Genomic DNA, 102946 nt, shown 5'->3' on the forward strand with positions numbered 1-102946 from the left:
GATCGCGGTCAGCGCCAAGGTCATCGCCGCATGGGCGCGATTGTCCTGCTGGGCTACCGACGGATCGACGAGTTCCAACACGTTTTCCGCCGGGATCTCGACGTCAGTATATTCGACGTCGTGCGAACCTGTGGCGCGCATGCCCAGGCTGTTCCAGTTCTCGATCACGTGGATGCCGGGCAATCCATTCGGCACGACGAACGTTCCGACGCGCGCAGGCGTCTCGTCGGTATGCGCCCACACCAGGAAATGCGTAAGACCGTGTGCGCCGGTGACGAAGCGCTTGCGACCGGTGATCGACCAGCCGCTTGCCGTGCGGCGGGCGACAGTCGCGGGGAGGCCGCCGCGGGCCGGAGACCCCAGTTCCGGCTCGACGCGCGCGGCGTTGAGCAATAGCGGTTTCTGCTTGGCCTCCGCCAGCAGACGCCGGTACAGATCCTCCGGCCAATGGTTCTTTGCGGCTTGGCCGAGATGATTGAAGATCGTCATGGCGCTGATCAGCGCCACCGAGGGATCACCCCGCCCCAGCGCCGCCAGAATGTGGGCCGCATCAGCAAGCGTCGCGCCTTGGCCGCCATAGCGGGTCGCAACGGTGCTCTCTAGGAGACCGCTGTGATGAACGGCCCGGATACCGGTCCAGGGAAATTGACCGGTTCGATCCGCATCCGGTGCGGCGTCCGCGATGACGCGCACGGTTTCATCTGGAACGATTGTATCATGGGACATGCGGGTCGACGCTTTCTGGCTGTTAAGACAGTCCTATCCCTAGGCAAAGGACGAGCAGATCCGGCTGCGTTGAGAAAATGGGGATATGCAGTCCGGCGCTCGGGCCAGACTGCACAATCAAGCAGCACTCTTCTTCTTGTTCGCCTCTTCCCGTTCGCGAATGCCTTCACGTACGAGCGGCAGGATGTAACGGCCGTAGTCGACCGCATCATTGTAATTGTCATAGCCGCGGATCGAGATCAGATCGCAGCCCAGATCGATGTAGTCGAGGATGGAATCTGCAATGGTGCGCGGCGAACCCACCAGCGCAGTGGTGGCGCCGCCAGCATTGGTCGCGGTCACCGTCGGATACCATAGTGCGCGGTCATGGACATCGCCGCGTGCTGCGATGTCCAGAAGCCGCTGCGAACCGACATTGGCCGGGCGTGCAGCATTGAGTGGTGCGCGTGCCAAGCCTTTCTGACGGTTTTGGTTCAGTTGGTCGAGAACTCTATGCGCCTTCTCCCATGCCAACTCGTCAGTTTCCGCCACGATCGGCCGGAAGGTAACCCATATGCGAGGGCGATCCGTCCGACCTGCCTTTGCCGCTTCCGCGTAGATCCGTTCGATCTGCTGCTTTGTTTCTGCAAGAGGCTCGCCCCAGAGCCCGAAAATGTCGCCCAGTGAACCCCCGATGCGATAGGCGGCATCCGACGAACCACCGACCGAAATCGGGATCAGGCCATTGGTTGGACGCACCGCGCTGCGGAATTGCTTGAACTGGTAGTATTTGCCGTCGAAATCGAAAGGTTCCTTGGACGTCCAGGCCAGACGCAGGATCCGGATATATTCTTCCTGCCGCTCGTAACGCTCCTCTTTGTCGAGGAAGTCGCCTTCGCGGGCCTGCTCTTCGTCGCTGCCGCCTGCAATGAAGTGAACGACAACACGCCCGCCGCTCAACTGATCGAGTGTTGCAAGCGATTTTGCTGCGACCGTCGGGTAGACGGTGTTCGGGCGCAAAGCCACGATGATCTTGATATGCTTCGTGTGCGCCAGGACCGTGGCGCCAAGCGTGAAGGGATCGAAGGAGGAAGAGGAGTAGGGGATCAGCGTGTAGTTGAAACCGTAGTCATCGAGGGCACGTGCGTACCGCTCCAGGAAACGAGGATCCACGGGCGCATCGGGAATGGGGTTGAGGTCGTTCGACGCGTTGGGAAAGCTGACGCTAATGAATTCCGCGGACATGTGAGCTCCTTCAGGTTGCAGACCATTGCATTGACGTTAAGGCGCGGCAGCGCCGCGAGGAAGACAGGTCATTCTCTTTCTATCGATTTTATAGAAAATATCTGCTATCGCGGCGGATGGAGTAGGACCCGCTCCCCGTCATGGCGTTGACGCAGGCCGTCTCCAACGGCGCCGGTATCGAGCCGTGTAGCCTGTGCATGGGTTACGAAGCAGGCGACCAGCCAAGTCCTGGAGCGACTGTCTCGGCCAGATCGGTCAGCAACGTTATGTTCTCGGCGAGGCCGAAGCCGGGTGGCAAGAAGAGCACGACCTCGTCCGCGGCTGCGAGGCCCGGGTCGTTGAACACGGCCTCAATCACTTGATCGGGCGTGCCTTGGAAGACGGGCGAAATCTGAGCGCCGGCTGGTTGGCTGGCGGGCGCGAGGGCACCTTTGGGACGCGACGCGGCAATTCCGATGGTGCGACGCTCGAGGTCATAGGCAGCGTATTTCTCTCGAAGTTCGGCGGTGGTCCCAACCAGGATGGAGGCGGCGACTGCGACCGATGGCGGTTCCGTTCCCCAGGTCGTGCGCCAGGTGGCGCGGAACGCCTCGATAATGCGAGCCTGATACTGCCCGAAAGTCTCGCCCTCGGCCTGGTCGTGCTGCACGGTCCCCGAGATGAGCCCGATCCCGAGTTCTGCCGCCTGCACCGCCGAGCTCAGGCTGGCCGAACCTTGTCGAATGCGTGAGCGCAGGGTCGGGCTATGCGGCGTTACGCGCAATTCCGCACCTTGGGGAGCACCCTGGCCCGGCGAAACGACCGTATGGAGGACTTCGCCTGCGATCGCTGAGAGGAAGCGCGCCTGGCGGCGTTTGGCTTCCGTGCGGGCGTCGGTGTCGACTGCACCGAACACAGCGTCGAACGCCGCGTTGGCACCGGTCGAGATGGCAAGCTCCAGCCGGCCATCGATGAGCAAGTCGGTCGTACCGGCCGCTTCGGCGAGCAGGATCGGGTCCTGATAGCGCATTGGGATGACCGCCGACCCCAGATTGATACGCTTGGTGTGCTGACCGGCCGCGGCAAAGAACGGAAGCGGCGAGGAGAGGTAGTGGTCGAAGTGTCGCTGATAGGCCCAGCCCGACTGATAACCCAGCCGCTCGGCTTCCTGGAACAACGCGATCCCGTCGCGCAGACCTTGCGCCGGTCCGGCTTCGTCGTTGAACGATACCCGGGTGTTGAAGCCGAGCCGCTGCTTCGGGCGGAACGACGCGGGCTGAGGATTTACAGGCGCAGCGATGGTCATGCGATCTTTTCCTCGTTGAAGATCCGCCGAGGTTGAGGGTGTGGTGCACGGGCGATACCTGCGGCGCCCGATGGGATCGATTCCAGCAGCGCCCGAGTATAGGGCTGCTGGGGGTTTCCGAAGATGTCGGTGACAGTCCCATGTTCGACGATGCGCCCGCGCTGCATCACCGAGACGGTGTGGGCGAGTTGGCGCACCAGAGCCAGATCGTGGGAGACGAATACATAGGTCAGGCCAAGCCTGGCTTGCAGCGAAATCAGCACCTCGACGATGTCGGCCTGGACGCTGACGTCGAGCGCGGAGGTCGGCTCATCGAACACGATCACATCAGGCTTGAGGACCAGCGCTCGGGCGATGGCGACGCGCTGGCGCTGGCCACCTGACAAGGCTTCCGGCTTGCGCAAAAGCAGGTGCTCGCCGAGCCCGACATTGCCCAGCGCTTCGCGAACCCGTGCGGTTCGCTCTTCGTGGGTTCCAATCTTGAACCTGTCGAGCGGTTCGCGCACCAGCTGCTCGACTTTCCAGGTTGGGTCCAGTGACGTGAACGGGTTCTGGTAGACGAGCTGCAGGTGGCGCCATACCGCGCGCAGCGACTCGTGCGAACGACCGTTGAGCTGCTCGCCGGCGACCGCAATGTTCCCGACGTCGGGTTGTTCGAGCCCAAGCAGCAGCCGGATTGCCGTCGTCTTGCCCGAACCAGATTCGCCGACCAGCGCGTGTGTGGTGCCAGCCTGGACGGCAAACGACACATCGTTGACGGCCGTCAGAATCTTGCCGTCGACCGTGAAAGTCTTCGTGACGCCGCTAACCTCGATCTTCGGTGCCTTGTTGGTCTTGGTCCCGAGGAGACGGAAGGCGGGGTCTCGTAGCTTACGATAACGATCGGGGTTGAGCGCCGGAACGTCGGCATGCAACTTCCTGGCATATGCCGAGGCAGGCGCGGAGAAGACAGCCTCAGTGTTGCCGGCTTCCTGAACGACGCCGTCCTTGAGGACCACCAGTGTATCGGCCCGCTCGGCGGCGATCGCCAGATCATGGGTTATGAGAAGCAGGCTGATATCCAGTTCGTGCTGCAACTTGGAAAGCAGGTCGAGGATCCGCTTCTGGATCGTGACGTCGAGCGCGGAGGTCGGCTCGTCCGCGACGAGCAGCAACGGACGTGGAAGAACGGCAAGGCCGATCAACACGCGCTGCAGCATGCCGCCGGACAGTTGGTGCGGGTAGGAGTCGTAAACGCGTTGGGGGTTGTCGAGCCCGACCTGGGCGAAGGTTTCCAGGATGAGCGTCTTGCGGATTGCCTTGTTGGGCTCGTCGACGAGTGCTGCCGCCTCCATCGCCTGGGCGCCGATCGTCCGCACCGGGTTGAGCGAGTTGCCGGGGTCTTGCGGCACGAACCCGATAGCGCGTCCTCGCAGCGGCCGGAAACGACGTTCCGAGAGCCCCAGCACCTCCTGGCCGTCGAACTCGACACAGCCGGTCGCGCGTCCACCCGTGGGGAGCAGTCGCAACACCGCGCGAGCGATCGTCGATTTGCCCGACCCCGACTCTCCGATGAGGGCGAGGCTCTTGCCGCGGCCGAGTTCAAACCCGACGTCGCTGACGACTTCCTGCTGTCCGTAGGAAACCGACAGCCCGTCGATCCGAAGCAGCGGGGCCGATTGCGGGAGCGCCGATCCGGTGGCGTCAATACGGGCGAAAAGCTCAGTCAGTCTGTCTTGCGAAGCCATCGGCTGATCCTGTTCACGGAGAGGACGGTTGCGATCGTGACGAATGCGGGTGCGTAAACCAGCCACGGCCATTTGAGGTAATCCTTGCCGATTGAGATCAGCAGGCCCCAGTCGGAAGCCGGTGGAGGGTCGCCGTAACCGAGGAAAGCGAGACTGGCGATCACCAGGATCGAGTCGCCGAACTGCAGCACAGCAAGCGGCAGCACAGAGCGCGACGCGTTCGGCAGCACGTGGCGCCACAGGATGTGCCAGCGCGATCCGCCGAGCAGAAAGGAAGACTCGACGAATGTCGCTTGCCGGGTCTTGATGACCTCCGAGCGCATTACCCGGGCGAAGAGAGCCACCGCCGAGACGCCGGTTGCGATGGCGGCGTTCGTGGTGTCGAAACCGATCGCGGTGACGACGATGACGGCCAGCAGGAATTTTGGAATTGCAAGCAGCACGTCGACCAGACGGGCAAACAGGGTGTCCACCCAGCCGCCGAAGAAGCCGGCCAAAAGGCCGATGAGGCCGCCGGCCACAACGCCTATGACCACGGCGATCAGTGCGCTCGCGACCGAAGAGGCTGTGCCATAGACGACGCGGGTATAGAGGTCGCGACCCAGGTGATCGGTGCCGAACCAGTGCGCTGCACTTGGGCCCAGCAGCTTCTGAGCGGGAACGCCGTTGACCGGGTCATAGCTGGTGAACAGGCTCGGGGCGAGCGACCAGGCGATCGCCAGCGCGACGATTGCGAAAGAGAGCGCGACGACCGGCGGCACGCGCAGCGCCGTCAGCCTCCCGATCGCGGTGATGCGCGAGGTAGAGTAGGTGGAGGCGAGGGTCATGAGGTCACCACCTTGGAAAGGCCGGCGGAACTTTCGTCGGCTGTGGTTGGACGACGTTCGGGAGTGCCAAGCAGTTTTACGCGCGGGTCGAGCAGCGGGTAGGCAAGATCGGCGATCAGGTTGACGACCACGAAGACCACCGCCGCCAGCGAGACGACCGCCTGAAGCACGGGCAGGTCCTGAGTGCTCACCGACCGCTGCACCAGGCTGCCGAGACCGTTACGTCCGAATACCGTCTCGGTGATCAGCGAGCCGCCAAGCAGTTCGCCGATGGTCAGCGCAATGACGGTAATGACCGGCAGCGAAGACGGCTTGAGCAGGTGCTTGGCGAACAGGCGCATTTGCCCGAGCCCGCGGCCCCGCGCGACGGCGGCGTATTCCTGGCCGGACTCATGATCGAGGTTGGCGATGAGCACTTCGGCGATTTGCGCGGAGATGGGGATGCCGAGCGCGATGGCCGCGAAAAGGGTCGCCCAGAAGCTGTCGGGGTCGATCACGCGGAAGACGCCGAGCTGGAAACCGAAAAGGTGGATCAGAACTAGGCCGATGACGAAGTTGGGCACCGACAGGAACAATGACGGGAAGCCTCGCAGCAAGCCTTGGCCAAAGTGTTTTGGAAGAAACTGCGTGCCATAGGCGATCACCGCCGCGAGCAGCAGTGCTGTGACGAGGCCTGCAGAAGCAAGGACCAACGTCGATGGCAGCACCTCGGCGATCAGCGTCGAGACGGGCCGGTTGGTCCGCATCGACAAGCCGAGATCGCCGGTCACGAAGCCGGATAAGGATGTCCATAGCTGGACCGGGATCGGCTTATCCAGGCCCTGGGCAGCGATGATCTCCTTGATCTCATCCGGTGTGAACCCATTCTGGGGGTTGTTCAGGACATTGGTGATCGGGTCGCCGGGCAGGATGCTGACAACGACGAAGGTGAAGACATAAGCCAGCAGGATCACGACGATCGCCTGCACGAGGCGTTTTGCGGCGTAGTTTAGGTAGGCTTTGCTCATGCCGATCACCTTCTTCGTTGCTCGGTTGAACTGCGGGCTATTCGCTTTTCGTCGCAGTGTAGTAGCTGGCATAGGCGACGCCGTTGTAGATCTCGCCCTTGAGCTTCGGAGACTGGACGTAGATCCGCTGGACGATCTGCGTGCGCGGGATGAAGTAGCCCTGATCGAGAATGTACTTCTGCAACTCGTCGAGGAGCGGTTTGCGGATGTCGGTAGAACCCGCGCTGGCGATCTTGTCGCGTAGGTCGTTGAGCGTCTTGTCGCTCTCGTCGAGGGCGAACCAGTTCTCGCCGTTGTTGGCGTTCGTCAGGATGCTGGCGACGGTGCCGGCGTCGATGAAGCTGCGTGTCACCTCATAGGCCGGTACGGCCGGGCTGCCGTATTTGACCTTTTGGCCGAAGGTGACGACATCGTAGGCACGGATAGCGACTTTCCAGCCGATCTTGCCGAGTTGCTGGGCGATGAGTTCGTCGACCGATTTCGAGGTTGCGAGGTAGGGGTTGGAATGCAGCGTCAGCACGAGCGGTTGGCCGTTCTTGGTGCGGATGCCGTCTGCGCCCTTGACCCAACCTGCCTCGTCGAGAAGCTTTTCGGCCTTGTCGGGGTTGTAGGCCAAAAGCGCGCTTTGATCGGTCGCTCCCGGCACGTTGCTCTGGATGAAGGACGTCGCGAGCTTCCAGTCGGGCGTATAGACGGTGTCGATGACCTCCTGGCGATTGATGCCGGCTTGCAGGGCCTGGCGTACTTTTACGTCATCATATGGCGCAAGCTTGGTGTTGATTGCCCAACCGTTCACGAAGCCGAGATAGCGCGGTGTCGCGGTGGTGAAGCCCTCTGCCTTCAGAGACTCCAGCTCCTGCGGCGAAGCGTTATAGGCGACGTCGGCTTGCTCCGACTGAACAGCAGCGACGCGCAGCGAAGGCTCGGACACCAGCTTGTAGGTTATCGAGTCAAGAAAAGCCGGGCCAGTATGGCCGACGGCAGGAGGGCCCCAGTTGTAATCCTTGCGCTTGACCAGCTTGACGAAGTCGCCCTCCTTCCAGGAATCAACCACGTACGGGCCGCTGCCGGAGGTCTTGCTGAGGTCAGCCTGCTGGGCGGCGGGCTGCGCGATGGTCTTCGGGGAGATGAGAATCGAGCCGTGGTAGCCGAGGGTCGGGATGAAGCCGAGCGTCGGCTTCTTGAAGAAGACCTTCACTGTGGTCGCGTCAATTGCCTCGGCATGGTCGTAGGTTTTTGGGAAGAGACCAATCGGGTTGATGCCTTCGCTCTTGCGGCCGGCGTACCAGATGTCGAGATTGGCGACAACGGCCGACGCATCGAGCGGAGTGCCGTCGGAGAAAGTCACACCGCTCTTCAGGTGCAGGGTGAACTCGGTGGCCGTGTCGTTCTGCTCCCAGCGTTCGGCGACCCAGGGGCTGACCTTGCCGTCTGCATCGACGTAAAGGAGCTTATCGGTCACATGGCCCCAGATGTGGCCCTGGAAGCTGGAAATGGCGCTGTTGTTCGGGATCCAGGTATCACCCAGCGAGTCAATCAGGAAGGTGATGTCACCGCCGTTGTGTGGGCTATCGGCACTCAGAGCCGGATTGAACTCAGCCGTTACCACCAAGGCGGCGATTGCCAACGCAGAGGTGGCGATCAGCAGACGCCGGGAAAGGGAGAACGGGGAAGAGCGTTCGATCATAATGCGGTCCTGTATCGTTTGCCAAGTAGATCACGACGCATAGCCTAAGCAGGGCAACAGGAGGGAGAAAGACCAGTTGTTCTTTTTCTACTAAAATTATGGATTATTTTGTTCGGTTTCTGGGTGTGTGAGGATCAGCTTTTCCGGGCGCAGTGCATCCTTCGCCGTGGTTGGTGAAGCCGCTCTATTGGTTGCTGGCCTTGGTGCTGGATCTCTCAGCCTAATCTAAGAACGTCATCCCCTCGAATATCCGCACCGCAGGCGGTTCGCCACCGAACCGCTCAACCTGTACTTGGGTAAGTTGCCCGGTCGAGCCCTGGGCCAGTTGGGAGGTTCCGATGTCGCGGGTGAGGATGTTCGGATTGCCGTGCACGCACATGGCTTGATCGGCCGCCGCATTGTCGGGTTCGAACCATGCACCAGTCGCAAGCTGCATCACGCTCTTTCGCACGTCCTCGCTGATCACCGCGGCTGCAAGGCAACTGCCGCGGGCGTTGAACAGCCTCACAATGTCGCCATCGGAAATGCCGCGTTCGGCCGCGTCAGCTGGATTTATGCGAACCGGTTCCCGCCCCTTTATCTTGGTGGGCCGGCTGAAATCGCCGTAGTCCAGCTGACTGTGCAGCCGCTGATGCGGCTGGTTGCAGATCAGATGGAGCGGGAAGCGGCTTTTATCGTCCCCCGCTTCCGCCCTTGGCGGATACCATCGCGGATGGCCGCGGCAGTCGTCGTAGCCGAAGCTCTCGATCCTCTGAGAAAAGATCTCGATTTTTCCGGATGGCGTCTTGAGGGCAAATGCCGCCGGATCCTGCCTGAAGGCGCGTGCCGGACCTCCGTCGTCGGGCTTGAGCGGAAGGCTCAGCTCGCCCCGTTCCCAGAACGTCTCGAAGTCGGGAGCTTCGTGTCCACCGGCTACGAGCTCCTTGCGCGTTGTTTCGAAAAGGAAGGTTAGCCATTCCCGGCTGGTGCGGTTTTCGGTGAACTCTTCGAATTTGCCGAGACGGCGCGCGATCTCGGAGAAGATCTCATAATCGTCCCGTGCTTCGCCGACCGGCTCGATCAGCTTCTTCATGGCGATCATCAGCGGATCGCGGTCCGCCGCACCGATATCGTCACGCTCAAGCGTGGTCGTCGCCGGCAGCACGATGTCTGCGTGACGCGCAGACGACGTCCAGGCCGTCTCATGCACGATGATGGTCTCCGGCCTCTTGAACGCCGCCCGCAGCCTGTTGAGATCCTGATGGTGATGGAACGGGTTGCCTCCCGCCCAATAGACGAGGCGGATATCGGGATAACGCATCGCGTGGCCGTTGTAGTTGTACTCGTGGCCCGGATTGAGGAGCATGTCGGCGATGCGCGCGACGGGAATGAAATCCGACACGGCATTCTTGAATTGGCTGAGCGTCGGCAGTGGGACGGCAAGCTGGTGTTTGCCGATGTTGCCTAACGCACCAAGGGAATAGGAATAGCCGCCGCCATCAAGCCCAATCTGCCCGAGCATCGCGGCGAGCACGATGCCCATCCAGACCGGCTGCTCGCCATGGTCGGCACGTTGCAGGGAATGGCTGACGGTGATTAACGTCCTGGCGCGCGCCATGGAGAGCGCGAGGGTCTTGATCGTGTCGACGCCGATGCCGCAGATGTGGGACGCCCACTCCGGATTTTTTTCGACACCATCGATCCGGCCAAGCAGGTAGTCTTCAAAACGTTCGTAGCCGACCGTATATCGGTCGAGAAATTCGCGGTCGTGCAATCCCTCGCTGACGAGCACATGCGCGAGGCCGAGCATCAGCGCGATGTCGGTGCCTGGTAAGATGGGCAGCCATTCGGCATTCACCTCAGCAGGAAAATCGTCTTTCAGGGGACTGACGAGGACAAAACGCGCACCTCGCGCGTGCGCGCCGTTCAGCGTCCGGGGCACGATATGCGCGCTGATGCCCCCGCCATGCACATCGGTGTTCTTGATCGCCATTCCGCCAAAGGCGACGACCAGTTCGCTGCTCCGTTCGATGGCATCCCAGGTGACGCTCTTGCGGTCGAAATGATCGTATGGTCCCAACACGTGCGGGAGGATGACCATTGCCGCACCGGAGCTGTAGGTGTTGACGGAACTGACGTAACCACCCAGCCCGTTGAGAAACCGGTGGATCTGGCTTTGTGCATGGTGGAAGCGTCCGGCACTCGACCAACCGTAGGATCCCCCGAACACGGCTTCCGGGCCACAATTTCCGTAAACGCGCTGCAGCTCATTTGCGACAAGGTCGGCTGCGCGCGGCCAGCTGACCTCGACGTAGTCGTCCGCTCCGCGATTCTGCGCGTGACCCGCCGTGCCTTCGAGCCAGCCGCGCCTGATCGCCGGCCGCCTGATACGCATAGGGCTATGGGCAATCGCCGGAATGTTGCCCAGCAAAGGCGACGGATGCGGATCGCCCGGATGAGGCCGGACCTCAAGACCTCCGTTTTCGTATCGGCCTGAAAACGCCCCCCAATGGGAACTGTGGGTCTTGAAGCTATTCATTTGACAGTATCCTCGGCGATCAAGCCGTTATCAGACTGCTGGCGAAACATCGTTCGGAAGGACTTTGCCGGGATTCATGATGCCTTTCGGATCGATGGCATTTTTGATGACCGCCATGAGATCCACGGCATCTCCGTGTTCCTGACGCAAATATTTGATCTTGCCTGTGCCAACCCCATGTTCGCCCGTCGATGTGCCATCGACCGAAATCGCAAATTCCACCATCTTCTTGTTGATGGCGGCGACCTCGTCGAGTTCTGCCTGGCTCGTCGGATCGACGGCGAAGACAACATGGTAGTTGCCGTCACCGACATGGCCGAGAATGGCGGCCGGCACGCTGCAGCTACGCAGCAGTTCGCGCGTGTCGAGTATGCAGGCACTGAGCTGCGATACCGGCACGCAGACGTCGGAAGACCAGCCCTTGGCATTCGCTCGTTGGGAAACGACGGCATAAAACGCATTGTGACGCGCCTTCCAGAGGCGGTTGCGTTCTTCCGGCGTATTGGCCCACTCGAAGTCCTTGCCACCATTGTCTCCGACGATGCCGGCGACCATCTCGACCTGTTCCTGCACGCTGGCCGGAGAGCCATGGAACTCGAAGGCCAATGTGTCCTCGATCTTCAAGGATAGGTTCGAATAGGCATTGACGGCTTCGATCAGACCGCGGTCCATCAACTCCATCCGCGCGACCGGAATGCCGAGCTGCACGACCGCGATGGCCGCAGCAACCGCCTGTTCGACGTTCTCGAACGAGCAGAGCGCGGCGGAGGTCGTTTCCGGAATGCCGTAAAGCCGCAGCGTCACCTCGGTGATGATGCCGAGGGTTCCTTCCGAGCCGATAAAGAGCCGCGTCAGATCGTAGCCGGCCGACGACTTTCGTGCCCGCCCACCGGTTCGGACGATCTGACCGCTCGGCAGAACGACGGTTAGAGACAAGACGTTTTCGCGCATGGTTCCGTAGCGCACCGCGTTCGTGCCCGATGCGCGGGTCGATGCCATGCCGCCGATCGAGGCATTGGCGCCCGGATCGATCGGGAAGAGCAGGCCCATGTCACGCAGATGAGTGTTCAACTGCTCGCGGGTCACGCCGGCCTCAACCGTGCAATCGAGATCCTCGGCGCTGACGCGGACGATCTGTGACATGTGGGAGAGATCGATGGAAACACCGCCCCGTACCGCGCTCAGATGGCCCTCGAGGGAGGTACCGGCCCCGAATGCGATGACCGGCACGCCCTCGGCCGCGCAGAGCCGCACAGTTTCCGCTACGTCCTCCGTGTTATCAGCAAAGATGACCGCATCCGGAATCGCGGCGGTGTGGTGGGATTCACCGCGGCCATGCTGCTCCCGCAAGGGCTGCGATGTGGAGAAGCGATCACCGAAACGGTCGTGCAGCGCCTCGATAAGAGCAGAGGAGAGTGCGCTCACTTGTCCGCTCCAGGCGACATCGGTGTCGTGAAAGAGCCGTCGAGAATGACGCGGCCAGGATGATCGAGATTCACCGCCATCCTTACGGTGAAGACCAGGGAGCCCGGCAAGCAAAGAGACATGAGAAACCCCGGAATTGCGATCTGCGGCTTGCGACCCGACTGCGTTTCGCGCGGGCCGCGCACTTCGACTTTACGACAGGATCAGGCGACCAGTTTTGCGCCCTTGAGATGACGTTCGAGGAAGGGCAGACTGTCTTGGCCCCAGTAAAGCTCGTCCTCATAACGGAATGTCGGCAGCCCGAACACACCGGCGGCCTTGGCGGTTTCGTAATTGGCCTTCCATATCGACAACACGGCGTCGCTCTGGGCACGCTCATCCAACGCTGCACCATCGAAGCCCGCGGCATCCGCGATCGCACGACGGACCTCTGCGCCACCGATATTTTCTCCGCGCAACCAGAAGGCCTCCTGCAGCGCTTTCGTCAGCTTGAGCCAATCGTCGCCCGCATCGATGGCGGCAAGGATCATGAAACCTGCCGGCGTTGGATCCGACAAGGCTGCACGGTTTTCGAAGTTCAGCTCTTTGCCCCGGAGGGCCGCCCAACGCTTGAGATCCTTCGTCCAATAAGCACGACGGGCCTCCGGTCGATTACGAGAATAGATGGCGCCGTTATCCTCAATCAGGGGGATGACATAGGGGCGGATCGTCGCGTTTTGTTCGGAAGCGAGTGCCGCGAATGGGTCCAGACCGATGAAGGCCCATGGCGAGCCGATGCCGAAGAAATAGTCGATGATCTTTGTCATATTCTAGTGCTCTCAAGATGTCCGGTCGTGTGGGATTGCGGCGTCGAATACGGAAAGTGCGCAGTCTCGGGCGACGAGAACCGCTGTTGGATCACGTCCGACCGCCACCGTCGCAAGCGCACCTTCATAAAGAAGCGATAGATGAGCAGCAGTCTGGTCAGGCCCCAATTCGGCCTTGGAGATAATGGCGCGGAATATGTCGCTCACGGCCTTCTTATGCGTTCGGGCGACGGACACGACGCGTACTGAGTCGCCATGCTCGGCCACCGCTAGAGCAAATGCGCAGCCCCGGAACTCCGGGCTGTCGGCCTTTTCATACAGGCGCTCGAAAATAACTCTGACCTGGTCTCTCGGAGCAGCCGTCGCGTCCAGGGCGTCCTGCAAGGAGCGAATAACACGTTCGTGGCGATCCTGGAGATAGGCTGCAACAAGATGATCCTTGGACGGGAAGTGTCGATATAGCGTTGCCTTTGCAACTTTCGCTTCTTCGATAATGCGATCTATCCCAACAGCCCGAATACCTTCGCTGTAAAATAGCCCGCCGGCTGCGGCGAGGATCTGATCTGATATGGGTTCTCTCATTGGATCGCTTCAGGTTGGTGGTTGCATCGTTGAACAATTGGAAGGCGACACATCAGCTCGTTGCGGCGAGACCGGTGTTGCTGCGCTGATAGGGCCTGACAAGTGATTGAATCGCATCAAGCGCCAGTGCTTTCGTGAAGCCGCCCTGATACTCCAATCTTCCAGCAAGATTCTGGACAACCTCATTGTAGGGTGTCGGAATATTGTGCAAACGACCAAGCAAGACGATTTCGCCGTTGAGAAAATCGACTTCACTCGAAGCGCCTCTGGTAAAACTCTGCCAAGTCGATTGTTGACCGGGATGGATGCCACTGTCCTGCGCTATGCGCCACCCTGAAAGATCTGTGGTCCGCTCGGAAGGTGAGGCGAGGTTGAAACCGGCAGCCTCAAGAACTTGGCGAGCTTCATTGACCAGCGCCTGGGCGATTGAGACGCGGACATCCTCGGCCCCAATGAACAATTCCAAGACGTTTCGGACGTTGTGAAGAAGTTTGGCTGATTTCCAACGGCGGATATCATTGCTGGTTTCCGCCAGATAATTGGCGCGGGTGAGGTCCGCCGCAATCTGCTCGGCTGTTTCATCCGAACCCGACGGGAAACGCCCTATGGTGACCACGCCGAGCTGCGGATCACCCGCCACTGCAACGGAGCCGGTTTCGGTAAACCGTGCTGGCGTCAGAATACTAGCTCCGTAAACCCTGGCGAAAGTTCTGAGCGCAATCGCTTCTGTCGCCAAGCCATTTTGAAAGGTAACGACGGGGAGACTGGCAGCCGCTGCACCCGCTGAATCCGACACAGGACGCCATGACCAGGATGCAAGGGAGCTTGCAGCGTCCTGAGTTTTGACCGTCAGCAGCAGGATATCATCGAGGGTCAGTTCGGGCGGGTCACTAAGGTCGAAAGCGTTAAGCCCGATCTGTCGCTTGCCGGAGGGACGCTGATAGCTCAGACCATGCTTCTTTATATGGCCGATCTGCGCGCCGCGTCCGACGAGCGCATATGTGATGCCGGAAAGTTCGAACTGCGCAGCGAGGCTCGCGCCAACCGCGCCGGCCCCCACGATAACGTACCGTGTCATCTCTCGTCCCAAATCTGATTTATGACCACTGCGGCTAGCGTGTGGAGGTCGACAGGCCCATGTTGCAAGCATAGGCACGCAAATGGATCGAAGAAAGACAGGTCGTTCTCTTTCTTCTCATTTCGTAGAAAATAGTTTGGAATTTGGACGTTTTACGGCCACCTTAATCTCCGCCAACGATGGATCAGCGCTGCCCTCGGTTCGATTCTCACCAAAACCGGCAGATTGACAGTCGCCCCGGTCCGCACTTGGTGCTCTCGCACGACAGAACCGACTCCGTTGGCAATTTACCCGCACAGAACGTTACGGGCCTCGATATTGCCTGCAACCTGCTCGGGAGTGTCGAGGCGCAGATTTTATCGATTAAAAGGTGACTAAAATAATCATCTTATGTTGACAAGGCTAATTTCGCTCCATAGGTTCCGCCCGCATCCGTGGCGTAGGGACCAATCAATGGCGCGTGTTTTTTTGAATGTTTCTAATAATGTATCGCGAATTTATAGAGATAGCCTATTTGTCACGACAGCGATCGTCCTGATCGGCATGGCAGCATCGCCGGCTTCAGCCCAGAGCGCGTCCGCAGATGCCGGCGCGACAGCGCTTGAACCGATCGTCATTCAAGGCGCATCCTCTGATAGCAAGACTGATCGGACGTCCGTTGCTGCCAAGAACAGTTCGGCCGCGACCAAGATCAACACGCCGCTCCTCGAGACGCCGCGTTCGGTCTCGGTGACCACCGAGAAGGAAATCGAGCAGCGTGGCGCCCAGAGTATCATCGAGGCCGTGCGCTATTCGGCCGGCGTGACGACCGGCCCGAACGGCTTCGACCCGCGCTTCGACCAGATCTACATCCGCGGCTTCAACGTCACGACGGTCGGAGACTTTCGTGACAGCCTGCGCCAACCCTATATCAATTACGGGATGTTCCGCACCGATCCCTATCAACTGCAGCGTGTCGAGGTGATCAAGGGGCCGGTTTCCGTTCTCTACGGTGCGGGATCGCCGGGCGGCCTCGTCAATAAGATATCGAAGCTTCCGACCGAGGAGCCGATCCGCGAAGTCGGCATTACCTACGGCACTGAAGATCGGTTGCAGGGGATGTTCGACTTCGGCGGGCCGATCAGCGAAGACAACGACGATTTCCTCTATCGCATCGTCGGTCTTGCCCGCCGCGGCGACACCAATTTCGATATTGCCGACGACCGCTATTTCCTGGCGCCGTCCTTCACCTGGAAACCCGATGAGGGCACGACCTTCACGCTGTACAGCCTGGCGCAGGCCGACGAGACCGATTCGAATGTCGGCGCGATCACGACCTCGGACGGGAGGATCCTCGACATCAGGGCGAGCGATCCCGACTACGACTACCAGAAGGTCAAGCAGCAGCAGGTCGGCTATCAGTTCGAGCATGAATTCGACAATGGCCTGACATTCCGGCAAAACCTGCGCTATTCGCATCTTGATCTCAAGGCTCGCTACCTCGGCGTTTTGAGCTGGACGGACACTGTTGCGCATCGGTACCCGAATTCGATCCGCGACGAGATGAACCTTTTCCAGGTCGACAACCAGCTCGAGGCGAAGTTCGATACCGGCCCGCTTGCCCACACGATGCTGTTCGGGCTCGACTACACCAATCTCCAGTCGAGTTTTGGCTATGGCCTCGGAGCCGCCGATCCGGCATTCGACTTCGATATCGCCAATCCGACCTATGGCGTCTCGGGCGCTACGCCGGACTATAATTTTTTGGCTTCCAAGGCCGATATGCGGCAGGTCGGCATTTATGCTATGGACCAGATCGAGGTCGGAAACTGGCGTTTCAATCTCGGCGGCCGGCAGACCTGGGTGAACCAGACGCGAGATGCGACTTTGCCCACGGTCAGTTCTGAGGAGGTCGACAAGAATGCTTTCTCCTGGCAAGCCGGTGCGCTCTACCTCTTCGACAACGGTATTGCTCCCTTCGTCTCCTATGCCACCTCTTTCGATCCAGTGAACAATCGGTCGCAATCCGGCAAGATCCTGGCGCCGACAGAGGGTGAACAGTACGAGGTCGGTGTGAAATACCAGCCGCCGGGTTCCGACATCCTCCTGTCGGCGGTCGCTTATCACATCGTCGAAAAGAACAAGCCAGTGCTGGTCGATCCGCTGCGGTTTACCTATGGATCGATCGGTGAAGTGACCGGGAAGGGCATCGAACTCGAAGCCCGCGCGGCGGTAGCCGATGGCTGGGATCTTATCGCGGCCTATACCTACAACCATTCTGAAGTGACGGGAGGCGGTGTAAACGAGGGCAATACGCCAGCCTTGACACCCTCGCATGTCGCAAGCCTCTGGGCCAACTACACGTTCCAAGAAACCAACCCCTTCCATGGCCTGTCGGTCGGCGCAGGTGTCCGTTATGTTAGCGAGAATTGGACAGATACAGCCAATACGTCGAAGAATCCCTCAAGCTTCTACATCGATGCATCCGCCGCTTATGATTTCGGCGCGGTCGACAAGAAATATGAGGGCCTGACGGCCGCCTTCAATATCCGTAACATTGCCGACGAACGCGACACTGTCTGCAACGAAGGCTTTTGCTATCTCGGCCAGGGCCGCAACATGACCGGCACCCTGAAATACCGGTGGTAAGGCACGGCAATGCAGACAAAAGGGGCGTTCCAGCGCCCGACCTTGATCGCTGACCATCCTGTCGCTCACCAGGCCGTCCACCTCGACGATCTGGTGGGCGACAGCCCGTTCTCCTATTGCCGCGGCAAGCTGCTCAGCGCTCTGCCGCAGACGGGCATCGTCGTTACCTGCAGGGATCTTTGCGACCGAGCGATCTTCGGCGAGATCATTGGCCGATATGCGCAAAAATTCCCGGGCAGCGACCCTCGTGCGATCGTCTCGATGTGGACGCTCTATTATTTCAGCATGCTGACGATTGCTCCGAGCGTCCATATGTTCGTGAACCGCATCGCGCTGCCGTTGGAGGTCGACCGGCTTTCGCTCGTCTGCAACGAACAGACGGGCGAGCCGGAAGCATTCGTGATGTCGGGCAGGCCCGAGGTGACAAGTGACCCGGCCGGCGAGCTTCACCGGCAGATGCTCGGTCACGCCGAACCCGTCATCGCGGCGATTGCCGCCAACGCCGGCGTCGCGCCGAAGCTTCTCTGGAACAATGTCGCGGCCTATCTCTCCTGGATTCTGAAGGAGATCGCTCATCGCCACGAACCCGTCCTCGTCAAAGGCGGCCTGGCGCTGCTGGAAGAAGCTCAATGGCCGGGCGGCGGACGTAACCCGATGTTCGGCATGATCCGCATTGCGCGCCAGCAATGCGGACTCGAATTCGTGCGCCGGAAAGTCTGCTGCCTGCGCTACAACCTTCCGGGCGTCGGCGGCTGCGGCGAAGCCTGCCCGCTGCCGGACGGGCGCCACTAGCTCCTATCGTCCGACGCGAGCAGAGACGCGTGCCCCGCGCGCCAGCTATTGCCAATGCGCGCCAAGCAGAAAGTCTCGTCGTCTCAAAGCGTAGCCTCACCTGCCTCGACGCCGGCGAGTGGCTTGACCATGAACAGGCATGGATGGTCCTCGTGCCAGAGCTTTGCAAAGACCTCCGCCCGCACAAAGCCGTTCCGGTCATAGAAACGCCGCGTCGCCTCGAACTGCGGTTCGTCGCGGTCGCGCGGAGCGAGCGTCTTGACCGTCAGCAGCCGTGCACCCGTTTCATGGCCGAAACGTTCGGCCGCATCGATGAGATAGCGTCCGGCGCCGCGACCGTGATGTTCCGGTCGTGTTGCGATCAGCGCGATCTCGACGGCGCCGGGCGGATGCGGCTTCAAGGCCATCAACGCGGTCACGACGTCGGCTTCGACATAGCCGAACACCGGCAGCTCTTCGATCGCCCGGGCGCTCGCTTCGATGACCTCAGGTTCTGAAAACCAGTCGGGCAAAGCCCCCATGATCGATCGGCAGAGCTCCGCCTTACCGGTCAGGATCTCAATTGTTCTTCCCATTTTTCTCGCCTCCGCTCGGTCGATTTAAACTTGACTCCTGTTATCACCTTAAAATAGACACTGCAATCAAATCGTGTACTTTCCTCGAAAAAGGAACGCCAAGACCGTATCGACCAGCAACGACAGAGCCTGATTTTCCATTTGTAAAAAGGTCCAGGACAATGCAAGCATTGCATCGTGATGTGAACGGAAATGCCGTGGTCAACGCCATGATCGAGAACAAGGACAAGCTCCTTAAAACGATTGAAAGTGTTGTCAAATCAAAGTCATATTCCGAGGATATCTTTCAAGATGGAGTCATTAAAGCCTATGGGGTCAAGATCGACGACATTCGTTGCCCGATCGGCTACGCCTTCCGGATGGTCTACAATCTGGCACTCGATGAGAGCCGCCGGCGACGCCAGAAGATGAACAACCATAGGTCGATTGACCAGATTCAGGAGATCACGGCTCCCGTCCCCACCGTCCTCGACCAGCTCGTCGCTGCCGAGACCCTGCGCAATGTGCTTGCCTCGCTCGAGGCGCTGCCGAAGCGAACCAACGATGCCTTCATTCGCCATCGCCTCAACGGCGTGCCGCAGAAGGATATTGCAGCCGAACTCGGCGTCTCAAGGACCCTCGTCAACTTCATGATCAAGGCGGCAGAGGAGCATTGCCATCTGGCGATCGCCGAACCTTCCCGCCCCGATCATGCGCACCGACAGGGTCCTACCGCTTCGCTGCGTGCAGCGCCTGTTGCAAATCGCTCCACAACAGCTCCGGCTCTTCCAGGCCAACGGCGAAACGAACCGTCTGCTCGCTCACGCCGAACCGGATGAAGGAGGTCATCCGGTCGGGAATCTGCAGCGCGACCTTGGCGGGGACCACCAGCGTTTCTGGTCCCCCCCAGCTGACACCGAGGCGGATGTCGCGAAGGCTATTCACAAAGCGTGCGACATCGATATCGGGATTGAGGTCGAAGGCAAACAGCCCCGCGTAACCCGTGAGCGTTGCCCGCCCGGGATGCTCCTGAAACGCCGGGTGACGAACGCGTCCGATCGCGGAATGCTCCTTCAGCCGCCCGGCCAGCAAAAGCCCGTTGCGCTCATGCTCCTTGAGACGCACACGCAGCGTGCGCATGCCGCGCAACAGCAGCCAGGCCTCGAAGGGTGACAGTTTGGCGCCGACATAGGGGTAGGACGTTGCATTGATCCTGGCGATGGCCTCTTTCGAGCCGACGACCACGCCGGCAACCGTATCGCTGTGACCGCCGAGATATTTCGAGGCGGCGTGAATGACGATATCGACGCCATGCTGGATCGGTTTCTGAAAGAGCGGCGTTGCCCAGGAATTGTCGATGATGGTGGTGACGCCGGCCTCCTTTGCCATGGCCGACAGCGCCGCAATGTCCTGCAGCTCGAAGACGAAGGATGTGGGGTTTTCAAGGTAGAGCAACTTGGCACCCGACAGCGCCTTGCGGACCTCGTCATGGTCGGCGGGATCGACGAAATCCACCGCGACGCCGAGCCTGGCAAGCAGCTTCACCAGAAGGCGGTAGACATCGTTGTAGAGATGGCGGACCGCAACGACCCGGTCTCCCGCCTCAACAAGACTGAGAATTGTCGACGTAATGGCAGCCGTTCCGCTCGAGAAGGCACGTCCGTCCTCTGCGCCCTCGAGGCGGGCGACCAGGAGTTCGAATTCTCGAACCGTCGGATTGTCGCCGCGCGAATAGATGTAGTTGCGCGTGCGTCCGGCAAAGACATCCTCCATCGCCTCGTAACTGTCGTAAGTGAAGAGCGACGTCTGAAAGATCGGCGGAGACACGGCGTTGAATGCCGCCGGATCGACAGGCGTAAAGAGATCGTCAGCGACCGCATGGGCGCCAAGGTCGTGCGGGTTGATCGACTGGTTCATGGTCATCCTCTCATGGACAAAAGCTGGGATATGGACGGATGGAGGTCAAATGGTCGGCAGAGCGCTGCCGGAGCGCGCTGAGCGCCCGCACGAGGCAGACGGCCGACAGCAGGCCGGTCAGGGCAGAGGCCAGGAACATTGCTGCCAGCAAGCCTGAAAAGCCGAAGAAGGGCGGGAGAAGAGCCAGCAGCGGAAAAAGAAGATAGCCATTCTGCGCCAGACCGATGGCAACCGCCGCTTTCGGTCTGCCCTGAGCCTGGAAGAGGATCAGCACCGTTTGCCGCAGGCCAAACAGCAGAAGGGGAAGATGGGTTGCTATGATCGCCTGCCCGGCGATCCCGATCACCGTCGCATCGCCGGTGAAGAACGAGGCAAGCTCTTCGGAGAAGGCGAGCGCGGCCAACCCGTATGCGCCACTCACCGCACTGGTGACCACTGATAGGATGCGGGCTGCCGACAGCATCCTGGCTGTGTCGCCTCGACCCCAGGCAAAGCTCAGGATCGACTGGGCTCCGAGTGAAATGCCGATGACGGGGAGGGTTCCGACCGCCAGCAGCCGCAAGGCAATCCCGACCCCGGCGATGCCGGCTTCTCCGTGATAGGTGCCGGCGAGCGATACCACGGCCGCAATCGCGCCCGCGGTTGCGAGACTGGTCAGCGTCGTCGGTGCGCCGACCGCAAGGACAGGTTTGAGATAACCGATATCTCCCCACCGCCAGCCAAAGGTCAGCCGGACGGTCCCAAGTCGCCTTGCGTGGTAAGCAGCATAGATGCAAAGCGCGATGAGCTGGGACAGGATGGTTGCGATTGCAACGCCCTGCAGGCCGAGGCCGAACCCAAAGATCATGATCGGGTCGAGGATCATGTTCAGCGCAAAGCAGGTGACCAGCGTCCACATGCTGAAGCGGGCATTGCCCTCTGCGATTGCCAGGAAATCGAGAATGATCTGCGCCATCGTCAGCGGCACCGAGACCGCAATGATCATCAGATAATGTTGCGCGAGCGGCTGAAGGGCAGGCGTGGCGCCGAACAGCAGCAAATCTGGAAATGCGACGATTGCGAGGGCGCTTGCCGCGCCGAAGATGACGCCGGCAGCAAGACTGATCGAGGCAATGGCGCCGGCCCGGGATCGGTTGCCGGCTCCGAGCGTGCGTCCGACCTGCGTTGCGACACCGACGCCGATCCCCTCGCCGAAGGCGGCTAAGAGCATCAGGATCGGCAGGACGATCATGATCGCCGCGATCTGGTCTTCACCGATCATCCCGACGAAGATCATATTGATCGTATGATGGGCGGCGTTGACCGACAGGCCGAACATCGCCGGCAGTCCCAGCCGAAGCAGCAGCCTGAGAAGTTCAGGACTGGCAAGGTCCTCCGGTGCGAGGCGCTGCCGTCTACGGAAGCTACCGCTTGTGTCGCTCATAGCGTTCATGACGCAGGCACCCAGAGACGATCGCCGAAGAAACGCTCGCGGCCGAGCATCACCAGGAGCGCCCGCTTATGCGGAAAATCGAAATGCTTGACCTTGGCAAAACCCGAACGGTCGAGGTTGCGGATCTGCTGTTCGTGACTGGCGCGCGGCTCGCCGACGATGCGCTTCGTGCGCGGATCGTCGAGGAAGATGAAATGCATCAGCGAGGGAAGCCATGCGCTGATCCATTTCTTGCCGCGATAGCCGGGCTCGCCGATCGCGACATGCCATCCACGATCATAGTCGTCGGCGTCGTAAAACGGACCGAGCCGGTTCTCTTTCGCCCAATAGACTTCGAAATAGCCGAAGGGAATGTCCGCGAAACTGCCGATCAGCGGCAGGACATGCGGATCTGCGATCCTTTCTTCCAGGATCTCCCGGTGCTTGTCGATCGAACCCGCATCCTCCCAGATCGTGTTGACCTGTTCGTCGTTCATCCAGCGATGAAATGCTGCAAGATCGGTCTCCGGGTCGGCCACCGTGAAGGTGATTTCCCGTTCCAGCCAGGGGATGAAACGCCTGTAGATCGTGCCCTTTGGCTTTGCGGGTCGACGCGGATGATACCGGCCCGCTGTCATCTCCCGCACGGGCGGTAGCGGATAGGACAGCTGCGGGAGCCACAGTGAAGGCCATTGCCACAGGATCGCCGAATCGAGCCTTCCGCCTGTATCCGCAATATGCGGCGGGAGGCTTGCCTGATGCCCTTCGAAGACGACTGAGGTGATCGAGCGATCTTCTGCCGTCACGGCTTCGGCGGCCGCCATGAGAAGCTCTGCCGATTGCACCGGATCGCCATGGTAGAAGGTCACCGACGCGACGCCGGCCTCGACCTCGAATGCGGCTTCGTGGTGGCCGTAAGCGGTCTTGAGGTGGATGAGATTGGGGGCGATGCTGACGTAGCTGCGCGACTGCAGTGCGCGCCTTTGTTTGACGGCGTCGAAATCCATGATGTTCTCCTTGGCCGGTCGGGGGCCGGTCGGGGCCGGTCGGGCTTTCGGCGCCGCGAGCATGAAGCGCGCTCTTGTGCCGATTTAGTAGAATGACGATCCATCTCCCGCTGGGTTTAGGGGTAAGCGAAGAAAAACATTCTCATCAATTTTCTAAACTGCAGCCTGCCGGATCCGTCACTTGCGCATGACCATCGTCACCGCAGGAGCTGCGAATGGATAATCTTGAACTTCACGAAGATCTCTGGATCGCCGTCATCGACACCGAGCGTCGCTACTCGGTTTGGCCGCAGGACAAGCGGATTCCCCTGGGCTGGGAGCCGGCGGGTTTTGCCGGTTCGCGCCAGCAATGCCTGGCGCATATCGCTGAGGTCTGGGCGGATCCGCGCCCCCTCTCCCTGCGCTCGGCAATCGCCGGCGATGCGCGTCTCTGAAAACGGCTGGATGGCACGGATGAACAAACAGATCACAAACTTCGCAGGTGCCACCCCGACCGATGTCGCAACGGACGCGGTCTTCGAGAGCTTTCCACTGACGATCGCGCAGAAGCGTATCTGGTCGCTGGAGCAGATCGGCAACGACACGGTGTTTCCCGACCAGGTCATTTCGCTGCGATTGAGCCCGGCAGTCGACGTCAAGACGATTGCCGGCGCCTGCCGGGCGCTCGTGGCGCAACATCCGTCGCTTGCCACCCGGTTCCGCCGGCTGGCGGGCGGCCGCGTCGAGCAATACTGCGGCGCATTGAACGCTGTACCGATCGAGATTGTCGGCGAAGGTGCTGCTCCTGCGGAGGCCGATGCGTTGGCCGCCCAGAAAGCCTTCCGCGACGGGCACTTCGATCTCCTTGCTGGTCCACCAGCGCGTGTTCAGATTATCTTGCTTGCCGATGGGCAGTCGCTTCTGACGATCGTGCTTCATCCCGTGATCTCGGACGATCGCGAGAAGTCTATTCTTGCCGGCTCCCTGACGCGAATTCTCGACGGCGCACCCGCCGGCGAAACGCAGTTGACCGAGATCCTGGCCGGAACGCGGGAGGCTGAGTGGCTGCAGACGGAGCAGGCGCAGGAATCCCTCTCCTATTGGCGCAACACGATCGGTCTCGATTATGCGGCCTCGACCTTTCCCACCCGCTTCAACAGCGGCGGGCTGGCAGGTGTGGCGCGCGCTCAACATCGATTTTCGATCGAGCCCGATCTCTGGGAGAAGCTCGGTCGACATGCGCAGCAAAAGGGATATCAGGTCGATCGCGTGCTTCACGCCGCCTTTTGCGCGCTGCTGGCGCGCTACAGCGGCAACTATGCTTTGCTGACCGGGATCCTGATCGCGCGGCCGCAGAAGCAGCACCTTGCGAACCACGGCCGTGCCGAACAGGTCCTTCCCCTCATCCTGTCGCTGACATCAAGAAGCTCTCTCGACGATGTCATCGCAGCGATCTCATTGGCAACGCAGCAGGGGCTTGCCCGGCTCGTTCCGCTGGAGCGCATCACGCAGGAACTAGTCGTCGACGAAGCGGCTGCCCAGGAAGCCGTGGTCAAGGCGCTGTTCGAATTCCGCCAGCCGTATCGGGTCCCCAGGCACGCAACCAATCTGGAACCGCTGGGGGCGCGCGCCGACAGCGAGCTTTCCCTGGTGATCGAAGCGGGTCTGGATGGCGCCGCATCCGGGTTGATCGATTATGCGCAGGATCTCTATGACAGCGCGCTGATTGCCCGTGTCTCCCAGCATTTCACCCTCGTTCTGGAGCAGATCGTTGCGCGGCCGAATGTGCGTATCAAGGACATCGAACTCGTGGGCAGCGACGAGCTCGACCAATTGTCGGCGCCCTACGAGGACGAGACTGTCAACGATGACAGACCGGTCCACGAGCTGATATCGGTCCATTCGCGCCAGACGCCCGAGAAGACGGCGATCGTCTATGGTGACGAGGAATGGAGCCATGGCTGGCTGGAGGCCAGCACCAACCGTCTCGCACATCGGTTGCGGCACCTGGGTGTTCGCGCCGAGGTGACGGTCGCCATCTTCATCAAGCGCTCGCCAGAGGCCATCGTCGGGATCCTCGCGACGCTGAAGGCGGGCGGCGCCTATATCCCCGTCGAGCCTGACCATCCGCCGGTCCGCAACCACCACATTCTGCGCGACGGCGGTGTCAAGATCGTTCTGACCCACAGCTGGCTTCGTCATCGGCTGCCGGAAGAGCTCGACACCATTATCCTCGAACTCGACAAGATCGACCTCGACGGCGAGCCAGATACGCCGCTTGATATTCCGATCCACAAGGATCAGCTCGCCTATGTCATGTACACCTCCGGATCGACCGGATTGCCGAAGGGCGTGGCCGTCGAGCACGGTCCGCTGACGCACCATCTGCAGAACACCTCGCGTGTCTACGGCATGAGCTCGGAGTCGCGGGAGCTGCCGTTCCTGCCTTTCAGTTCGGATGGCGGGCACGAGCGATGGATGAACCCGCTGATGGAGGGCGGTAGCATCATCCTTCCCGATCAACCGCTCTGGACGCCGGAAGAGACATTGACGGCCATGCGCAAGCATGGCGCCAACAATGCCAGCATTCCCACAACCTATCTGCAGCAACTGGCGGAATGGGCCGACATCACCGACGGCGCGCCGCCGATGCGCCTTTATTCCTTCGGTGGCGAGGGGCTGGCGCAGCCGACCTTCGACCTGCTGTCGCGGGCGCTGAAGTCAGAATGGCTGATCAACGGCTACGGGCCGACCGAAACCATCATGACGCCGATGGTCTGGAAGGTGAGGGCCGGCACGAAGTTTCAGGGGGTCTATGCTCCGCTCGGTCGCGCTGTCGGGTTAAGGCGCGTCTATGTGCTCGACCCTGACCTCAATCCGTGCCCGATCGGCGTGACGGGTGAGCTCTATATCGGCGGAGAGGGTATTGCACGCGGTTACCTCGGCAAGCCGGATACGACGGCGGACCGCTTCATCCCCGATCCGTTCTTCACGGAGGGCGGCCGGCTTTATCGCTCCGGCGATCTGACGCGTTGGCGTGATGACGGAACCGTCGAATTCGTCGGTCGTGTCGACCATCAGGTGAAGCTTCGCGGCTACCGGATCGAACTCGGTGAGATCGAAGCGGCTCTGCTCCAGCAGCCGGGCGTCGGCGAAGCCCTGGTGGTTCTGCGCGATGACGATGCCAGCGGCGACAAGGCGCTCGTTGCCTACGTCGTTCCGAAGAAGGACGAGACGTTGAACGTCGAGACGATCCGCGCCGGCCTCGAGCGCAGCCTGCCATCCTATATGGTGCCGGCTGCCGTGGTCGAACTGGAAAAAATGCCGACCAATCCGAACAGCAAGCTCGATCGATTTGCGCTGCCGGCGCCGCAACCGGTCAAACGCACCATCGTCGAGCCGGCGACGGTGCTCGAAGAGGAGGTGCTGGATGTCTGGCGGCAGGTTCTCAAGCTGGAAGCGATCAGCGTCGAGGACAATTTCTTCGCGATCGGCGGCAATTCGCTTGGCGCGATCCGCATCCTTTCGCAGCTGCGGCAGCGCCGGCCGAAAACCCCGCTCACCGTTGCCGATATCTTCAACAATCCGACCGTGCGCTCGTTTGCCGGCGTGATGGAGCAGGGAGACGAACGGGATCTGTCGGAGGTGATCGTGCTGCGTGCTTCCGGCGCCAAGCCGCGGCTCTATTGCTTCCCAGGCCTTCTCGTCAGCACGCGTGAATATGTCAAGCTCGTCGATTATCTCGGGGCCAATCAGCCGGCGAGCGGCTTCATTTGCCACTCGCTTTCGGAGAAAAAGGCAGTCGGCGCACCGGTCGAAGAGATCATCCAGAGCTATGTCGACTATATCAGGACGCATAGCCAGGGAGCGCCCTGCTATTTCCTCGGCTGGTCGTGGGGCGGACTTCTGGCCTATGAGGCTGCCCGCGCCCTCGGCAATCAGGTCGACGTCAGGATGATGGCGATGGTCGACGTTTGCGACCTCGGATCGGAATTCGCAATCGGAGCAAAGCCGAGGTTCCGGCCGGGCGAGCGCGATGAGCTTCATCGAGACGTAGAGGCGTGGCTTGGAAGAACCGCGATGCGCCCCGAATGGGACCGGCTGCTGTCGACGATGGATGCGGATACTTACGATCAGTTCCTGCGCTTTGTCGGCGACGAAAAGGACCCACTTCCGAACGACGGGCCCGATATCAGCAGTCGCGAGCATACGTTTTGGGTGCTGATCGACAATGCCCTGATCTTCCGCAAACACCGGCTCGTTCCGCACGATGTGCCGATCTACCCCTGGGCTGCCGACGACAGCCTCAATCGCGGCCTCAACCTGATCGATTGGCGCCGCCTGTCGCCGCGGGCGCGTGCGGCCGAAATCATCACCGGCACCAACCATCTGCACATGATCGGGTCTCCCGCCTTCCACTCAAGGCTTGCCCTGCGTCTCAAGGAAACAGAGAAGGATATCGCATGACCGTCGCTTTTGCCCGCCGGGATACCGAGCCGCTGGATATTGCCGGCATCGGCATCGGCCCCTCGAATCTGAGCCTCGCCTGCCTGTTCGAGTCGGTGCCGGAGATCAGAAGCCGTTTCTTCGAGCGGCGCCCGTCGTTCGACTGGCATCCCGGCATGATGATGCCCGGCGTCGAGCTGCAATCGTCCTTTTTGAAAGACCTCGTCACGCCGGTCCTGCCGACCAGCCGCTGGTCATTCGTCTCCTATCTGGTTGCCCATAAGAGGCTCTACGCCTTCCTGAACGCCAATTATGAGGCCGTTCCCCGGCAGGAGTTTGCACGTTATCTCGCCTGGGTGGCCAACGGCGTGGACGGCCTGCGCTTTGGCACCGAGATCCGTGACGTCGAGCATCGCGACGACCGCTTCTTCCTGCGGTTCGACAACGGCCAGGAGGAGGCGCGAAACCTGGTGATCGGCACGGGATCTTCACCCTTCGTGCCCGACTGGGCAAAACCGTTTCTAGGCGCCGATTGCTTTCATAACAGCGAGGCCAAATCGCGTCTCAGCGATCTCGGCGCTGCCCGCATCGTCGTGGTCGGTGGCGGTCAAAGCGGCGGCGAGGTCGTCGAAGCCCTGCTTGCCGATCCAGGTTCCATGAAGGAGCTGACATGGATCAGCCGGCGTCACAATTTCGAGCCGATCAACGACACGCCGTTTTCGAACCAGGTCTTCTCGCCGGAATACGTGCAGGCCTATCTGAAGCTCGGCGGAGAGCAGAAGCAGGCCGCTTTGAAGAACTCGATCCTGACCAGCGACGGCTTGTCGATTTCGACGATTCACGCGATCTATCGCCGCCTCTATGCGTTGCGCTACCTCGAGCCGAGCACGCTCAATGCCTCTCTGGCCCCCAATCGCGATGTGATCCAGATGGAGCGGAACGGCAATGCCTATCGGCTCATCGTCAGGAACCAATTCGACGGCGGGATCGAGGTGCTGCATGCGGATGCGGTGGTTCTGGCAACCGGCTACCGGTTCCGGTTGCCGGATGCTCTCGGCTCGCTGGGCGACAGGATAACGCTCGACAGAAACGGCTATCCGCTTCTCAATGACGACTACACGATGCAGTGGACGGGTCCGAGGGCCAACCGGCTGTTTGCGCAGAATGCGGGGCGATACTCGCATGGTATCGCCGACTCCCAGCTCAGCCTCATGGCCTGGCGCAGCGCAACCATCGTCAATGCTCTTCTCGGCCGGCAGCATTTCGATGCCGAACCCGACAACGGGCAACTCGCCTGGGCGACGGAGACTACTTCCGCAATGCCTCATCAGCTCCGAGCCGGCTATTCGGACGGCATGCTGTCGTCCTGAAATAGGCGTGTCGAAATGCCGGGGAACCCGGATTGAGAGCAAGCAGCCAGCGCGACGACGTGCTGGCTGCCGCTTTCGACCAGACGGTGATGCCAGCGCAGGTCACGATCGCCGCCATCCACCATGACGAGGATGCCATCCTTCCAGGAAAAGGCGACGTTGCGGGGATCCTCGCGCAGCCCGACGCCGAGTGCCTTCAGATGGCTCTCCTTAAGGGTCCAAAGTGCAATGGCCGCGCGCGCGTGTTCGGACGCAGGCAATTCCGCAAGCCAGCGCCGTTCGCCTGCACTGCAATAGCTATCCACTGCCGCCTCTTCGATCTCGGCGTCGGCGCGTTCGCAGTCTATTCCCAGGTGGTCACATCCTGACGCGATCGCGACCGCCACAAGCCCGTCGGCATTGGCGAGGCTGAACTGCAGCCTGTCATCTCCCTCAAGCCTCAGCTTGCCGTGCTTGTCGGGAGACAATACGAGCTTGCCCGGCGATGTCCCGGTATGCACGCTCAATAGCCGCCGCAGGAGATACCGGCCGGCAATGAACGAGGTCCGATCTCGCTCGAACCGGTAGGTCGCAGCCCGCTCCCGTTCATCCGGTGAGAGCGACTGCATCCAGCGGTTCCAGTCTCCTTCGTTCTTGGAATACGGCCAAAGCGCGATTTCAATGCCGGCAGGTTGATCTTCAGGTTGCTGCATTTTCGCTCGCCGTGGCTGCCATCTCCCTGAATTTTCAAGAACTCAGGGTCGTAACGCGTTTAATTGATCGCGGAAGTATTGGTCAACTCAGAAGATCTTCGGAAATGAGGCGGGAACATTGTTTAGTTAATACTAAATTATGGAATCCGGTGCGAGATCTTACATCAGCCGGCACGCCGGTCGTCCCAGCTATCTTCGAGGAGACCCGCATGAAGCGTCCGAGTATCAAGCAAGCCCTGATCGTAAAACTGTCGATCATCACTCTGTTCATGGTTAGCCTGTCCTATGTCTCGCTGAGCACGATTTCGACACTCCGTGCCAATACCGAGCAGATCGGGACCTTCTGGATGCAGCGGCTTGTGACGGCTCGCGAGATCAAGGATGACTTCCTGGACCTGAAACTGGTCTATGCCCAGTACCTCCTGGAGGACACGGCGGAGGAGCGGAATGTCGGACAGCAGCAGATCGACGCTGCTGGCGTTGCGCTGGACACGGTTGTTGGCGAATACGAAAAGGGCATTCGTACGGAGCGTGGACGCGAACTGATCAACCAGATGAAGCCGGAACTCGCCAAATATCGCACGCTGGCAGAGCAAATGATCGCGCTTGAAAATGCCGGGAAGACGCCTGAAGCAATCCGTCTTTTTAAGGAAAATATGGAGCCACAAGCCGAGCTGGTGAACAAGGCGGTGGCGGATCTGGTCACCTTCATTCTCAGCCAGGCCGAAGGCTTTGTGGACGCGAGCGATGCTTCCGCGCGATCCGCATTCATGCTGACGGCCGCGATCGCAGCGTTGGCCGTGCTTCTTGCGGTAGCCGGCATCTTCTTTGCGATATCGGGCATTGCCAACCCAATCCGAAGCATCGCCTCCGCCATGAGGCGCTTGTCGGATGGCGATCTTGACAGCGATATTCCCTATGCCGGTCGCGCCGACGAAGTCGGTGAGATGGCCGGCGCGGTTGAAATCTTCCGTCGGAATGCTCTCAACGTCGTCAGGCTCGAGAAGGAAGCCGCCGAATCCCGCAGCGAGAGCGAGGCAGCGCGCGCCGCAGCCCAGAAGCGCGCCGAACGCGAGGCGGAACAATTGCGCTTCGCGACCACGACATTGGGCGAAGGCCTCCGGCGGCTTGCATCGGGTGACATATCCTTCCAGCTTTCGCAGCAATTTGCGGCCGAATACGAAGCCTTGCGCGAAGACTTCAACGCTTCGCTCCGGCAATTGGGCGCGACGATCGGCGCCGTGCTCCAGACGGTTTACAGCATCGACAATGGTACCGGTGAGATTGCATCTGCCGCGCAGGATCTTTCCAAGCGTACCGAACAACAAGCCGCCTCTCTCGAGGAGACGGCCGCAGCCCTCGAAGAGATCACGTCGAATGTGACGATGGCGACCAAACGCACCGACGAGGCGCGCAACGTCGCCAAAGAAGCCGATATCAGCGCTCAGCGGTCGGCAGCGGTCGTCTCGGAGGCGGAAGGGGCCATGCGACGCATCGAGGACAGTTCACAGCAGATTTCGAACATCATCGGTGCAATTGATGAAATCGCCTTTCAGACGAACCTCCTGGCGCTGAATGCCGGCGTTGAGGCTGCCCGTGCGGGTGAGGCGGGCAAGGGTTTTGCCGTGGTCGCCCAGGAAGTCCGTGAGCTCGCCCAGCGTGCCGCTCAAGCGGCCAAGGAAATCAAAGGCTTTATTCAAAAGTCATCAGCTGATGTGGAAAATGGCGTGAAACTGGTTCTTGAAACCGGAACCTCGCTCAAGTCGATCGGTGAGCACGTTGTCCAGATCAACCAACTGATGGATGCTATTGCCACATCGGCGCGCGAGCAGTCGACTGGACTTGCCGAGATCAACACGGCCGTCAATCAAATGGACCAGGCGACCCAGCAAAATGCGGCGATGGTCGAGCAATCGACGGCTGCCGTTGCCTCATTGTCCTCCGAGGCAGGCCGCCTGCGGGATCTGGTCAACCAGTTTCAATTGGACGGCGACAAAAGCGCGGCGGACGGGCAGCGCAGCGGACGGGCCTTCGAAGGCAACAGGCCAATCCACTTGGTCGCTTCGCGGCGCGTGACGCAAAGATGAAGCGCGGCCGACTTCGGATCAGATATACGAGATGACTTGAACTGCCATCCCGACGATTGCTGACCGTATATATCCAAGTTGGCTCCGGCTATTCGGCCGGCGTCACGCGGGTCCAGAACGCGTTGAACACGACCGAATCGAAGAAGGCCGAGGCGCGGACGATACGGCCGTCGCGCATGTCGAGAAACCAGGCATAGGTATTGGCGTAAGGCTCCCCGTCGCGGGCGATGCCGCGAGCGTCGAAAAAGACGATCACGGTGTCGCCGTCGGCATAGACGTTGCGGATCGCGGGCTTCAGCGGCGCCTTCATGCGGGCATTGAACGGGCGGATCACCTCGCGCAAGAACGCCTCGCGACTGGGATAGGTCTTCGATGCCAGCGAATAGCCCTCGATCGTCCAGCGGGCGTCGTCGGCGAGGAGGTCATAAGGGCTGCCTGTGCCGGCCGCCCACGCTTCAAAGCCAGCCTCGACGGTCGTCTTGTTGCGGCGCTCGGTTTCGGTCAGCGTCTGCGGCGCGGCGCGCGCTTCCAGCCCAACTAGAGCCAGAATGGCGGCGGCGATGCCGAAGGCAGCGTTGAAAATGCGGCGGACAAGGGATTCCGGGCTGCGGACAGTCGTGGTTGCAGTAGTGGGCATGGTTTCCTCCAAGGATCGGGTTGGTGGCGCGACACCCGCTGCCCGGGTGCCGCTTGCAGCGCTCGCCGCCAAAAACGTTGATCAGATCTGGTTTTCCCACGCTCTCAGCTGATGTTCCTTCAGCATGTCCTCGATGATCTTCGGAACCACGTTGCGGAACCTGCCGGTGTCGGCCGGGACGACGTCGATCATGCGATCGATCATTTCCTTCGGGTCCATCTTACCTTCGGGGGTGGCGAAGAAATCGTCGAAGCCCTTGCGTAGATCTGCGCGCTTGGTGAAGTTCTTGCTGTCATCCAGCCAGCGGAACGGATTGTCGGCCATCGTCTCGTTGTAGCCGGTGTAGTAGGCGCCCGGATTGATCGTCTGGATCTTGATGCCGTACGAGGCGAGCTCCTGCTGCAGCGCTTCGGCGATCGATTCCAAAGCGTGCTTCGTGGAGACATAGGTGCCCCAGTTGGCCGGAGTGAAGAGGCCGCCCATCGAGGACGTGAAGACCACCTTGCCCCTCTTGCGTTCGCGCACCCATTTCTGCACGACGCCCTGGGTCAACACCAGCGGCAGGAAGACGTTGACTTCGTAGTTCTTGCGAACGAGCTCGATCGGGATTTCCCAGACCGGGCCGGCTTCGCCCATGCCGGCATTGTTCCAGAGGACGTCAAAGTCCCAGCCCTGCGCCTGCTTGATATCGTAGGGGTCGGTGAGGTCGAGACGCTCGACGCGGAAATTCTTGAGTTCGAGGGCGGCGACTTCCTCACGCAGCGGCGTGACCTGCGACGAAACCTGCGTGGTCGCGATGATGCTGTGGCCGTTCCTGGCCATGCCGATGGCGGCAGCCTTGCCGAAGCCGGAGCCTGCACCGGTGATCAAAATGGTCTTGGTCATGCGACATTCCTTTCGAGACTTGGGGTTTGTTCAAAATCAGGGGCTGGCACAAGCATCACGCCGCGGCTGCAGCCGCTGCCTGCGCGATTTCCAGATCCTGCGGCACCGCTCCACCGGAAACGCCAACGGCGCCGATCACCGTGCCGTCGGGGGCAAAAAGCGAGATGCCACCGGGAAAGGGAGCCAGGCCGCCGTTGGATAATTCGAGGGCATGGGCGGGAGCGCCGGGCTTGCAATAGTCCCAGACGGCTTCACTTGTGGTTTGAAACAATACGGCCGTCCGGGCTTTGCCCATGGCAAGGTCGATCGAACCGAGCACTGCGCCGTCCATTCGGCTGAATGCCTTGAGATGGGCTCCGGCATCCAGGACCGTGATATTGACCGGCACGCCGATTTCTTGAGCCCGCGCCTCGCCTGCAGCGATGATCCTGCGAGCTTGGTCGATGGTAATCATCTGCCTGCCTCCTCTTTTCGTTCGGGGACGAGTGCTCCCCGTTCGATGAGACAGGTGTAGGCCGAAAAGGGTTTTGCAGTATTTGCAGCTCTTGCTCCGCTATGCACAAATCTTGCGCTCCGGCGTGCGTGCGCGCACGAGCGGCGAGCATCTCCGGCAGGCGGATACCGCTAATCGGTGACAAGCGCCCGGTACTGGCCGGGCGTCAAGCCGGTCATCTTGCGGAAGACGCGCGTGAAATTCGCCTGCGAGCCGAAGCCGGTATCGAGCGCGATCTCCACGAGGGAGGATCGCGCAAGCCGCAGCTTTTCCTTGGCCGCCTCGATCCGTCGCTCGGTGACGTAGCGATGCGGGGTCAGGCCGGTGGCCTTGCGAAATATACGGGCAAAATGAAAGGGGCTAAGGCAGGCCTCGGCAGCAAGGTCATCCAGCGAGATCTCTGCGGCGATGCGGGCTTCGATGAAATCGAAGACGCGTTGCAGCCTTTTTGGATCGATGGTCGGCACCCGCACGGCAGGATGCCACCGACCAGACGAATAGGTGTCGAGCAGGTGCGCCACCAGCGCCATCTGAATGCCGTCGAGGAAGAGGCGATCGGTCGGCTCCAGGCTTCGATTCAACAAACCGCGAAAGAGCTGGCCGATCTGCAACACCATGGGATCGGGGACGCCGCCCGCATAGGCGAGCTGCACCCGGGCCGGGTCGATGTCAAAGTTCGAAAGCGCGCTCTCACCGACGAGCGACGGCGGCAGGAAGATGTGCAGGGACTCGGGCATGGTGCCGATGATTTCTACATCGCTCTCATGGACACCCGCCGGACATATCCAAGCGACACCGGGGCGAGCGATAGCCTCCTGCCGGTGACCGTCACCGGTCCACCTGACTTCGATTGGCCCGATAACAGGACGGCTATCTCGGTGCATTCAAGCGTAAGGTCGACCTGCCAGCCCGGATCGAAACGCCGGAGCTCGACCTGCAGCGATGAGCACTCAACCAGCCCGCCCACTCGCTCGCTGGTCCGATACTTTCTGTCCCCTTGCGATTCCACGAAAGTCATGTCGCATCCACGCCGTGAAGATGGATCTAAACTCGCTCGAATTGTTCAGTCTCGGCGGGCCGATTGCCCACGCTGCCGTCAATCTGCAATCGTCTTTGATTTATTGAGTGAATATTTTGGCGCACTGCACTGCTGTCGGGAGCCCGCCTATTACGATCAGGATTTTCGCTAAAATTCAGGCGAGTGCAAGTCCCCATAACACGAAGTGATGCATGTCGGCGATTCAGCTCTCATGGTCAATGAGCCTACCAAGTTGGCAAATACGCCTGGCTAGACTTCCACCTTCATCGACCTGATCAGCGCTTCTCGCGAAGCAAGACCTGTCATTGCGCGATCACCCATCTCGTGCGCGACGAGATTGAGCAAACCTTCACAGAACACGATGTAGGCCCCCATGCTATTGCTGAAAAAGCTGCTCGTGTGGGGAACGAAAAATGCGTGTTGCGACGGCCCAACGAGGGGGGAGGCGCGCGTGTCCGTCACCGCTATGACGGCGAGGCCGAGTTTGGCTGCGACTTCTGCCACGTTCGCGACACTGCGTGTGTATGGCGCGCAACTCGCCACCACCACGACGTCACCCTTTTCGAGTTGTGCCAAGGCTTCGGCAACACCAAGGCGAGGCGCATCCAGAAGCGAGACGTCGCTCCGCAGCATCCCCAGACCATAGGTCAGAAAGCTTGCAAACGCGTGGAATTGACGGACACCGTGGACCCTCACGCGGCGGGCGTTTGAAAGCAGGCCGGCGGCTTCAAGCAGCGACTTGGGGTCAAGCTGCGTCAGGAATCCGTCGATGTTGTTCTTGGTCTCGAGACCGAGCCTGTCGAAGATATGCAGCTCCTCCTCGCTGTCTTCCTTCGTGGAAAGAAGACGCCCCGCCTGCCGGCTATAGAAGTACCGATCGTCAGCGGAAAACGCCTGGCGGAAAACACTTTGAAAATCGCTGAACCCGGCAAAGCCGAGCTTCTGCGAAAGCCGCGTCAGGGTCGAAGGGTTCACCCCGAGGGTGTCGGCCAGTTCGGAAATGGTTCGAACCGCGGTCTGTTCCGGCGTGTCCACCAGCTTCGCCAACACGTCGAGAGCCTTGTTGCCGAGAGAGATGTTGGCGCTCTCACGGTTGATGCTCACCGTGAGGTTTCGGAGTTCCTCGATTGTCGCCGGTTTTGCAAATCCAGTCGCTCCATCCGTCAAAACCATGCGTCTGCCTCGATGTCACATTGTCGCGATCTTCAGGCCGGTATTTTCGAAACGTGCCACCGATCCCGCGCTATCATAAACAGCCCAGTCGACGCTGTCCTTGCCGATTTTGAATACGGCGGTCGCAAGGGTGTTCTCGTTATCAGGATCGTCCGGCTGGGCTCGGTAGATCGGAAGAATGCGCTGTTCTTGATCCCATAGGACAGACAATGGTGCCGGCGGTTCGTCGCTTGCATCGAGAATATCCTGACCACGTTCCTGCCGTGAGCCGGACGACCCCGTTATGATTTGCGGCTCGGATGCCATCTCCACATGGACAAAATGATTTGCATGGACGGCTGGGCTGGCGATTTCCGCGATCGAGCACTTCGCATGCGTGAACTCGACGCTGGCCAAACGGGACTGCCCTGCCTGCGCCAGCGTGAAGTGGAACGCGCCGGAGCGCGGTGCCCCGGACAGTAAAGTCAGTGCGGCGTCGATCGTCGCGCAGTCGAGAACGGCGCGGCTCAGCACCATCCGCGGCAATCCATCTCCGGCAAGCGTAGAGCGGATGTTGTTCACGGTAAGCACGAGACCGCTGCCATTGATCGCAAATGTGTGCCCGGGTATCGATCCCGGATAGAGGAATGCCGTGAATGGCTGACCTTGGTCCGGGGTGATGGTCGCCAGCGCGCATCGCGACCGCAGCCCCGGATCGCCGTCCTCGTTATGGGCGATGACCGGGAATGAACCGGGTATCTGGACCGTGGTGCAGCCATCCGGCGCCATCGCCCAGACGTCGCCCCGGCAGTTCCATGCAAAGACTTCGTCGAAGGGCAGCTCCAGTCCGTCTGCCAAGCCTGAGAGTTCCTGCAGATACTGCGGATAACGCTCCTCGACCAATGACCTCGCCGCACCTATGCGGTCGTCGTGCCTGAGCGCCATGACCGTCGCCCAGGCATATGTCTTGACGAGGTGTCCGTGAACGAGGGACGCGCCATGACGACCGAGACCCTGTCCGATATCGTAGTGGCTTCCCGAAAGGCTCAGGCTGGCAAGGCGATAGTCTGTGTCAATGGACATGCTGCAGGAACTCGCGGAGGCGTGGATTTTCGGGGCTGTCGAGCAGAACGGCCGGATCGCCGTCAACGGCGATGTTGCCGTTCTCCATGAAGATAAGCCGGGTTCCGACCTTGCGGGCGAAACCGATTTCATGCGTCACCACGATCATCGTCATGCCCTCTTCGGCCAACGACTGCATGACGCGCAACACCTCGTGACGCAGTTCCGGATCAAGCGCTGAAGTCGGTTCGTCGAACAACATCAGCTTCGGTTTGACCGCCAGGGCGCGAGCGATGGCGACACGTTGCTGCTGGCCTCCGGACAACTCCGACGGGTAATGATGGCCGCGGTCCGCAAGCCCGACCTTCGCAAGTAGCGCCGTTGCCTGTTCGGTTGCGTCCGCCTTGCTCAGATTGCGGACCCTGCGGGGTCCAAACGCAACATTCTCGAGCGCTGTCATCTGCGGGAACAGATTGAACTGCTGAAACACCATCCCAGCTTCCTGCCGGATCAGCCGGACCTTGGAACGGCTTTCGCGTACGCTGATTCCATCAACGATCAGATCGCCGCCGTTGATCTCGTCAAGCGCGTTGATGCAACGCAGCAGGGTGGACTTTCCGGATCCGGACGGGCCGATCAACACGACGACCTCACCTTCGTCAATCTTGAGGTCGACGTCCTTCAAGACCGAAATCGGCCCAAAGTTCTTGGTGACATTTTTGAATTCGACGAGGCTCACAGGATTCGCATCCTTTTCTCGGTTACACGCAGGATAAGGGTCAGCGTTCCGGTCATGATCAGATAGAACACGGCAACGGCCGACCAGATTTCGACGGCGCGGAAATTCGCCGCCATGATTTCCTGGCCTTGGCGGGTCAGTTCGCCCACACCGATGACGATGAACAGCGACGTGTCCTTCAAACTGACGATGAATTGGTTTCCGAGCGCCGGGATCATGCGCCGGAAGGCTAGCGGCCCTATGACGTAGAACAGCACCTTCCAGAGTGGAAGACCCAGCGCGAGCCCGGCTTCCTTCAGTCCCTTATGGATGGACAGAAACGATCCCCGGACGATTTCGGCGATATAGGCCCCCGCATTGACGACGATCGCGGTGATCGCCGCGGTGATCGGATTGATCCTGATATCGGCGACCAGCGGAAGCGCAAAATAGATGAACATCACCTGCACGACGATCGGCGTGCCGCGGATGAGTTCGACATATATGAAAGCGATTGCGTTCAGGACGACATTGCCATAGGCGCGCATCAGGCCGGCAACGACACCGATGATAAGGCCACCGACAAGCCCGGCCAGCGCGATCATGACCGTAAGCTGCGCGCCCTTGAACAGTTCCGGCAGCGCCTGCCAGACGACCGACCATTCGAATTCCATAGAAATCATCTCCATGCGAGGAAGGAGCGCCGGCGGGGCCGGCGCTGATAATCTCGTTTTGGAGATCAGCTCTTGGGCGGTTCGGTACCGAACCACTTCTTGTAGATGGTGGTATAGGTGCCGTCCGCCTTCAGTTTGGCCAGCGAGGCGTTGACCTTGGCGACAAGTTCGCTGCCCTTGGGGAACGCCATGCCGTACTGCTGTGCCATCATCTGCGCACCGACGGTCTTCACTTTGCCCTGGCCATTGGTCTTGATGTAATAGAGCACGTTCGGCGTGTCGTGCATCGCGGCGTCGGCGCGGCCTGTTGCAACTTCGAGATAGGCGTTGTCGCTGTTCGGAAACAGGCGCAATTCCGAATCCTTGAAGTTCTCCTTGGCGTAGTCGGTGGCGGAAGTTCCCGTCTTCACGGCAAGCGTCTTGCCCTTGAGATCTTCCGGTCCCTTGATAGCGCTGTCCGTCGGAACCATCAGCAGGAAGCCGCTGTCATAGTAGCCGTCGGAGAAATCAATGACCTTCTTGCGTTCGTCCTTGATCGTGATGCCGGCGAGACCGACATCGACCTGTTTCGTCTGAAGGGCGGGAATGATGCCGTTGAAGTCCATCGGCTGCAGTGTGTAGGTGACGCCAATGTCCTTAGCGACAGCATCCCAGAGGTCGATGTCGAAGCCGACATACTTGTCGCCTTCCTTGAACTCGAACGGTACGAATGCCGTATCGGTGGCGACGACCAGATCGGCGGCCCGTGCCGGAAGCGAGAACGCGATTGTCGCTGCAACAGCGGCTCCAAGTAGGTATCCAAATCTCAGTTTCATGTGAGTTCCCCTTTTTCGGCAAATGCATTCGGCGTTTGCCTTCGATCGACATGCGCAAATATAAACTGCATTGATAAGGCTGTCGCATTCAAAATTTGCACTGGCGCGCCGAGAGGGTATGAGAGATGGCCAAAAGCAAGACGCCGATTGCTAATGACGGAAACATCCGCTCCCGACGCCCAAAGACTGTCGCGGCGGTAGATCTCTGAGATTCCAAGCGGTTAGCGTGAGCCGGAAATCTTGAAATAAAACCACGGCTTTCCGGGCGCGCACATAAAGTGGTCAAGACGATCAAAAATGATCCATATAGATCATGAATTTTACTCACGAAACGAATGGATCACAAATTGTTACAACGCCGATTGAACCCACGTCATGGGCGCAAATGCTGGTCTGAAACGGCACGCAAAGCCGTTTCGAGCGCATGACAGAAAAAAGCCGACCTCCTTCGAGGTCGGCTTCGATCAAGAAAGCAGGAAAGCTGATCGCTTGTTTATGCGATTGCCAAGCCATCCGGGAGGATTACGCCAGGCCGGCAACCGCCGTATCGATCGCGTCACCGAGACGCTCTACGATCGTGTCGATATCCCGGTCCGTGACGATAAAGGGCGGTGCCAACAGAACGTGATCGCCCGTTTGCCCGTCGATCGTGCCGCCCATCGGATAAACCATCAGGCCTCGCGCCATCGCTTCCCTTTTGATGCGGACGTTCAGTTTTGCCGATGGATCGAACGGCGTTTTGGTGGACCGGTCCCTGACAAGTTCAACGCCTCGGAACAATCCGCGTCCGCGGATGTCGCCGACATGGTTGTGGTTGCCGAGACGTTCGATCAGTCGGGTTTCAAGGTGATCTCCCATGGCGTCCACATTGGCCAGAAGGTTTTCGTTGCGGATGACGTTTTGAACGGCGAGGCCGGCGGCCGCGGCCATCGGGTGGCCCATATAGGTGTGACCATGCTGGAAGAAACCGGAGCCATTGGCGAAGGCGTCGAAGATTTTGCCCGAAAGAAGCACGGCTCCTACAGGTTGATAACCGCCGCCCAATCCCTTGGCGATGGTCATGAGATCAGGGACGACACCATCCTGTTCGCAGGCGTGAAGCGTGCCCGTCCGGCCCATCCCGCACATGACCTCGTCGAGGATAAGCAGGACGCCATACCTGTCGCAGATCGCACGAATCCTCTTGAGATAGTCGGCAACCGGTGGCACTGCGCCAGACGTGGCGCCCACCACGGTCTCCGCCACGAAGGCAATGACCTGATCTTCTCCAAGTTCGAGAATTTTGTCCTCAAGTTGCTGAGCGGACCGCGCGGCGAAGGCTTCATCGGTTTCGCCTTCGTGCCGCAGCCGATAGGAGTAGCAAGGATCGATATGGTGTGTTTCGATCAGAAGAGGCCGAAACTGCGAACGCCGCCACTCGTTGCCCCCCGTCGCAAGCGCTCCCAGCGTGTTTCCGTGATAGCTCTGACGACGCGCGATGATGTGCCGGCGCTGCGGTTCGCCCTTCTCGACAAAATACTGGCGCGCCATCTTCAACGCTGCCTCGACCGCTTCCGAGCCACCGCTGACGAGATAGACATGATTGAGACCCTTTGGCGCGTCATCGACCAACCGGTCAGCGAGCCGCTCGGCGACGTCGGTCGTGAAAAAACCCGTGTGCGCATAGGCCATAGTGTCGAGCTGTTCGTGCAGCGCGGCAAGGACTGCGGGATGCGCATGGCCGAGGCACGAGACGGCCGCTCCTCCCGACGCATCGATGTAACCTTTTCCATCGGCATCGAAAATTTCGATGCCTTGACCGCGCACCGCGACGGGAAGTTTCGAATGGATTACACGATGCAGAATATGGGTCATGGCCGTTTTTTCGGGTTCCGGGGTTTGAGATGCGTTTTGAACGAAGCAAACAGTTCGTCGGACCGTCTGAGCGCTTCGACCGCGTTCTCGCCTGCGTTTCCGGCGATGAGGGTGCCAAGGACTTCGGCAACGGCGAAGGCCGGCGACATCGTATGGAAGAAGGACGCACTTTCGGTAGCGACGAGCACGGCGACGGTAGCGAATTGGGCGAGAGGCGCTACTTCGCTGTCGGTCACGGCAACGACAGGAACGCCCTTTTGGTGGGCGTATTCAGCGATTTCGATGGTCGCACGGGTATAGGGCAGAACGCTGGCAACCAGCAGCACGTCATCGCTGCGCGCGTTCCCGATTGCATCCGCTCCGGTTCCGCCCAGACCGTCCAGCATGACGGACTTCTCGCCGATCAGCGACATCATGTAATGCAACTGCCATGTGACTGAATGGCTCGACCGAAGTCCCAGGCAGTAGACCCGTCTTGCCGCAGCGAGCAGCGTGGCCGCTTCAACGATCCGGTTCAAGGATTGTGGCTCCGCCAATTGGGCGACCTGGGTGCTGATCGAGGCGAGCATGTCTGCGGCGAGCGCATGATCGCCCTTGAGCTTCTGGCTGGCGACCTGAGCGCCGGCTTTTCCGGCAAAACCGGGCTCCTTGCCGCGCACCGCCTCGGCATACATCGCGCGGATCGCGTCGTATCCGTCGAGGCCGAGATGTTTTGCCAGACGGGTCATGGTCGCAGGCTGGACACCGGCATGCTTCGATTGCTCCCGCATGGAAAGGAGGGCGACATCGCGGGGATGGTCAAGGATATAGCGCGACGCCGTCTGCAATTGCGCGGACATGCTGTCGAACGTGTCAATGATGGCTTGGCGAAGAGGTGCTCGATCCATGTCCGATTTATAATCCCCTTGCAGGCTATTTCAACATATGTTTCATAAAATTATTATATGATCCGTGTGGATCATGACGGAGAGCGCTTTCATGAATATTGAGACTGGTTTGAAGTCCGTCGCAATAGCGGTTGCTCCGAACGGCGGCCGCAAGACCAAGCTGGACCATCCGAACCTTCCTTTGACAGCAACGGAACTTGCCGAGACCGGCGTTCGATGCAGAGAGGCGGGCGCGGCGATGATACATGTCCACGTTCGCAAGAAGGACGGCAGCCATCTTCTCGATGCGGACGCATACCGCGAGGTGATGTCGGCAATCAGGTCACGCGTCGGCGATAATCTCGTCGTGCAGATCACCAGTGAGGCACTCGGTGTTTATACGCCGCCCGAGCAGATTGCTGTCGTCAAGGAGACATGCCCGGAAGCGGTGTCCCTCGCGCTACGGGAACTTGTCCCGGACGCCTCGTTCGAAGCTGCTTTCGCCGATCTCCTGGCCTGGATGGCGCGGGAGGGTGTACTCCCCCAGATCATACTCTACGATCCCTCCGAGGCTGTCGTGCTCGCAGACATGCAGACGCGCGGCCTCATACCATGGCGCACCATTCCCGTGCTCTTTGTCCTTGGGCGATACACGGCAGACCAGACGTCGCAGCCGACCGATCTCCTGCCATTTCTGGCGACCGGCATTCCACGTTTCGAGCATTGGAGTGTCTGTGCATTCGGCCGTCATGAAGCAGCGTGCGTTTCAGCTGGCGCACTGTCTGGAGGAAATGTGCGGGTGGGTTTTGAAAACAATACCCGGCTTCCCGATGGAGCGGCTGCACCCGGCAACGAAGATCTTGTCTTCGCTGTGTCCCAGGCAATTCAAAGCTTAGATTACAAACTGGAAAGCGGTGCCGATCTCAGGCAACGATTGATTAAACTAGCAAGTTAGCCAATGCGCCGGCGGTTCCAGCATTTGTTGAAAAGGCTGCGGCAGGAGTGGCGGATTGCTCACAGAGCAATGGCATCGGATCAAAAGCCCAACAGGTCACCCTTTCTCCTGTGGCGTACCGCTGAATTACGGGGTCTGCGGTTCGAATCCCATCAAGGCGAACACTTCGGTTCTATCGCAAAACTTTTCACCGGGTTTGCAACCAGTATTGTAGGCGTAGATCCGGGGTTGAGATGAGCAGGCAGATTGAGTTTCCCGATCATGGTCGATTTCAAAGGCAGTCATTACCCGAAAGACGTGATTTTATACGCGGTATTTTTCTACGTGAGATATGCGGTCTCCTATTATGGCCGAGCGCGGCGTTACCGTTGACCACGCGACGCTGAACAGATGGGTCGTGAAATATTCGCCCCTGATTGCCTGCCAGGCCCAGCGGCGCAAATCCGCAACCAGCAGCTCCTGGCGGATGGACGAGACCTATATCCAGGTCAAAGGCAAGTGGACCTATTTCTATCGGGCTGTCGACAAATTCGGCAAAACCCTTGATTTCATGCTGTCTGAGCACCGCGATGAGGCCGCGGCCAGCGCGTTCTTCGCCCGCACGATTAAGAACAATGGCTGGCCCGAAAAGGTCGTCATCGACAAGAGCGGCGCGAACCTGGCAGGATTGCAAAACATCAACTGGCGGCTGCTGTTGTATGGATGGTTCTGGCTGATCGAGATCCGGCAGGTCAAATACCTCAACAACACGATTGAGCAGGACCACCGGTTTATCAAGAAGCTGACCCGCCCCATGAAGGGCTTCAAAACCTTTCAGTCTGCGTCAGCAACACTGGATGGTATCGAGGTGGCTCACATGATCCGCAAGCGCCAATTTTCAACCAGTGGCCAATCGGCATTTCAGCAATTCGCCGCACTCGCTGCATAATTGTGTCCAGCGATGGCCGCTTCTGCGGCCTTTTAAAAAGTTTGCGACAAAACCGCTACCTATCATATTCCCTGGCGAGCATAAATGGACGGACTGATAACTTTCAGGATGCGGCGATAACGACAATTGCGTCCTGTTCATATATCTAAATGAGTAGTGGTTAATTCCAAAGGAAGTTCGGAACTTCCAAAATACGCAGCTGCCGGTGCAATGTAGTTTCGAGGCGCCGGCAACTTACAACGATATTTGTTCAAAACAAAACAAGCAAAAATAGGAGGAGAGGTCGTGAACCATCGGAGGATTGTTCTTGCGCGCTTTGCGCAAGCGTTGGCTTGCAACAGGACTCATTCCGCGTGCATCCCTCAGGCGCCGGGAAGAATTCCACCACCTATTGTGCAGATTCATGCGAGACGCTCCTGATGCCGGACATCGGCAAATAATGGCGCGCGAGGGGTTGCGCGCAGCCGAGGCAATCTGTGTCGATGTGTAATGGCTCGAGGCTTGCATGCAACCCCTACCATATCCACCCATTGTCGAAATTGTTAACGCTGCCTTTCATATGGCAGAGCGGAGGCTACGATGACCACGGCATGTGATGAGAAACATATCGAATTGAAGCCGATTTCGAGCTGCAGACGAGAAGTCGAAGTCGCGATGGTGGAAATGCTCGTCAGTTTGCAGAAACGTGGATGGTCGGCTGCGGAATTGGCACTGGCGCTCGCAGATGCCTCCGAAGATCTCGTCATGATGATTGCGACCAAAAGGCTTCGACCGAATTAGGTCGTGGTGACGATTTAACGATTTGGGATTCCGCCGGAGGCGCAAATCAGATTCAAGGCTGACTTTTGGAGATCGGCCGTGGATTGTGATGCGCTTCGGGATGGCCAGTGGGAACGGATCAAGGATTGTGTGCCGGGCGGCACGAAGGGCAAACGCGGCTCGCGCACGAACAACCGGGGGTCGGAACAAGAGCGGTGCGAAATCGTACGATAGGGCGAACGGACCGGGAACTTATGCGGCGCGCCGCAGCCCAGCCGGAAGGCGGAGCGACCGAAATCCGTTGTGCATCTGATGTTCCGCATCCCAGGTGTAGATGCCTGTCAGGTTGATATGTTCCCAACTCAGTGGCGAGATGTGTTTCAACAGAGTATCTGGAATGCCTCGGCCCGCACGTTTTAGCTGTGTAACCGCGCGATCAAGATAGACCGTATTCCAATGTACGATCGCACTGACGACGAGATTGAGCCCCGAGGCGCGGAACGCCTGGCTTTCGAACGACCGGTCACGGATTTCTCCTCGCTCATCGAAAAAGACAGCGCGCTTCAGCTTATGCCCGGCGGGCATAAATATCGGATGATCTGCTATTATTCGACAGCTCCAAAATTATTGGAGCTAGGCTTTGCTCTCGATGCTGAGAATCAACGGGTCGGTGGTTCGAACTGGTTCAAGGCGATCGTCCTGCTTTTTGTCGCAAGACATTATGGGCGGCAGCGATATTCTCATATCCCGCTGCATCTTGTAGGGTCGGCATCTGCAGACCTACGGGAAAGTTCAGCGATGAAGAAGACCTTCAATCCGGCGTCGGTACGCCGGCCTTTTGGAAATTATAATCACGGCCTGCTCGTGCCCCCCGGCGCATCGCTTCTCGTCACCTCGGGCCAGCTTGGTATCGGCCTCGACGATGCTGTTCCGAGCGACATCACTGCTCAGGCGGAACTCTGCTTCGAGGCGATCAAGGCGATCCTCGAAGAGGCGGAAATGAGTTTTGCCGACGTCATCCGCATTTCGGGCTTCGTCACCCGCCGCGAGGATTTCCCGGCCTATATGACTGTCCGGGATCGCTATACGCTCGATCCGAAGCCGGTTTCCACCTTGCTCGTCATCGGCGGCTTTACGCGCCCTGAGTTCCTCGTCGAGGTCGAAGTAACTGCCGCGAAAATCTTCTAGAAGCGCTCCATCGCTCCTCCGACGCGGGCGAGGAATTTTGCCCGTGTCTCCGGCGTGCAATTGTTCATGTCGTAATGGGCGAGGAACGTCACCGGCCTCACCGGATTGATCTGTGCCCTCAGCACGCGCTTGACGATTTTCTTCGGCGGGTTGCCGGCGGCAAAGGCCCGGAAGGGCGTTGCGCCATAAGTCAGGACGGCTGCGAGCTTGCGGATGTGGCGCAGCCGCGATTCTACCTTGCCGTTGACCAGTTCGAAGGAAACGCCCGGCAGCCATACGCGGTCGAAATATCCCTTCAGGATCGCCGGAAAGCCGAAGTTCCAGATCGGGGTGCAGATCACCAGCCCCTCGGCCGCCTTCAACCTTTCGACATGCGATTCCACCAGCCTCCGATTTTCCGGATAGTCGTGATAGACGAGCCGGTCGTGGCGTGAGAGCACCGGATCGAACTGCTCTTCATAGAGGTCGCAGGCGTCCACTGTATGCCCGGCCTTCCCAAGGCTCTCGATGGTCTGCCGGTAAAGCGCCTTGCCATAACTTTCCTCGACCGGGTGAGAGTGGAGGACGAGAACCCTCATGAGGCCTCCATCAGGGACGCCAGGCCGGGGAAGAGATAGTTCTTGCCGGCGTTGAAATCGAAATCGGGATTTTCCCAGGCGATCATCTTGCCCGGATTGAGCAGGCCCTTCGGATCTGTCTCCTGCTTGAAGGCGAGTTGAACCGCATCGGTGCGCTTCATGCCGCCTTCTTCGAGCGTATAGCGGTGCGGGTTGAAGATCGGGCATCCATTGTCCTGGTGGATCTTGATGATCTCCTCCAGTCGCTCTTCGGTGGTATAGCGCACCAGCGGCAGGCCGGAGCACTGGATCTGGCCGTCGAATTTGATGAATTCTAGGTGACCCGGCACTTCGTCACCGAAAATTTCGACCATCTTCCGGACTTTGGCGACATGATCCGGTCCGGGATATTGCACCTGCAGATAGGTGAAGCTCGGGTCGACCTTGAGGGCACGCAATGTCGTGTGGTTCCAGGCAAGCTCATAGGCATGCGGGATGCCGCGCATGCTTTCCACCTTGTCGGAGCGGAACATGATCTCGCCCTTCTGCGCCGCCGTGAAGGCGAGAAAGGCATCCATGGAGTGCGGCGCGATCATCAGCACGACGATCGACTGGCCCTGACGGATGTAGGGCTTGTGGCGGGTGAAATAATCGAAAGGAATGGGAGCGGCGATCGGCGCGATCTCCTTGACGAGGATACCGTTGCATTTCGCCAGCGCGTCGGAGAAGCGCACCGCTTCCATGAAGTCGTCATAGCCCACGAGCACATCGACCCAGTCATAGGCAGGTGCAAGCGGCATCTCGATCTCGGTGATGATGCCGTTCGTGCCATAGGCGTGGCTCACCTTCTGGAGATCCCAGCCGGTGAGATCGAGGACACGCGGCTCGGCTTCCATGGTGACGACGCGCAGGCGCAGGATATTGCCGAGGTCGCGCAAGCCGCCCCAGGTGATCGAGCCGACGCCACCGGAACCGCCAGCGATGAAACCGCCGACCGTCGCCGTCTGGGCGGTGGAGGGGTGGAAGCGCAGCTCCTGACCGGAATGGGCCTTGGTCTGCTTGTCGAGCTGGGCAAGCACGATGCCCGGCTCGCAGATGACGCGGCCAGGATGGATCTCCTTGATCTTGTCCATGGCGGCAAGATTGAGAACGATGCCGCCGGAAAGCGGCATGGCCTGGCCGTAATTGCCGGTGCCGGCGCCACGCGGCGTGACCGGTACGCCATGGGCATAGGCGACCTTCAGCGTCCGGATGACCTCTTCCTCGGTCTTCGGCGTGACGACGAGATCGGCCGTCACATTGTCGAGCTGCGCCTTCAGGATCGGCGAGTACCAATAGAAATCCCGGCTCTTCTGGCGAACCAGCGCCGGATTGTCCTCGACGGCGATGCCCTCGAGTTCCTTTTTGATCTTCTGATAATCGGCCATGTCAGGCTCCAACGACGTTATCGAGTTCACGGTAATCCGGCAGGCTGCGGTCGATCACCTTGCCGCGGCGAAGCACGACGCGGTCAGCCTGCGGACGGGACAGGAATTCACTCCAGCGCCGCGCGCTGAAGAGCACGAGATCGGCCGGATCGCCAGCGGCGATGCGGCCCTTGTCCGGCCGTCCGACGATGGCGGCAGGCGAGGTGGTAACGACACGGGCGGCGGTATCTAGCGGATGGTCGAGATGCAGAATCCGCACGGCCTCACGGAAGACCTCCACTGGATCGAGATCACCATAAGCGTAGAAGGGGTCACGGGTATTGTCGGATGCGACCGCGGTCGCGACGCCGGCGGCGGCTAGCTCCTTGAACAGGGTGACGCCGCGCCAGCGCGGGGTGCGGCCGGGATAGCGGTCCTGCAGATACATGTTGCACATCGGCAGTGAGATGACCGCGATGCCTGACTTGGCGACCAACGCGACGGTGCGTGTGGCGGTGTCTTCGTCCTGGCGGGCGAGCGAGCAGCAATGGCCGGCGGTCACTTTGCCCTCGAACCCGTTGCGCAGCACGGCCTCGGCGATTGCTTTCAGCGTCTCGGCGCCGCGATCATCCGTCTCGTCCACATGCAGATCGACATCCAGGCCATGCTCCGCGGCAGTCCTGAAGAGCGTGTCGAGCTGCCAGACGAGCTCCGGCCCCATGCGGGTAACGCCGCCAAGCAGGCCGCCGCTCTGTCTGACCGTTGTGACGAGATCGGCAAAGAAGGTGCTGTCTGCCATGGCATCCAGCGGGAAGAGGGCGACCGCCTGCAGTGCAATCCTGTCTTTCCAGGCATCCCGGATTTCGGCAAAGACCTCGAAGGATATGCGATGCTGGGGCGCAAGCGAATCCAGATGCGTGCGGATCAGGCTGGTGCCATGGGCATAGGCAGAGCGGAGCGAGAATTCCATGCGCCGTTTGACGTCTACCGCCGACCAGTTGGCCTCTCGGTCGGCCCTGACGGCATCGAGCGCGCCCATGAAGCTGCCGTCGGGATTGGCCTGGCGCGGCCAGATATGGCCTTTGTCGAGATGAGTATGGATATCGGCAAAACACGGCCAGACCATGCCGTCCTTGAGATCGATCCTGGCATAATCGGCGGGTGCGGCGCCGGCCGGCCGGATGGCTGCAATCATGCCGTCGCTGATGACGATATCGACCGTGGCCAGCCCTTCCGTGACCGGCACGTCGACAGGCTCGACGGTGACGGCGGGCACTGTCGCATTGCTCAGCACGAAGCGGGCCGCATTTGGCGGGGATATGAAGGGATAGGTCATCAGTTTTCCCGTTTGATGCTGCTCTCATGCCAGCGGTGGAGGCTCAGCCAGGCAATGAGGGTAGTGAGGCCGAAGATCGCTACGCCAAGCATGGAGAGCATCAAGAGGGCCGCAAAGAGCCGCGGGATGTTCATCCGGTACTGCGCTTCCAGCAGGCGGAAGGCAAGGCCGGAGCCGGCACCGGCCGAGCCTGCAGCAAATTCAGCGACGACGGCGGCGATCAGCGCAAGCCCGCCGCCGATGCGAAGACCGGTCATGAAATAGGGCTGGGCGGCCGGGATCTTCAGATGGATCAGCGTCTGCCAGCGCGAGGCGCCATAGAGCTCGAAGAGGTTGATGAGATTATGATCGACGCTCTTCAGCCCCTGCACCATGTTCGACAGGATCGGGAAGAATGCGACGAGGAAGGCGCAGATCAGCAGCGCGACCTGCGTCGATGGCGCGTAGATCAGGATCAGCGGCGAGATCGCCACGATCGGCGTTACCTGCAGGATGACGGCAAGGGGATAGAAGGCAAGCTCGACCCAGCGCGACTGCACGAGAAAGATCGCAAAGCCGACGCCGCCGACAAGCGCCAGCATGAGCGACATGAAGGTGATCTTGGTGGTGACCCAGAGGGCAGGGGCAAGCGTACCCCAATCCGTCACGAAGGCGTTTGCCACAGCGGCCGGTCCTGGCAGGATATAGGGCGGCACGCCGGACAGTTTCACATAGGCGTACCAGACGAGGATCAACAGCGCGATGACGAGGAAGGGGATGGCGATGCGCAGCGCAAGATCGCGGCGCCTTGCGCTTGCGGTACCCTTAACGAGCGGCGATTTGTCTGTTTCGTCACTCATCAATGATCCCCTGCCGAATTGATCGCCCCGATCAGCGAATGCGATACCGTTTCGCAGGCCTTGCGGTATTCTTCCGAGGTCCGGTAGTGCGCGTCGCGTTCGAGGCTGGTGATCAACGGGACGTCGGCATGCACGCGCCCGGGCCTTGCCTTCATCACGACGATGCGGTTCGAGAGATAGGCGGACTCGAAGACCGAATGCGTCACGAAAATCACCGTAATGCCGGTCGCCTTCCACAGCCGCAGCACGTCATCGTTGAGCTTCTGGCGGGTGATCTCATCGAGCGCAGCGAAAGGCTCGTCCATCAGCAGCAGCTTCGGCTTCGTCACCAGCGCACGGGCGATCGAGACGCGCATCTTCATGCCGCCGGATAGTTCGCGTGGATAGGCCTTGGCAAAATCCTGAAGGCCGACGGTGGTCAGTACTTCCATGATCTGATCATGCGCGGCTGTCTTCGAAACGCCCCTCAACCTCAGCGGCAGATGGACATTGTCGAACACGTTCTTCCAGGGCATCAACGTCGGCTCCTGGAAGACAAAGCCGATATCGCCCTCCGGCAGGCCCTTCGAATTGATGCGCGAACTCGGCCAGTCGATCGTTCCAGAGGTGACATCGCCGAGACCGGCGATGATGCGCAGCGCCGTCGACTTGCCGCAGCCGGAAGGGCCGAGCAGGCTGACGAACTCGCCGCTTTCCACCGTGAGCGCCATGTTCGAAAGGGCGACAGTGCCGCTGGAAAAGACCTTCGAGACCGACTGCATGATAACAAGCGGCCGCTTGCGCGTCTCTTTCGGGGATACCGCCTGGGCTTCTGCTGGGAGCATTGCTGTCTCGTTCATGCGGGAGGATACGGCCCGCCACGTCCTCAATGGCGGACCAGGAGAGCCGTCGGTCGGCCTACTTCTTCAATGCCATTCCGGCGCCCTTGCAGACGAACTTCGTCGTGAAGGCCTTGGTGTAATCGGTATCGGCCTTGAACACCCTGATGGCGGTCATCTCGTCGAAGAACTTCTTGTAATGGGCGTCGGTGATGCAGCCGATGCCCTTGTCGAGGCTGTCACCGGATTCGATGATGCCGTATTCCTTCATCTTGGTGATCGAATAAGCGATCTGGCCGTCCGTTATCTCAGGATTGTCCTTCTTGATCAGCGCGTTCGCCTTGGCGTTGTCGCCGTAAAGGTAGTTGTACCAGCCCTCGATCGAAGCATCGACGAAGCGCTGCACGACGTCGGACTTGCCGTCGATCATTGCCTGCGTCGTCGTGATCATCGTCGAATAGGGCGAGTAGCCGTTATCGGCGAGCAGGAAGACCTTCGGCTCGAAGCCTGCCTGCTTCTGGATCTCGTAGGGTTCGGATGTCAGGTAGCCCTGCTGGGCAGACTCCTTGTCTGCGAGGAAGGGCGCAGGACTGAAGTTATAGGGCTTGTACTGCTCGTCCTTGAAGCCTTTGAAATTAGCCTTCATCCATTCGAAATAGGTGAGATAGCCGTCCTTGCTGAGGAACAGCGTTTTCAGCTTGGCGAGATCCTCGAACTTGTCGACGCCATTGTCCGGATGGGCGATCAGCACCTGCGGATCCTTTTGGAAGATCGCGGCGACATCGACCAGCGGAATGCCCTGCTCGACGGCGGATATTTCGCCCTGCGGGCCGCCCATGTAGAAATCGAGCTTGCCGGAGATCAAGAGCGCGCTGTTTGCAGCATTCGGGCCGCCCTGGACGATTGTGACGTCGAGGCCGTATTTTGCATAGGTGCCGTCGGCGACGGCTTGGTAGAAGCCGCCATGTTCCGCCTGGGCAAGCCAGTTCGTCCCGTAGCTCACCTTGTCGAGGGCAAGCGCCGGCGAGGCGGCGGCAAGCATCGAGGCGAAGCCGAGGCAGCTCAGGAATTGCGTCTTCATCAGTGCTTTCAACATGGTCGGCAGTTCCCCTTTTTGGCCGAGGGACGCCTTGCTCGGCTCCCTTTTAAGGGAATTTGAGCCATTGCCATGCGCTTTGAAAAGCATCAAAATTCGTGCGCATTGATGCCTTTTCGGCATCTCTGGGAAAGCTGAAGATAATTTGTGCGTCCTGCGCAAAATTTATGCATTGGAGAGATCATGTTGCACTCCAGACGCCTTCTTTACATCAACGAGATCGCCCGTTGCGGTTCGATCCGCAAGGCGGCCGCGCGCCTCAATGTTGCGTCATCGGCGGTCAACAGGCAGATTTTGGCGCTGGAGGAGGAGATCGGAGCGCCGCTTTTCGAGCGGCTGCCGCGTGGCTTGCGGCTGACAGCTGCCGGCGAACTCTGCATCGAGCATATTCGCGACGTGCTGAAGAATTACGAGCGCCTGGAGGGGCGCATCCGCAGCCTCAAGATGCAGCAGGCGGGGAAGGTGCGCATGGTGACGACCGTTGGGCTTGCCGCCGGGCCGCTGCCCGAAATCATCGCGCGTTTTCTTTCAGAACATCCGCGCGTCTTCGTCCAGCTGCGCAACGACACCGGCGGCACGACGGCCAGCCCCGTTGTATCCGGCGAAGTGGATATCGGTCTCGGATTCAACATCCCCGCCACGCCCGGCATCCGCACGCTCGGAAATTTCGACATCCCGATCGGTGTCGTGCTGCCACCGGGGCATCACCTGATCGGTCCCGGACCGATCAACCTCGCCGATGTCACCCAGGAAAAACTGGTTCTGGCGCAGCCGGGCACCAGTCTGCGCGAGGTGATCAATCTTGCTTTTGCGCGCCTGCCCATCTCGGTCGAGCCGGTGCTGGAAACCAACGCATCGGAGATGCTGAAACAGCTCGTCAAATGCGGCACGGGGCTGACGCTGCTCAATCCGCTTGACGTCATCACCGAATGCCGGCGCGGTGAACTTGTCTTCCGGCCGATCGCCGAGCCGCATGCGCGTTACCAGCAGATGAAGCTGTTTGCCCGCGCCCGCGCGCCCCTCGACGCGGCCACCAGCCTTTTCGTCGAATATCTGCTCGCCGAACTGCTCGGCCTGGTGCAGGAATTGCAGGCCAAAGGCCATATCCCCCCGGATGTGAAACCGGCCGCTGAGCCTATTTCACATAGAGATTCGAAAGCGGATACGCCTTGAGATCCTGCAGCAGCTCGACAAACCCCTTGACCTGATGGCGGCAGATCGCCTCGCCCTTTTCGGCTGTGGCGATCGAGGCATCGCCGACCACGCCAAAGGGATTGAGGTCATGCGCGATCCAGGCCAGCGAATGCGGCGGCAGAGGCTGAAGAAATTTGGATTGCTCCCGCATCCCTTCGGCCTTCGAGGCGAAGTTTTGGGCCTTGTCCATGCGCACCAGTTCGGGGCGGAAGTGCAGCATCAACGACGTCTCGACATCGCCGCCGTGGATGCCGTATTTGCTCTCGTGATCGCCGACCATGCCTTCCGGATGACCGAAACGGCCCCATTGCGTGGAGACCACCGCCATCTGATAGCGCACGCGCAGTTCGCGCGCGACGATGCTCATGATGTCGACATTGCCGCCGTGGGAATTGACGATCACCATCTTCCGCAGCCCGGCTTCGGCAACCTTTGCGCCGATCGCCGTCCAGACGGGGATGAGCAGCTCGGCACTGAGCGACAGCGTACCGGGGCCGTAGATGTGTTCGTTGGCCTTGCCGATCTCCTGTGTCGGAAGGACCAGGATATCCAGATCCTCCGGCCGCTGCCTCTTCAGCTCCGCCAGCATGCCGGTCGCGATGGCGACATCCGTTGCGATCGGCAGATGCGGACCGTGCTGTTCCGTCGAGGCAATAGGCAGAACGGCAACGGTGGTCTCGGGGGAGAGGCTGGCAAAATCATATGTATTGAGCTCGTTCCAGTAAAACGGCGTGGGCATGCGGTCTTCCCCTTTCGTCACCTGCTTCGATAGGCAGTAGGGAATAATGATGAGCCCGAAAAGCATCATTTTTTGCGCATGGCGCTGCTTTTTTTCGCGCGCATCGGCGCGCGTTGCTCCGCTGACTTCAGCATCCAAGCCAACTTTTGTTGAAGTTGTGGCTCGCGGCATCTTATGACCGCGGCTCGGGGAATTCATGAGCCAGATCGATAACCGTATGCAACGGAAGGGGTCTAATCAGAAGGCAGAGTTGCACTACCTCAGCAGACGGCGTTGACGCGCGCCCATGTCCAACGAGCAAGGTGGAACAGTTCATGCCAAGCCAGATACAACTGGAACTTTCCCGTCGAGATCTACTTATCTCGTCGGCCGCAACGATTGCGGTCACCGGAGCCGTCGCGCCCGCGGCGGCACAGTCCCCAGGAAATGACATGGCCTATACATCGAAAGTTTCTTTCGCGGTTAACGGCGAGAACCGCGATCTCGAGGTCGACAATAGAACGTCGCTGCTCGACGCGCTGCGCGAGCACCTGCATCTGACCGGCACGAAAAAGGGCTGCGACCACGGCCAATGCGGCGCATGCACCGTCATGGTCGACGGCCACCGCATCAATTCCTGCCTGACACTGGCGGTCATGCACGAAGGCGATCAAATCACCACGATCGAGGGCCTCGGTCAGCCTGAAAACCTTCATCCGATGCAGGCGGCCTTCGTCAAGCATGACGGCTTCCAGTGCGGCTATTGCACGCCGGGACAGATCTGTTCCTCCGTGGCGGTGCTCGAGGAGATCAAGGCGAACATACCGAGCCACGTCACCGGCGATCTTACGGCTCAGGCGGCCGTCACTGCGGCCGAGATCCGCGAACGCATGAGCGGTAACATCTGTCGATGCGGCGCCTATTCCAACATTATCGATGCCATTTCGGAAGTCGCGGGGATTAAAGCATGAGACCCTTCACCTATGAACGTGCCCTGTCCGTCGAGGCCGCGGCCAAGGCGGCAGCCTCCAATCCCGAAACCAAGTTCATCGCCGGTGGCACCAATCTCCTCGACCTGATGAAACTTGAGATCGAGACGCCGGCGCACCTGATCGACGTCAACGGTCTCGGCCTCGACAAGATCGAACCCACGTCGGAGGGCGGGCTGCGCATCGGCGCCTTGGTCCGCAACACCGATCTTGCAGCTCATGAAACCGTTCGCCGCGACTACGGCCTGATCTCCAGGGCGCTTGTCGCGGGTGCCTCCGGGCAACTGCGCAACAAGGCGACGACGGCCGGCAACCTCCTGCAGCGCACGCGCTGTCCCTATTTCTATGACCCGAACCAGCCGTGCAACAAGCGGCAGCCGGGCAGCGGCTGTTCCGCCATCGGCGGCTTCAGCCGCCAGCATGCCGTCGTCGGCACCAGCGAAGCTTGCATCGCCACTCATCCGAGTGACATGGCGATCGCGATGCGGGCGCTCGATGCTGTTGTGGAAACGGTCAAGGCCGACGGCAGTCGTCGCGCGATTGCGATCGCCGACTTTCATCGGTTGCCGGGCGACACGCCTGAGATCGAAACCGTTCTTGAGCGCGGCGAGTTCATCACCGCGGTCCTGCTGCCGCCCCCTGTCGGCGGCAAGCACATCTATCGCAAGGTGCGAGACCGCGCCTCCTATGCCTTCGCGCTCGTTTCGGTCGGAGCTGTGATCCAGCCGGATGGCACAGGACGGGTCGCCGTCGGCGGCATCGCCCATAAGCCATGGCGCATCGAGGCAGCCGAAGCCGAGCTGCCGAAAGGTGCGCGCGCGGTGGCGGGCGTCCTTCTTGCAGACGCCCGTCCGACCGAACAGAACCGTTTCAAGGTGCACCTGGTCGAGCGCACGCTCGGCGCGGTCATCGCCGAAGCAAGGGGTTGAGCCATGCAGTTCGATACGCCAGCGACAACCAACCCGATCGACAATCTGAAGGTCGTCGGCCAACCGATCCACCGCATCGACGGCCAGCTCAAGACGACCGGCCGGGCGATGTACGCCTATGAGTGGCACGATCCGAACATGCGCTACGCCTATGGTTATCCCGTCGGCGCGGCCATCGCCAAGGGCCGCATCACGTCCATGGACGTTTCCGCCGCCAAAAAGGCTCCGGGTGTGCTTGCCGTGGTGACGACGCTCGACATCGGCGAGCGGAAGAAGGGCAAGTTCAACACCGCCAAGCTTTTTGGCGGCGACGAGGTTCAGCACTATCACCAGGCAATCGCGGTCGTCGTTGCCGAGACCTTCGAGCAGGCACGCGCCGCAGCCTCCCTGGTCAAGGTTGACTATGCCGAAGAAAAGGGTGTGTTCGATCTCGCTCAGGCAAAGGATTCGGCCGTCAAGCCGGATGAATCGCAGCAGCCCGATACCGCGGTCGGCGACTTCGAGGCTGCCTTCAGGTCAGCTCCCGTCACCGTTGACGCGTCTTACACGACGCCCGACCAGTCACATGCGATGATGGAGCCGCACGCATCGATCGCAGCCTGGAACGGCGACGAGGTGACCGTCTGGACCTCCAGCCAGATGATCGACTGGTGGCGCTCCGACCTTGCAACGACGCTCGACATCGACAAGGAGAAGATCCATCTCATGTCGCCCTTCATCGGCGGCGGATTCGGTGGCAAGCTGTTCCTACGGGCGGATGCCGTGCTGGCCGTTGTCGGTGCGCGTGCGGTAAAACGGCCCGTCAAGGTCGCCTTGCCCCGCCCGTTTGTCATGAACAATACCACCCATCGGCCGGCGACGATCCAGCGTATCCGCATTGGAACCGAGCGCGACGGCAAGATCACCGCCATAGCGCACGAAAGCTGGTCCGGTGACCTTCCGGGCGGCGGACTGGAGACCGCCGTCAACCAGACGCGGCTCCTCTATGCGGGTGCGAACCGGATGACCGCGATGCGGCTGGCGACGCTTCATCTCCCGGAGGGCAATGCCATGCGCGCTCCGGGCGAAGCCCCCGGACTGATGGCGCTCGAAATCGCCATCGACGAGATTGCTGAAAAGGTTGGGATCGATCCTGTGCAGTTTCGGATCGTCAACGACACGCAGGTCGATCCGGAGAAGCCGCAGCGGCCTTTTTCCCAGCGCAATCTCGTCGGCTGCCTCACGCTCGGTGCGGAGCGGTTTGGCTGGGGTGAACGGGGAAGGCCGGGTTCCAGGCGTGAGGGCAACTGGCTGGTCGGCATGGGTGTTGCCGCTGCCTTCCGCAACAACCTCGTGCTTCCCTCCGGAGCCCGGGTAAAGCTCGACCGGGAAGGGGTCGTGACTGTCGAAACCGACATGACCGACATCGGGACGGGCAGCTACACGATCATCGCCCAGACCGCCGCCGAGATGATGGGGGTAACGATCGACAAGGTCGCCGTCCAACTCGGCGACTCGCGTTTTCCGGTTTCGGCGGGTTCGGGCGGTCAGTTCGGCGCCAACTCTTCTACGTCAGGCGTCTACGCAGCCTGTGTCAAACTGCGTGAGGCCATTGCCAAGAAGCTCGGCTTCAACTCCGAAGACGTCATCTTCGAGAATGGCGCGGTCCGCTCGGGCAATCGTTCGGTGCCTCTTGCCGAGGCTGCCGGTCCGGATGGTCTTGTCGGCGAAGATACCATCAAGTGGGGCGAGCTTACCGAGACACATCAGCAATCGACATTCGGCGCGCACTTCGTGGAAGTTGGCGTCGACATTGCCACGGGAGAAAGCCGCATTCGCAGGATGCTTGCAGTCTGCGCGGCAGGTCGGATCCTCAACCCGATTACCGCCCGCAGCCAGGTCATCGGCGCGATGACGATGGGGGCGGGCGGCGCACTGTCCGAGGAATTGGCGGTCGACACCCGCCGCGGCTTCTTCGTCAACCACGATCTCGCCAGCTACGAAGTGGCGGTGCATGCCGACATTCCGCACCAGGAGGTGATCTTCATGGACGAGACCGATCCGATGTCCTCGCCGATGAAAGCTAAGGGCGTTGGCGAGCTTGGCCTTTGCGGCGTCGCGGCAGCAATCGCCAACGCCGTCTACAACGCGACCGGCGTCAGGGTTCGGCACTATCCGCTGACGCTTGACAAGCTCATCGGCGGCTTGCCGGACGTGGCCTGATTACTTGGGCGGCGGTCTCGAGAGTGGACCGCCGTTAATTGCTGTAGGATTTCCGATGGATCAGACACTTGCACCCATCACGGCGCCAATTCCCGTTAGGGCCTCGTCCACCGACGATCCGGCGGAACTGCTAGGCTTCGCAAAAGACGCCCATCGTCTTGGCGCGGTGGCGCTCGCAACCCTCGTCGACATCCGAGGCGGGGCTGCGCGTGCGCTCGGCGCCCATGTGGTGGTTGCCGCGGACGGGCAATTCTGCGGCTATGTCTCCGGCGGATGCGTCGAAGCCGCCGTCGCTTCCGAAGCGCTTCTGGCAATGGCGGAAGGACGGGACCGCACGGTCAAGTTCGGCGACGGCTCTCCCTTCTTCGACATTGTCCTTCCCTGCGGCGGCGGGATCACCGTCGCAATCCATGTCCTAAACGATGTCGGGACTTTGCAGCATGTTCTCGATCGTCTCGAACGAAGGCAGGCAGCCGGACTTGCCTATTCGCCAGAAGGTCAGACGCTCGAAGCGGTAGACCCACCGCCCCGGGCATGCTGGCACGAGCGAGATTTCCTGAGCGTATACCGTCCCCGCACCCGCGTCGTCCTTTCCGGGCAGACGATCGAAGCGCAGGCCGTCGCACGACTGGCCGAGGCTTCGGGCTATGACGTGATCGTCAGAGGCGAGGGCGAGGGGGGCAGGGTTGCAGCCGACATCATCGACCTCTTCACGGCCGTCGTGCTCCTGCATCATGACCTCGACGTCGAAGCCGCCATTCTCGAGACCGCGCTTCACTCATCCGCCTTTTATATCGGCGCGCTCGGCAGCACCCGGACGCATCGTCGACGGGTCGAGCGGCTGACAGCCATGGGTTTCAGACGCGACGACATCGGTCGTATCAAGGCGCCCATCGGGATGTTCGGCCCGACGCGGGATGCAACCTCGCTCGCCCTGTCGGTTCTGGCTGATGTCGCAGCGGCAAGACTGGTGGCTTATGCGTAAGGCGTCAGTCGCGATCGTCATTCTCGCTGCCGGCAAGGCAAGCCGGATGGGTGAAGGCGGGAAACACAAGCTGCTGGCCGAGTTCGACGGCGTGCCGCTCGTGCGGCGGTCGGCATTGACCGCGCTCGGTGCGGATGCAGCGTCCGTTATTGTCGTCACGGGCCATCGCAGGAGCGAGATCGCGGCCGCGCTCGATGGGCTCGCTCTGACTTTCATCGATAATCCCGATTACCCCAGCGGCATGGCGAGTTCCCTCATCGCAGGATTCTCATCGAGGGACGCTGACCGCGCCGAAGGCATTCTCGTCATGCTCGCCGATATGCCCGGCATTTCCACGACGCATCTCGATGCCCTGATTTCCGCCTTTCGCAACGCCGGCGGCGAGGCCATCGTGCGCGCCGTCTCACGCGGCAAGCCAGGCAATCCCGTCATCCTGCCACGTTCTCTCAATCAGGCAGTCCTCCGGCTTGAAGGCGATGTCGGCGCGCGCGATATCATCGCAACGTCAGGCCTGCCTGTGCTCGATGTCGATGTTGGCGACGCGGCCCTGCTCGACGTCGACACGCCGGACGAGGTTTTGGCGGCCGGGGGTGCGTTGAACTGACCCCAGGAATACAGTGAGATGAGGATGATTTGATCAAACGGTTCGAGCTCCGTTCTCCGCGGCTTTGAATTGGCCACTCTCAGCCGCGGATATGCCAAGCCGTCATTTTGCCGCCGATGGATCAACGCACCGACCTGAATGCCTCTCGCAGTTCCTCAGCGAAAAGCTTGGGCTGCTCCCAGGCGGCGAAGTGACCGCCCATATCGACACGGTGGTAATAATGCAGCGTGGGATAGGCCTGCTTGCTCCAACTCTCCGGCGCCTGGTAGATCTCCTTCGGGAATACGCTGATTGCCACCGGGATCTTAATCTCTTTGGTCTTCTGGGCGTCTGAGCTGAAGTTGTTGTTGTTGTTTTCCCAATAGAACCGCGACGAGGATGCGCCAGTGTTGGTCAGCCAGTACAATGTGATGTCGTTCAGCATTTCGTCCTTGGAAAAAACGCGTTCAGGAATGCCCTCGCTGTCGCTCCACTGCGCAAATTTTTCGTAGATCCATGCAGCCAGGCCCGACGGCGAGTCGGAAAGCGAATAGCCGATCGTCTGCGGACGCGTCACCATCACGGCACCGTAGGCGGCATTGCGGCCGAAGAAGGTGCTCAGGGATTCATAGGCATCCCGCTCGGGCGCCGATAGTCCCGCAGGAGCCGGATCTCCACTGTTGATCGCCTTGGTGAGATTGCCCGGAACGGTCGCCGGCATGTTGAGATGGATACCAAGCAAGCCCTTCGGTGCCTGGCGCGCCAGCGCGTCGGAGATAACGGAACCATGGTCGCCGCCCTGGGAAACATAGTGCGCGTAGCCGAGCCGCTTCATCAGGATGTCCCATGCCCGCGCAACTCGGTCAGGCCCCCAGCCAAGCTCCGTCGGCTTACCCGAAAAGCCGTAGCCGGGGATCGAAGGGATGACCACGTCAAATGCATCCTCCGCCTTACCGCCATAAGCAGTCGGATCTGTAAGAGGGCCGATCGCCTTGATGAACTCGAAGGTCGAACCCGGCCAACCATGGGTCAGAATGACCGGAAGGGCGTTGGGATGACGGGAGCGCACATGGATGAACTGGATATCGACCCCGTCGATCGTCGTGATGAATTCCGGAAGTGCATTGAGCTCGGCCTCGGCCTTGCGCCAGTCGTAATCAGTGCCCCAGTAACGGACCAGATCCTGGACACGCGAAAGCTGAATGCCTTGCGAGGCGTCGCTCACGGTCTCCTTGTCTGGCCAACGCGTTTCGGCAATGCGCTTGCGCAGGTCGTCAAGCTGTGACTGCGGAACGTGGATCTGGAACGGGCGGATGGTTTCGTCGGCCCCGATCGGCGTCGCCGGCCCGTCCGATGTGACATCGGCGGCACGCGCTGGCACAAGGTAACCGGCTGGGAACAGCAACATCGGTCCAACCGCCATCACCATTGCTCCGCGGGCGAGCCGGCGCCAGGCGAGAATATTGTCAAACTTCTTCATGAGGCACTCCATGTTGTTGTCGCCCAGGGCGACATTTCGTGACGGAGTGATGACTGACGGGTCTGCGTATCTGGCATGTTTCAATAAATGCCAAAAACGTATCAGAGTGTGGAGTGGTGGCTACACAGCGCCGGGAACGCGATCGTCAGGGAACGACTTGGACCTACGGCGCCTGAATAGGAATCAAACACCTATTCCTGCCTGCGCAGGCTCCCCAGCATAGCCTTGAATCCCGCGACCGCCCGCTTCGAAACCGCCTCCGGATTCTCCGCATTGGCGATCCAAAGCGCCATATGGCTGCTGGCGCCATTGATGAGGCGAGCGGCGGTTTCAGTGTCGATGTCGATGATCTCGCCATCGGCCTTGAGACGGTCGAGGCTACGGGAGAGGGCGGCGATACAGCCGGGGGTGTTCTGCCATTGCGAGATATCGCCGAGTACAGCCGGGCCATCGCGAAACATGATACGCTGGATTTCGGGCTCAAGCGCCATTTCAATATAAGCGGAGCACTCGTCGACAAAGCCCTGCCAGCGCGTCGGAGCGGCGGCCGAAACTTCGTTCAGCCGTTCAGTCATCTCCGCGTCGATTTCCATGATGACGGCCTGGAGCAGGCCCCTCTTGTCGCCGAAGTGGTGATAGAGGGCGCCGCGCGTCAGTCCCGCTTCGGCGGTGAAATCGTCCATCGACGCTTCCGCGTAGCCGATCGTGCCAAAGGCGCGCCGCCCGGCTGCGATAAGTTTGCCGCGGGTCTCTGCGATCATCTCCTGGCGCGGTTTGCGCATGGCTTCTCCATTGGCATACGCCGCGTATCTTTTTCATTGACATACGGGACGTATGCATTATCTAAACACATACGCTCCGTATATAAGTGTTCTATCCGATAGTTGGAAGGATCGTCGCATGTCAAATCCGTATAGACAAATATTCGCGGCACCTGGGGCCAAGGGCTTCTCCGCAGCCGGCTTCTTCGCTCGGCTTCCCATCGCCATGGCGCCGATCGGCATCGTTGCCATGCTTTCCCAGGCACATGGCGAATATTGGCTGGCAGGCGCCGTGTCGGCGACCTATGCGCTCACCAATGCGGTGATCTCGCCGCAGATTTCGCGAGCGGTCGACCGGCTGGGACAGACGGCAGTGGTCGTTCCCACAACCATCGTGTCAGTGCTGGCGTTCATCGCACTGATCGTTGCGACCAACCAGAACTGGCCGGTGTGGACGCTGTTTGCCTCGGCCTTCCTCGCGGCGGCCATGCCAAGCATCCCGGCGCTGATGCGGGCGCGCTGGACGGAACTCTTTCGCAACCAGCCCGAGCTCAACACGGCCTTCGCGTTCGAAAGTGCCGCGGACGAACTGGTCTATATCGCCGGCGCCTCGCTGTCGGTCGGGCTCGCCGTGTCACTTTTCCCGGAAGCCGGCATGATCGTGAGCACAGCCTTTCTAGTGCTCGGGACGGCCGCCTTCATCGTGCAGCGCAGCACCGAGCCGAAGGTGCGGCATGTCGCCGGCGCGGCTTCGGTTGGCTCCGCGATCCGCCAGCGTCCGGTGCAGATCATCACACTCGCGCTGATCTTCGTCGGCGCGATCTTCGCAACGGCGGAAGTGAGTGTTGTCGCCATCACCAAGGAGCTTGGCCAGCCGAATGCGGCAAGCCTGGTCATCGGCGTCTATGCCCTCGGTTCCTTCCTATTGGGTTTGACCCTCGGCGCGCTCAATCTGCGCATCCCCTTGCACCGCCAGCTGTTGATCGCTGTTGCGATCCTCGCACTGACCTCGCTGCCGCTGCTCATCGCCGGCAGCTCGGTAACCCTGCTTGCTATCGCCGTCTTCGTCAGCGGCATCGCGATTTCGCCGACCTTTATAACGGCCTTTGGGTTGATTGAGCGTCGCGTGCCGGAATCGGTGCTGACTGAAGGCGTCACCTGGGTGATGACAGGCATCGGCATCGGTATGGCGCTCGGCGCTTTCGTCTCGGGCTGGGTGGTCGACAGCTACGGTCCCCAGAGTGGATTCTGGGTGTCTGCGGCGGCCGGGGCCGCGACCGTCATTATCATTGCCCTCGGTCAACGTACCCTCTCGGGCGAGTGCACCGGCGGGGAAGATTGCGCGATGCTGGAACCGGCGCAGTAGGAAATAAAAGGAAGGGGCAGGTCAGGGTCGGTTTGCTGAACGCAGTGGAGCGCAACCGCCATGATGTATGCGTTTGCTAGCTCCAGCGCATGTCGCGCGCCGGAGCTGTCATGCACCGGCGCACCGACGTCCTACCCGCAGGTCTCCAATTCAATTTCCATCAACGCGGGACTAAGATCGTCATGCTACGGCACCTGAGCCCCACTCACCGCAACGTACACCGCATAAACCGACCGCGTCGCGGCGATAAACAGCCGGTTGCGTTGGGGGCCGCCGAAGGTGAGGTTGGCGACGGTCTGCGGTACGCGGATCTTGCCGATCAGTTTGCCGGTCGGGTCGAAGCAATGCACGCCATCGGCCGCACTCGACCAGAGGTTTCCGTTGACGTCTGTGCGGATGCCGTCCGGAATGCCGTTGTCGATCAGGCAGAAGACGCGGCCGTTGGTGAGCCTGTTGCCGTCGGCCACGTCGAAAGCGCGGATGTGACGCGGCAGGCTTTCGTCATGGCTTGCGGCCGAATCCGCCACATAGAGGATTGTCTCGTCGGGTGAAAAAGCGAGGCCGTTCGGCTGTGTGAAATCGGTGACCACAGCCGCAATTTCGCCGGTCGAGGGATCGAGCCGGTAGACGTTGCGGGTCGCCTGCTCCGGTTCGGCGCGATAGCCTTCATAGTCCGACATGATGCCGTAGGTGGGATCGGTGAACCAGATCGTGCCGTCGGATTTCACCACCACGTCGTTCGGCGAATTGAGCCTTGCGCCCTCGAAACGGTCGGCGAGCACGGTGATCGAGCCGTCGACCTCGGTGCGGGTGACGCGGCGCGTTCCATGTTCGCAGGAGATCAGCCGACCTTGCCGGTCGCGCGTATGGCCGTTGGTGAAGTTGGAGGGTTGGCGGTAGACGGAGACGCCGCTCTCGGGCGTCCATCGCATTATGCGCTGGTTGGGAATATCGCTCCAGAGCAGCTGGTTCGCGTCGTTGAACCAGACGGGACCCTCCGCCCAGCGGCAGCCGGAATAGAGCTCGTCGAGGCCGGCGCTTGTTACGATCATCTGCCGGAAGCGCGGGTCGTGGATTTCGTAAATGCTGGCCTCGGCCATGGCGGTCTTCCCAATTATCGCATGCCGGCCCGGCGACCGCCGGCGAGCATGATGACGCTGATAATGATGAGGCCGGTCATGATCAGGCGGATGCCCGCGCCGAGCCCGTAGGTGTTGAGCATGGAGACGACCAGGAACATGAAGAGCGATGCGCCCCAGATCCCCGGCACGTTGGAATCGCCGCCGGCGACCGCAGTGCCGCCGATCACCACGACGGCGATCGACATCAAGAGATACTCCGACCCCATGTTGAGTGCGGCGCCGCCGGAGAAGCAGGCGAGCAGATAGCCTGCGACCGATGCGAGCACGGCGCAGAACAAGTAGGTGACGAAGCGTGTACCGTCGACCGGTATGCCGGCCATGCGGGCTGCCGGCATGCTCTGGCCGATCGCCGAGATCCAGCGCCCGCAGATCGTCTTCTCGAGCAGGAACCAGGCAAGCAGCGAGATGAGGAGTGCGACGATTGCCACGTTCGGCACGCCGAGCGTGTTCGACGTGGTGAATTCCGCCAGCACGCTCGGAGGCTTGATGCGTAATCCCCGGTTCGTCCAGATCGCCGCGGACTGGACGATGAAGCTCATCGACAGCGTGGCTATGATCGGCGGAATGCGCAGCGCCTTGATGAGTGCATAATTGCCGAGGCCGACGACAAGGCCAATGACGATGGCGACAAGAAGACCCGGCAGGATCATGCCGTTTTCGACATTCATCAGCTTCAGCGCCACCGTGCCGGCAAGCGTCATCGTGGCGGGAACCGAGAGATCGATGTTGCCGGGGCCGAGCGTGATGACGAACATCTGGCCGATGCCGACGATGACCGAGAAGGCCGCGAAGGTGAGGGCTGCCTGCGACAGGCCAAGCGTGCTGGCGCCGAGCGTCACCATGATCGTCAGGAACCAGACGACAAAGGCGGCAAGCCACGACCAGATCCAGGGTTTGCGGAATAGGCGCAGGAGCGGGGTCATCGGCGTTTCTCCCGCTTCTCCAGGCGGTTCAGCATCAGGCGGAGTGCCAGCACGATGATCAGGATCGCGCCCTGAGCACCGATCTGCCAGTCCGGCGAGATACGCAGGAAGGACAGGAACGAGCCAGCGAGCGTCAGCGTCAGCGCGCCGATGACGGCGCCGATCGGGGAGACGCGGCCGCCGATGAACTCGCCGCCGCCGAGGATCACGCCGGCGATCGACAGCAGCGTGTAGCGCAGCGCGATATTGGCATCGGCCGAGGTCGTCAGGCCGACCAGGGCGATGCCAGCGAGCACGGCAAAGAGGCCGGCAAGACCATAGGCGGCAGCGCGTGCCCCGACAATCGACCAGCCGGCGCGCTCGACCGAGCGCTGGTTGCCGCCAATGCCGCGCATCAGCACGCCGAGCGAGGAGCGCATGACGAGAAGATGGGCGACCAAGGCGATGACGATGCTGGCGACGATCGCCATCGGCGCCAGCGGCGGCTTGACGGTCATCAGCCAGCGAACCCAGTCCGGCGCCTGCCCGCCCGGTGCCGGCAGCAGCAATACGGCAAGGCCGCCCCAGACGAAGCTCATGCCGAGGGTCACGACAATGGAGGGCAGGTTGCGCAGATAGATGACGACGCCGAGCGCCGCATAGGTTGCGATCGCGCCGGCAAGGATCAGCACACCGATCAGGGGCGCATCCCGCAGAAAGGTCGCGGTGACGCAGGCGACGAAACTGACGAAGGCGCCCATCGAGAGATCGAGATCGTTCACCGCCATCACGATCATCTGGGCGATCGTCGCAAGCGCGATCGGCACGGCCAGGTTGAACAGCAGGTTGAGCCCGACATAGCTCATGGCGCGCGGCTGCAGCCAGAAGACGGCGGCGAGCAGCAGCGTCAGCGACAGAGCAGGAATGGCAAGACGCATGGCATCGGACGACAGCCGGAACGTCATGCGGCGACCCCTTCGAAGGAGGCGGCGATGATGTTCTTCTCGTTAACCGCGTCGCCGGCGAGTTCGGCCGTGATGCGGCCTTCGCGGAAGACGTAGACGCGGTCGCAGAGGCGGACCTCGTCCATCTCCGTCGAGTACCAGATAAAGGTGCGGCCGCGCGCCGCTTCCTCGCGAATGATGGCATAGACTTCCTGCTTGGTGCCGACGTCGACGCCACGCATCGGATCGTCCATCAGGACAACAGGTGCGCGCGTCGCAAGCGCGCGGGCAAAGAGCACCTTCTGCTGGTTGCCGCCCGAAAGCGACAGGATGCGGTTGTCCATATCGGGCGTGCGTATCTCGATCCGCCGCTTCCAGTCGGCGCCTTTCGTCTGTTCTTCATCCGCGAGGATAAGGCCGCGCCGGGAGAGGTCACCGAGCGAGGCGATGGAGAAGTTGCGCAGGATGCTCCACAGCTCGAAGACGCCGTTGAGGCGGCGGTCGCCGGCGACGAAGGTGACGAGCGGATCGCGCTCAGGCAGCCAGTTGCCAGACTGCGCCGCATGCAGGGCGAGCAGGAGCTCGGTCTGCCCGTGGCCGGCCAGACCGGCCAGTCCGATGATTTCGCCCTTGCGCGCCGCAAACGGAAGCCCCTTCGCTTGATGAGACAGAATGAGCTGTGCGGTGGATTGTTCGCGGGCCGAGCGCTGCTTTGTCTCCTCCTTCGCAACGGTGCCCATCGCTTCGACGAGGCCGTGATGGTCAAAGCCCTGTGCCGGACGTTCGGCGACGACGCGACCGTCCTTCATGACGACGATGCGGTCGGCGGTTTCGAGGATCTCGTGCAGGATATGCGAGATGAAGATGGCGGACCCGCCCGTGGCGATAAAGCGGCGGACATGGTCGAGCATCTGGCGGGCAAGGCTTGCATCGAGCGACGAGGTCGGTTCGTCGAGGATCACCAGCCGCGGCGCAATGCCTGCGTCGGAAAAGGCCATTGATATCTCGACCATCTGCCGCTCGGCGATCGAAAGATCCCCCACGGTCCGGCTGCTGTCGATGCCGTGGCCGGGAAAGACGGCGTCGAGGCTAGTCTCGATGATTTTTGCGGCGCGCCGCCGCCAGCCGAAGCCACCGAGATGGCGATGCATGATGCGCGTGTTCTCGACGATCGAAAGGTTGGGGCAGAGCGAAAGCTCCTGGAAGACGCAGCGCACGCCGCGGGCACGCGCGGCATTGATGCCATAGCGTTCCAGCCGTTCGCCGTCGCTCGCAACGCTTCCTTCGTGCGGGGTGAGACCGCCGTTGATCACGCTGACGATGGTGGACTTGCCGGCTCCATTGTGGCCGACAAGCCCGACGCATTCGCCCGGCATGACGCGAAGGGTCACGCCATCAAGGGCCCTGACCGCGCCGAAACTCACCTTGGCGCCATCGACCGCGATCACCGCCTTCAAAACGTCATCCATGCCGCCCGCCATGCCTGCTTCACAAAGAATTCCGCGCGGCCATTTACGGCCGCGCGGCAGTCGCCGGGAGAGTTACTTTGCCGACTCGATGACCTTGATTGCGTCTGCCTGCGTGTATTCCACGTTGGCGACGCCGCCGGCCTGGGTATTGGCGAGGTTGGTTTCGAGATTGTCCTGGTCGATGCGCAGGAAGGGCACGACGAGGTCTTTTTTGACTTCCTTGCCGTCGAGGATCTGCTGGGCCACCCAGAAAGCGAGCGTGGAGACGCCGGGCGCGATGGATACGGACATGGTCTCGTAGCTCTTCGCGTCCTTCTGCTCCTTCCACCACTTCAGTTCATCTTCGCGGTTGCCCATGATAATGATCGGCATCTTCCGGTCGGTTGCGGCAATCGCCTGTGCGGCGCCATAACCGTCACCACCCTGCGTTACCACGCCGGCGATGTCGGGCAGGCTCGGCAGGATGCCGGCAACAGCCTTCTGCGCCACGTCCTGCGCCCAGTCTCCGTGAACGGAGCCGACAATCTTGAACTGCGGGAACTGCTTGACACCCTCGTGGATGCCGGCCGAGATCTCGTCGTCGACGAAGACACCGGCAAGGCCGCGGATCTCGAGCAGGTTGCCGCCGTCCGGAAGTTTTTTCGACAAGTACTCGACCTCGCTGCGGCCCATTTCCTTGAAGTTGACGGCGATGCGCCAGGCGCAAGGTTCGGTCACGATGCCGTCAAAGGAAACAACGGTGATGCCGGCGTCGCAGGCTTCCTTGACCGCGCCGTTCAGCGCCGTCGGCGAGGCGGCGTTGAGCACGATGGCGTCATAGCCCTGCAGGATCATGTTCTGAATCTGCGCGGCCTGTTCCGTCGCCTGGTTCTCGGCGGTGGTGAAAGGGTCGGCTGCGGCAACGGTGCCGGCCTTCACGGCTTCGCCTGTCACCTTGCCCCAGCTCGTCAGCATGGCCTGGCGCCACGAGTTACCGGCATAATTGTTGGAAAGGGCGATTTTCTTGGCCGATGTCTCGGCAAAGGCGGAAACGGGCATCGCGGCGCATGCGATAGCGGCCGATGCCAGAAGCATCTTGCGGATTGTCATGTCTTCCTCCCTGATGATCGCGCCTGTCGGCGGATCGCTTCACTCCTGCCGGCCCACCTGGGTCCGAGTGAAAATTGTTCTTGCACTGAGCTTCCTCCTCTCAGTAAGGGCAGGATGCGGGAGATCGATCGGCCTGTACAGGGGCAAGGCGGCAATCCGTTTGCGGGTTTTGCGCAACAAGCTGCGGGTTTACGCAAGACGGCGGCGCTCTCGCAGGCGCTTACTGGGAAGGAGTCGCGGCGGGTTGAGGAGCCCGGCGCCGTCTCGGGGAGGAACTGACAATGCTGCATCTCGTACCCGCAGCCATGTTCGACCATTATCTCGGCATTTCCCGGCTGCTCGCGGGCCAGCTCGACTTCCGCTCGGCTATCCGTTCCGTCGCAGCCGAGGTCGCCCATATCATCCCGCACGACCATCTCGATGTCTGCGTGCTGCTTGAGGGCGGCAACTATCATACGGCCTATGAGACGGGCATCGAAACCGCCTGGGGCGGGCTTGCCGGCGCGCCTGTTGTCAACAGCCCGATCCGCTCGCTGCTCTGGGGCGAGGTGGATTTTCTGCTGGCGGACGACGCCATGACCGACCCGCGTTTCCACTTCGAGGGCGCATTCAAGCGGCCGATCGTTGAACAGTCGCTGAGAAGCCGCTTGCACGTGCCCATGAAGGTGCAGGGCACGATCATCGCGGCGCTCTCCTGTTCGTCGCACAGGGCGGGCGTCTATACGATGGAGGATATCGAACGCGCCCGCATCATCGCCGATCTGCTGACGCCCTATTTCTTCGCGCTGCAGGCGGCTGAGCAGGCGCAACGCTCGGCCATTGTCGAGGCGGAGGCCCGCGCCCGCGAGGAGGGCTTGCGGCAGGGTGCGCTCAAACTTACCGAAGCGCTGGAGCAGGAACGCCAGCGCATCGGCATGGACCTGCACGACCAGACGCTCGCCGACCTGACGCGGCTCGCCCGCCGGATCGATCGGCTGTCGCGCAACGGCGAGATGGCGCCCGAGGCGCTGGAACCGATCTCCCGTTCCCTGCAGCACTGCATGCAGGATCTGCGGCAGATCATCGAACAGGCAAAACCCTCCGTGCTCCAGCTCTTCGGCCTCGCCCAGGCGATCGAGCATCATCTGGACCGATCGACCCGCGACACGGGATCGGGCATCGAATGGGGCCTTGTCGACGAGACGCACGGCGCGCTGGAGCGACTGGAACCGACCGTCAGCGTCGCGCTGTTCCGGATCGCGCAGGAGGCGATCAACAATGCGGTGCGCCATGCCGCTCCGCTGGCCGTCATGGTGCGGCTCGAGGCCGACGACGATCGGCTGTCGATTGAAATCTCCGACGACGGGACCGGGCTCGCCAAGGCGCGGGGACGGATCGGCGGCGGCATCGACAATATGAAGACCCGTGCGCGGCTGATTTCGGCGCGGTTCACGACCGGGGCGGGCCACAACAATCGGGGGACAGTGGTGCGCGTCGTGCTACCGCTCGTACCGCACGACCCGCCGAGCGGGCCAAACTGAGGAGAAGGGCACCATGAAGGTTCTGATCGTCGAGGACGACCCGCTGCACCGGTCCTATCTGCACGAGGCGGTCAACGCGGCGCTGCCGGAATGCGACACGGTGATCGAGGCGGAGAACGGAACCGCCGGCGAGAAGCTCGCCCGCGACCACAAGTCGGCGCATATCGTCATGGACCTGCAGATGGCAAACCGCAACGGCATCGAGGCGGCGCGCACCATCTGGAAGGAGCGGCCGGAAACCCGCATCCTGTTCTGGTCGAATTACTCGGACGAGGCCTATGTGCGCGGCGTCTCGCGCATCGTGCCGGATGGCGCCGCCTATGGCTATGTGCTGAAATCCGCCTCCGACGAGCGGCTGAAGCTTGCGCTGCGCTCGATCTTCATCGAGAGCCAGTGCGTCATCGACCGGGAGGTGCGGGGCCTGCAGCAGAAGAGCCTCGGCCAGACGAACGGCTTCACCGATTCCGAATACGAGATCCTCGTCGATATCGCGCTCGGCCTCACAGACCGGGCCATCGCCAAACGTCGGGGCCTGTCGCTGCGCAGCGTGCAGAACCGCCTGCAGCAGCTCTACGACAAGCTCGACGTCTACCAGAGCGCCGGCGACGACCACGAGGACGGCCGCTTCAATCTGCGCGCCCGTGCCGTCACCGTCGCCTTCCTGCGCAAACTCCTGAATTACAGCGCTCTGGAGCGGGCGGAGGCAGAGCTGCAGGAGTGGCTTGAGGGAAAGTAGTACGCGGGCCGCAGGCCGCCCCTACCTTCACGGCGCATGAGCCAAAGCGATCGCATCGGCCGCTTCCTCGCAGCGATCGCTGAGCGTGCTGGTCGCCACTCGAATATGACTGCTTGGCAAGACGGAGAATTTGTTGCCCGGGTTGACGGCGATATTGCGTGCGGCGAGCGTCACCATCGCGAATGGTTCGGAGACGACGGGCACCCAGAGGCACAGGCCCTGGCCTGGCGGTATCGGTATTCCCCGTTCGCTGAGCGCTTCGGCAAGAGCGTCGCGCCTCTGCTGATAGATCTCGCGCGTCTCGCCGATAAGCTGCCAGGTTGCCGGATCGCGCAATAACCAGGCGGCGGCACCTTGCAGGATACGGCTGGTCCAGCCGGCACTGAAGGAGCGGTAAGACTGGATCTGATCGACGATAGGCGCGGAACTCGACAGAACCGCGAGACGCAGATCCGGGCCGAGGCTTTTCGAGAGCGACAGGATATGGATCGTCCGCTCCGCAAATCGGCCGCCGAGCGACTGCGGAGGTGCCGCCGACACGTCGCCCACGCCATCGTCCTCAATGACAAGCGTATCGCTGTCTTCCAACACATCGCCGAGCTGATCGAGGCGGGACGAACTGACCGTAACGCCGGTCACGGAATGCAGCCGCGGCTGGAACAGGAAAGCCGCCGGACGTTGCCGCAATGCTTCGCGCAGCGAATCCGGCAGGGGGCCTTCGCCATCGCAGGCGACAGGGATGATTTTCACGCCGAGATCTTCCAGAATATCGAGCAGTCGCATGGCGGTCGGATGTTCGATCGCGACCGACGAGCCCGAGGAAACCAGCGCATGCAATATCGTATAGACGGCGTTGTAACCGCCATTGGTGGCCAGAAAAGCTTCCGCCTCATAAGGCCATCGCTCTGAAACGGCGTCCTTCAACTCAGGGACGATCCGGCTCCGCTCATAGCTGTTGAGATCATCGACGGACGCGCCATAGGCCATCGCTTCGGCGAGGCGAGGAAGAAGTGCTGCATCCGGCCCGGCCAAGGTAAGGTCGAGCACACCTGCCCTATAGTTTCCCGAGCTGGCAAGGCGTTCCGGCTTGGCGACAAAGCGGTCGCCGCTGACCCAGGTGCCGTTGCGCCCCCGGCCGCTGATGATCTTCTGCCGCCGCAATTCGCTCCAGGCTTCGGAGATCGTCGCCGGACTGACATGCAATTCGTAAGCGATATCGCGGATCGCCGGCAGGCGTGTCCCAATGGGCAGGACACCGGCACGGATCAGCGCGCTCGTTTCGAGAGCAATGCCCCTGATGCTCCGGTCGGCTATTTTTTCGGCAAACCAGGAGGCTTCGACCGTGTCGCCCATTTTTTTCTCACTTTAAATGTTCAATAACGTAATAACATTTGTACTCGCCATTTTGAACATTTAATTTGCCCCTCGTCGAGCCATTTCAGTGAGTTTTTGCATGCCTGTGACGCTACGCATCGCCCTTAGAGACTGGGACTACATGACACCCCTTGTGCTCGGTGATGTCAGTTCTTCCCGTCTCGATATCAAAGTGGATCGTGTGGGCACGCTGATCTCCAGCCTCACCGATGACGCGGCGCATGACGCCGCGGAAATGTCCTTCAGCCGCTATTCGCAGATGCGTCATGACGGCGATGATCGGGTCATTGGCATGCCGAACTTCATCATGCGCGGCTTCCGCCATCGCTGCATTATCACCGCCAAGGCCAGTCCGATCCGCAAGCTGTCCGATCTGGCCGGCAAGAACATCGGCGTGACCGGCTGGCGTGATTCCGGAAATACCTGGACCCGTGCTGCTTTGCGCCGGGAAGGCGTCGGCGTCGAGGATGCCATGTGGTATGCCGGGCGCCTGACGGAGGTTCATCCGATCGTCGACCGTCTCGATGGTTTTGGACGGCCTGGCCGCATCGAGGCTGCTCCCGGCGAGCGCCCGATGGTCGATCTTTTGCTGGATGGCGGGCTCGATGCTGTGTTCACGCCTTTCATGCCGAAAGGTTTCTTCGATCAGGAATCGCGGCTCCGCCAGGTGCTGGATGATTTCCGCGCCGCTGAAGTCACTTACTTCCACGAAGTCGGCTACATCCCGGGCATGCATCTGATCGGCTTCAAGGCTGGTATCGTCCAGGAGCATCCCTGGATCATGGATGAACTCAGCGAACTGATCGACGAGTCCCAGCGCCTGTGGCTGGAAAAGCGCGAGAAATACGCCGACACAACACCGTGGATGATCGACGAACTGCGCCGCTGCGCGGCTGATCTGCCGCCGACCTGGAGAGCCAGCGGGCTAGCTGAGAACGAGGCAATGATCGCCGACTTTGCCGAGGAACTCTACGAACAGAAGATCATGCCGCGCCTTTTGACGCCCGCCGAGCTGTTTCCGCGGCACGCCAAAGCCAGGTGAACAAGGCCTGGGGAAACCCTTCGCAGGCCTCATCGTTGAATTACCATTTTCGTAAAACCAAAAAGGGGAATGACATGTATTCGAAACTGATCGCTTCCGCCGCCCTGCTGGCTCTGATGACGACTTCGGTCTTCGCTGAGGAGGCAGCTGTACCAAAGCAGACCGTCAACGACGCCCTTCGCGCGCGCCTGCCGGAGAAGATCCGCACGGACGGCAAGATGATCTCCGTCAACAATGGTTCCTTTCCTCCCTATGAGATCGTCACCGGTACGAAATTGACCGGCGCCAGCGCCGATCTGACCGATGCGATCGGCCAGATGCTCGGCGTTACGATCGAGCACGAAACCGTCAGCGGGTTGAGCGCGTTGCTCGCCGGCATCAATTCCGGCCGATACCAGTTCGCCTTCGGCCCGATCGGTGACTTCAAGAGCCGTGAAGAGGCCAATGATTTCGTCGACTGGGTTCAGGAATACGTGGTCTTCTCGGTCCAGAAGGGCAATCCGAAGGCCATCAGTTCGCTCGATAGCGCCTGCGGCAATCGCATCGCCGTCATGGCCGGCGGCTCCGCCGAAAAGGTGATCCAGGCCCAGGTCGAAAAATGCAAGACGGACGGCAAGCCTGCGCCCGAAGTGCAGTCCTATACCGACCAGCCGAGCTCGATCCTGGCAGTCCGCTCCAAACGCGCCGATGCCTTCTTCTCCTCGCAGGCGCCACTGACCTATTTCGTGTCTCAGGCAAACGGACAGTTGGAACTGAGCGGCGTCGGCCAGAAAAACGGGTTCGACGATCTCTATCAGGGCGCCGTCGTGCCGAAAGGCTCGCCGCTCGGCCCCGTTCTGCTCGACTCGATCAAGGCGTTGATGGATAACGGCGCCTATGCCGCCATCATGAAGAAGTGGGGTCTTGAGAACAACATGATCAAGCAGCCCGGTCTCAATCTTGGTGGAGTCCTGCCGAAATGAGCAATGACCGCACGACTGCCGCACCGCCTTCGGGCGGTGCAGACTTCCGGGATGTTGCCCACGCCCACAAGCCTTTTCAAACGGGCCGGCTCGTCCTGTGGGTGGTGGTGCTCCTGATTGCCGCGAACTTCCTGTGGATCGTCGCCCATAACGAGAATTTCGGCTGGCCGGTCGTCGCGGCCTATTTCTTCGATCCGACTGTCATCAGTGGCCTTTACGTCAGCCTGGGCCTCACAGTGGTCGCGATGGCTATCGGCATCGTTCTCGGCCTTGGACTGGCGATCGCCCGGCTGTCGAATGACCGGCTCGCACGTTCGCTGGCATCGCTGTTCATCTGGTTCTTTCGCGGCACGCCGCTGCTGGTGCAACTGATCTTCTGGTACAATCTCTCGACCCTCTTTCCCGAACTTTCGATCGCTATTCCGTTCGGCCCGACGCTCGCCAGCTGGGAGACCAATTCGGTGATCACGCCGATGACGGCGGCGATCGTCGGCCTTGCCTTGAACGAAGCGGCCTATATGGCCGAGATCATCCGCGGCGGCCTGCTCTCGGTCGATCGCGGCCAGTTCGAGACGGCGGAAGCCTTCGGCATGACCAAGGCGAGGGCGCTGTGGCGGATCATCATTCCGCAGGCGATGCGCTCGATTGTTCCGCCGACGGGCAACCAGCTGATCAGCATGATCAAGGCAACCTCGCTCGTCAGCGTCATCGCCATGGCCGATCTGCTCTATTCCGTCCAGTCGATCTACAATCGCACCTTCGAGATCGTGCCGATGCTGCTGGTCGCGGTCCTCTGGTACCTCTTCATCACCTCCATCCTCAATCTCGGCCAGAGCTATATCGAGGCCTATTACGGTCGCAGCGAACGGCGCAACAACACCGCTGCCGCCAGATCCGAGACCCTTGTCGAGGAGGCAAGCCATTGACCGGTGCCGAAATTGCAAAGCCGCTCGTCAGAGTCCGAAACGTCCACAAGTCCTTCGACCAGCTCGAAGTGCTGAAGGGGATCGACCTCGACGTCATGCCGGGTGAAGTCGTCGTGGTGCTCGGCCCGTCCGGCTCGGGAAAATCGACCTTCCTGCGCTGCATCAACCATCTCGAGGCCATCAATAAGGGGTTCATCGAAGTCGATGGCGAACAGATCGGCTATCGCCTGCGCAAAGACCGGCTGGAAAAGCTGTCCAGCAACGGGATCGCCAGCCAGCGGCGCAAGATCGGCATGGTGTTCCAGCAGTTCAATCTCTATCCGCATATGACGGTGCTGCAAAACATCGTCGAGGCTCCGATCGGCGTGCACGGAGATAGCCGCAAGGCCGCAACCGAGAACGCCCTGCGGCTTTTGGAGCGGGTGGGTCTGTCGGAAAAGGCGGGCAGCTATCCCCGCCAGCTCTCCGGCGGTCAGCAGCAGCGCGTCGCCATCGCCCGCGCCCTTGCGATCAAACCCAAGCTGATGCTGTTCGATGAGCCCACCTCGGCGCTCGACCCGGAACTGGTGGGCGAAGTTCTCTCCACCATGCGCGATCTCGCCAAACAGGGCCTGACGATGATCGTCGTGACCCACGAGATCGGTTTCGCCCGTGAGGCGGCCGATCGCGTCGTGTTCATGGACGGCGGCAATGTCGTCGAGATGGGCAAGCCCGAGGATGTCATCGGCAATCCGCAGCATCCCCGGACCCAAGCCTTTCTCGCCCGTTTTCTTTGACCAATGTCTGCCGGCTGCTTCGACCCTCGGGCCGTAGCAGCGACCCATTCTATCAAGACTGGATGTTCTCATGCCCACGCTCGACAATGCCTATGCCCGCGTTTCCGACTTCGAAGCCATGGAGGCGGAGCTAAAGGCGATCCGCCAGTACCTGCATGCCCATCCGGAACTCTCTTTCGAAGAGGCGGAAACGGCGCGCTACGTTGCAGAAAAGCTGGAAGGCTGGGGTTATGAGGTGACCCGCAATGTCGGCGGCCACGGCGTTGTCGCGCGGCTCAGCGCAGGCGACGGCAGCAAGAGCATCGCCATCCGCGCCGATATGGATGCGCTGCCGATCGTCGAGGCAACCGGACTTGCCTATGCCAGCGGCACCCCCGGCAAGATGCATGCCTGCGGCCATGACGGCCACACGACCGTCCTGCTCGGCGCCGCCGAATATCTCGCTCGCACCCGCCGCTTCAACGGCACGGTGACGCTGATCTTCCAGCCGGCGGAAGAGGCGAGCAAGAATAGCGGCGCCCAGGCGATGATCGCCGACGGCCTGTTCGAGCGGTTTCCGTTCGACGCCATCTTTGGCCTCCATAACCATCCCGGCGCTCCCGAAGGCACCATCCTGCTGCGATCCGGTCCGATGATGGCGGCGTCTGATACCGTCGATATCACCATCAAGGGCAAAGGCGGCCATGCCTCGCGCCCGCACCTGACCGTCGATCCTGTGGTCGTGGCGTGCAACCTCGTCGTCTCGCTGCAGACGATCATCTCGCGCAACCTCGATCCGACGCAGACGGCGGTCATCACCGTCGGCACCATCCATGCCGGCGATGCCGTCAACGTCATTCCTGAGTATGCCAAGCTCGCATTGAGCGTGCGCTCCTTCGAGCCTGGCATTCGCGACCTCCTGCAGGAACGCATCACCAAGCTCGCCCGCTCGGTGGCAGAAGGGCACAATGCTTCCATCGAGATCGACTACGATCGCGGCAATCCTGTCGTCGTCAATTCGCCTGCCGAGACGGATTTTGCCCGGATCGTCGCCGCAGAACTCGTCGGCGAAGACAAGGTGGCGACCTGCCCGCTCATTCCCGGCAGCGAGGATTTCTCGCATTTTCTCGAACACAAGCCGGGCAGCTTCCTGCGTCTCGGCAATGGCATGAATTCCGCCATCCTGCATAGCGCCAAATATGATTTCGCCGATGCCAGCCTGACGGTTGGCGCAGCCATGTGGGCAAGGCTCGCGGAACGCTACCTCCAGGATGACGCCTGAAGTCCCGATCGCCCAGCTTGACCGCGTCCATTTGGAACTTGCACTTTCTGTAGCGCAAAGGATTTTGTAGCGAGACCATCACGTCAACATCTCTCGCCGCAATCCAGGATGCGCAGTATGATTGCCAACTATAACGACGCCGGCCTCGACTTGTCTTACGATCTCGAATTTTACGCACTGATGGCGGAAAGTTTCGAACGAAGCGTGGGACACAGCCTGACGCCGGAAGGCCAGGGTGCTGAATGGCTTTATGACCAGTCGCCGGCAGTTGTCCTTGCCCATAATACCGACGCCGATCCGCGCTTCATCTACGCAAACCGCGCTGCCCAGGCCTGCTTTGAATATTCGTGGGACGAGTTCATTACTTTGCCATCGCGTCTTTCGGCGGAGGCGCCCGATCGCGCCGAACGTGACAGGTTGTTGAATGCGGTGGCGGCCAACGGCTTTATCGCCGACTACCGCGGACTTCGCATCGCCAAGTCAGGGCGGCGTTTCTATATCGAGAAAGCCATCGTCTGGGATCTCATCGACCGCAGCGGATGCCGTCGCGGTCAAGCTGCGACATTCGATTCTTGGCAAGACGTGCAGGCGGATTGAACGCCGGCTGCGGCGACCGACCACGAGCCGGATATGTTTCCGCGACTTGCAAACCATGTTGTTTGCCATTTGGTTGCCAAAAAACCATGATTGCGTCACATAGATCGCACATCGACATCAGGCACTAAGAATTGGATCAAAGCTGAATGCGCATAGCCTACGTTTTCTTTGGTGCATTTCTTGCAATTGCACAGTCCGCATATGCTGAAGTCGCATCACCGCCTGTTTTGGCCCCGCTAAAACGACAGGCGCAAGCCGCTGAGTTGAGCGCACAATTTCTTTCGCGGTATAGCTACAAGTCCGTTCCACTCGACGACGCCTTGTCGGCCAGGATCATGGATGGGTTCATCAAGTCACTTGATCCGGACCGCATGCTCTTCCTGCAAGCCGATGTCGACAGGTTCATGTCTGATCGCAGCGAGATCGACGATGCGATAGAACGGAAGGACTTGAAGATCCCGTTTGCAATTTTCAACGCCTATGAACAGCGCGTTGTCGACCGCATGAACTACGCACGCAGCCTGCTTAAGCAGAATTTCGATTTCAGTGCGCAGGAAAATTATTCTGTGCTGCGCGATAAAGAGCCGTGGCCGCAGTCGGAAGCCGAGAGCAATGAGCTTTGGCGCAAGCGCGTCAAAAGCGACTGGTTGCGGCTGAAGCTGGGCGGCAAAACCGACGCAGCCATTCGCGAAACACTCGACAAACGTTATGAAAACACGCTCGAGCGCGTTTACAAGTTTAAAAGCGACGACGTTTTCCAATCTTTCATGGACGCCTACGCAACGTCGATCGATCCGCACACGGACTATTTCGGTGCGGCCGCTTCAGCCGATTTCAATGTCTCGATGAAGCTTTCGCTGTTTGGTATCGGTGCTGTGCTGCAGGAACGCGACGACTACACGACGATCCGTGAGCTCGTGCCCGGCGGGCCGGCGCAGCTGTCCGGCAAGCTCGCGGTCGGAGACCGCATTACCGGCGTTGGTCAAGGCAAGGATGGCGCGATCAAGGAAGTAGTGGGCACGCGCCTTGATGAAGTCGTGCAGATGATACGCGGAAAAAAAGGCTCTGTCGTGCGGCTGGACATCCTGCCGGCAGATGCCGGAGCAGATGGCACGCATCGCGTCATCAGCCTGGTGCGCGATAAAATCAGTCTCGACAAGCAGGCTGCCAGGAAGACTGTGCTGTCCGTAAAAGTGGGCGAATCCACGCGTAAAATCGGGATCATCACGCTGCCGGTCTTCTATGAGGATTTTGAAGCCAAGCGCAAAGGGGATGAGGATTACAAAAGCGCAAGCCGCGATGTCGCCAAGCTTCTCGACGAGCTGAAGGAAGAAAAAGTCGACAGCGTTCTCATCGACCTGCGCAACAATGGCGGCGGTTCATTGGACGAGGCAATTGATTTGACCGGTCTGTTCATCGGCAATGGCCCGGTGGTTCAGCAACGCGGCAGCGATGGCAAGGTCGAGGTGAGGAGCTCGGAGCTTGCAGCGCCCGTCTGGACGGGCTCGATGGGTGTCCTGATCAATCGCGGCTCGGCCTCGGCTTCGGAGATTTTTGCCGCGGCGATCCAGGATTACGGTCGAGGCGTGATCGTCGGCGAACCCAGTTTCGGCAAGGGTACGGTTCAAACCGTCGTCGATCTTGACCAGATCGTCCGCAACAGCAAACCCGAATACGGGGAGCTGAAAGTGACGATTGCCCAGTTTTTCCGGGTCAACGGCGGGACGACGCAGCTGCGCGGCGTGACGCCTGATATCAGCTTGCCGGGACTGTCCGATCCGACAAGCTTCGGCGAGACCAGTTATGATAATGCCCTGCCATGGGCTGAGATCAAGCCCGCGAAATACGCGCCCGCCGACACTGTCACGACGTTGCTGCCGACATTGCAAAGCCGCCACGATGCGCGGATTAAAAGCGATCCGGACTTCCAACGCCTGTTGAAAGACATTGCCGATCTCAAGGCGCAGCGCGAAAAAGGGGTTATCTCCCTCAACGAAGCCGAACGTCGCAAAGAAGCAGCTGCTCGCGAGAAACGGTTCAAGGATCGAGCGGAAGCAGGGGACGGCGAGGATCTTGGTGATGATGGACTGGAGGCAGGCGAGCGCAGCCTGAGCGCTGATATTGCCATCGAGAATGCCCGCAAGAACGCAAAAGACGTCCTGCTCGACGAGGCAGCCGCCATTCTTGCCGACGAAGCGGATTTGCAGCAAGGCGTGCTGAAGGCAGCCACGAAACAAACGGGAAAAACGGACGGAAAATAATCATACCCGACCGGCGCAACGGCATGTGCAGCTTTGCGATCACCTCGCCATAGTGAGCCTGGGTTCAGGTTCCCACATGGCGAGGGATCTCGTTGGCGATTTCCGGATCGGCGTGATGACAGGCGGTCAGAAGACCAGGGGCCGCCGTTCGCGCGGTCAGGGCAGGCTCCTGTTCTGCGCAGATCGACGTTGCTTTCGAGCAACGCGTTCGAAAACGGCATCCGCTGGGCGGATTTGCGGGGCTCGGCAGATCGCCCTGCAGAACGATGCGCTTGCGCTGCGCGCGACGTCTCGGATCCGGAGTCGGGACCGCCGACATCAGGGCCTGCGTGTAGGGATGGGCCGCCGCGCTGAAGATCGATTGCTTCGGCCCCGTTTCGATGATCTTGCCGAGATACATGACCATGACACGGTCCGAGACATGCCGCACGACGGCGAGATCATGCGCGACGAACAGCATCGCCAGATTGCGTTCGCGCCTCAGTCCGGCGAGCAGGTTGATCACTTGCGCCTGGACCGAGACGTCGAGGGCCGAGACAGGCTCGTCGCAGACAAGAAGTGTCGGATTGAGCGCGAGCGCGCGGGCAATGCCAAGGCGCTGCCGCTGGCCGCCTGAAAATTCCGAGGGATAACGGTCCGCATGCTCGGCGCGCAGCCCCACGGATTCGAGTAGCTTGACCGTCTCCTCACGCCAGTTGCTTTTAGGCACGACCCCCGGGTGCAACGCCCAGGGTTCGGAAATCAGCCGATCGACCCGCATGCGGGGATTGAGCGACTGGTAAGGATCCTGGAAAACGACCTGCATCTTGCGGCGCAATTCATGCAGCCGCCGGCCGCTGGCTGTCGTAATGTCCACGCCGTCGAGCAAAGCGCTGCCGCTTGTCGCCGGCCCAAGCTTCAGGAGCGTCCGAACCAGCGAGGTTTTGCCGCAACCGCTTTCGCCGACGAGGCCGAGCGTCTCTCCATTGGCAATCTCGAAGCTGACATCATCGACGGCACGCACAGGCGCCGAGGCGCTGCCGAAGTGCCGGGAAAGGTTTTGGACCTTGAGCAGAGGTTCGATCATACTGGTGATACCGGGAAGTGGCAGGCGGCCTGGCGGCCCGGCCCTACGGTTTCAAGAGAGGGGACGACCTCGGCACAGAGCCCTTCGGCGCGTGGACAGCGGGTTCTGAATGCGCAGCCGGAAGGCAGCGCGACAGGATTGGGCGCAGAGCCGGGGATCGGCACCAATTCGTCTTCATCCGTGTCCATGCGCGGCTGCGAAGCAAGCAATCCGACGCTGTAGGGATGGCGGGCGTCCTCGAACAGTTCAAAGACGCTTGCGGTCTCGACGACACGGCCGGCATACATGACGGCGACGCGATCGGCGAGTTCGGCAACGACGCCGAGATCATGGGTGATGAAGATCATGCCGGCATCGCTGCGTTTGCGGATTGTCTCCAGAAGATCGACCACCTGCGCCTGGATCGTGACGTCGAGCGCTGTCGTCGGCTCGTCTGCGATGATGACATCCGGTTCCAGTGCCACGGCCATGGCGATCATGATGCGTTGGCGCATGCCGCCCGAAAACTCGTGCGGATATTGCCTGGCACGGCTTTCAGGGTCGGGAATGCCGATAGCCGTCAGGAGGTCGATCACGGCCTTTTCGACACCGCCTTTGGGAGTGCGGCGGTGGATGCGGAACATTTCGGCGATCTGCCAACCCACGGAATAGACCGGGTTGAGCGCTGCGAGCGCATCCTGAAAGATCAGGGCGATCCGGTCGCCGCAAAGATCGCGCCGTTCGTTCCGCGAGAGCTGCAACAGCTCGACACCGTCGAAGCGGATAGACCCTTGATTGATTTCGCCCGGCGGGTTGGGAACGAGATCCATGATGGCCGATGCGGTCACCGACTTGCCGGAGCCGCTTTCGCCGAGAAGCGCCAGGACCTCTCCTCGCTCAAGCGAAAAGGAAACGCCGTTGAGCGCCAGGATGCGGCCAGCGGCCGTATCGAAACTGACCTGCAAGTCCTTGACTTCGAGAAGAGCCATCAGCGCCTCCGGCTGACAAGACGCCAGTGCTGCGACGGGTCATTGACGATCCGGAACCAGTTGGCGAGGAGATTGAAGGACATGGTCGTGAGCATCACAGCCAGGCCGGGGAAAAAACCCAGCCACCAGGCGGATGACAGATATCCCTGGCCCTGCGCCACCATCAGACCCCAGCTCACTGCAGGCGGCTGGATACCGAGGCCGAGATAGCTCAGCCCGGATTCGAACAGCATGACCATGGCGAGATTAACCGAGGCGAGTGTCAGCATCGTGGGAGCGACGCTCGGGAGAATGTGATTGCGCAATATCCAGACAGGCCCGCCGCCAAAGACGCGTGCCGCATCAACGAAAAGCCTCTCCCGGACTTCGAGAGTTTCGGCTCTTGCGACGCGGATATAGGCAGGCATGCGGGTAACGGCGAGCACGATGATGAGGTTACCGACGCTCGGGCCGAACAGGTAGAGCCCGAAGAGCGCCACCAGCAGCGTCGGAAAACCCAGGATAATGTCGCACACTCGCATGACAAGGTTGCCGATGATGCCGCCGAAGTAACCGGCGATCACGCCGAGCAGCGTTCCGCCGATCAGGCTCGTCAGCACGGTCACCAGCGCTATGCCAATGGTGGTCGATGCCGCCTGGATGAGGCGAACGAGAAGCGGGCGCCCGAGGGCGTCGGCGCCCAGCCACAACGTCCAGGACTGGCCGAAGTCGAAGGGCGGCAGGTTGCGCGCCTTCAGCGAAATGCGGGTTTCGCCTAGCAGCGACGATGCATCGGCAAGAATGGCAAGGACGACGATCAGCAGCCAGATTGTCGCAGCGACCGCCATCGGGTCACCCGCGAGCGCGCGCATGAACCACAGAATGCGGCGGCTTCGGCGCTCGCGGGCGGGTAGGACGTCGGCGGACGTGCTAGTCATTCGACCCTCACACGCGGATCGATCGAGGCATAGAGCATGTCGACCAGGATATTGATGAAGAAGATGACGACGGCGACCGCGAAGATCGATGCCTGGACGATCGCGAAGTCGCGCTTCAGGATGCCGTCGATCAGCAGCTTGCCGATGCCGGGAAAGCCAAAAACAACCTCGACGACCCCACCGCCACCAGCGAACTGGGCGGCGAGGTCACCGGTCACGGTCACCGCGGGCAGGAGGGCATTGCGCAGTGCATGCACGAAGGTAACCCGGCCGCCGCGCGCGCCCTTGGCCCGCGCAGTCCGGACAAATGTCGCGTTCAGTGCTTCGATCATCGAGCCGCGGACGATCTGCACCAGCGTCCCGAACGGTCGGGCAAAAAGACAGGCAACCGGCAGGATCCAATAGATCGGACCGCCGAAACCCGATGTTGGCAGAACGCGCAAGGTGACGGCAAACAGCAGGACGCCCATCAGCCCGAGCCAGAAATCCGGCACGCTGGCCGCTGCCTGCGACAGCACGTTGATGCCCCGGTCGATCCAGCCGCCGGCATTCACAGCGGCAATCGATCCGATGATGACGGCAGCGATGAAGGCCAGGGTCAAGGCAATGGCACCGAGCGCCAGCGTATTCGGCAACGCCTCCAGGACAACATCCATGGCCGGGCGGTTGTGCCAAAGCGACGTGCCGAAATCGAGGCTCAGCATGTCCCCGGCCCAATCGAGGAATTGCCACGGGAGGGAGCGATCGAGGCCGAGCCGGACGCGCATGGCTTCGCGGGCCGCATCCGAGGCATCGACGGGCAGGTAGAGATTGACGGGATCGCCCGTCAACCGCACGAGGAAGAAGGCGGATGTCATCAATGCTGCAAGTGCAAGTGCCGCAAAGGCCGCACGTTTCAGGAAGTAGGTGAAGGACATCCGCTCTCCTCAAGGGACGTTCGGCGACCAGCCTGGGCGGTCAGCGGTAGCTGATCGATTTAAGCTTGATCTCGTTGCCGGCCTGCACATCGGGCGTGTAGGTGACGTTCTCGGCGACGCGGGCAATCGTGACCATGTGGAACAGCGGGACGATATTGACCGCATCGACGGCGATGTAGCTGAACGCCTCCTCGAACAGTTTCTTGCGTTCGTCGCCGGTTGCCTTCGACGCGTCGGCAATCAATGTGTCGAGCTTGGCATCGGCGATGGTCGACTGGTTGCCGTCGGTGGTAAAACGGTTCGGCAGCGTGAATACGGCGTCGCCTTCGGTGTTGTCGATCTGCGTCTGCAGGATCGACGGCTGACGTTCCTTGTCCCAAGGCTTCAGCAGCTTCTTCAGCCACGGGCTTGTTTCAAGCATTTCGAGCCGGGCATTGAAGCCGGCATCCGCGAGCATTGCCTGAATGGCTTCCAGACTTTCGGACGAATTGGGATAGATGCCGATGCGGCCGTAGATAACGATTTCCTTGTCGACCGGCACGCCATCGGCTTTCGCTGCGGCGAGTAAGGATTTTGCTTTTTCGGGATCATACGTCCAGACGGGGATGTCGGGATTGAAGCCGAAGACGGACGGCGGCACCGCCTGCATCGCCTTTTGCGCATCCTGGTGGAAGATGGTGCCGACAAGGCCGTCCCGGTCGATCGCAAGATTAAGGGCCTCACGCACGCGTTTGTCGTTGAGCGGCGGAATTTCTGCGTCGATCCTCAGCAGCGAGGTTTCGGCGTTCGGGAAGGCATGATCCTGTTCCGTGGTGCCGTCCTGGGGCGCTATTTCATATGCGATCTGTGCTTCACCGGTGGCGACCATCGCCGCGCGAACAGCGGATTCGGCGCGCCAGATCATGGTCGCGTTCTTGATCGCCGGCTTGTCGCCCCAATAGCCGTCATAGGCCACGAGGTCGACCGATTGCCCGGGCGTCCACGCTGCAAGCTTGTAAGGTCCGGTTCCAGCCGGGGAGCGCGACTTGCCGTCGTTCGGGGTCGCCGGCGAACCGATGTCCACGGCGGACATCTTGTTCGGCAGGATCGGCTCGACGATATCAGTTTTGATGAGGAGGGTCGTCGGGTTCACCGCTTCTGCATTGAACTTGACGCCCTTCAGCGTTGCAAGTCCGACTTCGCAGGCCAGTGCCGGATCCTGCGCCCGCTTGAGAGCGGCAACGACTGCATTGGCATCGAACGCCTTGCCGTCGTGGAAGGTGACGTCGTCGCGGAGCTTGAATTCCCAGGTCAGCTCGTCCACTTGCCGCCAGCCGGTGGCAAGGCTCGGGACGACCGATCCGTCGGCCGGGCTCAGATTGACCAGCGCTTCCGTGATGTTGTTGTGCAGAATGCGAGAGTTGCCCGAAAGGTCGGTATCACAGGGATCGAGCGACTTCGGTTCGTCGGTCACCACCACCGTCAGCTTATCCGAGGCAGCGTCGGCGCGAATTGCGCTGCCCGGAGCCAGCAGAAATGCCAGTCCGATGCTCAGCGCACCAATTGCCTTCATCGTCTTCATGAATCCCTCCTCCGGGTCCAAATGAGCGGCATCCCGTCCATCGCAGTGCCGTCTTGTGAAAACCATCCGGTTGCGCACCGCCTCGGCGGGTATCCAAATGGCTTTACTTCCTCCGCCAAGCGCGTAGTGTCAAATGTGACACTCACACCACCGAGCATGCTCGCTCAGTCCGGCGAAGTCAATATTATAACTCTCATCTGGAATTCAAAGTTCATGATTGAACCAAAACATGGATCACCCGTCGTCGAGAAGACCGCCCACCTGCTTGAGGCAGTCGCCGATGCGAAGACGGGAATTTCCCTGGCCGCGCTGGTTGATCAGCTTGGAGTTCCCCGTTCGACCGTTTATCGGATCCTCAATTCATTGGCCGCGCACGGGCTTGTGGCGCGGGTGAATGGTGGAGCTTCCTACGAATTGGGGCCAAAATTCGTCGAGCTTGCGCGGCGTATCTCGCCCGGCGCCGACAGGGCAACGGTGATCGAGGCGGCAAGGCCGATCCTGACGGCAGCGGCTGACCGCATTTTCGAATCCTTCAGACTGGCTGCGCCTGAAGGCAACGAGATGATGACGATATTTGCGGCCTCCAGTCCCGGCGATTATTCGCTTTTCATCAAGGTCGGCAGCCGGTCGCGTAAACATGTCGGCGCCGCCGGCAAGCTCGCCCTTGCCTATTCGGACTACGGTGACATCGAGTCTTATTGCAGCGGCGGACTGGAGTCGAAGACGCCATACACGATTACCGATCCGGAGGCGCTGAAGGAAGCACTCGTTGAAATTCGGCGCAATGGATGCGCCGAGGACAATCAGGAATCCAACCTTGGCCTCCGGGCCTTTGCCGCGCCCGTCTTCGATTCCGAAGGTCGACTCGTCGCGACGATTAGCGTCCCGTTTATTGGTGAAGCGACGCCGGACAGGGCGCGCGCAATCAAGCGCGAGGTCGTGGAGAGTGCTGCCATCTTGACAAAGGCGATCAACGGGAAGCAACCTTTATCCAAATAAGAAACATCAAATTCTTTATTGAACTATCTTCTCGTTATGCTAGAGCTTCCACCGGACAAGGGAGGATCTCATGACGGCTTTGGACCCATCAGTTTACGCAAAGCTTTTGCGGACGAATTCTGCAAGTCTCAGCACTCTGTTGCTGAAGCGCGGCCTCAAGAACACCGCGGTTCGCGGCGTCCAGCCGCTGACAAGCGCCGGCAAGCCGATGATCGGCCCTGCCGTCACCGTACGTTACATTCCCGCCCGGGAGGATATCGACGGTTCGACTTACAGTTCGGATTCATCCAATCAGCAGCGCAAGGCCATCGATACGATCCCTGACGGCCATGTTCTCGTCTTCGATTGCCGTTCATTGGCGGAAGTCGCCGGCATCGGCGCCATGCTCGCCCGTCGCCTCGTCTATCGTGGCGCCGCCGGTCTCGTGCTCGACGGCGGCGTCCGCGATACGGCCGATATCGCGCAGCTGGGACTCCCGACCTACTGCATGGGACCGGCAGCGCCGGCAAACCTGGTTGCCCACCATGCCTCAGACATGAACCAGCCAATTGCCTGCGGCGGCGTCGCGGTTTATCCCGATGACATCATCTTTGGCGACAGCGAAGCGGTGATCGTTATTCCGCGGGAATATGTCGATGACATTGCCGAAGAAGCTGTCGCGATGGAGGAGCAGGAAGAGTTTCTCAAGCTCGAAATCGAGTCAGGCAAATCGACCTTGGGCGTATACCCGCCAAACCAGGAGACCCTGGAACGTTATGAGGCCTGGCGCCAAGCGAGATTGCTGAAAAGTTCCATCATCGCCTCCTAGAACAGGATGAAGCCCGAGCCCGTCGCTGAAGACGGCGACCGAAAAGATCGTCAGCCGCAGCGGCGGGATGATCGCGAAGTGGATGAGTGGGCTGCCGGATCGGCTGGCGGCGCGATGCGGCCGGCTGAGGCACGGGAAGGCTGGCGGACGCGTTACGATCTATTGCCGCGCGATGCCCGCATCCTTTATGACCTTTGACCACTTGTCGATATCAGCCTTCAGCCGATCGCCGATTTCTTGCGGCGTGCTGGAACGGGCCTCGACGCCGAGATCCGCGAACCGCTTCTTGACGTCGGGGTCGCCAAGAACCTCGACGAGCGCCGTGTTCAGTTTGTTCACGACGGCCTGAGGTGTGCCTGCGGGGGCGAAGATGCCGTTCCAGGATGTGACATCGAACCCCTTTACCCCTTCTTCCTGGGCCGTCGGAACGTCCGGCAAGAGGATAGAACGGGCCGAGCCAGATGATGCTATCGCAACAGCCTGGTTCTGCTGAAGTGCCGCCTTTAGCGCCGTCTGGCTATCGATTATCAGGTCAAGCTCCCCACCGAGAAGGGCAACTTGTAGATCCGGCGTGCCCTTGTAGGGAACGATCGTGAGGTCCACTCCGGCCGTCGATTTGAAGAGTTCGGCCGCAAGGTTCTGGCTGCTCCCGACATTAATCGTCCCGACATTGAGCGCGCCCGGGTTTGCGCGGGCTGCTTCGAGAATATCCTTGAGGGATTTGAATTTACCATCCGCCTTGGTCACGAATACGAAGTCGAAATAGGCGAGGCTGGATACCGGAACGAAATCGGCGACGGGATCGAACTGCAGGTTTTTGAACAACGGAACGCTGACTGCGGTTCCGTTCGACAGCAGTGCAAGCGTATATCCGTCTGGCTCCCCATTCAGTGCCACCCGTGCGGCGACCGATCCTCCCGCGCCAGGCTGATTCAGGATGACGATCTGTTTCCCAAGCTTTTTGCCGAGAGAATCCGCAACGATGCGCGCAGTGATGTCGGCAATTCCACCAGGGCCGAAGGGAATGACAAGACTGATCTCGCGGCTCGGATAGTCGTCCTCCTGCGCCGGTGCTTCCACCGCCATCGCGAGTCCTAGAACGAGCGCCGGGATTATCGATTTCATCAATGTTACGATCCGCCGGGATGGCGTGCTCACTCGTTGTCCTATGCTCATGTTCATAATCTCCTCCTCTTGATAGATGCCGATGCACGCAGCGATGTCCGCACGACCGATGCATGAATGCGTTGCGCATCCAGATCGGCGCCCTCCACCTGCGTGAAATGCGTCGCCCAGCCATCCCCGAAGGCGGGTTACCGCCAGTAGAGCCGCATAGGATTGTCAACCAGCAGCTTGCGCTGAAGCTCCTCGGACGGCGCGATGCGCGGGATGATGTCCACCAGCACGCCGTCGTCAGGCATATGGTCCTTCATGTTGGGATGCGGCCAATCGGTGCCCCACAGAACACGCCCCGGGAAGCGCTCGACCAGCGTCCGCGCAAACGGAACGACGTCGTCGTAGTTCGGTGGGCCTGATCGCGACAATCGCTCCGGGCAGCTCACCTTGCTGACGACATTTTCATGCTCTGTCATGAAGCGGATGAAGCGGCCGAACTGCGGGCCATCGACAGGCTGGGAGACATCCGGCCGGCCCATGTGGTCGACCACGACGGTCGTCGGCAGCGAGGTGAAGAAGTCCCAGCGCTCCTCGAGATCGGCCGCCTCGAAATAGATCACCACCTGCCAGCCAAGCGGTGCGATACGGTCGATGATCGCACGATAATAGGCATCCGGTTTCGGGTCGACCAGGCGGCGAACGAAGTTGAAGCGCACGCCGCGCACGCCTGCGTCATGCAGATCGGCGAGCTCCCGGTTCGTCACCGTGTCGCGCACCGTCGCGATCCCGCGAGCACGATCGCCGGCCGCATGCAGCGCATCGACCAGGGCACGATTGTCGGCGCCGTGGCATGTCGCTTGGACGATGACGTTGCGCTCGAATCCGAGAAAATCACGCAAGGAGAACAGTTGCTCTTTGCCGGCATCGCAGGGTGTATATTTCCTCTCGGGCGCATAGGGAAACACATCCCCAGGCCCGAAGACATGGCAATGCGCATCGACTGCACCCGACGGCGGAACGTAGCGCGGTTTGCTCGGGTCGGGATGATAGCGGAGCCAATCGGGATCCATCTGGAAATTGGCCATCACAGCCCCCGTGCCTTGAGCTGTTCATCGAGACGCGGATAAACGCGGCGCGTGTTGAGTTCGAACACCTTCCGCTTGTCCTCATCGGATATCGTCAGAGCTTCGATATAGCGCTTGGTGTCGTCGAAATAGTGCCCCGTCTGCGGGTCGATCCCGCGCACTGCGCCAACCATTTCCGATCCGAACAGGATGTTTTCCACATCGATCACCTCGAACAACAGGTCGATGCCCGGCTGATGATAGACGCAGGTATCGAAATAGACGTTGTTCATCACGTGCTCGGCCAGCGGCGGCCGCTTCAGCATGTCGGACAGGCCGCGATAACGGCCCCAGTGATAGGGAACGGCTCCGCCTCCATGCGGAATGATGAACCGCAGCGAGGGGAAATCCCCAAACAGGTCGCCCTCGACGAATTGCATGAAGGCAATGGTGTCTGCGGCAATGTAATAGGCGCCGGTCGCATGCATCGCACAATTGCAACTGCCGGAAACGTGGATCATCGCGGGAACGTCGAGTTCCACCATCTTTTCGAAGAAGGGGTACCAGGCGCGATCGGTGAGCGGCGGCGAATCGAACTTGCCGCCGGAAGGATCGGGATTGAGATTGCAGCCGACGAAGCCGAGTTCGTTGACGCAGCGCTCCAGCTCATCGATCGCGTTGGCGATCGAGACTCCAGGGGATTGCGGCAATTGGCAAACGCCCACGAAAGTCTCGGGATAGAGATCGATCACGCGCTTGATCAGATCGTTGGAACGGCGCGCCCAGACCTTTGCCACCAATTCTCCGCCGATATGCGGCGCCATCGCCGAAGCTCGAGGCGAGAAAATGGTCATGTCGGCGCCGCGCTCGCGCAGCAGCCGCAGCTGATTGGCCTCGATGGTCTCGCGGATCTCGTCGTCGGAGATGTCTGGATAGGCGGGATCGATATCGCCGCCCGATTTGATGGCGGCCTCCTGTCGTGCTCGCCATTCGCCATGGAGCGCAGGGGCCGTGGTATAGTGGCCGTGGCAGTCGATGATCATATCTTTGAGGTTCCTGTAGCGGCAAAGATGCGTTCGCCTCGGCAGCCAATCCAGCGGGCGAAGCGGAAAGCATGGGGAGCCAGCCGGCGGTAGCGCGGCTTAGCCCCTGGACCGGCATTCGGTCGAGGTCGCAACCGGCGCGGGCGCCAGCCCCTACGGAAAGCCTTCAAAGGCTTTCCGAAACCAGTGAATGGGATCGTTTGGTGCTTGCTCATGCCCCGTTCTAACGAACAGGACGACGATCAGGCATATCGGAAGGGTTCACGCTCCATTGCTTTTCCTGAAGTCCACTGCGCGCAGACCGTGCGGAAGGTATCCGTGAATGCCGTTTGCAGCTGTGTCGGACGCCAGTCATCGCGCACCGTGAGGCCGATCTGACGACGCAAGGACAGCCCGGCGCCGGCAATTTCGCCAAGCAGGCCAGCACGCCGCTCGAAGAGGAACTGGTCGCGCGACATCAGCGTCAACCAATCGTCCTCCAGCATCAGCCCGCGGACCACCAGAACCGAACCGCATTCGATGCGTAGCCGTGGCGGCTCAAGGCCGTGCTCTGTGAACATCTCCTCCCAACGATGACGCACCGGCGCGCCCGTCGCGGCGATAACCCATGGGAAATCCAATAGCCGCGCGAAGGCAAATCCCGGCTCGGACAGCAGGGGATGGCCGGCGCGACCGACGATCACCGGATCATCGATGAACAGCGGCTCCTGAGCGATGTCCTTGACCGGCGGGGGGTCGCGCATTGCCCCGATCAGCAGATCCATCTCGCCTTCGCGGAGTCTGGCCAACAGTTCCACATATGGCCCCTCCACCACGTTCACCGACGCCATTGGATAGACGCGAGCAAAGCGAGCCAATGCCTGCGGCAACAGGATTGCACGCGCCAGCGGCATGGTGCCGACAGTGACACGTCCGGCGCCCTCCGACCGCAGCGCCTCCAATTCGTCGAACCCAGCCTCCAGCTCCGATTGCGCCAGACGGGCGAAGCGCAGCAACACGGCGGCGGTGGCCGTCGGCTGAACGGTACGCCCCTGCCGGACGAGAAGCGGCACACCCAGCAACTGCTCCAGATCGCGGCTCGCCCGATGCAATGCCGGTTCAGACAGGCCGATTCGCTTCGATGCCAGCGCAAAACTCCCCGCTTGATCAACTGCGATTAGCGCACGCAATTGTCCAAAAGTGATGCGCCGCTCGATATGGGGCAGCGGCGGCAAGCGGGCGCCACGTCGCACGCTTTGGCCGCCGCGGGCCACATAGGCGAGCGCGCGTTCGATGCGGGCGGTGATCAAGCGCCCCGCCTCGGTGCTGGTAACGCCGCTCGGCTGGCGATCGAACAGCACATGACCAAGCTGCGCCTCGACCTTGGCAACGGCCTGGGTCAGAGCAGGCTGCGACAAATTCATGGCGTGAGACGCGCTGCTGATGCTGCCCAGTCGCGCGGCGGCGGCAACGGCCTCGAGGTGGCGAAGGTTGAGTTCGCGGTGTGCAATCATCGCCACACTTCAGCACAGCTTATGACCTGTGCGCAAATCAAGTTTGCTTTGCCGCTCAATGTTCCCTCCCTTAATTCCCAGCCAAGACAGGAGGGAGGATCGAGCATGCCCGATGTGATTACCCAGATCGAACGCGCCGATACCGCCATCATCCACGGCCTGGCAGATGCCGGAGTGGCCATCGTCCACGATGCGCAGGGACGCACGGGACCGCTGGCCGGCCGGTTGCTGTCGCTCTTTGCGGGTGCCCGCATCACTGCTTCCGCAGTCACCGTTTCGGGGCCGCTGGACGCGCCAATTGGACGGTGCAGTTGCCATTGAACAATTGAAAGATGGGGCACCATCGCCGGGCGGGCAGCTTGGGAGGAAATTAAAACATGACATATTTGGAGGCGAGTAACACGATGACACCTGTGGGTGAGACGCAAAAACCGGCGGGCCGATTTGGCCTCTTTGGCCAGTTGTGGTTTCAGGTGCTGGCAGGGACGCTGCTCGGCATCCTGCTGGGCCATTTCGCGCCCGCCACTGCGGTGGCGATGAAACCTTTCGGTGATGCCTTCATCAAAATGATCCGCATGATGATCGGGCCGATCATCTTCGTCACCGTTGTGCATGGTATCGCTGGCATGAACGACATGAAGAGCGTCGGGCGTGTCGCGCTGAAATCCATCATCTATTTCGAGGCGATCACGATCTTGGCGCTGATCTTCGGACTGATCGCAGTCGATTTGTGGCGTCCGGGCGAGGGCATGAACATCGACGCTGCCGCTATCGATACCGAATCGATAAAGACCTATCTCGCGACGGCGCACGACCAGTCCATTTCAAGCTATTTCCTTGACATCATCCCGGACACCTTCGCCAGCGCGCTGACGGAAGGACACGTTCTGCAGGTGTTGTTTATCTCTGTCCTGTTCGGTATCGCCATCGCCGCCATCGGAGAACGCGGACGCCCCGTGTTCCAGGTGATCGAAAGCGCCTCGCAAGGGTTCTTCAAGATCATCGGCTACATCATGTACTTCGCGCCGCTCGGCGCCTTCGGCGCAATTGCCTTTACCGTCGGTCAGTTCGGCACCGCCTCGCTCTGGTCGCTGGGCGAGCTCATCATCGAGTTCTTCGTCGTCTGCGCATTGTTCACAACAATCGTCCTCGGCAGCGTCGCCCATTGGTGCGGTGTCAGCCTGTGGCGGCTGCTAGGCTATCTCTGGGATGAAATCGTCATCGTCGCTGCGACCACCTCGACCGAAACGGTGCTGCCGCGCCTCATCCAGAAGATGCGCAAGGCCGGCTGTGAGGAAAGCGTGGTCGGCTTTGTTATCCCGGCCGGCTATTCGTTCAACCTCGACGGCACGTGCCTCTATCTGACCACCGTCGCGGTGTTCCTGGCACAGGCGACGAACACACATCTGACCTTCTGGCACGAGCTCGGCCTGATCGCGGTGCTGCTGCTCACCTCGAAGGGAGCGGCGGGCATCGCCGGAGCGGCCTTCGTTGTTCTGGCGGCAACCCTGAATACCACCGGAACCATTCCGGTCGCCAGCATCGCGCTGATCCTCGGAATTCACCGCATCCTCGCCGAGGGGCTGACTTTTGTTAATCTGATCGGCAATGCGCTTGCCACAGTCGTGGTCGCCAAATGGGAAGGCAAGCTTGACGAGCAGCTCCTGGCCACCACTATCGGCAACGCCCGCTTGCGCTCCAGGCACCAAATCCCTGCCGCTGCGTTGTGACATGCCGAAAGACTCAGCTGCGGCCTGCGATCTATCCTGCTGCAAACCGGTTGTCGGACGGGTGTGGTTCAGGAAGTCTTGACGCCGCTTGTCCAGAGGCGAGCGTGCCACTAATATGCCATCAACCCTGCGACGCGCGGCCTGATCGATCGCGCCGTCTGCTTGACCCTGCACACAGGCGACTTCACACTTGCAGTGTCGAAGGTGAGTCGGACAGACTGTACCGTTTTTCGCATCCGTTGCTCACCTCAGAAGGATTCGCCAGCAGGGGCTGATCGATCCAATCGCCGACCGACATCGGTTGGTCGGAAATAGGATGAGGTTTGATTGAGTTCGAACTCGCAGCCGCTCCTATTTTCTTGTGAGGTCGCGCCGTGGATAAAGTGTTATCACCCGTCGATCCTCCTCGCGGCAGCCCACTTTGGCGCCGGAACTTCTCATTGCCGAGCAACCGCCGGTCTCTGCTTTGGCAAGGGCTTTTGATATCAATTTTGCTTCTTGCAGGCACCGTCGTTTTTTACCGTGAAGCCCCCCACCTCGAAGATCCGGTCGGCCCCTTCGAAAATCGAGCTGTCAATAAGGCTGCCCGATCATCTCGCATCGCCGCCCGCCCTGATCCGACGGCTCCTTCTCCCCTCCCGCCGACGTCGATACCGCTGCAGCTGATCGAGGTCCCGAAGCTGGAACTGGCAAGTCAGTTTCTGCGGATGTGGCGCGTCTCGGGGTCGAACTTTTGCGGTGCTCTTCGAGAAGCCGGCATCGATATGAGCGAATGGAAAGCTGCATCGATGCGCAATCGCAGCTATGAATGTTATTTTCAGCGGATCTACGAACGCGACGAGGTGCGTCCCCTCAGCTCGACCTTCCTTAAGGTTCGTGGGGATGAAATGGGCGATATACTTGAGATCCGCGCCAAGATCATCGGGCCGACGACCGACGCCCAGGGACGTCTCTCCCCGGCCGTACTTCGCATTTTCGAGATCATTGTGAAGCAGGCGTGCTGGCGTGATTTCGAGGATACCCTTGCCTCGATCCGAAACCTTCAAAACGTTGAATACGAACGATTCGGCTCCTATCTCAGCTTCACGCGCGAAGCCGGCGGCGCAAATATCTTCAATTTTGTTCTTGGTCTTAAAGCGACTTCATACTCGCAGGTGAAGACCAAGTCGTATTTTTCAACTGAGCGCTGGCTCCAAATGCCCGTCGTGCTCCAGCGAGCTTCATCTTCAGGGAGGGCTCGGGAACGTCCCCATCCGCCAGTGCTCAATGACGGCGCAAGCACCCGTCACGATCCGAGATCAAGCTGGAACTGTGGCTGAAGTCGCCGACGGCATGGACAGGCCCGGAAAAGAACATATCTTCGAGGGACCTTCCTTTCCGGAAGCCTCAAACCAAACAGCACGGGCAACGATCCATGACCAAAGGCTCCGATCTTCTAGTGGCAGCGCTTGAGAACGAAGGTGTCGACCGCATCTTCGGCATCCCAGGCGAAGAGAACCTCGACGTCGTCGAATCCATCCGAAAGTCGTCGATTGAGCTCGTCCTCACCCGGCACGAGCAGGCGGCGGCGTTCATGGCTGCGACCTATGGCCGCCTGACTGGCAAGCCCGGCGTCTGCCTGACGACGCTCGGGCCCGGTGCTCTCAACCTCTCGACGGGTGCCGCATATGCGTTGCTCGGTGCGATGCCGATGGTGATGATAACCGGTCAGAAAGGGATTCTTTCGTCGCGCCAAGCGCGTTTCCAGGTGGTCGATGTTGTCGCGTCGATGAAACCGCTGACCAAGCTCGCAAGGCAGATCGTGTCGCCACAGATGATCCCGACGACGGTCAGGGAGGCGTTCCGCATCGCCCAGGAGGAAAGGCCGGGGCCGGTGCATCTCGAGCTTCCGGAAGATATCGCAGCCGAGGAATGCCAGGAGGTGGCGCTGATTGCGCCGCATCAGCTCGAACTGCCGACGGCAAGTGAGGCGGCGCTTGACCGCGCAGCCGCGCTCATCACCGCGGCCAAGCGTCCGCTTCTGATGTTCGGGGCCGCCGCCTCGCGTCCGCGCTCGACCTCCGACATCGCGCAATTCGTGATCCGCACGCGCATCCCGTTCTTCACGACCCAAATGGGGAAGGGAACGGTTCCGGGTGGAACCGAACTTTACATGGGTACTGCCGCACTGTCGGAGCGGGATTATGTCCACGAGGCCATCGAACAGGCCGACCTCATCGTCACGATCGGCCATGACACCATCGAGAAGCCGCCGTTCATCATGGGCAAGGGCGGTCCGAAGGTCGTCCATATCGGATATCAGCCGGCGACCGTCGAGCAGGTCTATTTCCCGCAATCCGAGGTCATCGGCGATATCGGTCCCTCGCTGAAGGCGCTGGCCGATCGCCTCGAGGGCAAGCTGCCAAACGCGCAGGCGCTTCTTCATCTCCGCGAGCGCATTCTCGAGCGCATCGCCGCGCGGGCGACGGAGGATCGCTTCACGCCACAGCGGCTGGTCCACGACATAAGAGAGGTGATGCCGCATGATGGCATCCTGGCGCTCGACAACGGCATGTACAAGATCTGGTTCGCCCGAAACTACCGGACGCGTTGCCTCGATGCTCTACCCGGAGCGGCGTGTCATGGCGATCTGTGGTGACGGCGGCTTCATGATGAACTCCCAGGAACTCGAGACGGCCGTCCGGCTGAAGCTCAACCTCGTCGTCCTCGTCATCGAGGACAATGCCTATGGGATGATCCGCTGGAAGCAGGCGGTGGACGAATTCCCGGATTTCGGGATGACCTTCGGCAATCCAGACTTCGTGAAATACGCCGAATCCTACGGCGCCAGGGGAACCAGGGTCAACGATATCGGCCAGTTCAAACACGCCCTCGAAGAGGCATTCTCCGGAGGCGGGGTCCATCTGGTGAACGTCCCGGTCGACTACTCGGAAAATGAACGCGTGCTGGTGAAGGAGCTTCGTGAGCGGCTCCCTCAGATATTGGAGGTCTGAGATGCCGCTTGCCCTGAAGGTCTATCAGGCGTTCGATCGGGAACCGATTGCAGAACTGCCGGCGGACGATGCGGCGGCTCTCGAACGAAAGCTTCAAGCCGCCGCAAAGGCCTTTGCCGATCGCGATGGCTGGCTGCCCGCGCATCAAAGGATGTCAATCCTCAGAAAGGCGTCGGCGCTTCTGCAGGAGAACCGCGATCGCTTTGCGATGATGATCGCCCGCGAAGGCGGCAAACCGCTGACCGACGCAATCATCGAGGTGACACGCGGGATCGACGGCCTGGTGAACGCGGCAGACGAATTGCGCAATTTCGGCGGCAAGGAAATCCCCATGGGGCTGACTGCGGCCAGCGCGAACCGATGGGCTTTCACCACCAAGGAGCCAATCGGTGTCGTGGCGGCGATATCGGCCTTCAACCATCCGCTCAATCTCATCATCCACCAGATCGCGCCGGCGATTGCAGTCGGTTGCCCCGTCATCGTGAAGCCGGCGGCAACGACGCCGATTTCCTGCATCGAGATCGTCAAGCTGTTCTGGGAGGCAGGTCTCGACGAACGCTGGTGCCAGACCCTCATCACCGAGGACAATTCGCTTGCCGAAGCCTTCGCAACCGATCGTCGCGTGGCGTTTTTGAGCTTCATCGGCTCTGCAAAGGTCGGCTGGTACCTCAAGAGCAAGCTGCCGCCGGGCACCCGATGCGCGCTTGAGCATGGTGGAGCGGCACCGGTCATCGTCGACCGCAGCGCCAATGTCGATGCGATCGTCGGCACCATCGTCAAGGGCGGCTACTATCACGCTGGGCAGGTCTGCGTGTCGGCCCAGCGTCTCTTCGTGCACGAAGATATTCTGGATTCCTTCACCGAGGCCCTCGCCACCAAGGTTGCAGCCCTGCATGTCGGTGATCCCAAGCTTGCACAAACCGAGGTAGGGCCGCTCATCTTGCCACGCGAGGCAGACCGCGTCACGAGCTGGATCAAGGAGGCGACGGATGCCGGGACCAAGCAGATCGGCGGTGGGCGGATGTCCGAGACGACGCTTCTGCCTTCGGTTCTGCTGAACCCGCCTACTGAGGCGAAAGTGTCGATGCTCGAGGTCTTTGGACCGCTGACTTGCGTCTTCGGCTACCGCGACCTCGACGACGCGATCCGTATCGCCAACTCGCTGCCCTATGCCTTCCAGGCAAGCGTCTTTTCCACCGATATCGCGGTTGCTCTCAGGGCGGCAAAACATCTGGATGCATCCGCCGTTCTCGTCAACGACCACACGGCGTTTCGCACCGACTGGATGCCTTTCGCCGGACGCAGACAGTCCGGATACGGGGTCGGCGGCATCCCCTGGACGATGGAAGAAATGGCTGAAGACAAGATGGTGGTATTCAACCAGGTTACTTAAGACCAGTCGGCACTCCGTCGCCATTGGCAGCCGACAACCGCTGAGAGTTAGACAAGCATTGGATAACAGCTCGTTCAGCCAGGATCGACTTGCCTCGCCTGTTGTCGGGAGGCATGGTCTGTCACGAAACACGGAATCACGAAACTACGGACGAGAGGTCCTTGGCCATGCTCGAAAGCTCGCAGCGCATCGCAAACATGGCTGATTGATGTTTTCCTTCCTGCACAGTTCGGACCTTCATATTGGCAAGCGGTTTGGCAATCTTCCGGAGGATTTGAGAGGCCGCCTGCGCGAGTCGCGGCATGGCGTGATCGCCAGGCTTGCCGCTGCGGCACGAGAGAATGGGGCGGGTGTCATCCTGCTCGCGGGCGACACGTTCGATACCGAGACGCCGACGCCTGCCGTGCTTCGGCAGGCGCTTGGCGAGATGGCCCGGAATGCGCCGCTGCGCTGGGTCCTGCTTCCGGGCAATCACGATTCGCTGCTGGCGGACCAGCTCTGGAGTGCTGCGCGCGGCGTTGTGCCCGACAATGTCATCCTGGCGACGGAAGCGGCGGCCCTTCCGCTTGGACCTGATGTCATCCTGCTGCCGGCGCCTTGCACGACCAGGCGGCCGGGCCGCGACCTGACCGAATGGATGACGGGCGCCGCCACGCCGGACGGCGCTATCCGCATCGGCCTCGCCCATGGCCCTATCCAGGAATTTTCGGAGGATGCCACGGCCACGAACGTGATTGCGCCAAACCGCGCGGCGTTGGCCGGCCTCGATTACATGGCGCTCGGCGATTGGCACGGATCGGTGGCGGTCGACGCCAGAACATATTATAGCGGCGCGCCCGAACCGGACCGTTTCAAGCATGACCGGCCGGGGCAGGCGATGGTCGTTTCCATTGCCGGGCAGGGGGCGATGCCGACAACGACGGCGGTGACGACCGCCAGCTTTTCCTGGCAGACATTGCACCTCCCATTATTGGCATCGGAAGACGGTGTTGAAGCGCTGAAGGCGGCGTTGCCGGAACCGTTCGCGCGGAGACAAACCCTGTTGCGCGTCGCGCTGTCCGGCCGTGCCCGATTGAACGGGCGCACAGCAATGATCAGCCTGCTGGAGCAGGTCGCGCCAGAATTTGCCCATCTGGAGATCGATACCGGTCTTCTGGGGACCGACTGCGAGAGCGATGATCTCGAGACCATCGACCGAGCCGGTGCGCTGCGCGATGCTGCGGACTTGCTGCTTGCCGAAAGCCTCGACGAGGCCCGTTCCGGCGACGACAGGAACGTGGCGCGCCAAGCGTTGATCCGCCTGTTTTCCTATTGCGAGGCGATCGATCGATGAAACTGACCGCCCTTCGCCTCCACAATGTCAAACGCTTCGCCGGCCGCGGTATATCTGTCGAAGGAATCACCGACGGCGTCAATGTGCTGAGCGCCGCCAACGAACATGGCAAATCGACCTGTTTCGAGGCGCTGCATGCCCTGTTCTTCCAGCCGCACAGCGGCAATCCAAAGAGCGTGCAGATGTTGCGCCCTTACAGCGGGGGCAATCCGATCGTCGAGGCCGATATCACGACCGAAGCCGGCCGCTACCGCCTGACCAAGCAGTTCCATAGCGGACGGCGCGCCAGCGTCACCGATCTCGGCAACGGCCGGATCGTCGCTCAGGCCGACGAGGCCGAGGCTTTCATCGGCGATCTCATTTCCGGCGGGACCTCTGGCCCGGCGGGTCTGCTCTGGGTGCGCCAGGGCGTCACCGGCATCGAAAATCGCAGCAAGAGCGAGGAAGAGAACGACAAGCGGGTGCGCGAAAGCCTGCTGTCTTCAGTGCAGGGCGAGGTGGAGGCGCTGACGGGTGGGCGGCGCATGTCGGCGGTGCTCGAAGCCTGCGAGGAAGAACTCAATCGCCTGGTCACCGCGACGCTCCGGCCGAAGACCGGCGGCCGCTTTGCCGCCGCTCTCGAGGAGCGTGACCGGCTGCAGGCGGAGGAGGCGCGGCTGGCCAAGGAGGTGGAGATGCTGCATGGCGCGCTCGACCGCCGCCGCTCAGTGCAGGCGAGACTCAGCGAACTGGAAAACCCTGATGAGGAGGCCGGCCGGAAGACGGCGATTGCCAACGCCGAGTCGGTGCTTGAAGCCGCTAAATTGCAAGACAGGGAACTCAAAGCCCTCGATGCCGAGGCTACTTTGGCCGCCAGCCGCCGCGATGAGGCGCAGCAGGCATTCGACCGCTTCCACACGGCATTGAACCGCAGCGGCGAACTCGCGCGGCGTTTCGTCGTGGCGGAAAAAGAACTCTCAAATGCAGCCGAGCGACGCGCGGCATCGCTTATTGAAAGCGAGGCTGCGACGGCGGAGGTACAGGCGGCCGAAGAGGATGAGCGGGTAAACCGCGAGCTGCTTGCGCGGCTGGAGGCAGCGCTCCGTTCACGCCACGCCGCAGAGCGGCTGGCCGAGGTGCGTCTGCGTCTCGAACAGGCGGAAGCGGCGCGCCAGCAGATCGAAGATGGCGAGGCTGCATATGCGTTGCTCGCCATTCCGCCCGATGCGATCGAACGGCTTGAAGCGCTGGATCTCAAGATCGTCGGTTTGCGCGCCGCCGCCGAAGTCGGCCTTCCCACGCTCAGGATCGACTACCTGAAGGACGTCTCAGGTTTGGTGAGCATGGACCGCCAGCCTTTGCCCGGGGGCGAGGATAAGAGCTTTGCCGGGATGGCGAGGCTCGACATAACAGGCGTCGGCACCCTGACCATCCATTCCAGCCGGCAGGCCGATCAGGACGGGGCCTTGGAGACCGCGGAAGCCGCGCGCCAAACATTGCTTGCCAAGCTCGGTGTCGACAGTCTTCGGGCGGCGCGACAGCGCGATATTGCCGCGCGGAACAAGCAGGAGGAGCTCGTGCGGGCACGCCAGCGGCTCGCTGATCTCGCCCCGAGTGGCATCGACGAACTTCACCTCGACGCCGCACGCTTTGCCGAACTCAGCCAGGGTCCGGTCGAACTCGACGCCAACCCGGAGGAGGTGCGCGCCCGTCTCGCGGATGCGGCGCGACGCATCGAACTGGCGCGCAATCGGGCGCGGGAGGCGTCGGTGATGCGCACTGAGGCCGGCGAGGCCATATTGCGCGCGCAGACGGAGCACGCCAGGCTTGGCCAGGAACGCGAGGCCATCGAGGCGGTCATCGGCCCCGAAGCCGGCCGAACTGAATTGCACCAGGACCTTGCCATAAAACTTTCCAGCGCCAAAGAGCAGGTCGATGCGGTTGAACTCCGGGCTGAGCCCTTGCGCAGGACAGGGCGGGACCTCGCAGGCGCAGAGGCCACCCTTGCCAGGGCGCGCTCGGTCGCCGACGCCGCAGGCCGCGAAATTGCCAGGCTTCGCGAAGAGCTTGCCGATCTCGGCGGTCAGATCCGCACCCGCTCGGACGGTGCGGTGGAAGAAAACTGGTTGGAAAGCCGGGATTTGCTTGCAGCGGCGCGCGAGCAGGTGACGCGTTTCGAGACGGAGGTCGGCGTGCTCGATCGCCTGCGCAAGGCGCTGACGGCGACGCGGGCGGCGGCGCGTGACCTCTATCTCAAGCCTGTTATGAGCGAACTCGCCCCGCTGCTCGGCCTGCTGTTCGACGACATCTCGATCACCTTCGACGGCGACACCTTGCTGCCGCAGATCGTGCGCCGCAACGGCCTGGACGAAGATGTCGACCGGCTGAGCGGCGGCATGCGCGAGCAGCTCTCGGTGCTGACCCGCCTTGCATTCGCAAGGCTGCTTGCCCGCGACGGCCGGCCGGCGCCTGTCATCCTCGACGATGCACTTGTTTATTCCGACGACGACCGGATCGAGCGGATGTTCGATGCGCTGCACCGGCAGTCTCGCGACCAGCAGATCCTCGTCTTCTCCTGTCGCCAACGCGCCTTCGCCAAGCTGGGCGGCAATGTGCTCACCATGCAGCCATGGCAGCCGGATTAACCATAGAGCCACTGTAGAGTTGGTCAGCCATTTTCTGAGCCTGAGCGCGCGATATTCTGGTTACCAGCTGCCGGTCATGACGGCGTTTGCTAATGATCGTCGAAGCTGACGTCTTGGCCGCGATGAAAGACACGCAGGATAAATACGGCGTTCCCCTCCACCACAAACGCGATGCTTGCCTTGCCGCGACGCGCAGCTCCGGCCGCAGATCGTCACGCAGAGCGCCTCGCTTGGGAAACGTCTTAAAGCTGAGGCAGTATTCCACAATCTTACCAACATAGCTGCGAGCCGTCTCCGGCCCGGCCTCGTCTATCAAATACGCCAGCAGGTTTTCGAGGTCGTCGCTTGCCTCGGGCGCAAAAATAACGTTGTAGTTCATGCCCTGCGTTATTTCTTGGCGTGAGCGGCCATGCGGGCATCGAGCCGCCGGCTGACTTCCTCGGCGGAAAGGGAGCGCTCGGGGTGGGCTTTCATCTCGTCATAGGTCGGCACGACCTCGTCGCGCAGCCATTTCTCAACTGCGGCGTCGCGGGCGGCCAAGGTGCGCAGACCGTCGCGGATAACTTCGCTCTCGGTCGCATATTCGCCGGAGCTGACTTTGGCCTTCACCATCTGCGCCATTTCCAGCGGAAGGGTGATGGTGAGGGGTTGGGTTGTACGCATGGTGTGTAACCTCTGTTATCTCCTTATAACACAGCGTATGATTAAATCATACGCTTTACATATAGGCGACCGGAAGGGTCGCAGAAAACGGCTTAGTTGGCGCGGCTCCACGCTCAGGCTAGAGTCTGTCAGCGCTAATCGGAATCGTGTGGAGAGATTCCCTTGCCTTTGATTTTGTGATTCAAGATCGTTGCTGGT

87 protein-coding genes and 5 pseudogenes (1 of these 92 cut by a window edge) are annotated in these 102946 nt (G+C 60.8%); 37 read left to right on the top strand and 55 right to left on the bottom strand.

What is annotated here, in order from left to right; translation table 11 throughout:
* The 12 genes from A6U98_RS34900 to A6U98_RS34960 form a co-directional block, all read right to left on the bottom strand.
* Positions 1 to 726 carry the 5' portion of an acyl-CoA dehydrogenase family protein gene (locus A6U98_RS34900; RefSeq protein WP_064655763.1) on the bottom strand. The gene continues 456 nt to the left of window position 1, outside the view, so 726 of the gene's 1182 nt are visible here — the first part of the coding sequence; its start codon is at positions 724 to 726; its stop codon lies off the left edge, out of view.
* 117 nt (positions 727 to 843) lie between these two features.
* On the bottom strand, positions 844 to 1950 hold the full coding sequence (locus tag A6U98_RS34905; protein ID WP_064655764.1) for an LLM class flavin-dependent oxidoreductase: 1107 nt from the start codon (positions 1948 to 1950) through the stop codon (positions 844 to 846).
* A 202-nt stretch (positions 1951 to 2152) separates the two neighbouring features.
* The gene (locus tag A6U98_RS34910) at positions 2153 to 3235 is read right to left on the bottom strand and encodes an LLM class flavin-dependent oxidoreductase (protein WP_064655765.1); all 1083 of its coding nucleotides are present in this window, start codon (positions 3233 to 3235) and stop codon (positions 2153 to 2155) included.
* Positions 3232 to 4962, bottom strand: coding sequence for an ABC transporter ATP-binding protein (locus A6U98_RS34915; protein WP_064655766.1), 1731 nt, complete (start codon positions 4960 to 4962; stop codon positions 3232 to 3234). The genes A6U98_RS34910 and A6U98_RS34915 overlap by 4 nt, the downstream gene beginning before the upstream one ends.
* Entirely contained in the window at positions 4941 to 5789 is an 849-nt protein-coding gene (locus tag A6U98_RS34920) for an ABC transporter permease (RefSeq protein ID WP_064655767.1), read from the bottom strand. Before A6U98_RS34920 ends, A6U98_RS34915 begins: the two co-directional genes overlap by 22 nt.
* Positions 5786 to 6796, bottom strand: a complete 1011-nt coding sequence (locus tag A6U98_RS34925) for an ABC transporter permease (RefSeq protein WP_064655850.1) — start codon at positions 6794 to 6796, stop codon at positions 5786 to 5788. Before A6U98_RS34925 ends, A6U98_RS34920 begins: the two co-directional genes overlap by 4 nt.
* Before the next feature lie 37 nt (positions 6797 to 6833).
* Entirely contained in the window at positions 6834 to 8483 is a 1650-nt protein-coding gene (locus A6U98_RS34930; RefSeq protein ID WP_064655768.1) for an ABC transporter substrate-binding protein, read from the bottom strand.
* A gap of 220 nt (positions 8484 to 8703) precedes the next feature.
* On the bottom strand, positions 8704 to 11001 hold the full coding sequence (locus tag A6U98_RS34935) for a molybdopterin guanine dinucleotide-containing S/N-oxide reductase (RefSeq protein WP_064655769.1): 2298 nt from the start codon (positions 10999 to 11001) through the stop codon (positions 8704 to 8706).
* A 30-nt stretch (positions 11002 to 11031) separates the two neighbouring features.
* Positions 11032 to 12426: an FAD-linked oxidase C-terminal domain-containing protein gene (locus tag A6U98_RS34940; RefSeq protein ID WP_064655770.1), complete on the bottom strand. Its 1395-nt coding sequence runs from the start codon at positions 12424 to 12426 to the stop codon at positions 11032 to 11034.
* A gap of 203 nt (positions 12427 to 12629) precedes the next feature.
* A complete protein-coding gene (locus A6U98_RS34950) occupies positions 12630 to 13232 on the bottom strand; it encodes a DsbA family protein (protein WP_064655772.1) in 603 nt (200 codons plus the stop codon).
* A 12-nt stretch (positions 13233 to 13244) separates the two neighbouring features.
* Positions 13245 to 13814, bottom strand: a complete 570-nt coding sequence (locus A6U98_RS34955) for a TetR/AcrR family transcriptional regulator (RefSeq protein WP_064655773.1) — start codon at positions 13812 to 13814, stop codon at positions 13245 to 13247.
* A gap of 52 nt (positions 13815 to 13866) precedes the next feature.
* Positions 13867 to 14892: a 2-dehydropantoate 2-reductase N-terminal domain-containing protein gene (locus tag A6U98_RS34960; RefSeq protein ID WP_064655774.1), complete on the bottom strand. Its 1026-nt coding sequence runs from the start codon at positions 14890 to 14892 to the stop codon at positions 13867 to 13869.
* A gap of 453 nt (positions 14893 to 15345) precedes the next feature.
* On the opposite strand from A6U98_RS34960, the gene A6U98_RS34965 reads away from it, so the two are divergent.
* Entirely contained in the window at positions 15346 to 17520 is a 2175-nt protein-coding gene (locus A6U98_RS34965; protein WP_064655775.1) for a TonB-dependent siderophore receptor, read from the top strand.
* A 9-nt stretch (positions 17521 to 17529) separates the two neighbouring features.
* Positions 17530 to 18312: a siderophore-iron reductase FhuF gene (gene fhuF, locus A6U98_RS34970; protein ID WP_064655776.1), complete on the top strand. Its 783-nt coding sequence runs from the start codon at positions 17530 to 17532 to the stop codon at positions 18310 to 18312.
* An 83-nt stretch (positions 18313 to 18395) separates the two neighbouring features.
* Here the strand turns inward: fhuF and A6U98_RS34975 are convergent, their stop codons facing one another.
* Positions 18396 to 18887 carry a GNAT family N-acetyltransferase gene (locus tag A6U98_RS34975; protein ID WP_064655777.1) on the bottom strand — a complete coding sequence of 164 codons (492 nt, stop codon included), beginning with the start codon at positions 18885 to 18887 and terminating at the stop codon, positions 18396 to 18398.
* A gap of 161 nt (positions 18888 to 19048) precedes the next feature.
* Between A6U98_RS34975 and A6U98_RS36605 the strand changes: the two genes are divergently transcribed.
* Positions 19049 to 19705 carry a sigma-70 family RNA polymerase sigma factor gene (locus tag A6U98_RS36605; protein ID WP_082934058.1) on the top strand — a complete coding sequence of 219 codons (657 nt, stop codon included), beginning with the start codon at positions 19049 to 19051 and terminating at the stop codon, positions 19703 to 19705.
* Here A6U98_RS36605 and A6U98_RS34985 read toward each other — a convergent pair.
* From A6U98_RS34985 to A6U98_RS34995, 3 genes are read right to left on the bottom strand one after another with little or no spacing between them, the layout of a single operon-like run.
* Positions 19596 to 20783, bottom strand: a complete 1188-nt coding sequence (locus A6U98_RS34985; RefSeq protein WP_064655779.1) for a PLP-dependent transferase — start codon at positions 20781 to 20783, stop codon at positions 19596 to 19598. The two genes, A6U98_RS36605 and A6U98_RS34985, sit on opposite strands and share 110 nt — an antisense overlap.
* Positions 20784 to 20793: 10 nt before the next feature.
* Positions 20794 to 22215, bottom strand: a complete 1422-nt coding sequence (locus A6U98_RS34990; RefSeq protein ID WP_064655780.1) for an MATE family efflux transporter — start codon at positions 22213 to 22215, stop codon at positions 20794 to 20796.
* A complete protein-coding gene (locus A6U98_RS34995; protein ID WP_064655781.1) occupies positions 22212 to 23201 on the bottom strand; it encodes a GNAT family N-acetyltransferase in 990 nt (329 codons plus the stop codon). Before A6U98_RS34995 ends, A6U98_RS34990 begins: the two co-directional genes overlap by 4 nt.
* Before the next feature lie 215 nt (positions 23202 to 23416).
* Between A6U98_RS34995 and A6U98_RS35000 the strand changes: the two genes are divergently transcribed.
* Genes A6U98_RS35000 through A6U98_RS35010 form a run of 3 tightly spaced genes read left to right on the top strand, consistent with a single transcriptional unit; the run spans position 23417 to position 28996 of the window.
* The gene (locus A6U98_RS35000; protein ID WP_064655782.1) at positions 23417 to 23635 is read left to right on the top strand and encodes an MbtH family NRPS accessory protein; all 219 of its coding nucleotides are present in this window, start codon (positions 23417 to 23419) and stop codon (positions 23633 to 23635) included.
* Positions 23636 to 23654: 19 nt separating this feature from the next.
* Complete coding sequence (locus tag A6U98_RS35005) at positions 23655 to 27647, top strand: non-ribosomal peptide synthetase (protein WP_064655851.1); 3993 nt, start codon at positions 23655 to 23657, stop codon at positions 27645 to 27647.
* Positions 27644 to 28996: a SidA/IucD/PvdA family monooxygenase gene (locus tag A6U98_RS35010; protein WP_064655783.1), complete on the top strand. Its 1353-nt coding sequence runs from the start codon at positions 27644 to 27646 to the stop codon at positions 28994 to 28996. Before A6U98_RS35005 ends, A6U98_RS35010 begins: the two co-directional genes overlap by 4 nt.
* On the opposite strand, the gene A6U98_RS35015 is transcribed toward A6U98_RS35010, so the two are convergent.
* The gene (locus A6U98_RS35015) at positions 28969 to 29688 is read right to left on the bottom strand and encodes a 4'-phosphopantetheinyl transferase superfamily protein (protein WP_064655784.1); all 720 of its coding nucleotides are present in this window, start codon (positions 29686 to 29688) and stop codon (positions 28969 to 28971) included. The two genes, A6U98_RS35010 and A6U98_RS35015, sit on opposite strands and share 28 nt — an antisense overlap.
* Positions 29689 to 29897: 209 nt before the next feature.
* On the opposite strand from A6U98_RS35015, the gene A6U98_RS35020 reads away from it, so the two are divergent.
* On the top strand, positions 29898 to 31775 hold the full coding sequence (locus tag A6U98_RS35020) for a HAMP domain-containing methyl-accepting chemotaxis protein (protein ID WP_064655785.1): 1878 nt from the start codon (positions 29898 to 29900) through the stop codon (positions 31773 to 31775).
* 88 nt (positions 31776 to 31863) lie between these two features.
* On the opposite strand, the gene A6U98_RS35025 is transcribed toward A6U98_RS35020, so the two are convergent.
* The 11 genes and pseudogenes from A6U98_RS35025 to A6U98_RS35075 form a co-directional block, all read right to left on the bottom strand.
* A complete protein-coding gene (locus A6U98_RS35025; protein WP_064655786.1) occupies positions 31864 to 32412 on the bottom strand; it encodes a nuclear transport factor 2 family protein in 549 nt (182 codons plus the stop codon).
* A gap of 81 nt (positions 32413 to 32493) precedes the next feature.
* Positions 32494 to 33297: an SDR family oxidoreductase gene (locus A6U98_RS35030; protein WP_064655787.1), complete on the bottom strand. Its 804-nt coding sequence runs from the start codon at positions 33295 to 33297 to the stop codon at positions 32494 to 32496.
* Between the two features lie 55 nt (positions 33298 to 33352).
* The gene (locus A6U98_RS35035; RefSeq protein WP_064655788.1) at positions 33353 to 33751 is read right to left on the bottom strand and encodes a heme-binding protein; all 399 of its coding nucleotides are present in this window, start codon (positions 33749 to 33751) and stop codon (positions 33353 to 33355) included.
* 170 nt (positions 33752 to 33921) lie between these two features.
* Positions 33922 to 34808: pseudogene (locus A6U98_RS35040) on the bottom strand (AraC family transcriptional regulator).
* Positions 34809 to 35078: 270 nt separating this feature from the next.
* Entirely contained in the window at positions 35079 to 36002 is a 924-nt protein-coding gene (locus A6U98_RS35045) for a MurR/RpiR family transcriptional regulator (protein ID WP_064655789.1), read from the bottom strand.
* Positions 36003 to 36017: 15 nt separating this feature from the next.
* Positions 36018 to 37064, bottom strand: a complete 1047-nt coding sequence (locus tag A6U98_RS35050) for a C45 family peptidase (protein WP_064655790.1) — start codon at positions 37062 to 37064, stop codon at positions 36018 to 36020.
* Positions 37054 to 37782: a glutamine ABC transporter ATP-binding protein GlnQ gene (glnQ, locus tag A6U98_RS35055; protein ID WP_064655791.1), complete on the bottom strand. Its 729-nt coding sequence runs from the start codon at positions 37780 to 37782 to the stop codon at positions 37054 to 37056. The genes A6U98_RS35050 and glnQ overlap by 11 nt, the downstream gene beginning before the upstream one ends.
* Positions 37779 to 38435, bottom strand: coding sequence for a glutamine ABC transporter permease GlnP (glnP, locus tag A6U98_RS35060; RefSeq protein ID WP_064655792.1), 657 nt, complete (start codon positions 38433 to 38435; stop codon positions 37779 to 37781). The genes glnQ and glnP overlap by 4 nt, the downstream gene beginning before the upstream one ends.
* Before the next feature lie 65 nt (positions 38436 to 38500).
* The gene (glnH, locus tag A6U98_RS35065) at positions 38501 to 39250 is read right to left on the bottom strand and encodes a glutamine ABC transporter substrate-binding protein GlnH (RefSeq protein ID WP_018245566.1); all 750 of its coding nucleotides are present in this window, start codon (positions 39248 to 39250) and stop codon (positions 38501 to 38503) included.
* Positions 39251 to 39772: 522 nt separating this feature from the next.
* On the bottom strand, positions 39773 to 41104 hold the full coding sequence (locus A6U98_RS35070) for an aspartate aminotransferase family protein (RefSeq protein WP_064655793.1): 1332 nt from the start codon (positions 41102 to 41104) through the stop codon (positions 39773 to 39775).
* Complete coding sequence (locus A6U98_RS35075) at positions 41101 to 41991, bottom strand: MurR/RpiR family transcriptional regulator (protein ID WP_064655794.1); 891 nt, start codon at positions 41989 to 41991, stop codon at positions 41101 to 41103. Before A6U98_RS35075 ends, A6U98_RS35070 begins: the two co-directional genes overlap by 4 nt.
* 91 nt (positions 41992 to 42082) lie before the next feature.
* On the opposite strand from A6U98_RS35075, the gene A6U98_RS35080 reads away from it, so the two are divergent.
* The 4 genes and pseudogenes from A6U98_RS35080 to A6U98_RS37025 all read left to right on the top strand — a co-directional run.
* Entirely contained in the window at positions 42083 to 42925 is an 843-nt protein-coding gene (locus A6U98_RS35080; RefSeq protein ID WP_245304609.1) for a 3-keto-5-aminohexanoate cleavage protein, read from the top strand.
* A 261-nt stretch (positions 42926 to 43186) separates the two neighbouring features.
* A pseudogene (locus A6U98_RS35085) lies at positions 43187 to 43853 on the top strand (IS6 family transposase).
* A gap of 579 nt (positions 43854 to 44432) precedes the next feature.
* Positions 44433 to 44633: a hypothetical protein gene (locus A6U98_RS35090; protein WP_018444696.1), complete on the top strand. Its 201-nt coding sequence runs from the start codon at positions 44433 to 44435 to the stop codon at positions 44631 to 44633.
* A gap of 78 nt (positions 44634 to 44711) precedes the next feature.
* A pseudogene (locus tag A6U98_RS37025) lies at positions 44712 to 44810 on the top strand (IS5/IS1182 family transposase); the annotation flags it as partial.
* A gap of 54 nt (positions 44811 to 44864) precedes the next feature.
* Here the strand turns inward: A6U98_RS37025 and A6U98_RS35095 are convergent.
* A pseudogene (locus tag A6U98_RS35095) lies at positions 44865 to 45185 on the bottom strand (Tn3 family transposase); the annotation flags it as partial.
* A 225-nt stretch (positions 45186 to 45410) separates the two neighbouring features.
* Between A6U98_RS35095 and A6U98_RS35100 the strand changes: the two are divergent.
* Complete coding sequence (locus A6U98_RS35100; protein ID WP_064655796.1) at positions 45411 to 45800, top strand: RidA family protein; 390 nt, start codon at positions 45411 to 45413, stop codon at positions 45798 to 45800.
* Here the strand turns inward: A6U98_RS35100 and A6U98_RS35105 are convergent.
* The 6 genes from A6U98_RS35105 to A6U98_RS35130 all read right to left on the bottom strand — a co-directional run bounded on the left by A6U98_RS35105 (position 45797) and on the right by A6U98_RS35130 (position 51852).
* Positions 45797 to 46378 (bottom strand): NAD(P)H-dependent oxidoreductase, encoded by a 582-nt coding sequence (locus A6U98_RS35105; RefSeq protein WP_064655797.1) that lies wholly within the window; start codon positions 46376 to 46378, stop codon positions 45797 to 45799. The two genes, A6U98_RS35100 and A6U98_RS35105, sit on opposite strands and share 4 nt — an antisense overlap.
* Positions 46375 to 47784 (bottom strand): FAD-binding oxidoreductase, encoded by a 1410-nt coding sequence (locus A6U98_RS35110; RefSeq protein WP_064655798.1) that lies wholly within the window; start codon positions 47782 to 47784, stop codon positions 46375 to 46377. Before A6U98_RS35110 ends, A6U98_RS35105 begins: the two co-directional genes overlap by 4 nt.
* 1 nt (position 47785) lies before the next feature.
* Positions 47786 to 49099, bottom strand: coding sequence for a cytosine deaminase (locus tag A6U98_RS35115; RefSeq protein WP_064655799.1), 1314 nt, complete (start codon positions 49097 to 49099; stop codon positions 47786 to 47788).
* Positions 49099 to 49938: an ABC transporter permease gene (locus A6U98_RS35120; protein ID WP_064655800.1), complete on the bottom strand. Its 840-nt coding sequence runs from the start codon at positions 49936 to 49938 to the stop codon at positions 49099 to 49101. Before A6U98_RS35120 ends, A6U98_RS35115 begins: the two co-directional genes overlap by 1 nt.
* Positions 49938 to 50762 carry an ABC transporter ATP-binding protein gene (locus A6U98_RS35125; RefSeq protein ID WP_064655853.1) on the bottom strand — a complete coding sequence of 275 codons (825 nt, stop codon included), beginning with the start codon at positions 50760 to 50762 and terminating at the stop codon, positions 49938 to 49940. Before A6U98_RS35125 ends, A6U98_RS35120 begins: the two co-directional genes overlap by 1 nt.
* A gap of 73 nt (positions 50763 to 50835) precedes the next feature.
* A complete protein-coding gene (locus tag A6U98_RS35130) occupies positions 50836 to 51852 on the bottom strand; it encodes an ABC transporter substrate-binding protein (protein ID WP_064655854.1) in 1017 nt (338 codons plus the stop codon).
* Positions 51853 to 52035: 183 nt separating this feature from the next.
* Here A6U98_RS35130 and A6U98_RS35135 point away from each other — a divergent pair, with 183 nt between their 5' ends.
* Positions 52036 to 53025: a LysR family transcriptional regulator gene (locus tag A6U98_RS35135; RefSeq protein ID WP_064655801.1), complete on the top strand. Its 990-nt coding sequence runs from the start codon at positions 52036 to 52038 to the stop codon at positions 53023 to 53025.
* On the opposite strand, the gene A6U98_RS35140 is transcribed toward A6U98_RS35135, so the two are convergent.
* Complete coding sequence (locus tag A6U98_RS35140) at positions 52988 to 53854, bottom strand: creatininase family protein (protein ID WP_197496480.1); 867 nt, start codon at positions 53852 to 53854, stop codon at positions 52988 to 52990. The genes A6U98_RS35135 and A6U98_RS35140 overlap by 38 nt on opposite strands.
* 233 nt (positions 53855 to 54087) lie before the next feature.
* Here A6U98_RS35140 and paoA point away from each other — a divergent pair, with 233 nt between their 5' ends.
* The 5 genes from paoA to A6U98_RS35165 are packed head-to-tail and all read left to right on the top strand — an operon-like array spanning position 54088 to position 59473.
* Complete coding sequence (paoA, locus tag A6U98_RS35145; RefSeq protein WP_197496481.1) at positions 54088 to 54735, top strand: aldehyde dehydrogenase iron-sulfur subunit PaoA; 648 nt, start codon at positions 54088 to 54090, stop codon at positions 54733 to 54735.
* Complete coding sequence (locus A6U98_RS35150) at positions 54732 to 55682, top strand: xanthine dehydrogenase family protein subunit M (RefSeq protein WP_064655803.1); 951 nt, start codon at positions 54732 to 54734, stop codon at positions 55680 to 55682. The genes paoA and A6U98_RS35150 overlap by 4 nt, the downstream gene beginning before the upstream one ends.
* Before the next feature lie 3 nt (positions 55683 to 55685).
* A complete protein-coding gene (gene paoC, locus A6U98_RS35155; RefSeq protein WP_064655804.1) occupies positions 55686 to 57884 on the top strand; it encodes an aldehyde oxidoreductase molybdenum-binding subunit PaoC in 2199 nt (732 codons plus the stop codon).
* Positions 57885 to 57939: 55 nt separating this feature from the next.
* Positions 57940 to 58869, top strand: coding sequence for an XdhC family protein (locus tag A6U98_RS35160; RefSeq protein WP_064655805.1), 930 nt, complete (start codon positions 57940 to 57942; stop codon positions 58867 to 58869).
* Positions 58862 to 59473, top strand: coding sequence for a nucleotidyltransferase family protein (locus tag A6U98_RS35165; protein ID WP_064655806.1), 612 nt, complete (start codon positions 58862 to 58864; stop codon positions 59471 to 59473). Before A6U98_RS35160 ends, A6U98_RS35165 begins: the two co-directional genes overlap by 8 nt.
* A 121-nt stretch (positions 59474 to 59594) precedes the next feature.
* On the opposite strand, the gene A6U98_RS35170 is transcribed toward A6U98_RS35165, so the two are convergent.
* Together A6U98_RS35170 and A6U98_RS35175 are read right to left on the bottom strand one after the other, a co-directional pair.
* Positions 59595 to 60932, bottom strand: coding sequence for an epoxide hydrolase (locus A6U98_RS35170; RefSeq protein WP_064655807.1), 1338 nt, complete (start codon positions 60930 to 60932; stop codon positions 59595 to 59597).
* Positions 60933 to 61123: 191 nt separating this feature from the next.
* The gene (locus tag A6U98_RS35175) at positions 61124 to 61714 is read right to left on the bottom strand and encodes a TetR/AcrR family transcriptional regulator (protein WP_064655808.1); all 591 of its coding nucleotides are present in this window, start codon (positions 61712 to 61714) and stop codon (positions 61124 to 61126) included.
* A gap of 118 nt (positions 61715 to 61832) precedes the next feature.
* Between A6U98_RS35175 and A6U98_RS35180 the strand changes: the two genes are divergently transcribed.
* Complete coding sequence (locus A6U98_RS35180) at positions 61833 to 63059, top strand: MFS transporter (RefSeq protein WP_064655809.1); 1227 nt, start codon at positions 61833 to 61835, stop codon at positions 63057 to 63059.
* 185 nt (positions 63060 to 63244) lie between these two features.
* On the opposite strand, the gene A6U98_RS35185 is transcribed toward A6U98_RS35180, so the two are convergent.
* The 5 genes from A6U98_RS35185 to A6U98_RS35205 form a co-directional block, all read right to left on the bottom strand.
* The gene (locus tag A6U98_RS35185; RefSeq protein ID WP_064655810.1) at positions 63245 to 64159 is read right to left on the bottom strand and encodes an SMP-30/gluconolactonase/LRE family protein; all 915 of its coding nucleotides are present in this window, start codon (positions 64157 to 64159) and stop codon (positions 63245 to 63247) included.
* 14 nt (positions 64160 to 64173) lie between these two features.
* Complete coding sequence (locus A6U98_RS35190; RefSeq protein ID WP_064655811.1) at positions 64174 to 65124, bottom strand: ABC transporter permease; 951 nt, start codon at positions 65122 to 65124, stop codon at positions 64174 to 64176.
* Complete coding sequence (locus A6U98_RS35195) at positions 65121 to 66068, bottom strand: ABC transporter permease (protein ID WP_064655812.1); 948 nt, start codon at positions 66066 to 66068, stop codon at positions 65121 to 65123. Before A6U98_RS35195 ends, A6U98_RS35190 begins: the two co-directional genes overlap by 4 nt.
* Positions 66065 to 67516, bottom strand: coding sequence for a sugar ABC transporter ATP-binding protein (locus A6U98_RS35200; protein ID WP_064655856.1), 1452 nt, complete (start codon positions 67514 to 67516; stop codon positions 66065 to 66067). The genes A6U98_RS35195 and A6U98_RS35200 overlap by 4 nt, the downstream gene beginning before the upstream one ends.
* A gap of 72 nt (positions 67517 to 67588) precedes the next feature.
* Complete coding sequence (locus A6U98_RS35205) at positions 67589 to 68605, bottom strand: ABC transporter substrate-binding protein (RefSeq protein WP_024321508.1); 1017 nt, start codon at positions 68603 to 68605, stop codon at positions 67589 to 67591.
* 281 nt (positions 68606 to 68886) lie between these two features.
* Here A6U98_RS35205 and A6U98_RS35210 point away from each other — a divergent pair, with 281 nt between their 5' ends.
* Together A6U98_RS35210 and A6U98_RS35215 are read left to right on the top strand one after the other, a co-directional pair.
* Positions 68887 to 70125 (top strand): sensor histidine kinase, encoded by a 1239-nt coding sequence (locus tag A6U98_RS35210; protein WP_064655813.1) that lies wholly within the window; start codon positions 68887 to 68889, stop codon positions 70123 to 70125.
* A gap of 13 nt (positions 70126 to 70138) precedes the next feature.
* A complete protein-coding gene (locus tag A6U98_RS35215; protein WP_025396860.1) occupies positions 70139 to 70861 on the top strand; it encodes a response regulator transcription factor in 723 nt (240 codons plus the stop codon).
* Between the two features lie 27 nt (positions 70862 to 70888).
* Here A6U98_RS35215 and A6U98_RS35220 read toward each other — a convergent pair whose 3' ends face one another.
* A complete protein-coding gene (locus tag A6U98_RS35220; RefSeq protein ID WP_064655814.1) occupies positions 70889 to 72214 on the bottom strand; it encodes a PLP-dependent aminotransferase family protein in 1326 nt (441 codons plus the stop codon).
* Between the two features lie 100 nt (positions 72215 to 72314).
* On the opposite strand from A6U98_RS35220, the gene A6U98_RS35225 reads away from it, so the two are divergent.
* The 7 genes from A6U98_RS35225 (at position 72315) to A6U98_RS35255 (ending at position 80060) form a co-directional block, all read left to right on the top strand.
* Positions 72315 to 73277 carry a hypothetical protein gene (locus A6U98_RS35225; RefSeq protein WP_064655815.1) on the top strand — a complete coding sequence of 321 codons (963 nt, stop codon included), beginning with the start codon at positions 72315 to 72317 and terminating at the stop codon, positions 73275 to 73277.
* Positions 73278 to 73351: 74 nt separating this feature from the next.
* Entirely contained in the window at positions 73352 to 74239 is an 888-nt protein-coding gene (locus A6U98_RS35230) for an ABC transporter substrate-binding protein (protein ID WP_064655816.1), read from the top strand.
* Positions 74236 to 75165 (top strand): amino acid ABC transporter permease, encoded by a 930-nt coding sequence (locus tag A6U98_RS35235; protein ID WP_064655817.1) that lies wholly within the window; start codon positions 74236 to 74238, stop codon positions 75163 to 75165. Before A6U98_RS35230 ends, A6U98_RS35235 begins: the two co-directional genes overlap by 4 nt.
* A complete protein-coding gene (locus A6U98_RS35240) occupies positions 75162 to 75941 on the top strand; it encodes an amino acid ABC transporter ATP-binding protein (RefSeq protein ID WP_064655818.1) in 780 nt (259 codons plus the stop codon). Before A6U98_RS35235 ends, A6U98_RS35240 begins: the two co-directional genes overlap by 4 nt.
* A gap of 70 nt (positions 75942 to 76011) precedes the next feature.
* On the top strand, positions 76012 to 77202 hold the full coding sequence (locus A6U98_RS35245) for a M20 aminoacylase family protein (protein ID WP_064655819.1): 1191 nt from the start codon (positions 76012 to 76014) through the stop codon (positions 77200 to 77202).
* A gap of 117 nt (positions 77203 to 77319) precedes the next feature.
* On the top strand, positions 77320 to 77799 hold the full coding sequence (locus A6U98_RS35250) for an MEKHLA domain-containing protein (protein ID WP_064655820.1): 480 nt from the start codon (positions 77320 to 77322) through the stop codon (positions 77797 to 77799).
* Positions 77800 to 77945: 146 nt separating this feature from the next.
* Positions 77946 to 80060, top strand: coding sequence for a carboxy terminal-processing peptidase (locus A6U98_RS35255; RefSeq protein ID WP_064655821.1), 2115 nt, complete (start codon positions 77946 to 77948; stop codon positions 80058 to 80060).
* A 64-nt stretch (positions 80061 to 80124) separates the two neighbouring features.
* On the opposite strand, the gene A6U98_RS35260 is transcribed toward A6U98_RS35255, so the two are convergent.
* The 5 genes from A6U98_RS35260 to A6U98_RS35280 are packed head-to-tail and all read right to left on the bottom strand — an operon-like array spanning position 80125 to position 85489.
* A complete protein-coding gene (locus A6U98_RS35260; protein WP_064655822.1) occupies positions 80125 to 81126 on the bottom strand; it encodes an oligopeptide/dipeptide ABC transporter ATP-binding protein in 1002 nt (333 codons plus the stop codon).
* A complete protein-coding gene (locus A6U98_RS35265) occupies positions 81123 to 82094 on the bottom strand; it encodes an ABC transporter ATP-binding protein (RefSeq protein ID WP_064655823.1) in 972 nt (323 codons plus the stop codon). Before A6U98_RS35265 ends, A6U98_RS35260 begins: the two co-directional genes overlap by 4 nt.
* The gene (locus A6U98_RS35270) at positions 82094 to 83011 is read right to left on the bottom strand and encodes an ABC transporter permease (protein WP_064655824.1); all 918 of its coding nucleotides are present in this window, start codon (positions 83009 to 83011) and stop codon (positions 82094 to 82096) included. Before A6U98_RS35270 ends, A6U98_RS35265 begins: the two co-directional genes overlap by 1 nt.
* A complete protein-coding gene (locus A6U98_RS35275; RefSeq protein WP_064655825.1) occupies positions 83008 to 83928 on the bottom strand; it encodes an ABC transporter permease in 921 nt (306 codons plus the stop codon). Before A6U98_RS35275 ends, A6U98_RS35270 begins: the two co-directional genes overlap by 4 nt.
* 40 nt (positions 83929 to 83968) lie before the next feature.
* Positions 83969 to 85489 carry an ABC transporter substrate-binding protein gene (locus A6U98_RS35280; RefSeq protein WP_064655826.1) on the bottom strand — a complete coding sequence of 507 codons (1521 nt, stop codon included), beginning with the start codon at positions 85487 to 85489 and terminating at the stop codon, positions 83969 to 83971.
* Positions 85490 to 85702: 213 nt separating this feature from the next.
* On the opposite strand from A6U98_RS35280, the gene A6U98_RS35285 reads away from it, so the two are divergent.
* Together A6U98_RS35285 and A6U98_RS35290 are read left to right on the top strand one after the other, a co-directional pair.
* A complete protein-coding gene (locus A6U98_RS35285) occupies positions 85703 to 86488 on the top strand; it encodes an IclR family transcriptional regulator (protein WP_064655827.1) in 786 nt (261 codons plus the stop codon).
* Between the two features lie 70 nt (positions 86489 to 86558).
* Complete coding sequence (locus A6U98_RS35290) at positions 86559 to 87296, top strand: ribonuclease activity regulator RraA (RefSeq protein WP_064655828.1); 738 nt, start codon at positions 86559 to 86561, stop codon at positions 87294 to 87296.
* Positions 87297 to 87455: 159 nt separating this feature from the next.
* Here the strand turns inward: A6U98_RS35290 and A6U98_RS35295 are convergent, their stop codons facing one another.
* The 4 genes from A6U98_RS35295 to A6U98_RS35310 all read right to left on the bottom strand — a co-directional run bounded on the left by A6U98_RS35295 (position 87456) and on the right by A6U98_RS35310 (position 92012).
* Positions 87456 to 88421, bottom strand: coding sequence for a tripartite tricarboxylate transporter substrate binding protein (locus A6U98_RS35295; RefSeq protein WP_245304610.1), 966 nt, complete (start codon positions 88419 to 88421; stop codon positions 87456 to 87458).
* A 188-nt stretch (positions 88422 to 88609) separates the two neighbouring features.
* The gene (locus A6U98_RS35300) at positions 88610 to 89497 is read right to left on the bottom strand and encodes an amidohydrolase family protein (RefSeq protein WP_064655829.1); all 888 of its coding nucleotides are present in this window, start codon (positions 89495 to 89497) and stop codon (positions 88610 to 88612) included.
* On the bottom strand, positions 89497 to 90519 hold the full coding sequence (locus A6U98_RS35305) for an amidohydrolase family protein (RefSeq protein WP_064655830.1): 1023 nt from the start codon (positions 90517 to 90519) through the stop codon (positions 89497 to 89499). Before A6U98_RS35305 ends, A6U98_RS35300 begins: the two co-directional genes overlap by 1 nt.
* Before the next feature lie 242 nt (positions 90520 to 90761).
* Positions 90762 to 92012: a LysR family transcriptional regulator gene (locus A6U98_RS35310; protein ID WP_064655831.1), complete on the bottom strand. Its 1251-nt coding sequence runs from the start codon at positions 92010 to 92012 to the stop codon at positions 90762 to 90764.
* 105 nt (positions 92013 to 92117) lie between these two features.
* Between A6U98_RS35310 and A6U98_RS35315 the strand changes: the two genes are divergently transcribed.
* The 7 genes and pseudogenes from A6U98_RS35315 to A6U98_RS35345 all read left to right on the top strand — a co-directional run bounded on the left by A6U98_RS35315 (position 92118) and on the right by A6U98_RS35345 (position 102085).
* On the top strand, positions 92118 to 92333 hold the full coding sequence (locus tag A6U98_RS35315; protein ID WP_064655832.1) for a hypothetical protein: 216 nt from the start codon (positions 92118 to 92120) through the stop codon (positions 92331 to 92333).
* A 56-nt stretch (positions 92334 to 92389) separates the two neighbouring features.
* Entirely contained in the window at positions 92390 to 93742 is a 1353-nt protein-coding gene (gene dctA, locus A6U98_RS35320; protein ID WP_280950286.1) for a C4-dicarboxylate transporter DctA, read from the top strand.
* Positions 93743 to 94182: 440 nt separating this feature from the next.
* Positions 94183 to 95061 (top strand): DUF6030 family protein, encoded by an 879-nt coding sequence (locus tag A6U98_RS35325; RefSeq protein ID WP_064655833.1) that lies wholly within the window; start codon positions 94183 to 94185, stop codon positions 95059 to 95061.
* A gap of 95 nt (positions 95062 to 95156) precedes the next feature.
* Positions 95157 to 96735, top strand: a pseudogene (locus A6U98_RS35330) (acetolactate synthase large subunit).
* A 1-nt stretch (position 96736) separates the two neighbouring features.
* A complete protein-coding gene (locus A6U98_RS35335; RefSeq protein WP_064655834.1) occupies positions 96737 to 98128 on the top strand; it encodes an aldehyde dehydrogenase family protein in 1392 nt (463 codons plus the stop codon).
* Positions 98129 to 98336: 208 nt separating this feature from the next.
* Positions 98337 to 99461, top strand: coding sequence for a DNA repair exonuclease (locus A6U98_RS35340; RefSeq protein ID WP_064655835.1), 1125 nt, complete (start codon positions 98337 to 98339; stop codon positions 99459 to 99461).
* Positions 99458 to 102085, top strand: coding sequence for an AAA family ATPase (locus A6U98_RS35345; protein WP_064655836.1), 2628 nt, complete (start codon positions 99458 to 99460; stop codon positions 102083 to 102085). The genes A6U98_RS35340 and A6U98_RS35345 overlap by 4 nt, the downstream gene beginning before the upstream one ends.
* On the opposite strand, the gene A6U98_RS35350 is transcribed toward A6U98_RS35345, so the two are convergent.
* Both A6U98_RS35350 and A6U98_RS35355 read right to left on the bottom strand, forming a co-directional pair.
* Positions 102057 to 102464: a type II toxin-antitoxin system RelE/ParE family toxin gene (locus tag A6U98_RS35350; RefSeq protein WP_245304611.1), complete on the bottom strand. Its 408-nt coding sequence runs from the start codon at positions 102462 to 102464 to the stop codon at positions 102057 to 102059. The two genes, A6U98_RS35345 and A6U98_RS35350, sit on opposite strands and share 29 nt — an antisense overlap.
* 8 nt (positions 102465 to 102472) lie before the next feature.
* Positions 102473 to 102748: a type II toxin-antitoxin system ParD family antitoxin gene (locus A6U98_RS35355; RefSeq protein WP_064655837.1), complete on the bottom strand. Its 276-nt coding sequence runs from the start codon at positions 102746 to 102748 to the stop codon at positions 102473 to 102475.
* Between the last annotated feature and the right edge of the window lie 198 nt (positions 102749 to 102946).

It is taken from the genome of Rhizobium sp. WYCCWR10014, from assembly GCF_001657485.1.
Lineage (GTDB): Bacteria > Pseudomonadota > Alphaproteobacteria > Rhizobiales > Rhizobiaceae > Rhizobium.

Excerpts from the sequence above, each read along its gene's own strand:
- A6U98_RS35090 (WP_018444696.1), top strand. The coding sequence starts at position 44,433 with ATGACCACGGCATGTGATGAGAAACATATCGAATTGAAGCCGATTTCG.
- A6U98_RS35165 (WP_064655806.1), top strand. The coding sequence starts at position 58,862 with ATGCGTAAGGCGTCAGTCGCGATCGTCATTCTCGCTGCCGGCAAGGCA.
- A6U98_RS35185 (WP_064655810.1), bottom strand. The coding sequence starts at position 64,159 with ATGGCCGAGGCCAGCATTTACGAAATCCACGACCCGCGCTTCCGGCAG.
- A6U98_RS35300 (WP_064655829.1), bottom strand. The coding sequence starts at position 89,497 with ATGGCCAATTTCCAGATGGATCCCGATTGGCTCCGCTATCATCCCGAC.
- A6U98_RS35015 (WP_064655784.1), bottom strand. The coding sequence starts at position 29,688 with ATGCAGCAACCTGAAGATCAACCTGCCGGCATTGAAATCGCGCTTTGG.
- dctA (WP_280950286.1), top strand. The coding sequence starts at position 92,390 with ATGACATATTTGGAGGCGAGTAACACGATGACACCTGTGGGTGAGACG.
- A6U98_RS34955 (WP_064655773.1), bottom strand. The coding sequence starts at position 13,814 with ATGAGAGAACCCATATCAGATCAGATCCTCGCCGCAGCCGGCGGGCTA.
- A6U98_RS35295 (WP_245304610.1), bottom strand. The coding sequence starts at position 88,421 with ATGAAATCGATAATCCCGGCGCTCGTTCTAGGACTCGCGATGGCGGTG.
- A6U98_RS35285 (WP_064655827.1), top strand. The coding sequence starts at position 85,703 with ATGATTGAACCAAAACATGGATCACCCGTCGTCGAGAAGACCGCCCAC.
- A6U98_RS35230 (WP_064655816.1), top strand. The coding sequence starts at position 73,352 with ATGTATTCGAAACTGATCGCTTCCGCCGCCCTGCTGGCTCTGATGACG.
- paoC (WP_064655804.1), top strand. The coding sequence starts at position 55,686 with ATGCAGTTCGATACGCCAGCGACAACCAACCCGATCGACAATCTGAAG.
- A6U98_RS34935 (WP_064655769.1), bottom strand. The coding sequence starts at position 11,001 with ATGAATAGCTTCAAGACCCACAGTTCCCATTGGGGGGCGTTTTCAGGC.
- A6U98_RS35115 (WP_064655799.1), bottom strand. The coding sequence starts at position 49,099 with ATGACCTATCCCTTCATATCCCCGCCAAATGCGGCCCGCTTCGTGCTG.
- glnP (WP_064655792.1), bottom strand. The coding sequence starts at position 38,435 with ATGGAATTCGAATGGTCGGTCGTCTGGCAGGCGCTGCCGGAACTGTTC.
- A6U98_RS35160 (WP_064655805.1), top strand. The coding sequence starts at position 57,940 with ATGGATCAGACACTTGCACCCATCACGGCGCCAATTCCCGTTAGGGCC.
- A6U98_RS35260 (WP_064655822.1), bottom strand. The coding sequence starts at position 81,126 with ATGATCGAACCTCTGCTCAAGGTCCAAAACCTTTCCCGGCACTTCGGC.
- A6U98_RS34965 (WP_064655775.1), top strand. The coding sequence starts at position 15,346 with ATGGCGCGTGTTTTTTTGAATGTTTCTAATAATGTATCGCGAATTTAT.
- A6U98_RS35000 (WP_064655782.1), top strand. The coding sequence starts at position 23,417 with ATGGATAATCTTGAACTTCACGAAGATCTCTGGATCGCCGTCATCGAC.
- A6U98_RS35315 (WP_064655832.1), top strand. The coding sequence starts at position 92,118 with ATGCCCGATGTGATTACCCAGATCGAACGCGCCGATACCGCCATCATC.
- A6U98_RS35080 (WP_245304609.1), top strand. The coding sequence starts at position 42,083 with ATGAATATTGAGACTGGTTTGAAGTCCGTCGCAATAGCGGTTGCTCCG.
- A6U98_RS35335 (WP_064655834.1), top strand. The coding sequence starts at position 96,737 with ATGCCGCTTGCCCTGAAGGTCTATCAGGCGTTCGATCGGGAACCGATT.
- A6U98_RS35050 (WP_064655790.1), bottom strand. The coding sequence starts at position 37,064 with ATGTCCATTGACACAGACTATCGCCTTGCCAGCCTGAGCCTTTCGGGA.
- A6U98_RS35270 (WP_064655824.1), bottom strand. The coding sequence starts at position 83,011 with ATGACTAGCACGTCCGCCGACGTCCTACCCGCCCGCGAGCGCCGAAGC.
- A6U98_RS35215 (WP_025396860.1), top strand. The coding sequence starts at position 70,139 with ATGAAGGTTCTGATCGTCGAGGACGACCCGCTGCACCGGTCCTATCTG.
- A6U98_RS34985 (WP_064655779.1), bottom strand. The coding sequence starts at position 20,783 with ATGAACCAGTCGATCAACCCGCACGACCTTGGCGCCCATGCGGTCGCT.
- A6U98_RS34990 (WP_064655780.1), bottom strand. The coding sequence starts at position 22,215 with ATGAACGCTATGAGCGACACAAGCGGTAGCTTCCGTAGACGGCAGCGC.
- A6U98_RS35110 (WP_064655798.1), bottom strand. The coding sequence starts at position 47,784 with ATGGCCGATTATCAGAAGATCAAAAAGGAACTCGAGGGCATCGCCGTC.
- A6U98_RS34930 (WP_064655768.1), bottom strand. The coding sequence starts at position 8,483 with ATGATCGAACGCTCTTCCCCGTTCTCCCTTTCCCGGCGTCTGCTGATC.
- A6U98_RS35290 (WP_064655828.1), top strand. The coding sequence starts at position 86,559 with ATGACGGCTTTGGACCCATCAGTTTACGCAAAGCTTTTGCGGACGAAT.
- A6U98_RS35190 (WP_064655811.1), bottom strand. The coding sequence starts at position 65,124 with ATGACCCCGCTCCTGCGCCTATTCCGCAAACCCTGGATCTGGTCGTGG.
- A6U98_RS35180 (WP_064655809.1), top strand. The coding sequence starts at position 61,833 with ATGTCAAATCCGTATAGACAAATATTCGCGGCACCTGGGGCCAAGGGC.
- A6U98_RS35005 (WP_064655851.1), top strand. The coding sequence starts at position 23,655 with ATGAACAAACAGATCACAAACTTCGCAGGTGCCACCCCGACCGATGTC.
- A6U98_RS35205 (WP_024321508.1), bottom strand. The coding sequence starts at position 68,605 with ATGACAATCCGCAAGATGCTTCTGGCATCGGCCGCTATCGCATGCGCC.
- A6U98_RS34905 (WP_064655764.1), bottom strand. The coding sequence starts at position 1,950 with ATGTCCGCGGAATTCATTAGCGTCAGCTTTCCCAACGCGTCGAACGAC.
- A6U98_RS35030 (WP_064655787.1), bottom strand. The coding sequence starts at position 33,297 with ATGACCAAGACCATTTTGATCACCGGTGCAGGCTCCGGCTTCGGCAAG.
- A6U98_RS35075 (WP_064655794.1), bottom strand. The coding sequence starts at position 41,991 with ATGGATCGAGCACCTCTTCGCCAAGCCATCATTGACACGTTCGACAGC.
- A6U98_RS34995 (WP_064655781.1), bottom strand. The coding sequence starts at position 23,201 with ATGGATTTCGACGCCGTCAAACAAAGGCGCGCACTGCAGTCGCGCAGC.
- A6U98_RS35235 (WP_064655817.1), top strand. The coding sequence starts at position 74,236 with ATGAGCAATGACCGCACGACTGCCGCACCGCCTTCGGGCGGTGCAGAC.
- A6U98_RS35195 (WP_064655812.1), bottom strand. The coding sequence starts at position 66,068 with ATGACGTTCCGGCTGTCGTCCGATGCCATGCGTCTTGCCATTCCTGCT.
- A6U98_RS35255 (WP_064655821.1), top strand. The coding sequence starts at position 77,946 with ATGCGCATAGCCTACGTTTTCTTTGGTGCATTTCTTGCAATTGCACAG.
- A6U98_RS34915 (WP_064655766.1), bottom strand. The coding sequence starts at position 4,962 with ATGGCTTCGCAAGACAGACTGACTGAGCTTTTCGCCCGTATTGACGCC.
- A6U98_RS35170 (WP_064655807.1), bottom strand. The coding sequence starts at position 60,932 with ATGAAGAAGTTTGACAATATTCTCGCCTGGCGCCGGCTCGCCCGCGGA.
- A6U98_RS35275 (WP_064655825.1), bottom strand. The coding sequence starts at position 83,928 with ATGTCCTTCACCTACTTCCTGAAACGTGCGGCCTTTGCGGCACTTGCA.
- A6U98_RS35045 (WP_064655789.1), bottom strand. The coding sequence starts at position 36,002 with ATGGTTTTGACGGATGGAGCGACTGGATTTGCAAAACCGGCGACAATC.
- A6U98_RS35070 (WP_064655793.1), bottom strand. The coding sequence starts at position 41,104 with ATGACCCATATTCTGCATCGTGTAATCCATTCGAAACTTCCCGTCGCG.
- A6U98_RS35220 (WP_064655814.1), bottom strand. The coding sequence starts at position 72,214 with ATGGGCGACACGGTCGAAGCCTCCTGGTTTGCCGAAAAAATAGCCGAC.
- A6U98_RS35350 (WP_245304611.1), bottom strand. The coding sequence starts at position 102,464 with ATGAACTACAACGTTATTTTTGCGCCCGAGGCAAGCGACGACCTCGAA.
- A6U98_RS35225 (WP_064655815.1), top strand. The coding sequence starts at position 72,315 with ATGCCTGTGACGCTACGCATCGCCCTTAGAGACTGGGACTACATGACA.
- fhuF (WP_064655776.1), top strand. The coding sequence starts at position 17,530 with ATGCAGACAAAAGGGGCGTTCCAGCGCCCGACCTTGATCGCTGACCAT.
- A6U98_RS35265 (WP_064655823.1), bottom strand. The coding sequence starts at position 82,094 with ATGGCTCTTCTCGAAGTCAAGGACTTGCAGGTCAGTTTCGATACGGCC.
- A6U98_RS34910 (WP_064655765.1), bottom strand. The coding sequence starts at position 3,235 with ATGACCATCGCTGCGCCTGTAAATCCTCAGCCCGCGTCGTTCCGCCCG.
- A6U98_RS34950 (WP_064655772.1), bottom strand. The coding sequence starts at position 13,232 with ATGACAAAGATCATCGACTATTTCTTCGGCATCGGCTCGCCATGGGCC.
- A6U98_RS35025 (WP_064655786.1), bottom strand. The coding sequence starts at position 32,412 with ATGCCCACTACTGCAACCACGACTGTCCGCAGCCCGGAATCCCTTGTC.
- A6U98_RS35100 (WP_064655796.1), top strand. The coding sequence starts at position 45,411 with ATGAAGAAGACCTTCAATCCGGCGTCGGTACGCCGGCCTTTTGGAAAT.
- A6U98_RS35020 (WP_064655785.1), top strand. The coding sequence starts at position 29,898 with ATGAAGCGTCCGAGTATCAAGCAAGCCCTGATCGTAAAACTGTCGATC.
- glnH (WP_018245566.1), bottom strand. The coding sequence starts at position 39,250 with ATGAAACTGAGATTTGGATACCTACTTGGAGCCGCTGTTGCAGCGACA.
- A6U98_RS35345 (WP_064655836.1), top strand. The coding sequence starts at position 99,458 with ATGAAACTGACCGCCCTTCGCCTCCACAATGTCAAACGCTTCGCCGGC.
- A6U98_RS35105 (WP_064655797.1), bottom strand. The coding sequence starts at position 46,378 with ATGAGGGTTCTCGTCCTCCACTCTCACCCGGTCGAGGAAAGTTATGGC.
- A6U98_RS35250 (WP_064655820.1), top strand. The coding sequence starts at position 77,320 with ATGATTGCCAACTATAACGACGCCGGCCTCGACTTGTCTTACGATCTC.
- A6U98_RS35120 (WP_064655800.1), bottom strand. The coding sequence starts at position 49,938 with ATGAGTGACGAAACAGACAAATCGCCGCTCGTTAAGGGTACCGCAAGC.
- A6U98_RS35245 (WP_064655819.1), top strand. The coding sequence starts at position 76,012 with ATGCCCACGCTCGACAATGCCTATGCCCGCGTTTCCGACTTCGAAGCC.
- A6U98_RS35175 (WP_064655808.1), bottom strand. The coding sequence starts at position 61,714 with ATGCGCAAACCGCGCCAGGAGATGATCGCAGAGACCCGCGGCAAACTT.
- A6U98_RS35355 (WP_064655837.1), bottom strand. The coding sequence starts at position 102,748 with ATGCGTACAACCCAACCCCTCACCATCACCCTTCCGCTGGAAATGGCG.
- A6U98_RS35130 (WP_064655854.1), bottom strand. The coding sequence starts at position 51,852 with ATGTTGAAAGCACTGATGAAGACGCAATTCCTGAGCTGCCTCGGCTTC.
- A6U98_RS34960 (WP_064655774.1), bottom strand. The coding sequence starts at position 14,892 with ATGACACGGTACGTTATCGTGGGGGCCGGCGCGGTTGGCGCGAGCCTC.
- A6U98_RS35210 (WP_064655813.1), top strand. The coding sequence starts at position 68,887 with ATGCTGCATCTCGTACCCGCAGCCATGTTCGACCATTATCTCGGCATT.
- A6U98_RS35340 (WP_064655835.1), top strand. The coding sequence starts at position 98,337 with ATGTTTTCCTTCCTGCACAGTTCGGACCTTCATATTGGCAAGCGGTTT.
- A6U98_RS35200 (WP_064655856.1), bottom strand. The coding sequence starts at position 67,516 with ATGGATGACGTTTTGAAGGCGGTGATCGCGGTCGATGGCGCCAAGGTG.
- A6U98_RS35280 (WP_064655826.1), bottom strand. The coding sequence starts at position 85,489 with ATGAAGACGATGAAGGCAATTGGTGCGCTGAGCATCGGACTGGCATTT.
- A6U98_RS35310 (WP_064655831.1), bottom strand. The coding sequence starts at position 92,012 with ATGATTGCACACCGCGAACTCAACCTTCGCCACCTCGAGGCCGTTGCC.
- A6U98_RS35010 (WP_064655783.1), top strand. The coding sequence starts at position 27,644 with ATGACCGTCGCTTTTGCCCGCCGGGATACCGAGCCGCTGGATATTGCC.
- A6U98_RS35305 (WP_064655830.1), bottom strand. The coding sequence starts at position 90,519 with ATGATCATCGACTGCCACGGCCACTATACCACGGCCCCTGCGCTCCAT.
- A6U98_RS35035 (WP_064655788.1), bottom strand. The coding sequence starts at position 33,751 with ATGATTACCATCGACCAAGCTCGCAGGATCATCGCTGCAGGCGAGGCG.
- A6U98_RS35135 (WP_064655801.1), top strand. The coding sequence starts at position 52,036 with ATGTTGCACTCCAGACGCCTTCTTTACATCAACGAGATCGCCCGTTGC.
- A6U98_RS34925 (WP_064655850.1), bottom strand. The coding sequence starts at position 6,796 with ATGAGCAAAGCCTACCTAAACTACGCCGCAAAACGCCTCGTGCAGGCG.
- A6U98_RS35125 (WP_064655853.1), bottom strand. The coding sequence starts at position 50,762 with ATGCTCCCAGCAGAAGCCCAGGCGGTATCCCCGAAAGAGACGCGCAAG.
- A6U98_RS35140 (WP_197496480.1), bottom strand. The coding sequence starts at position 53,854 with ATGATGCTTTTCGGGCTCATCATTATTCCCTACTGCCTATCGAAGCAG.
- A6U98_RS34920 (WP_064655767.1), bottom strand. The coding sequence starts at position 5,789 with ATGACCCTCGCCTCCACCTACTCTACCTCGCGCATCACCGCGATCGGG.
- A6U98_RS34975 (WP_064655777.1), bottom strand. The coding sequence starts at position 18,887 with ATGGGAAGAACAATTGAGATCCTGACCGGTAAGGCGGAGCTCTGCCGA.
- A6U98_RS36605 (WP_082934058.1), top strand. The coding sequence starts at position 19,049 with ATGCAAGCATTGCATCGTGATGTGAACGGAAATGCCGTGGTCAACGCC.
- A6U98_RS35150 (WP_064655803.1), top strand. The coding sequence starts at position 54,732 with ATGAGACCCTTCACCTATGAACGTGCCCTGTCCGTCGAGGCCGCGGCC.